This window comes from Nitrincola nitratireducens, assembly GCF_000585235.1.
Taxonomy (GTDB): Bacteria; Pseudomonadota; Gammaproteobacteria; order Pseudomonadales; family Balneatricaceae; genus Nitrincola; species Nitrincola alkalisediminis.
In genome coordinates, this window is record NZ_AONB01000001.1 from 1 (window position 1) to 113,874 (window position 113,874).

Here is a 113,874-nt window from a genome sequence, read left to right on the forward strand (position 1 = left end):
TCTTCTAGTGTTGCATACTTGTTTCATTCCTATGGTTTTCAGGTTTGAATATCCGAACTTTCAAGGTCATTCCATCGCTTAGCCGCGTGTTCGTCACTGTAGCGAGCACTTACCCAGTAATCCCCGCTGGCTGTATGCTCTTTTTTCCAAAAAGGAGCTTGCGTCTTGAGTTGGTCAATGATGAAGCTACAAGCATCAAATGCATGTTGACGATGTGAAGAAACCGCCAACACAAGGACAATTGGATCAGTTGGTTCAAGGCGACCGACTCGGTGAATTACGCGCGTTCCAAGTAGTGGCCAGCGTTGTGTTGCGTTTAATTGAATCTCATCAAGTGCTTGTTCAGTCATTTCAGGATAATGCTCAAGCGTCAGTGCAATCACATCTGGCTTTTCATTAAAGTCACGTACATACCCTAAAAAACTGACTAGGGCACCGATATCCGTGCGGCCTTGGTGTAATGCTTCGATTTCGTATGAAATATCAAAGCATTGGGTTTGGATACGAGATGTAATTGGATACATAAATAGAATCATGCTTGAAATATTCAGCATGAATATGCCATAGATGGCTAAACGTGAAAATTGCCCTAAAGAGGTAGTGTGCTTGGCGACAGAGGCGCTTATGTCTCGGCAGTGTCGATTTTATTTCAAGATTAATGACGCCTTCAAAGATGGTATACGTCTTGCTTATCCAGTAGTGAGAAAATTTACCCAAGAGCAGCACTAACCGGGTTAGTGATGAATGCTCCTGACGTGTTTATACCATTTTTGATTAAGGGGCTTTTAAATGTCAAATCATCGTCACTCAGTGACCGATATGTCTAGAGAACAGTCACTAACACCATTGCTTAGACAGGCATTTCGTCCGATGTTTCTGTTAGGTGCACTCTATAGTGTTGTTGCAATGGCGTTATGGGGCATGATGTTAAGTGGTCATTTAGTACTGAATGTCTATGCAAATGTTATGTTTTGGCATCAACATGAAATGATTTTTGGTTTTGTTGCCGCCATTATTGTAGGCTTTTTATTAACAGCGGTTCAAAACTGGACAGGAACGCGTGCGACACATGGCGCTTCTTTGTTGATTCTAGCGCTAGTCTGGATGCTCGGTCGTGTCTTAATGCTTTTTGGTGGTAGTTTACCGCCTTTACTTGTTGCAACAGTCGATTTAATTTTTTTGCCGCTCGCGGCTGTCTTTTTTGGACATATTATTCTTAAAGCGGAACAAGTCAGAAATTTATTTTTTGTACCGATTCTGCTGCTCTTGACCATCAGTAACGGCATTATGCATGCTGGCGTTATATTGAATCAATTTCAGTTTGTTCATTACGGAAGTATGAATGCTGTTTGGTTAGTGACATTGGTGATGAGTGTCGTTTCAGGGCGTGTGTTGCCTATGTTTACGGCTAACGGAACCAATACCCCCAAAGTACAGCCTTTGGTATGGTTAGATAGGGCAGCCCTAGGCTCTATTTGGCTAATTTTTGTATTACAGTTCTTGCTTTTAAAACCCTTATTAGCGCCTTCTTTGCTGTCGGCTTTTTATGCGATCGCGGCACTCCTTAATTTTGCTCGACTGATCAGATTAAAAATGTGGATCACTTGGCGGGTTCCTTTATTGTGGTCGCTGCATATTGCCGTTGCCTTTATTCCGCTAGGATTGGCGCTATTTGCACTACGCTATGCAGGCTTCGCTGTTAGTATCAGTACGGGCGTGCATGCATTAACGGCTGGTGCTATGGGAATTATGATTCTTTCTATGATGGCTCGTGTTTCTCTTGGACATTCGGGGCGTCTTTTACAACCTAAAGTGATCATGACTATCGCATTTGCATTGGTGATTTTGGCGGCTGTATCACGTGTCTTTTTAACATGGTTGCTGCCTGGCTTTGCCTTACAAGGATACTATTTTGCAATCATTGCATGGGTTGTTGCCTACGTCTTTTATATTGTTGTTTATACCCCTATTTTGACAGCACCGAGGGCAGATGGGCGACCAGGTTAACGGGAACGATAGGCCTTATGTGGTGTGATCAAACCTACTAAAACTACTCAGGGCGCCGCCATAGCCATGTGGCAGTGCCGAGTAAAATTGTGGTGACAAGTATCTGCGCTAATAAAGGGGCAGGGGATAGCCAGAGTAAACTCGCGCTAAAAATCATCATGATCAGTGCTAGGTATTTAGCTTTTCGAGAAACGGATCCATGCTCGCGCCATTGTCTGATACTGGGGCCATAGCGAGGATGGTTCAGTAACCAGAGTTCAAATTCTGGCCAGCCTTTACCCGCCGCCCAAGCACTCAACAATATGAAAGGTACAGTTGGTAGGCCTGGCAAAGGAATGCCCGCTAACGCCAGCAGCATGGCTACACTGGCGACACAGCGCCACAAGAATCTTCGTATCACTTTAGTCCCAGTCGTTGAGCGAGTTTATGTAAGTTACTGGCATCGACAGCCAGTAATCTGGCCGCTTGAGCCCATGAGTGATTAGCCTTTAAAAGCGCAAGACGAATCAAGTTACGTTGAGTTTGTTCTACCGCTATTTTTAAGGGTACAAGAGCGTTGTCAGAGCTGATGTTTGCACTTTTATCGAAGTCGTCAACGGGTTGATCGCTAAGACCCTGAAAGAAATGACTATGTAACGTAATAATGTCGGCTTTATTGACTCCATAACTCAGAGCTTTAATGGCGGCCCGACTGATGACATGTTCCAGCTCCCTGACGTTCCCAGGCCATTGATAATTAAGCAAGAGCAATTCCGCTGTGTTATCAAGTCGTAAGCTGCGAAACCCTAGTCGAGTTCTATTTTGTTCTAAAAAAAATCCTGCTAGTAAGAGAATATCATTTCCACGATCGCGTAAAGGGGGAATATGCAAAGGGTAAACAGATAGTCTATGGTAGAGATCTGCACGAAACTCACCGCTTTTCACCTGAGCTTGTAGATTGCGATTGGTGGCCGCCACTATCCTGACATCAACGTGGCGAATCTTATCAGTCCCTAGGCGCTGTACCTCACCATTTTGTAGAACTCTCAATAATTTAGCTTGTATATTCAGAGGAAGCTCACCGACTTCATCTAGAAAAATAGTTCCCTTATCTGCACTTTCAAAGCGTCCTTGACGATCACCTGTAGCCCCTGAAAAAGCCCCTTTAGCATGACCAAATAATTCACTCTCAGCCAGTGTCTCAGGCAGTGCTGCACAATTTACATAGACCATTTTTTGCGTGTGACGAGGTGAAAGAAGATGCAGTCGACGTGCAAATAATTCTTTCCCCGTGCCTGTTTCCCCTAGTAACAAAACGGGTAGTTCTGAATCAGCAACCACACTTAATTCATTCAGTACTTCGTTCAATTGAGGGCTTTGACCAATAATATTCACTTCCGAGTGCAGTTTACGTTCCATCTGTGCGTCATCTTGCCGCCCCTGTCGAAGCGCTTTATTGTCCTGCTCTAATCGACTCATACGAAGCATTGCTTCAATCACGAGCGAGCAACGCTGGAGGTCTTGTCGATGTTGTTCGCAAAAGGTACCAGGGGTAAGCGCATCAAGAGTTACCACACCCCAAATCTCACCTTCAATAAACAAAGACATGCCCATGCAGTCATGTACGGCTAAGTGTTCGCCTGGTTGGGTTTCTATCAATCCATCATAGGGGTCGGGTAGTGGACTGTCAGGTTCAAATCTAAAGGCTACACGCGTGCTACAAAGCATGGCCAAGCGGGGGTGTTGTGCGAGTTCAAATTGACGACCTAAGGCTTCTTTGACTAAACCATGACTGGCAATCGGAATGAGTGCTTGCTCATCTTTGCGTAATAAAACCACGGCTCCACAATTAAAGTAACTTTTTAATGTCGACACCAATTTCTGTAGACGAACAGGTCCTGGTTGATCGGTGACTAAATCCGCGAGCAGGCTTTCCTGAATCATGGTTTTTTTTACCTTGTAGGGTCGAATATACCGTAAATGAATTGGGTAAAAAATACCACGATGCGCCCGTGATGGATATTCCTAAGAAGAGGTATGTCAATTTATACACTCAGGCGCGATTCATTTTATGCCCTGATGAGTTTTTAGATATATGGCATGCTGTTTGCCTTTATCTATCCGAGTATTAATTGAACGAACATGATTTAAATTCTAGGAGTGCTTTATGCAATTATCAGCAGCAACTCAAGCGGGTTTGACACGCAATGTACAGCAATGGCAATCACTACCCAATAAAGACCTTATTGACTTTGTGCTTGAGCGATACCATGCGGTCCACCGAGTACAATTCCCAGAAGCCATTCATATGGCTCGCCGTGTCGAGCAGGTTCATGGAGCAAGTGCTAAGTGTCCAGTGGGCTTAACAGAGCATCTTTTACTCATGTTTCAGGAGTTGGAAAGTCATATGATGAAGGAGGAACAAATTCTGTTTCCCATGTTAGCCAATGAAAGTTACCCTCAAGGACCCATTATGGTCATGGAAAATGAGCATCAGGAGCATGAGTTGGCGTTACAACGAATACTGAGTCTGACTGATGAGCTAACGCTGCCTGAAGGTGCTTGTGGGACATGGACAGCACTTTACACGCTGCTTCGTGAGATTATTGTTGATGTCCGTGCGCACATTGATTTGGAGAGTCATGTTTTGTTTGTGCCCGTTGAAAAACATTCTGGAGCCTGTTGTGGAGGCTGTGGTGGATAAGCCAGTTATCGATAAAGTGCAGTAGGCCATGGTATAACGTCATTAGGCAGTGTTACCCTTTGAGGTTAGTCTAAAGACGTTAGTCAAAAAGTAGAGCCAAAATGCAGAAAAAAACACTCTTAGTCGTTGGCCTTGGTGATTTAGGCGGTCGGATTGCTTCTCTAGCCGTTGAGCAGGGATTAGACGTACACGGAATGCGCCGTGGTGCGCAGGCGCCTGCGGGGGTTCAGTTGATTCAACAGGATGCGGCGAGCCCATGGCCGGATTTACCGAGCCCGCCTGATGATGTGGTACTGTGCCTTTCGCCTTCTGATTCGAGTGTTGCGGCGTATCAGTTGGCCTATCTGGAAGTCGCGAAACAGGCAGCCAACGCACTTAAAAAAATCGCTCCACAAGCGCATGTCTGGTTAATTTCATCGACGGGAGTCTATGGTCAGTCCGGTGGCGAGTGGGTTGATGAGACGTCAGAGCGCAAGCCCACACGAGAAACCGCGCGCGTTCTGCTAGAGGCAGAAAACGATTGGCTTGCTCAATCTCAGCCTGTCACGTTGTTGCGCCCTTCTGGCTATATGGTCCTGGGCGCTATTTCTTGTTAAATCAAGCGCGCCAGGGTTTTCTGCCTCCTGCAGACCCTCCGATCTATACGAATCGAATCCATATCGACGATGCCGCGCGTGCGGTGATGCATCTGATTAATTGTCGCCATCGCGGAGACCTGATCGCAACGTCTTATAATTTGACGGATACCTGTCCTGCTAGCTTGCATGAAGTATTAAGTTGGTTGCAGCAGACATTGGGTGTGGAGGCCAAATCGTCAGCTCCTGCTCAGCGTGACAGTAAGCGTATTCGTCATCAGCGGCTTAAAGAGACGGGATTTGTTTGGCGGTATCTTGATTATCGGGCGGGGTATACGGCGATGTTAAGTGATATTCATCAATCAACAGATTAACTCATATACGTTGAGTTAATCTGTTGCTATCAGCTATCAGCTATCAGCTATCAGCTATCAGCTATCAGCTATCAGCTATCAGCTGTCAGTTATCAGTCAGCTGAATCCAATTGAATCTCGTCAGCACTCACGACTCAACAGGTGCTGTGGGCGTGGGTGATTTACGTTTAAACCAGCCACCACGCTTCGCGCTTTCTTCCTGAAATCCATACCAGTCTTCGAGCAATAGCGTTATAGGACTCTCGACTCATTTGGGGCAGGGCGCGTGCTAGATGTGGAGTTGACCAGTCGGCGATAAAGCCTTCATCTGATATTTCCCGTGTATTGGGTAGAAAAGCACCAGTGAAACTCGGATGCGGCCAATCACTGACCATTCGAATACGGCTGTTTCGACCCACGGGAGCGATCATCGACAATCTGTCCCACAAAAAAACAGTGGGATAGACATTAAAATGATAAGAACGCCTACAACAAAAAAGCGCCATCCAAACGATTTATACATAGCATCATTCCTTTAACGCACCCTATTCATTTGGCAAATGCAAACATAAAAATGGTCCGTCATTAAAAGGTCAAAAGCGTGCAACCGCTGTTTTTTTGCGTTAATAGAGTGCAAATTGTGACGTGTATTTATTCTTTTTTGCGTGTTATTTTATATAAGTAATTGATTTTGAGTTGTTATTTATAGGTGGTATTGATCTTGCTATCTCTTGTATACAAGATAGGATACTAGCGAGATATATCATGAATACTCTGGAAACCCTTGGTTGGACGATCAGTGATTGGCTGAGTGCGCATCAGCAGAATGAGGGCAATGGGCACTTGGAAAAACTGGTTGATGCCGTTAATCATGTAAACGACTGCGCATGGATCAGCCGTCTTTCTGCCAGCGATCTAAAACAGCAATTGGAGCATCTCAACGCACGCCGGGAGCAAGGCGACTCTTTGCCCTTGTTCGGGGTACCCTTTGCGGTGAAGGACAATATTGATGTTGCTGGATGGGTGACAACGGCAGCCTGTCCTGACTTTGCTTACACCGCTACGGAAGATGCTACCGTTGTAGCGCACCTGAAAGAAGCTGGAGCGGTCCTGATTGGTAAAACCAACCTTGACCAGTTTGCGACAGGGCTGGTGGGGACGCGCTCACCCTATGGTGCGGTATCGAACAGTTTTAAAGCTGATTATGTGTCCGGTGGGTCGAGCTCTGGTTCAGCCTCTGTGACAGCACGTGGACTGGTTGCCTTTGCCCTAGGAACGGATACAGCTGGCTCAGGCCGAGTGCCAGCCGGATTTAATAATTTAGTCGGATTGAAGCCAACCAGAGGGTGGTTTTCGATCAAGGGCGTCGTGCCGGCCTGCCGCTCAATTGACTGTGTTTCGGTGTTTGCCTTGACGGTTGTTGATGCCGTACAGGTAGCGCAGGTTCTTGGTGAGCAGCAAGATCTGGCTGATGCTTATTCGCGGAAAAATCCAAATACCGCACCGACAGGAATGCCAGAGCGGCCCCGATTCGCCATTCCATCCAAGTTGGCGTTCTTTGGTGATGAACTGATGCAGGCTGCGTTTATGCAAGCACGCAGTGAATTGGAAAAAATGGTGGATCTGGTGGAAATTGATTTCACCCCCTTTACCCAGCTTGCTGAACTTTTGTATCAGGGGCCATGGGTGGCCGAACGCACTCATGCGATAGGTTCACAGCTGATAGAACATCCAGAAGCGATGGATGCGACAGTGCACCGTATTGTAGCGAAGGGTATGGATTACACGGCCTTGCAATGTTTCGATGCCGAATACCAACGTCAAGCCCTAGCACGTTATATACAGCAACAGCTCTCTGAAGTGGATGCGCTAGTGGTGCCGACCTCTCCGACGATTCGCACCCTGGCCGAGATGCAAGACGAACCCATCCTCTACAACTCTCAGTTTGGCACTTACACAAATTTTACGAACTTAGCAGATCTTTCAGCACTGGCTTTACCGGCTCCCTTCCGAGCAGATGGGTTGCCAGCTGGCATTACGTTAATTGCCAATGCTTGGCATGATTTTGCACTGGCCGACTTCGGTCAACGCTGGCAAGCCCATTTGGCATTGCCGATGGGGGCGACGGGCAAGCCTTTCCAAGCCATGGTTCCAACCTTCAAACCTGTTGCACCGGGCGCCGTGCCAGTTGCAGTGGTTGGGGCGCATTTAACGGGAATGCCACTCAACTTCCAACTGACCACACGCCATGCAAGTTTTGTTGAAGCGACTCAGACTGCACCTGAATACCGTCTCTATGCACTGGCCAATACGACGCCTCCTAAGCCTGGGCTTGCGCGGGTCGCTGAAAATGGAGCGTCAATTCAGGTGGAGCTTTGGGACGTCCCCTTGGCGAATTTCGGTGCATTTGTGGCAGAAATTCCAGAGCCGCTGGGTATCGGTACCCTATTGTTAGAGGATGGTCGTCGTGTCAAAGGTTTCATTTGCGAGCCTGTAGCGCTGGGCAGTGCAAAAGACATTACCCACTTTGGCGGTTGGCGTGCTTATATAGCCTCAAACTAAATACTGTGCAGAGTGCATCTATGTCGAAACCCAAACGCGAGAATCTGGCGGACCGTATCTACGAGCAATTGAAAACGTTGATCTTCAACTTTCAGTTGTTACCGGGAGAGTATTTCAGTGAAACAGAAATCGCTGAGCGCTTTGCGGCCAGCCGGACTCCGGTGCGAGAGGCGCTTCATCGACTGCATCGGGAGCAGTATGTCGAGGTGCATTTCCGCAGTGGTTGGCAGGTAAGGCCTTTTGATTTTAAGGTGTTTGAGGAGCTGTATGATCTTCGCATACTGCTCGAAACCTCAGCTGTGGAGCGACTCTGTCATTTGGCTGAGTTGCCAGCGTGCATCGCAGAGCTCAGGGCCATTTGGTGTGTGCCAGACTCTGATCGGGTGACGGATATGAGTTTGAGTGATCTGGATCGATCCTTTCACAGTCGCTTGGTGCAGGCGGCAGGTAACTCCGAAATGTTTCGGATTCATCGCGATCTCAGTGAACGAATTCACATTATTCGTCGCTTGGATTTCACCAAGGATTATCGAATTGATGCTACCTATCAAGAACATGCGGCAATCCTTGATGCCATTCAGCATCGCCGTTCCGATCATGCCAAGTATTTGCTGCGAGCCCACATCACGGTCAGCCGAGACGAGGTGCGAAAAATCACCTTGCATATGTTGCAGGAGGCGAGGGAGCGTCATATGCAATGAGTAGAAGTAGTGCCTCATGTTGGATTAGCGAATCGTATGAGTCGTCGCAAAAGGGCTTAGTCATGACGTCGTTGTGATATTGCATTTAAGCCAGGTGTGCCAGAGTCAGAGCTCTATCAACACGTTAAGTCGAGTGAAGTATGACAAAGGTTTTCTCTGGCGTTTGGCCTCTTTTGCTGGGTATTGTACTGATCATGCTGGGCAATGGTATGCACTTCACGCTAATTGGACTTAGGGGAGGGATCGAAGGCTTTTCCGCTGCTGAATTGGCGATTGTGACGTCCGGTTACTTTGTCGGCTTTTTATCAGGTGCTCGATTCTCACCGCTGTTGATTAAGCGAGTAGGGCACGTACGTGTGTTTGCCGCGTTGGGAAGCTTTATGTCGGCAGGCTTAATTGCCTTTCCTTTAATCACCGAACCTTGGGCATGGACATTACTCAGGATTCTCATAGGTTTTTGTATGTCGGGTGTGTATGTTACGGCCGAGAGTTGGTTGAACGATGCCGCCACCAACGAAAACCGAGGAAAGGTCTTATCCGCGTATATGATTGCACAAACACTCGGGATTATCGGTGCTCAAGGCTTGTTAACCCTCGGTGATGCGGCTACCTCAGTTCTTTTTATTGGTGCATCGATATTGGTTTCAATCTCCTTTGCCCCTATTTTGTTATCCGTAAATCCAGTGCCCAATGTTGAAGTGGCACGACCTATGAGCCTACGTGCTCTTTTTTCGAACTCTCCTTTAGGCACGGTGGGTATTTTCTTGTTGGGGAGTGCCTATGCAACTCAATCTGGTATGGGGGCTGTATTTGGTTCTCAAATTGGACTGTCTGCGACGCACATTGCCTTGTTCGTTGCTATGCTGTTTGCAGGCGCTTTGGTTCTTCAGTATCCGATAGGTTGGCTTTCAGATCGCATAGATCGACGTAAAGTGATATTGGGTGCTGCGCTCTTGGGTGCGGTTTCGTGTTTGTTGGGCTGGATGAATGATGGGGGAATGGGGTTCTTAATGCTGTCTGCGTTTTTGACTGGCGGCGTTACAACCCCTTTGTATTCATTATTTCTGGCCTATACGAACGATTCCTTATCCACCGAGGAAATGCCAGCTGCATCGGGTGGTTTAGTCTTCACCTTTGGGTTAGGTGCCATTATTGGCCCCTTGGTCACGGGATGGGCCATGGAAACCTTTGGCCCTTATGCCTTCTGGCCAGTGTTAGCGATCACCTTTCTTTTGATTGTCCTCTATGCGGCCTATCGCATTACACAACGAGCCCATTCGCCAGCCGACACGACAGAAAGCTATTTAAGTGTTATTCCAACCGCCTCTCCAGTTGCTGTAGAAGCGGCCAGTGTCTGGGCAGCTGAGCATGCTGAGCAGGAGCGAGAAGCGGCGGAACTGGAGTCTGCTGAGGCCGAGCAAGAGACCCTCTCGCCTAGCGATCCTAGTCGTAGCTAGGCTCGTTTAAAATACGTTTTTTGCCCTTGCTACACACGCTTAGACGTTATTTGGCTTTGAGCAGGTTACAACAATCTGCTCTCCACGGATGGCGTTGTAAAAGCAATTGGGACGGCCCGTATGACAGGCTGCACCTTGCTGATTCACGATCAGTAAAAGAGCATCACCGTCGCAATCAAACCTAGCGTCTATCAAATGCTGAACATGGCCAGATGTTTCTCCCTTCCGCCATAAGGATTGTCGCGAGCGAGACCAGTAACAGACTTGTCGTGTGCTTAAGGTTTCAATAAGTGCCTCTTTGTTCATCCACGCAAGCATGAGCATGTCTTTAGTGTCATTTTCTTGCGCAATGGCGGCGATGAGGCCGTCTTGATTCCATGGAATCGCCGATAGGATGTCTTCAAGCGGAAAAGAGTCAGATTGATCTGCCTCTTCTAGCGTTTGCCAGATAGTCATTGATTTGCCTAGTCGTTGTGTTGAAGTTTGCCCATTGTCACGTCAGTGAGCCTTGCGTGAATTATATCGCTATAAATGTTATAGTATAACAATTAAAATGCGAAAGTAGATCGGTTTCCGTTCAGACACCTATTTAAGCCATCTCTGCAGTAATTCTGATAGCTTTTCGGCATTATACGGCTTCGCTAGATAATCGTTCATCCCGCAGGCTAGGCAAGCCTTGCGATCGTCTTCACTTGCATTGGCCGTCAAAGCTGCAATCGGAGTCAGAATATCTCGCTGCCGTATGATACGAGTTGCTGTAAAGCCATCCATAATGGGCATTTGGCAGTCCATTAAAATCAAATCATAGGTTTCGGACTCAAGCAGATGAATAGCTTCCTCACCATTCTCGGCTAGTGCAGCCTCGATATTGAATTTTTCCAATAACTTTAACGCTAGCTTTTGGTTTACTGTATTGTCTTCAACCAATAACACCCTCCTATCCGCATAGTTTGTAAACGGGCAACGTGCCTGAGTTGGATTGTTCGGTGCTTCGCAAGGAATATAAGGCAGCTCAAAATAGAAGCAGGAGCCTTGTCCAAGAGTACTTTCTAACCAAAGGGTGCCATTCATTAACGTAATGAGCTCTTTAGAAATCATTAAGCCCAGTCCCGTTCCGCCATATTTGCGACTGGTTGAGTTATCTGCTTGGCTAAAACTTTGAAACAGTCGTTCCTGAGCTTCTTCAGAAATGCCAATTCCGCTATCTCTAACTTCAAATCGAATCCTGTGGTTATCCAGCAAGTGAACATTCAAAGTGACTTGGCCCACGTCCGTAAATTTGATCGCATTTGACACTAAGTTATTCAGAACCTGTCGGAGTCTTAGAGGATCTGCTTTAACCCATCCACTAATTGCAGGGTCAATTGTTTGGATCAACGCAAGTTTTTTATTCTCAGCAAGATGTTGAAAGATGCTACGCATCGTCGTTAATAAGTCGTTTAGATCCACGGGTGTCATGTCTAAACTCATTTTGCCCGCTTCAATTTTAGAGAAGTCTAAAATATCGTTGACGAGACCGAGCAGCAGCTCGGCTGAGCGCATAGCGAGATGAACTTGTTCAGCCTGTTCTGTCGTTAAGGGTGTTGTTTCTAAAAGAGACAGCATGCCAATGACACCATTGATAGGGGTTCGAATTTCGTGGCTCATGTTCGCTAGAAATTGGCTTTTTGCTTTGCTTGCGTGGAGTGCTTTTGAGTGAGCATTTTTTAATTCTAAGGCGGCAGCATTGATGCCTTTTTTCATTTCGAGAAGATCGCCTTGGTAATTACCCACGATACGTTGTTCAAAGTTACCAAGGACGAGTTGGCCCATGACTTGGTTCGATTCAGCGAGGGCTCGTTCAAGATTTGCAAGCAGTCTATTAATATTTTGCGTCATGACGCCTAATTCATCTTTACGGTAGACTCGAACTTGTTGTGAAAAACGCCCTAAATTGACTGTTTCGTTAATGACGGAAACAATATGTTTTACAGGGACTAAGATACGATGATTCACAATCCATAAAAGCAGAGCGACAACACAGGTCACCACAAAAAGTGTGGCCGCTATCAACAATAGTGTCGCTGACCGTACATTATCTATGCGAGATTTGATTGATGTTTTATCCCCCAATAATAGCTTCTGCCAATATAAACGCCTGATCGATCAAATAACGGGAAATCGTATAAAATAGCCTGATCAAGGTAGGTCACACGTGGCTCATTAGACAGTTTGTTTGGCAAGTAGGTTGCCAAGTTTTGAGCAAGGGATACATCAAACCATTCTGAATGAGCAAGGAGATAGTGTTCGTTAATTGATGGAAGCTGGGCCAAGACTGGAGGATAACGACCCGAAAAGCGTTCTAAAATGGAGTCTTTATTTAACAATAGAATCCAATCCAAATCATCGTTTTCCATAGATCGAACAACGGACCCAATCCCCTGTGTCACAGATATTAAACCTATAATTCATCTTAGCCTAATAGAGCGTAACTCAACAACTTTACACGACCCCTTAAGTGAATGATTGATAAACTGTTCGATGGTTGATGACTTGGGGCAATGTTTGAAGCACGATTTGTCAACTGGCTATTCGAAGGTCATTAATGCGATAATCAAAATTGATTTGATCCGACAAGCAGCCCCTTCCTTTTAATGCAATGGGTGGCTTGTTGGGTTTAAAACAGCCTCGACAAAGAGGTTGTAAACGTGTCCCCCGATACATCTGTACGAGGGCAAGGATGGTCTGCAAGCTTAGATGCTAATACTCCACACGGGTTCAAATACATGAGCGATACTGATAACTGGCGAAATAAATACCGTGATGCAGCGCGTGAGTTAGAGGGATATGAAAAAAAACAGCAGCTCTTGTTGAGCCAAGTGCATGATTTAGCCTTTCAACTTAGTTTAGCAACACACGGCCAAGATCCGCAGTTGGATCGCTTGATGTCGGGTTTTACACATGATCTTAATAATGGTGATCTGAGTCGCCTCCCCAAGTATCTTAAGCAAATAGAGAAGCAAATACGGGGGTTAGATGGTCTTCGTTTGCAAACATCGCAGAAGATCATGAAGCAGCTGCGTTTTTGGAGCAAAGAGGTTCAGGCCAAGGATAAACACAAGCGGCATCTGGCATCATTTGAAAATCTAGAAGAGCAAATGCGTGAGCATGCTGAGAATATTCATGCATTGCCCGATATGATCTCAATGTTGTTGGATGTTCAAACCCGTATACAGAATGATGAAAGTGAGGCTGAACAAGACGACCTGGCGGATCATAGCGATATGGCCAACGCTCGATTGGCCAGCAGCCTGTTGGAGTTGGTTCAGCGTTTGATTGTTCCAGCGGAATCGATACCCAGAGCCACAGCCCTGATCCAGCGCCTTGAGCAGAGTCATTCGACGGATGATCTGGATGACTGCCTGAAAGAAGCCACTGAGCTTGCACGTTTAAGTGGCAGCGGTACGGACTCAGATATTCAAGCTTATTTATCGGGTTTGAATGAGCAGTTGGCTTTTTTACGACAGTTTTTTGATACGCAGGAAGAAGCTGAACATCAGCAGTTGCGTCGAAACAACCTTCTGGATCAGACGGTTAGATCTGACGTCCGAATGATTCATCATAATGTCCAAAAAAGTCAGGACATTAATGAACTTAAGACAGCGGTGAACGTGCAACTCGTCAGTATTATTAAAGCCATGAATCACCACAAGGCGTCCGAGCAAAAAAGAATAGAACTGTTAAGGTCTGAAAAAAAGGCATTGATGGAGCGCTTGGATTCAATGGAACGGCAGAGTGATCAGCTGAGGCAAACGGCTGAAAATGCACATGTGAAGTCTCGAACAGATCCATTAACAGGTCTGCCAAACCGTTTAGCGTATGATCAGCGGTTCAATGAAGAACTGGTTCGTTTTAATCGGTATGGAACCGTATTTTCTCTTTGTGTCGGCGATATCGACTACTTTAAACGCGTGAATGATACCTATGGTCATTTAGCCGGTGATAAAGTGCTCCTTTTGATGGCTCGTGTCTTTAAAAAACAACTGCGAGATGTCGATTTTATTTCTCGCTTTGGTGGTGAAGAGTTTGTCATACTCATGCCCTCAACCGATGCCAATGAAGCCATGATTGCCGCTGAGAAAGTGCGTCAGACTATTGAAACAAGCCCGTTTAACTTTCAGAGTACACCCGTCAAAATCACCATGTCGCTTGGTATAACTCAGGTTAAAGCCGGTGATACGGTTAACAGTATGTTTGATCGTGCAGACAAGGCGATGTACAGCGCCAAACAGGCCGGACGTAACCGGACTGTTGTTAAGTAGTGGGTTGGGGTCTTAAGGTGTACTCGCTTGTGCACAGTGGGTTTGGTGTTAGGTTAGCAGCTGGTGTGAGGACAGTCATTTAACTTTTATCTATTGCTTCAGGCTGGAGATTCGTTTATCAAGGATAGAGCGTTGCTTTTTAGACACGGAGGCAGTGATTGATAATGAAAGCAGAGTATCCAAGGTATTATGACTATTGGGGTAAAATCAGTAAGGAAGCTGAAAAATCAGGCTTCGATGATTTTCATTTGCTTGTCTACCACAGTCTTGACGTGGCAGCTGTTGGTTGGCACCTGCTGAGCGAGCAATCGAGTTTGTGCCAGGATTTGGCGGGTTTTCTGGGTATTACTCCCAGTGAGCTGAGATCACTTTTTACTTTTGCTCTTTTGTTGCACGACCTTGGCAAATTTTCAGCTGCATTTCAAAATCTTTATCCCCTCGAAAAACTGAATCTTCCTCCTCAGACGTCTGCAAGGCCGTATGACGGTAAGTTGGCACGCCATGATCGGTTGGGGTGGGGAATTTGGAAAATAGCTTCTTATAAAGAGCTATTTAATATTAACCACTTTATCAATAGCAACCTCCCAAGCCGAACCTTGAATAGAACCCTAGAGGTCTTGCTAGATTGTAGTTGGGGGCACCATGGCAAGCCAATTTTGCATGGTCCATTCATTGATCTTGAAGACTATTGTGTTGATGAAAATATTTCAGATGCTGTCTCCTTTATTCAGGATGCCAGTCAGCTTGTTGAGTTAAATTGGCCACCCCAGTTATTTGAAAAAGAAACGCTTTCACGGCTGAAGCAGGTGAGTTGGCACTTGGCCGGGCTTGCCGTGCTATGCGACTGGCTTGGCTCTAATACCAGCTATTTCCCCTATTGTGCTGATAAAAAAGCACTCGCGTCCTATTGGTCTGAAGCCCTTCAAAATGCACAAACAGCTGTGCGGCAGACAGATCTTTTTAATGCCTATGCCGTACAGCCATTTTCAAGCTTTGAGCAGCACTTTAACTACTCACCTACGCCTTTGCAGCACTGGTCTGCGAGTGTGGAGATCGAATCAGGACCACAGCTGTTTATCCTTGAGGATGTAACAGGGGCAGGTAAAACCGAAGCGGCACTGTGTTTGACTCAGCGCCTTATGGCAGCAGGATTGGCCGACGGCTTTTACTTTGGCTTGCCATCCATGGCGACGTCTAATGCCATGTTTGAGCGAGTCAGTCGTCACTATTTGGGCATGTTTCAACAAGGTCGGCCCAGTATTGTGCTTGCACATGGAGCGCGAGATATGCATCAGCAATTTCGTGAACTGGTGATGGTGGATACTCGAGAGGACATCAATTACCAGTTAGCTGAACAAACCGCTACAGCCTCGTGCAACCAATGGTTTGCAGATTCTCGCAAGAAAGCCTTATTGGCGCCTGTGGGTGTTGGAACTGTCGATCAGGCACTGCTGGCTGTTTTGCCGCGTCGCCATCAGGCTCTGCGAATGATCGGTTTGCACAGAAAGGTCCTGATTTTTGATGAGGTACATGCAGCGGATGAGTTCATGTTGGAGCTTTTGTATGACCTTCTCGCGCTGCATGTACGCCAAGGGGGTTGTGCAATTCTACTGACGGCAACCTTGCCCGTTCGTCAGCGTCAACGGTTATCTAATCGTTGGTTACAAACCTTGGGTTGTGAGCAGGGTGAGGCGGAGTACGAAACAGGTTTTCCTTTGGCAACACAAGTCAGTATGAGTGGGGTAAAACAGCGAGTGGTTGCTTCTCGCCCTGAGGTGAGCAGGTCGCTTGAGGTTCAGTTTTTATCGTCTGCCGCAGATTGTCTGGGTGTTATCCAGAAAGCCCTGGCGTCTGATCAATGTGTGGTGTGGATTTGTAACTCTGTCGCAGATGCTCTTGAAGCTTACCAGCAAGTCTTGGCGGTTGTGCCTGAGCCAGAGCGCTGCTTGCTTTTTCACAGTCGTTTTACCTTACTTGATCGGCAGCGTATTGAAACTGAGGTGCTGGACTGTCTTGGCAAAGAATCCAGCCCAGCCCAGCGTCGAGGCAGGGTTGTGGTTGCTACGCAGGTCTTCCAGGAGTCATTGGATGCCGATGCTGATGTGATGTTGTCTGATATCTGCCCGATAGATGATTTGATTCAGCGTGCAGGGCGTCTGCATCGTCATACACGAACCCGCGATGGTCAATATCAGTCGAACATTATTGATCAGCGTGATGCTCCTGTGCTGTATGTTCACGCACCCGAATGGTCAGAAGCGCCGAGTGAGAATTGGCTAAAAAGCGGGTTTCGGAATACTCAGGCAGTGTATCGATCGCCGGGTAGGCTTTGGTTGGGTATGCGGGCGCTACGTGAAGCCGGTGCTATCCGTATGCCGGGTGAGGCGAGAGTGTTGATTGAGGCGGTCTATGGTGAAGAGGCCTACGATAATATTCCAACGGCTCTCCAGCAGTTAGAAGACTTACATCAAGGCGATATCAATCGTAAAACCAATAAAGCATCACAGCAGTTAATTGACTGGGGGAAGGGTTATGGTGCGTCGAGTACAGCACAATGGTTTGACGATGATACGGAAATTAGCACCCGCTTCAGTGATATTGAAACAGTCCAGGTGTTGGTGCTCAAGCGAAGAGCAGACGGTGATGTGGTGTTCTGGGCTGAAGGTAATCCGCATCCGCTGGCCATGAGCGTTCTTAAATTGCCAAAGCATCATGCTGATAAGTTGCAGTTGCTAGAAGCTGTGGATCCCGAGACTGCTGAAGCATTTAGACTGCGCTATCGGCAGTCTAAATGCTATCGTTTGTGGGTGGCTGAGGAAGATCAAAACTTCGGCTATTTGGAAAAACTGGGCTTTATTACCAAAAGCTAAATTGCAAGGAGCTTCAATGAATCTACTTTTCGACGCTTGGCTGCCCGTTCGCTATAGCGATGGGAGCCGTCACATCGTTTCTTTCGACAAGTTGAGAGATGCCGATATTCTCGACTTTGACTTTCCTCGTGCAGATTTTCAAGGAGCTGCGTATCAGTTTGCCATTGGTGTTTTGCAAACCCTGCTGGCGCCAGAAGACGAGGACGCTTGGGCTGATTATTATGATCAGCCTCCGACTTCTGAAGAACTTCTCTCGCAGCTTGAGAAGGCTCGTCATGCTTTCAATATGTTCACTGATGCGTCAGATGCTCCATTGTTTATGCAGGATTTCGACCTTTTAGCCGAGGTGGAAGCTTCTCCATTCTCAGGGCTACTGATTGAAGCACCCGGTGGAAATACGCTCAAGCATAACACTGATCACTTTATCAAACGTGGCCTCTTCGATACGGCTTCATTGCCGATGGCAGCCATTGCCTTATTCACTCTTCAGATCAATGCACCTGCAGGTGGACAGGGTCATCGTACGGGACTCAGGGGTGGAGGCCCGCTAACCACGCTGGTTTTGCCAAATGAAGCATCTGCCAGTTTGTGGCAAAAACTCTGGTTGAATGTTCTGAGTCGTGAGTTGTTTACCTATGACGACCCTGATTTACATAGTGCGTCCGTGTTTCCCTGGTTAGCACCAACGCGTCAAAGTAAGGGAAATGGAACAGAAGTCTATGCTAAGGATGTACATCCGCTGCATATGTACTGGGCCATGCCTCGGCGTATTCGCTTGGTTGTCGAACAAGGACAGGCAACCTGTGATTTAAGTGGTTTGCCTAGTGATGTGTTTGTGCGTGAGTATCGCACGCAGAACTATGGTTACAACTATAGCGGTGAGTGGTGGCATCCTTTGACTCACTATCGAAAAAATCCTAAAAAACCCGATGAGGATAATCTTTCTACCAAAGGTCAGCCTGGTGGGATCACCTATAAACAATGGCACAGCCTGAGCTTTTTGGATCCGGTTGAAGGTAGTATCCCGGCCAGAGTTGTATCCGCATATGGAGACGGACGGTATGACTTGATACAGGGACCACAGTATCAGCGTCTATGGTCCTTCGGTTATGACATGGACAATATGAAAGCACGTGGTTGGTACTCTACCGAATTGCCTTTATTTGTTCTGCCCCAGCGTAAGCGAGATCAATTACTCAAGCATATTAAAACAGCCCAGCAGCTAGCCTCAGAGTCTCTTTGGATGTGTCGGACAGAGATAAAGAGTGCTTGGTTTGAAAAGCCGGGCGATGCGAAGGGTGACTTCAGTTTTATTGATCTGCAATTCTGGCAACGTACTGAAAGTGCTTTCTTCGAGACTGTTAGCGTGCTGCTAACCGCAGAAGACTCCGATATCCCCTTAACACCAGAACAGGCACAACGCTGGTTGCTAGCCTTGCGTGGTACAGCGCTTGATCTGTTTGATGAGTTGGTGTTGTCCGCTGCCGATGATCATAAACATATGCCTCGTTTTATTAAGGCAAGACGTGCGTTGACCGGATGGTTTATCAAAGGCAAACCGCTTGTTGCGTACAGGCAGCAGTATAAGATAGAGACAAATTTTTAAACTCAAGCAGTGCAGGAGGCTTGAATATGAGTAGCACTACTGAAAAAAAGGAGCGTCGGGAAAAAGCGCTATCAGTTGTGGAACGCTGGTGGATGCAGATGGCGCTTTCTCAAGAAGAGCTCAAAGCAAAAAATCTGCATAAAGCGCCGACACGTTATCGTGCAGAACTGCGACGCTGTGAGAATGCCGATGCGGCTATGTTGACCGAAGCGTTTCGCGATTTGTGGCTGCACCTGCCGGAAGAGATTAGTCAGGAAAAACAATACAACATCCAGGCCTATGCCACTATCGCAGCCGTCCTGTCTCATATCACCAAGTCTGATACAAAGCGTTTCGCTGCAAGCCTTGGCAGCATCGACACCAAAACAGATAAGCCGGTTGTCAGTGAACTCAGGTTGCAACAACTTCAAGCCGCAAAAGACCCCGATGTTTTTTTTCGGCGACTACACCGATTGGTTAAGCAGCTTAAGGGAGTCGTCAACCCTCGTGAATTGGCCAGCGATATTCTGGACTGGTTTGATGAGCACTATGGTCACGTGACGACACGTCGAGCAGATAAACGTGTCGCTGTGCGCTGGGCGCTAGATTACTTTGGGGCTCAGTCCCGCAAAGTCTCACAATCAACAGTAGATTGAACTACTGATCTATTAAGGAAAATATCATGAGTAAATTTATTCAGCTTCACCTTCTGACCTCTTTCCCACCATCAAACCTGAACCGGGATGATTTGGGGCGCCCAAAAACTGCGCGAATGGGCGGTGCCGAGCGTCTGCGCATCAGTTCACAGAGTTTAAAGCGTAACTGGCGTTGTTCTGACCTGTTTGAGTCATCCATGGCAGGGCATATCGGTACCAGAACCAAGCGTTTTGGTTTGGAGTTGTATGATTACCTGCTCAAAAAAGATGTGAATGAGAAAAAAGCTAAACAATGGTGTGAAGCAATCGCAAAGCAATTTGGGAAATTGAAAAAAGATTCGTTAGAAATTGAACAGCTGTCACATATCAGCCCTGATGAACAAAAGGCAGCTTATCAGTTGCTGGATCTACTGATTGCAGAGGACCGAGCGCCTGATGAGAAAGAGCTCAGTTTACTGACGAGCCGCACCAAAGCTGTGGATATTGCGTTATTCGGTCGTATGCTGGCGTCCAGTCCAGAGTTTAATATTGAAGCGGCTTGTCAGGTTGCACATGCGATCAGCGTGCATGGAGTTACGGTCGAAGATGATTACTTCACCGCTGTAGATGACTTGAATGATGGCATGGAGGACAGGGGGGCATCCCATATTGGTGAGTCGGGTTTCGCCGCGGCACTTTTTTATAGCTATATCTGTATTGATAAAGAACTGTTAATCGAAAATCTGGATGGTGATGCGGAGCTGGCCAATAAGGCAATAGCCGCGCTTGTCGAAGCTGCTGTCAAAGTGCCGCCCAAAGGAAAGCAAAATTCTTTTGCAACCCGTGCCTATGCTAGTTATGTACTGGCTGAAAAGGGTAGTCAGCAACCTCGCTCATTATCCGTAGCTTTTCTGAAGCCTGTAAGAGGTGATGATCAGGCTGTTGATGCAATTCAGAGGCTGGAAACACAGTTGAATAATTTTGATCAGGTCTATGGTGCCTGCTCTGATCATCGCTGCAGCATGAATGCAATGACAGGAGAGGGAAGCTTTCAGGCGCTACAGGCATTTATCACCGACTAAGGAGTTAAGTGATGCAATATCTTGTATTCAGACTCTATGGGCCTATGGCTAGTTGGGGCGAAGCGGCTGTTGGCGGTGATAGACCAACGGCCCAATACCCAGGGCGCTCTGCTATTCTGGGTCTACTGGCTGCAGCGATGGGGATAAAGCGAGACGAGCAGGATCGTCTAGCCTCGCTGGCAAACTCAGTACACGTCGCGGTCAAGCAGCTCAGTTCGGGTGTGTTGATGAGGGACTATCATACGGCTCAAGTACCCTCTCAGGATAAGAAAATGCAACACAGGCACCGGAAAAGTGAACTCAGTGTGCATGAGAGTAAGCTTAATACGGTCCTCTCCAGCCGTGATTATCGTTGCGATGGTGTTTGGGTGATAGCCATATCATCGGCTCCCGGTCATGACATGGATTTGCAGTTGTTAGCGAACGCTTTGGTTAAACCAAAATTTACGCTTTATCTAGGGCGGAAGTCTTGCCCACTTGCAGCGCCCTTGATGCCACAATTGATCGAAACGGACTCTTTGAAAAATGCTCTGGACATGGAGTTTCCTTCTTTACTGAAATCACCGCAAGAGGACCAAAGCTGGTTGCATCTGCCGCGTCAGCAGCATTATTACTGGCAAGGAGATAAGCAGCAGATACACCCATCTTCAAACTCGGTGGTTCGAACCCTGCAACGCTGGGATGAACCGGGTAACCGCATGAAGTGGCAGTTCAGTAGTCGTGATGAGCATCAAATCACCATTAACAAGGAGTGAGTGAATGTATCTGTCCAGAATTCGTTTTTTACCCACCTCATCTGCCAGAGCTGCATTACTGAAGATTCAGCAACAGGGTAGCTATGCCAGCCATCAACTCCTATGGCGGCTATTTACAGAGCAGAATGAGCGTAATTTTTTGTTTCGCGAAGAGCAAAGCAAAGGGTTCAATGGCCCCAAAGGTCTGCCTGAGTTTTTAGTGCTCTCAGAGGCAGAGCCGATCTGCCAGGAACAGCTGTTCCAAATTGAGACAAAGCTATTTAAACCTCAGCTCAGCTCGGGAGATCGTCTTGCCTTTCGTTTGAGAGCAAACCCAACAATCGCACTGAAGTCGAAAAATCCTGACCAGAAAAGGGGAGGGCGTCATGATGTGCTGATGCATGCTAAAACTCAGGCCAAGATTGAGGGGGAGGCTAATCCTGAGGTCATTCAACAGAGGATGGAACGTGCTGCCATTGATTGGCTTACAGCTCCCGCCAGGCTGGAGCGTATAGGCATCGACTTTGATGTTGAACCTAATGTTTGTGGATACAGCCAGCAGCGTACTCACAAGAAAACAGGACGTCAGCCCATCAGTTATTCCAGTGTGGACTATGAAGGAATCTTGATAGTCAAAGAGCCAGGCACATTTCTGTCGCAACTGGCAGTAGGTATTGGACGGGCCAAGTCATTTGGATGTGGGTTGATGTTAATCCGTAGAGTTTAGCTAATTTAGGGAGGGCTAGGGAATGTCATTTATCCCCTTGAAGCCTATACCACTGAAAGATCGCAATTCAATGATTTTCATTGGAATGGGGCGTATTGATGTAAAAGATGGCGCCTTTGTGGTGATTGATGAAGTGAAGGGTGAACGGATGCATATCCCGGTCGGCTCACTGGCCTGTCTCATGTTGGAGCCGGGTACTCGTATTTCTCATGCCGCAATGAAGCTGGCGGCTGAAGTAGGCACCTTGATCACTTGGGTTGGTGATGGCGGCGTTCGTTTTTACTCGGCTGGCCAGCCCGGTGGTGCACGATCTGACAAGTTGCTATATCAGGCAAAATTAGCCCTTGATGAGCAACTTCGCCTTAAAGTTGTAAGGAAAATGTTTGAACTGCGTTTTGGTGAGGAAGCACCCAAACGACGCAGCGTTGATCAACTCCGCGGTCTTGAAGGGGCTAGGGTTCGTCAAACTTATCAGAAGCTTGCTCAGCAGTATGGTGTGCGTTGGAGTGGTCGTAACTATGATCCTAAAAACTGGGATGCTGGAGATACGATTAATCAGTGCATCAGTGCCGCAACAGCCTGTTTATATGGAATTACCGAGGCAGCTGTTTTAGCGGCGGGGTATGCCCCTGCAATCGGCTTTGTCCATACAGGAAAGCCTCTCAGTTTTGTATACGATATCGCCGATATCATTAAATTCGACACAGTCATACCGCTTGCCTTTCGTATTGCAGCTAAATCACCATTTACCCCTGAGAGGGAAATACGAATTGCCTGCCGGGAAATTTTCCGTACCGATAAAACACTAAAGCGACTCATACCTTTGATTGAAGAGGTTTTGGCAGCAGGTGAGATCACACCACCTGAGCCTTATTCAGATGCACAACCACCAGCGTTACCTGAGCCACTTTCAATCGGTGATGCGGGACATAGGAGTGGTTGAATATGAGTATGTGCATGATTGTGACCGAAGCGGTGCCACCTAGATTGAGAGGTCGTTTAGCGATATGGCTGCTGGAAATCAGGGCGGGTGTCTATGTCGGCGATGTGAGTAAACGAATCAGAGAAATGCTCTGGGAGCAGGTATCTGTTATGGCAGAAGACGGTAATGTGGTGATGGCTTGGGCAACTAATACAGAGTCTGGATTTGACTTTGTAACCTATGGTCAGAACCGACGAGAACCAATTGATTTTGATGGTTTAAGGCTGGTCACATTCTTACCATTGCAAAATGAAAATTAGAGCCTAATAACGCTCTTTAACAATATGGAATATTTGGTAGAAAAATGCATATGCTTTTTTCTTCATTAAATCAACTATATACTTTTAGTCTGTTCCCCGTAGGCACGGGGATTAACCGCTGATGGCAGCATTAAAAGAGCGCCGAATCATCTGTTCCCCGTAGGCACGGGGATTAACCGGTCTCAGCTTACGGGTAAAAGTCTCTCATGCTGTTCCCCGTAGGCACGGGGATTAACCGTAAATTCAACAAGAATTTTGTTTTGAGGTGATCTGTTCCCCGTAGGCACGGGGATTAACCGTATGGATTTACGCAGGCTCAGATTGCCAACATCTGTTCCCCGTAGGCACGGGGATTAACCGTGTCGTCTCCAGAGTCATCATCGCCCCAGTTACTGTTCCCCGTAGGCACGGGGATTAACCGCTATTGCAAGAATAGAGCAGTTATCACAAACCCTGTTCCCCGTAGGCACGGGGATTAACCGCATTTCTGTCAGTGGGCAGATGAATTCAAATCCTGTTCCCCGTAGGCACGGGGATTAACCGCGTAATCAGCAGCTCGTTAGGATTGGCAATCACTGTTCCCCGTAGGCACGGGGATTAACCGTATTGGATTAGTTCGTTCATGATTCACTTTCTCTGTTCCCCGTAGGCACGGGGATTAACCGAGAGTAGCGAACATCATCAGTTTTACCCTTGACTGTTCCCCGTAGGCACGGGGATTAACCGCTTGCAGTGACCCGCGCCACGACACCGGACGGCCTGTTCCCCGTAGGCACGGGGATTAACCGGCGTCAGAATTATAGTATCTGCCATGGTGTTGCTGTTCCCCGTAGGCACGGGGATTAACCGCATTTGCTATCGCCTCCAGATTGCTAACGGTCCTGTTCCCCGTAGGCACGGGGATTAACCGTAATTCGTTCATTTCTTTCACCAATACTCAATCTGTTCCCCGTAGGCACGGGGATTAACCGCACTAATCCAGCAAGCTCTTATCACCCTAGAACTGTTCCCCGTAGGCACGGGGATTAACCGATATGAAACAAATCTTTATTCGCGACGGCGCCCTGTTCCCCGTAGGCACGGGGATTAACCGCTTTGGGTTCAATTCAATTGTCATGGCATCAGCTGTTCCCCGTAGGCACGGGGATTAACCGCCCTGCCTATCTGGACAGGGTTGCATTTGTTACTGTTCCCCGTAGGCACGGGGATTAACCGATCGTAGCGGTTCGGGCAAGCTGCCAACACCACTGTTCCCCGTAGGCACGGGGATTAACCGTTTTTTGTAAATGTAAATATGGCGGTCAATAACTGTTCCCCGTAGGCACGGGGATTAACCGTGCCCTGCCCCCTATCAGTCTGCTACAATAGACTGTTCCCCGTAGGCACGGGGATTAACCGTCGGGCGTACAACCACGGGCGGCAAGGGTGGCCTGTTCCCCGTAGGCACGGGGATTAACCGCCTTAGCATTCAGCCACGTGCTTGGATGTTTTCTGTTCCCCGTAGGCACGGGGATTAACCGCGTCGCGCCTTATGGGGGTGGCGAGGCCAGAACTGTTCCCCGTAGGCACGGGGATTAACCGGCTGGACTCGGCGCGCTGAGGAGACATTACAGCTGTTCCCCGTAGGCACGGGGATTAACCGGCTTCAGCAGCTCTTCTGGCGTAGTTATAGCACTGTTCCCCGTAGGCACGGGGATTAACCGTTAGGGAGGCTGTATGATTCGCTGTAGCTCAACTGTTCCCCGTAGGCACGGGGATTAACCGCAAACTAGGATCCGTCAAAACAAAACCCTGATCTGTTCCCCGTAGGCACGGGGATTAACCGCTGTCAAGGCTGAGCGATTAAGAGTAGAGCAGCTGTTCCCCGTAGGCACGGGGATTAACCGGATTTAGTACAAGCTGGCTATGAGTTGCAGCCTGTTCCCCGTAGGCACGGGGATTAACCGCAATAGGATTGCCAATAGCTGCAGAAATTCGCCTGTTCCCCGTAGGCACGGGGATTAACCGACTATCAACGCGCTGCCCGAGCCGATCCAGTACTGTTCCCCGTAGGCACGGGGATTAACCGTTAATTAGCCGGATTAACTCCAGCTCCATTTGCTGTTCCCCGTAGGCACGGGGATTAACCGAGTTATCACGGGTAGAGAAGCGCCTAAACGATCTGTTCCCCGTAGGCACGGGGATTAACCGCCATTAGCGCGACTGTGGCTGATTGCAAAAACCTGTTCCCCGTAGGCACGGGGATTAACCGTCTCTTTCATACCCATGGTTGTCCCTTACCATCTGTTCCCCGTAGGCACGGGGATTAACCGGCTGATGCCGATGCCGATTACCAACATAGCTACTGTTCCCCGTAGGCACGGGGATTAACCGTCCGGCAGGAGCGTTAAAGGAATCGCTGAGGACTGTTCCCCGTAGGCACGGGGATTAACCGTTTGATTCTGAATACGCTGAATACAGTGTAGTCTGTTCCCCGTAGGCACGGGGATTAACCGATGTCAGTATTGTAGAACTCGATAGGATACTGCTGTTCCCCGTAGGCACGGGGATTAACCGCGTGTTTAGATCGACAACATAGAGACGCACACCTGTTCCCCGTAGGCACGGGGATTAACCGGGTTCTGGTTCTGCTTGCTGGCCACAAGATGGCTGTTCCCCGTAGGCACGGGGATTAACCGAATTGTGTCTTTCATCGCCACACCTCCCGCAGCTGTTCCCCGTAGGCACGGGGATTAACCGATGGCTGCAAACTGCGCAGGTAATGACGGTGTCTGTTCCCCGTAGGCACGGGGATTAACCTTTGTTAGGTAACATGCTCGGTCTAGTGCACTCCTGTTCCCCGTAGGCACGGGGATTAACCGTACCAGTCGGATGAAGAATACTTCATGGATTACTGTTCCCCGTAGGCACGGGGATTAACCGTTATCAAGTGGTGCAATGTCAGCGGCAGAACGCTGTTCCCCGTAGGCACGGGGATTAACCGTATATCTTTTAATGTTAGTTCACGGGCATAGTCTGTTCCCCGTAGGCACGGGGATTAACCGGCTTTTATTACAAATAATACCGTTTGTGAGGTCTGTTCCCCGTAGGCACGGGGATTAACCGTCATCTGAATACGTCAACTGGTGGAAGCAAGCCTGTTCCCCGTAGGCACGGGGATTAACCGTTCTCTGCAGCTGCATCACTAGCAGGACGTGACTGTTCCCCGTAGGCACGGGGATTAACCGATCTTTAGTCTCTTTCTTAATAGGTATCTTGTCTGTTCCCCGTAGGCACGGGGATTAACCGACACTGGATGTGATCAGCCTGCATCAGGCCAGCTGTTCCCCGTAGGCACGGGGATTAACCGTTTTCATTTTCTTCAGTTAATTCGTCACGTTCCTGTTCCCCGTAGGCACGGGGATTAACCGTTCTAAATCTTCGAGTTTGTAGCCGTCTGGGACTGTTCCCCGTAGGCACGGGGATTAACCGTTACTGCGGCGGTTGCGGGTGCTGTTGCTAGACTGTTCCCCGTAGGCACGGGGATTAACCGGCGTCCATTACTGCGACGAGCATTTCTCGCGGCTGTTCCCCGTAGGCACGGGGATTAACCGCCATAGACGCAATTCTAGGGGCTTTGTTAAATCTGTTCCCCGTAGGCACGGGGATTAACCGTCGTTAATTAACGGCTTAGTAATTGGATGATCCTGTTCCCCGTAGGCACGGGGATTAACCGCGGGTCTTTGTCATCAAACGGGTTATCGTGTGCTGTTCCCCGTAGGCACGGGGATTAACCGTTACTGGCTTTGTCCCGTGTCGGTATAGATTGCTGTTCCCCGTAGGCACGGGGATTAACCGATGAGCCGATATTTCCAGCTCTTCTTGATTGACTGTTCCCCGTAGGCACGGGGATTAACCGAAAACACCTGATAAATCGGTGCTTTTTCACTACTGTTCCCCGTAGGCACGGGGATTAACCGTCATCATCCAGAACCGGCTCTGGCAACTCATGCTGTTCCCCGTAGGCACGGGGATTAACCGAGGACGTGCAACTCATGAACCTGAAGCGCCTCCTGTTCCCCGTAGGCACGGGGATTAACCGCATTACGTCTTGAGACATATCTGGCAATGCTACTGTTCCCCGTAGGCACGGGGATTAACCAATCTGTTCATCTGTTAGTGAAACCGGATCTCCCTGTTCCCCGTAGGCACGGGGATTAACCGTTTCGTTATAAGTGCGACAGACAATGGGTATGCTGTTCCCCGTAGGCACGGGGATTAACCGACCTTCCATTTTAGCCCCCGAATACTAAGCGACTGTTCCCCGTAGGCACGGCGCATCTAAATTGATTTCTGCAAGTTAAAAAACGCACAAGGGCGATAGAAGAAGCTCAAAGTATGAGTCAGTGATAGCAATGGGCATAGACACCACACTAGTGAATTTTATAATCTAGGTGCTGTGTAGAATCTATGCAGGGGGAAGGCCCCCAAGGGCTATCCAATGACCTTGCTGATGGTATACAGGCGCAGCGACTATGCTGCACACCGCAAGCTTTTATCCAGAACAGTCTATATTAGCTTCCTCTCAACCTTCATCCGAATACACACAGACATTCCAATCGGCCGCTAATCCATCTTCAGCTAAACAATAGCGCTCAAAAAAACCGCTGATCTCATCGCGTTGGCAGTGGGTTTCGAAGCTTTGCATGTCTTGCCAGATTTCATGGAAAACGATGGGAAAGCTTGTGCCTTCTGCAAATGGGCTTTGGATGTGTTTCGTGACAATGTATTGAATGCAACCATCTTCCCTGAGGGTGTTGGGTTCCAGAGATTGTAAAACTTTGAAGAGTTCAGCCTCTTTTCCAGGTTTGGGAAGAAATTGAGCGGTACAATAAACTTTGGATGACATAATTGGCTCTCTGATGAGTGAAATGGGGGGAGCAGGGGGCGGCAAACACCTGCCGTTACCAGTTAAGGTTGGCAATTGTTGGCCCCGCATTATTTTTTATCATAGGACAAGCCTTTGTTTTTGTGTAGCGTTTATTTATTGGTCTGAGTTTTGCTTTTAATTCTTTTGTTAAGCAGATCACTGTTTGGAAAGGAGAATGACAGATGAAAATTGATCAGACACAGGTAAACAACATCCGAATCGGACATCCAGACGCAAGCTCACGGGTAAGTGCATTAAATGGATCCAGTGGTTTTGGTGATCTGCTTGAGCAGATGATGCAACAGTCCTCTCAGCCATCACCGCACGCGCAAACCACTACGTCACAGGCATTAGATGAGTCGACGCGGGTGGAGGATGAAGCGACCTCGCAAAAGCAGCGTGAGGCGGTTCGAGATCAGCTATTGGCATTGTTAGGTATGACTCCAGCTGAGCGTATCCGTTTTGCATATTTACAGTCTAAGGGGTTAACAGAAGAGCAATTGGCAGCCTTGCCACCGGAAGAGCGTGAAAAAATCGAAGCTGAAATTCAAGAAGAATTGAAACAGAAGCTAGCTGCTGTTGCGGATCGTCAGGAAGCGCGAATATGAGATAGCAGGGGGTAGTGAGAACCTATAGAACGTCGGGTATTATCGAAGTCGAATTAATAGAAACAGCCATGAGAAAACAGGTTGTTTGGATCTTTCTCGGTTTGGCTGTTTCTTGTGTCGCTATCGTGAGGTTTTGAAATGTTCAAAGACGTTTAAGCTTCTCATTTCGAGAGCTTTAAATGGCTAGGCTTTTTCGTTGCAAGCGCTTGGTTGCAGCCGTTTAGTTTCGATATCTTTCCCAGCGATAGTCTTGCATGGTCATACAGCTTCTGACGAGGTCATTTCGCTCTGCTACCCCTTCAATGCGATTCATGCCGACTTTAAATTGGCATTCAGCAAATGCATTTTCGGCATCATGAAGGCTCACCCCTTCTCATTTAATCCAATCTATCGCCTAAAGCGTAGTATTAAATTTAATCTTAGGTAAGGGTTTATATGTTGGTATCGTCTAACGAGCTTTCCAGAATCATCGAAATGGCTTGGGAAGATCGCACACCCTTCGAAGCCATTGATCAGCAATTCGGGCTAACAGAATCACAAGTGATTCATTTAATGAGAACAAACCTCAAACGAAGTAGCTTTAATCTCTGGCGATCACGTGTTTCTGGTCGCAAAACCAAACATCTGCAGCTGCGAAGCCCTGAGGTTCAACGCGCTTACTGCTCAAGACAATACAAACACAAATAAGTTTTATCCGACCATATCGATCCGAAAGCCTATTAAACTATGGCAATTGAGCAAACAATTCAAAAGTCGAAGAGTTGATTTGAAATGCGTGTCACACAATCTGTCACATTTTGTCACATCAGATTGTTAAGAGACTAAGACGAAAAAAGGCAGATCAGTAAGTAACTGATCTGCCTTCTAAAATTTGGTAGCGGGGACAGGATTTGAACCTATGACCTTCGGGTTATGAGCCCGACGAGCTACCAGACTGCTCCACCCCGCATCAACGTGGAGCAAATATTATAGATAGAAGGGCAAGGTGTCAAGCGTATATTCGAATTTATTTCATTAATATTAATTGATAGCACGTTTTTGCCTTAAAATGGCATCTTTTTGGCACTGGAGAATGAACTGGGACAAGTGCTTTTCATCTTTAACGTCTAGGTCAACGAGTTTTCCAGCGTAACGTGTTTCACTTTTGTGCACGATATTAATGCGGCAGTGAAGTGTGATGTCCTTGCCCTCCAGCAAAAAGCTGAATTTTGCCATGTGCTGGCCGCCCTGAAGAGGTCGTGCAGTCGTGAAGGCAACGCCTTTTGTCGAAAGGTCTTGTAACTCAACTTTATGTTGATCGACGTACAAGGCGATAGGGTCTTGTTGTACGGGTACCATCCGATAGGCACGTCGTTCATCATCCTTGTTATCAGGTAATGAAATCTGAGGCTTCATAATTTTGGCAACTCTATTTTTTCCAGCACAAATTCTATGCGTCGGTTCATGGCTTGGTTGATCTCCGAGTCATTTGGGACCAGCGGCAAAGTGTCGCCATAGCCAGTAGCTGTCACTCGAATAGGCGCAAGCCCACCCTCCACTAAAAAACGCAATACCGTTGTAGCTCTTACGGCTGAAAGCTCCCAATTGGATGGAAATTGTTCTGTATTTATGGGTGTGTTATCAGTATGACCTTGGATTTCCAGTTTAAATCCAGGATTCATTAACGCTATTTCTAATACGGAGTCTAGCACTGGCATCATGGAACGTCTAATGTTCGCTGATCCTGTTTCAAACATAATCGCTCCATTGACCCGCAGGTTGAGCTTTCCGTCTTTAGGTGTACCGATTTCAACCCAGCTGCCCATGTCTGAACGATTGAGTGCTGCGTTTAAATCCGTTGCAATTTCGCTGAGCTCAGCATTCGCTGCTTCAAGCAATGCTTGTTGAAAACGCATTTGATCGGCTAAGAAGGAATCCTCGGAGGAGCGATTAATAATAGGGTGATCGATTTCTGGAATTTGACTGGTATCGGGGGCGGATACCTCTAGCTCAATTAGACTATTAGACGAACCTTCACGTGAGAGTGCCAAGCTGATTGAACGAGCGGTTTCTTCAAAAGACTCCATTTCAATACTGGAAATGGAGAAGAGTAAAACGAAAAAAACGAGAAGGAGAGTCATGAGATCAGCAAACGTAGTGATCCAGCCCGGCCCATCATTCTCCTCAAGCAACTGTTGTTTTCGGGACGCTTTCATGTCTTTTTGCCGTTCGCATCATCTTGAGTCTTACCTAAGCGCAAGGGTTTGCGTGAGTCTTCAGGTAAATAAGAGGATAGCTGTTCATACACATGTGCATAGTGGTCGTTAGTTAATATGCTGATACAGCCTTCGCGAATAATTTCCAGGTTTGTGACTTCGACAAGTGTACGAGCGCGTAATTTACCTGCTATGGGTAAAAAGATAACCGTGGAGAGGAGTGAGCCATAAAAGGTTGTTAAGAGAGCAATGGCCATTGCTGGGCCAATGGTTTCGGGGTCTTTGAGCGCGCTTAACATTTGAATAAGGCCGATTAGGGTTCCCAGCATACCGAAGGACGGCGCGTACATGGCCATTTTTTTAAACACATCTTGCACCGTGTGGTGACGTGAGATGAGTGAGTCAATTTCATTTTGCAGAGTGTTGCGGATGACTTGCTCCGATGCGGCTTCTGCAAGTAAATTTGCCGCTCGTCGCAAAACATGGGAGTTGGTTTCAATGTCACCGAGCTTTAGCAAACCGTGGCGGTGGCTGATTCGGCTTAGCTCCAGCATGGTGTCAATCATCTCTTGTGCGTTGGTGCGGTCTCGTGTGAACACAATCCACGCCGCTTTGAACGCGTTGAGAACATCGCGGAACTGAACGGTTAGAAAGGTTGCGGCGATGGTCCCACCTGCAACAATCATCATGCCAGGTACGTTAATGAAGACGTCTGAGCTGCCTCCGATTGCGATAGCGCCAAGTATCAGAGCAAAACCAAGAATGATACCGATGAGTGATGCAAAATCCATGGCCCTTCCTTAATGGTAAGCAAACAACAGACGAGGGTTCTATTGTCAGGTTAGTGGAGTGCGTTTGGTTGTGCCAGTGTGAAAGCCTGAATTGGGGCACGGAAGCTAAGCTCTCCAGCCGTCATATTGTAGTACCCTTGCATGCTGCCAACCTCAGTTGATAGCACCGTGCCACTGGTGTAGCTGTAACTTGAACCCGGTGCGATGACGGGTTGTTCGCCAACAACCCCTTCTCCTTGTACCTCTTGGACATTTTCATTGCCATCGGTAATGAGCCATTTACGGCTGAGGAGCTTAACCGCAACGCTGTTATTGTTACGAATGGTAATGTGGTAAGAAAACACAAAGCGATGCGCATCTGGATCAGATTGCTCTTCCAAATAGGCGGTTCGGACCTGGATGTCGACGTTATTGCTAAGTTCACGAGTATTCATTGTACGGTTATTATCCTTTTAGATCGGCAAGGTAATCGCTGATTTTAACGAAATCAGCCAGCGATAGGCGTTCTGGACGTAGGTTGGGATCTATTCCAATGCGTTCAAGCGCATCGCTATCAATCAGTTCTTTAAGGTTGTTGCGTAACGTTTTACGACGCTGCCCAAATGCGGTTCGCACTACTTGCTGAAAAAGTTTATGGTCCTTCGCTGGGTAGGGGAGCGTTTTGTACGGCACCAGTCGAACAATGGCTGAGTCAACTTTAGGCGCTGGGTGGAAGGCACCAGGAGGTACTAAAAATAAATTTTCAACCTTGCAGTAGTACTGCGCCATGATGCCTAAGCGCCCATAATTGTTTTCGCCAGGGCCTGCCGCTAAGCGAAGAACCACCTCTTTTTGCAACATAAAGTGCATGTCTTCGATAATATGGCTGTGGCTCAGTAAATGAAAAATCAACTGGGTTGAGATGTTGTACGGCAAGTTACCAATGATGCGCAGTGGACGGTCGTCTTGGATCAGTTGCTGGAAGTCAAAGCGCATGGCGTCTGCTTCGTGCACCGTAAATTGATCACCATAGTTAAAAAACTTGGTTCTCAAAATAGGGACTAAATCTCGATCAAGTTCGATGGCGTCCAAAGCCCCAGTCAGGTCTAGTATTTCTTCTGTTAAGGCACCGAGTCCGGGCCCTATTTCAACCATATGTTGTTCAGGCTTTGGGTTAATGGCGCGAATAATCCGACGGATGATGGATTCATCCTGAAGGAAGTTTTGTCCAAAGCGTTTGCGAGCTTTATGGCCCGCGTCATGTTTACTCATGTCGTGTTTAAATCCTGTTAGTCGTCTAGCCGACGTGAAGAAGCCATTAACGCAGCATAATGTAAGGCAGTAAATAAGCTGCCCGGGTCGGCTGTACCCTTTCCAGCAAGGTCTAGAGCTGTTCCGTGGTCAACCGATGTGCGAATAATGGGGAGTCCAAGTGTTATGTTAACGGCTTTACCGAAGCCTTTGTACTTAAGAACAGGTAAGCCCTGATCATGGTACATCGCCAACACGGCGTCCGCTTCTGCTAGATGATGATGTGTAAATAGCGTGTCTGCAGGCAGCGGACCAATCAGTTGAATACCTTTGGCACGAAAGGTGTCAAGGACTGGGGTGATTACGCGAATTTCTTCATCGCCTAAATGCCCGGATTCACCTGCATGTGGGTTGAGTCCACAAACAAGAACACGGGGATTTGGAAGTCCGAAATAGGTTTTTAAGTCCGAAACCAGTACATTAATAATGTCGGTCAGTAACTCCGGTGTAATGGCGTCCGCCACGTCCTTCAGTGGAAGGTGTGTGGTGGCAAGTGCAACCCTTAAGTCTTCGGTGGCTAGCATCATGACCACCTTAGAGGCACCTGTTAAAGCTTCCAAAAACTCTGTGTGTCCACTGAATGGAATACCCGCCTCATTGATCACGGCTTTGTGAACAGGCGCCGTAATCATGGCGTCAAATAGATGAGTTTGACAACCTTGTGCAGCATGTCGGAGCGTTTGCAGAACATACTCAGCGTTGGCTGTGTTGAGCTGGCCTGGAGTGCACGGAGCAGCTAACGCGATGGGGTCGCAGTATAGCACGCCCGCAGGTGTTGGTTGAGGAGATGATTCAGCATCAAACAGGCGAATAGCCAGCGGCAACTTGAGTTGCTGGGCACGAGCCTGCAGCATATCAGGATCACCGATCACAATGAGCTGATGGTCAGACCCTTGTTGTGCGATCATGATACACAGGTCTGGGCCTATACCAGCAGGCTCTCCAGCTGTGATTGCCAGTCGACAGACGCTCATCTTTACTTATCCCCGACTAGGTTGTTTGAGTTCAACATAGGCCTCAGAGCGCAGTTCACGTAACCAGTTGTCGAGTTCTTCATTGAATTTGCGTTGACGAATGGTGATGCGGGCAAAGTTCTCCATCATTTCAGCACTCATGTCTTGTGTGCGACGGTCTTTAACGTGCAATATGTGCCAGCCAAAGCGGGATTCAAAGGGATCTGATGTTTGACCGACAGGTGTCGTTTTCATAACGTGCTCAAACTCAGGTACCATTTGTCCATCCTGTGCCCACCCTAAATCACCGCCTTGTGAGCCGCTACCGGGATCATCACTGTATCGACGTGCTAAGTCTCCAAAAGGCTGTCCTTCGCGAATGCGATGACGTAAGTCATGGACCAGTATACGCGCTTGTTCGGGCGTGCGGATTTCATTGGGTGCGATCAAGATATGACTGACTTGTGTTTGTTCAACGAGCGTGACCTCTCCGCCGCGTTGGTCATTTACGCGCAAGATGTGAAAGCCACCTGAGGTGCGAATAGGGCGCGTAAATTGACCGGGTGATATGCCTGCCAAAGAGGCCGCCAGTGATTCAGGAAGCTCACTCTGTTTACGCCAACCCAACTCACCACCGCTTAATGCATTCGGGGCATTGGAAACAGATACGGCTAAATCAGCAAACTCTGCGCCTGCTAAGAGTTGGTTATAGACCGATTCGGCTTTCGCTTCGGCCGCTTGAATCATATCCGGCGTGGCTTGAGAGGGCAGGGCAATTAAAATATTGCTCAGCATAAACTCTGCTTGATCGTGTCCATCGGCCATTTCCGAATTGATAAAGTTGCGAACCTCTTGTTCTGAAACTTGGATTCGGCGGTTAACATTCGTTTGTTGAACCTGTGAGATGAGAATTTCACGACGAATTTGTTCGCGAACATTCGCAAAGTTCTCCCCTTCAGCCTCCAGTGCAGCACTGAACTCGGTTAAGGACATGTTGTTTTGAGCCGCGATGTTCTCTAATGCTTCATTCAACTGACGGTCCGATACTCGAATGCCCTGAATTTCAGCCAGTTGTAGCTGAATGCTGTCCAGTATTAGTCGTTCGGTCACTTGTTGGCGCAGTACCGATTGATCTGGGACTTGAACACCACGAGATTGTATTTGTTCTGTAAATAGGCGTTCGCGTTGGTTCAGCTCGCTTTCAAGAATGATATCCTCATTGACGATTGCGATGATGCGATCAAGGTGTTGTGCTTGAGCCTGAAAGCTAACAGTGCCTGCTAATAGGACTGTTGAAACAGCCTTGTAGAGGGTTTTCTTAGAAATTATCATGGTCTTTCTCTTTAAATCCGGTTATTTCTTCGATCAGGCCACGACCGCCATCACCGCCAAAGGAGCCCAGTCCACGTAGGACGAACTCAACGAACACGCCTCGGTCATAACTGGCCGTTGCGCCTCGAACGTTAGAGGATGCCAGCCACTCTCTTCCTGTTAAACGCATTTTCCAACAGCAGGTTCCATATTCGACACCCAGTAACGTATCGAGTTTCTTGCTGTTTTCAATATCATGCTGCCAACGTCCAACAACACCCCATTTAGTTAATCTGATGCCTGAATGCAACATCCGATTGACGAATAGGTTCATTCGCATTGTTTGAGTTGACGCGGTCACGGTAACTCAAATAGATCATGTTTTCATTATTGGGGATCCAAATTGCGCGATAATTATGTTCTTCGAATGAATAGTCATTTCGATCAATCTCTGAATCGTGGCTGAGGCGAAGGGTTGGAGTAACATTCCATTGCGCCATAAATGCCAGATTGGAGCTAGTCTCTTGCCCTGAGATATCGCCGGGTCTGAGATCCATGCTATCACGATCTTTTAGGTAATGAGATTGGGCAACGGCAACGCGCAGTTGTTCAACACCTTTGTCGTTGTAAATGGCAGAGGATGCACCTAGCGTCGCTTGTTGTGTGGCCGACACGCGATCATTACCGCTCCATCCGTATGGGTCGAAAAGGTTGTAGTAGCTGAAATCAAGTGCCGACGAGTCAAAGTAACGGAACTGCGCCGGTGATGGTTGCGACTTGTTTTTATCTACATGCAATAGCATCAGACGCGGCTCAAAGGATTGCGAGTAGGATGAGTTACGAAAGTGAATGTCGCGATCGAAGTAGAGCCCAGAATCCAGGCTGGCGATGCCTGCTGTCGTGGAGGTCGGCAGATCGAAATTGGGCGCTGTTTCAAAGTTAAATGAATACTGGCTGTGCCACAAACTTAGCTTTGGATGCACATAGCCCCATGGGCGGTAGTATTTGTAAGACAGTGATGGCCGTATGTGAACACGGTCTGCAGTTGTTTTTCTCAACGCATCTTCAGGAGCGCTAAAAATGGCTTGGTCAAAGAAATCACGACGATCCCGACGAAAACGGACGTATTCAGCCGTGTAATTAAAATCTAAGCGTTTATTTAAGGCTTCTTGGCCCGTTAAGAGCACCTGCGGAACACGTTTGTAAGGTGACGCTATGTTGTCATTGATCGTTTGGTAATCGTGAAAGCGCCCTAGCAGCTGCCATGTGTCGGCTTGGTATCGGATTTCTGCTTTTTGGTCTAAGTGTTCTTTGCGCTCAACTTCAAGGCTCGTGCCCAAGTCCGCAAAATAATCATTATCACTCACCCGGCTGAAATCAACGCTAGACGTAACCTCAGGTGTAATTTGCCCTTGATGCTTAACGCCAAGCAGCCAACGGTTTTCATTATTGGCTCGATCGTCATTTGCCAAAAATGCCGTGCTGAGTTCATTGTTGGACCAAGAGTTGAGATAGCGTAGTTCGTTCTCTAGCAGCAGTCCTCGATTCTCGATAAAACGCACAGTGAGCGTGTCATCCAGGTTGGGTGCTAGGTTGAAGTAATAGGGAACGCTGATGTCAGTGCCGTCACCTTTAGAGATTGACAAGCTGGGGTATAAAAAGCCTGACTGGCGTCGATCATCAATTGGAAAGCGAAACCATGGCATGTAAATCACAGGAATGCCAGCGACTTGTAAGGTCGCATGACGGGCAACGCCATATCCCTCTTCTGGGTATAGCTCAATACTGCCAGAGTGAATGGCCCAGTCATTGTTGCCGGGTTCACAGTAAGTGACCATGCCTTTTTCAAGCGTGATTCGGTCATTTAAATAATGCGTGATCTGCTCGGCTGAACCGCGAAGATGCTCTTGATGCATCACGTATTGAGATTGACTGAATCCAGAAACGCCCTGATCAAAATCGATGTCAGCACGTTCCGCAATCATCAGCAGTCCGGGTTGACGGAACTGGACTTTGCCTTTCAAGGACGCGGTGCGCTCGGCTTGGTTGAGTTCGCCATAATCACTATTGAACTCACGCCCACCTTGGCGAATGTTAACGCCGCCAGTCAAACGGGTGAATCCAGATTGGAGATCGGCGGACGAGCTACTAGCACCTGCGTAAATGGGCAGTTCGCTCAGTGGTCTATTTTCAGCGATAGCGGCCATTAACTCTTCAGGCTCAATATAGCGTCCTGAACATAAACGCGTTTCGCCATCGGTATACGGATACCAGTCTAAATGCGCGTAGGGTGCGTCGGATGCTAAAAAATCGGGCAGCGTGCTCACGCCCGCTTCCGTGTTCATTGGGCGCTCTCTGGGTGTAGCACTGTTGAGGCTAGCATCAGGTGGGCTGGTTGCTTGCTCTGCAGTTGTTGTTTGCAAAGGCGCTGGTGTTTCTTGTGTTTGCGGTGCTTGTCGAACCTGTGGTATTTGTGACGCAGTGTTTAAAGGCTTTGAGTCAGACGGAGCTTTGTCTGGCTTTACTTCAGACACAGATAAGCGCCTCTCAGTTGTTGGCTGCGATATTGAGCGAGCCGTTGACTGAGTGTTACTTGTTGCATTGGCTGCAGGCGCAACGCCTGAAGCACACTCCCACTCACCTTTAGCGTTGGCTTTACAGTCCCAACTTGCATGGCTCGTTTGGGCCATGGCATAGGAGGATAATACCGCAGCGACAGCTACGGAGAGTCGAAAAGTCGATGATTTAGTAAAGGGCATCAGGTCGCCATCCAGTTGCGGATCGGGCAGGCCATTTCGTGCCGCCCCCGAGTCTAGTACTATTAAAGACTGAATAATAAAGCATTCGTCCTATCAAGTGCTAGAGGAGCAGGCATGGGAGATCGTCAACAACGGCTGAATTCTTGGGTAATCCAGACAGCCACCGAGTTAAATTTAGACATTCATCCGAATATGAGCTTAGTGCCTGTGTCAGGAGATGCCAGTTTTAGACGCTATTATCGTCTATTGGGTCGGCAACAAAACTGGATTGTGATGGATGCTCCGCCAAATTTAGAGGACAGCCGGCCTTTTGTTGAAATTGCAGAAAAATGGCATGAATCTGGCATTAAAGTACCCGAAATTTTAGCGAAAAGCCTTGAATTGGGTTTTTTGTTACTCGAAGATTTCGGCGATACTCTGCTGTATTCCGGGTTGGTGGATGGAAAAGAGAATGAACTCTATGCGAAGGCCGCACGAACGCTGGCCAGTATCCAAGCGATGCCAGGGGATAACTTACCCCTGTATGATGCGGCAAAGCTTCAGACAGAAATGGGTTTGTTTGACGAGTGGTTTTTATCACGTTGGTTAGGTCTAGACATCTCGGATGATGTGCATGCAACCTTAGCAGAGGTTAAAGCGCATTTAGTGGCGTCAGCCTTGGCACAGCCACAGGTGATTGTGCATCGGGATTATCATTCCCGAAACCTGATGATTTTACCCTGCGGTAATATTGGCGTGATAGATTTTCAAGATGCGGTGAAAGGTGCAATTACCTATGACCTTGTGTCTTTGTTTCGGGATAGCTATATCAGCTGGCCAGATGAACAGGTCTATGAGTGGTTGGAGACCTATCGACAGGTTTATTTGCCTGATCATCTCAGCATGGATGCTCAGGCGTGGCGGCAGTGCTTTGACTGGATGGGCATGCAGCGTCAGTTGAAAGTGTGTGGTATTTTTGCGCGGTTATCACTTCGAGATGGTAAGGACGGTTATTTAGGTGATATTCCGCTCACGTTGAGTAATTTGTATCGAACTGCGCGACGGTATCCTGAGTTCTCGAACTTTGCAGATGAGTTGGCAAAGGTCGTGATACCTGCGTTATCGTCTCACCCTCGTTTTCAAGGGCAGTCTTTAGACCACTGGTGGCAAACCCTATGAAGGCAATGATTTTAGCAGCGGGTTTGGGTACGCGAATGCGTCCGCTCACCTTAACGATACCCAAGCCCTTAGTGCCTTTGTTGGGTAAGCCATTAATTGAGTACCCCTTACGCCAGTTAAAGGCTGTCGGTATTCGGCATATAATGGTGAATCATGCTTGGCTTGGGCAGCAGATTGTCGATCATTTGACGCAAATGGATACTGACGGCGTTCAGATCAGTTTTTCCAAAGAGGATGAACCGCTGGAAACCGGAGGGGGTATTTTTAAAGTATTGCCTTGGTTGACGCAGGAAGGGGAGCCCTTTTTTCTGGTCATGAATGCTGATGTGTACAGTGATGTAGATTTGTCTGTTTTGCTTAAGGTCCCGTTAGATGAAAAAGACTTAGGGTGCTTGGTGATGATTGAAAACCCGGATTGGCATCCAACGGGAGACTTTCGTTTAGGTGATACGGGGTATTTAAGTGAGTCAGATGGGCAGCCTCTGACGTTTTCGGGCATTAGTATTTTAAGTCCAAAACTGTTTTCTGGCTGTGAAGCAGGAGCGTTTGCGCTCGCACCCTTGTTGCGTCGAGCAATTTCTCAAGGGCGTCTGAAGGGGGTTTTCCATCAAGGCATTTGGTCGGATGTGGGGACGCCTGAGCGTTTGGCGGCATTAGAAGCGCAATTAATACATGAGAATCGAGAATGAGTGCTGAACACTGGGGAAGGCAAACAGGAGAGAGTTTCATTAAGCACAAAACGGGCTTAGTGATTGGGGGGCTAATTGGACTTGTTACAGGTGGTTTTTTTGGCTTGGTGTTTGGTGGCGCTGTCGGTTATTTCGTAGAGCGTCTGCTCAAGAAAGTAAAATCCATCGCACCCCAGCAATTGTTCTTTCGAGCAACTTTTGCCGTGATGGGAAAAATCGCTAAAGCGGATGGACGTGTTACGGAGTCTGAAATTGAGTTTGCGCGAGTGGTGATGGCGCGTATGCAATTGAACGAGCAAGCCAAGCGAAGAGCCATTGACTACTTTAATGAAGGCAAACAACCCGACTTTGACATGGCCAAGGTCTTGAAACCCTTGGCGTTGATTTTGCGCGGGCGCTTGTCTGTTAAGCTCATGTTTTTGGAAATGCAATTGCAAACCGCCATGGCTGACGGTGATATGTCGTCGGCTGAGCTAAAAGTCATAGAGGAAATCTGCCATCTGTTGCAGTTTACGTCGCTTGAAATGCAAGCCGTGGTGCAGCGTATTCGTGCTGCTCAGAACTTTGCGAAGCACAGTCACGAATGGCAACAACAGCCGGGCTTTAATGATGAACAGCTACTTGAGGATGCGTATGGCGTGCTAGGTGTGCCCGCGTCTGCAACCGATGCTGAGATTAAAAAAGCATGGCGTAAATTGATGAGCCAGCATCATCCCGACAAGCTTGTGGCTAAAGGATTGCCGGAAGAAATGCTTGAGTTAGCAAAAGAAAAAACCCAAGAAATCCAAAGCGCATATGATCGAGTGAAGGCTGCGCGTGGCATGCGTTAAGCCGAGGTATTTCTAACGCCTTCCCGGAGGGAGTTGCTCTCGGGGAGGCTCTTGCATCGCTCGTTTGGCTTCAATACTTGCATCCGCTTGGGTGATGAAGGTTTTAATAGCGCCACGTACTTGTCGGTTCAGCCAAGGCATGTCTAGTTTCCATCCTGCATACTCGCCTTTCATCGGTTGGCTGTGATAGCGCACGAGATCCGAGCGCTTGGCTTGGTTGGCGCGAATGCGTATATCCGGTAAACGCTGCAATCGAGCAGGATAGATATCAATCACGGCTTTTTCGGTTAAGGCACTCATGCCCTCAATCAGTGCTGACCATTGATTAGGGTGATGGGGTTGGGGATCGATCATAATTAAATGCGCCATGTCCGGTTGTTGACGCAAAAAATCGGTTGCCCAGCCTGCGCTTCTACCCAATGCAATCACAACCAGTGTCTCAATGTTTTCTCGGTCAATTTCGATTTTAGCGGCACGGATTCTTTCAGTGATTTGATTGACGTAACGGGACTCCGCATCGGTATCGACAATGAGGTGCTGCCGAGCTGGGAGGTCTAGTGCCAGAGTGAACCAGCCAAACTCCGCCATATAGGTTCTAAGAGAGTGGGTTTGCTCAAGCCAGCTTGGCCCTGCCTCAGGATCGGCTAGCAGCATTAAAGCGCCTTCGGGAGTGCTTTGGTTCGCATGTTGAATTAAGACCCGAAAACGGTCTTCGCTGACGTCTAATATTCGTAACTCAGAATCGGCTGGCAACTCAATTAACAGACGCTCTTCAGGTGTTAGGGAAGGGACACCTAGGCCCGGTTCATCTAAGCCTTGTGCAATGCTTCCAAAGCTGAAAACGAGTAGGAGGCTGTAGAGCCCCAAGCGCAAGCTGAACGAGGTTTGAATCATGGTATTCCTGTCATCGATTGCAGAATAACGGCTGTTCTGCATTGGCTAATTGGGTACAATAGCGCAAAATTCAATTCTTGACGACTCGGATGACTATGGCTGATTACTTGATTGCTCCGTCTATTCTTTCTGCTGACTTTGCGCGTTTGGGGGACGATGTTGAACGCGTATTGGCGGCAGGTGCGGATGTGGTTCACTTTGATGTAATGGATAACCATTATGTGCCCAACCTAACGATTGGCCCTATGGTGTGCAAAGCGCTTCGTAACTATGGCATAAAAGCTCCGATTGACGTGCATTTAATGGTTAAACCCGTCGACCGTATGATTGGTGATTTTATTGATGCGGGGGCGAGCTGGATTACCTTCCACCCAGAAGCATCAGAGCACATAGACCGATCTCTGCAAATGATTCGTGACGGCGGTTGTAAGTCTGGATTGGTGTTTAATCCTGCAACGCCGCTGCACTACCTCGATTATGTGATGGATAAAGTCGATGTTATATTGCTGATGTCGGTGAACCCTGGCTTTGGTGGCCAAACGTTCATTCCTTCTACACTTGATAAGCTGAAAGAAGCGAAAGCGCGTATCGATGCCAGTGGTTTTGATATTCGCTTAGAGGTTGATGGCGGTGTTGGGTTAAAAAACATTGGTGAGGTAGCCAAAGCAGGGGCCGACACTTTTGTGGCTGGGTCTGCAATTTTTAATACACCGGATTACCAAAAAACGATTAATGAAATGCGATCTATTTTGGCGTCGATCAAATGAGGCAAGAACAGTATCGGCTGTCCGATCATTTTGAGAGTGGTTTGCCAAGGTTAGTGATGTTCGACTTGGATGGAACCTTGGTCGACAGTTTGCCTGATTTGGCACATGCCATTGATCAAATGCTGCCTGCATTAGGGCGTCCCCCTGCAGGGATCGAGCAGGTTGGACGCTGGGTTGGAAAAGGTGCGCACCACTTGGTTCAAGAGGCGCTTGGGTTGTCGAGCGCGTCACAGGATCCAGAGTTATTCTCAGTGGCCTATGAGCTATTTTTAGCTGCCTATAGTCAAGCCAATGGTCGTCAAGCTCGACTCTTTCCAGATGTGCAAGCATTCATAGAGTATCTAGAGCAACAGGGGGTGATGCTGGCATTGGTGACTAATAAGCCCGAAGCCTTTACGCTGCCATTACTCGACGCAATGAATCTTAAATCGCACTTTTCGTTAATCGTATCGGGCGATACACTGCCCTTGAAAAAGCCGCATCCAGATCAATTGCTGCATGTGATTCAGCATTTTGGCGTTGATTTGGCGCAGAGCTTAATGGTGGGTGATTCCAGTAATGACGTCTTGGCTGCAAGGGCGGCAGGTTGCCCAGTTGTGTGTGTCTCCTATGGGTACAACCATGGCGAATCCATTTACGACGCGCATGCAGATGCTGTGGTTGATTCGATGATGGCCTTAGTTTAAAACGTTCAATCAAACTGGATTAAAGTTTGATCTATGTCAATTTTAGGTCGATCTAATTAAGTTTGTTTGATTGTAAAGCCGGAGCTCTTTGCTAAACTGTCCCTGAGTATAAACCTGATAAGGGTATCCAAGGGGGCAGTATGAAAAGAAAAATGAGTGGGCTGTGCATTGCCATTGGTTTAGCGATGGTATCGTCTTCAGCCGTTATTGCAGATGAACTCAGAGTAAGAGCGAATGCGCTTTTTTCTGCAGTTCCCACCGAGGCGCCTGAAATTGAAGGCAATGTACTAACGCCCGAAAAAGTAGAATTGGGCAAAATGTTGTTCTTCGAACCACGCCTATCTTCCAGTCACTTAATTAGCTGCAACACCTGTCACAACGTGGGCATGGGCGGTCACGACTATCTACCTGTATCGATTGGTCATGGCTGGCAAAAAGGGCCGCGTAATGCACCAACCGTCTTTAATGCTGTGTTCAACGCAGCCCAGTTTTGGGACGGTCGTGCCGCTGACTTAGCTGAGCAGGCAAAGGGGCCTGTGCAGGCGGGTGTTGAAATGAGCAGTACGCCAGCGCGTGTTGTGGCAACCTTAAACAGTATGCCTGAGTACATTGAGCGTTTTAAAGCGTCTTTCCCAGGTGAGGCTGATCCGGTTACGTTTGATAATATGGCGGTGGCCATCGAAGCGTTTGAGGCAACGTTGATTACGCCTAATGCGCGTTTCGATCAGTATCTGGGGGGTGCAGATGATGCGTTGACCAGTGACGAGAAAGAAGGATTGGCCCTGTTCATGGATAAAGGCTGTGCAGCCTGTCATGCAGGGGTTAACTTTGGTGGTCAGCAATACTTCCCATTTGGGCTTGTGACACGTCCAGGAGCGGATATTCTTCCTCCAGGGGACAGAGGTCGTGTAGAGGTCACCAATACTGCATCGGATGAATACGTGTTCCGTGCTGCACCTTTGCGCAACATTGAGTTAACTGCGCCGTATTTCCATTCTGGGGCTGTTTGGGACTTGGAAGAAGCGGTTGCGGTTATGGGAACGTCTCAGCTAGGGACCGAACTGAACGATGAGCAGGTGCAGAAAATCACTGCGTTCTTGCGGACACTAACAGGCGATATTCCTGAGGTGGTGTACCCGATTTTGCCAGTGAGCACGGCAACCACTCCAAAACCTGTGGATATGGTCGATTACTAATGCCTATCCTGTAAAAAAATACCGGAGCTTGCTCCGGTATTTTTTTGGTTGTGACACAAGCGTGTTGACCCGAGCACAAAACGACATTGGAGATGTCGATTGGCTCAGGTCAACAGGTGGCTAGGTCAGCGCATCCAGCTTTTGCTTCATTAACCCTTGAACTTGTCCAGGGTTCGCTTTTCCTTGAGACAGTTTCATGACTTGTCCCATGAAGAATCCGAGCATTTTGCCACGCTTGTCGGGTTCTGCAGCGATGTATTGCTCAACCTGCGCTGTGCAGCTGGCAATTACTTGGTCAACAATGGCCTCAATCGCAGCGCTATCCGTCACCTGTTTTAGGCCTTTGGCTTCAATGATTTCATCGGCACTGCCGCCATCATTCCACATCACTTCAAAAACTGTTTTAGCGATTTTACCTGTTAGGGTTTCATCTTGAATGCGCAAGAGAAGACCGCTCAACTGCTCGGTGCTGACAGGGCATGCGGTGATATCAATATCGTGTTGATTCAGGTGTTTAGCTAGCTCTCCCGTGATCCAGTTAGCGGATAGTTTTGCGTCCTGAGTGTGCTTGGCAACGGACTCAAAGTAATCGGCTTGAGGACGATAGGCCGACAAAACCCCTGCATCATATTCCGAGAGTTGGTATTCATCGATAAAACGCTGTTTGCGTGCGTCAGGCAACTCTGGCAGGCTTTTCTGAATGTCGGCAATATAGCTGTCGTCAATGATGACAGGCAGCAGGTCAGGGCAAGGGAAGTAGCGGTAATCGTTGGCTTCTTCTTTGGAGCGCATACTGCGCGTTTCATTTTTGTCGGGATCGTACAGGCGCGTTTCTTGGATAACGCGCCCGCCATCTTCGATCAAGTCAATTTGACGCGCGACTTCTGTTTCAATGGCGCGCTCAATAAAGCGGAATGAGTTAATGTTCTTCAGTTCGGTGCGAGTGCCGAGAGTAGGCGACCCTTTGGGACGGACGGATACGTTGCAGTCGCAACGCATTGAGCCTTCGGCCATGTTGCCATCGCAGATGCCCAGTGTTGTGATGATTGCATGAATTTTGCGCGCATAGGCTGAGGCTTCTTTTGCACTGCGCATGTCCGGTTCGGAGACAATTTCAATCAGCGGTGTGCCCGCACGATTTAAATCAATACCGCTCATGCCGTGAAAATCTTCATGCAGTGATTTTCCCGCATCCTCTTCAAGGTGAGCGTGATGGATACGCACTCGGCGTGTTTCACCGTCGTCTAAGGTAATATCAATATAGCCTGCACCGACGATGGGTTCGGCTAGTTGAGTGGTCTGATAGCCTTTGGGTAAATCAGGGTAAAAATAGTTTTTACGGTCAAAGACGGAACGCTTTCCAATCTCAGCATTCACGGCCAGGCCGAACATAACCGCCATGCGTAACGCATTTTCGTTAACGACCGGTAAGGTGCCAGGCAGAGCCAAATCGATGGCGCAGGCCTGAGTGTTGGGCTCTGCACCGAAAGCGGTGCTGGCACCGGAAAAAATCTTAGTGCGAGTTGAGAGTTGAGCGTGAATCTCTAACCCAATTACGGTTTCCCATTCCATGTGTTACTTACCTCTTAAAGACCGGCAGGAGATTGTTGGTGCCAGTCAGTCGCCAGTTGGAACTGATGCGCAATATTGAGAAGCTTGGCTTCTGAAAAATACGACCCAATGATTTGCAGCCCAACCGGAAGCCCTTGTGATTGGCCACAGGGGATGGACATGCCCGGAAGGCCTGCAAGGTTTAAAGATAGGGTGTAAATATCTTCCATGTACATGGCAACCGGGTCGCTGTTTTTTTCACCGAGCTTAAAGGCAGGCTGTGGGGTGGTGGGAGCCATGATGACATCCACATCCTTGAGCACCGTTAAAAAGTCTTGTTGAATCATGCGTCGAATTTGTTGCGCTTTACGATAGTAAGCATCGTAAAAGCCTTCTGAAAGTGCATAAGTGCCCACCATGATTCGACGTTTAACTTCACTACCAAAGCCTTCTCCGCGGCTGCGCTTGTAAAGGTCTTCAAGATCAACCGGAGATTCACAGCGATAGCCGTAACGAACACCATCAAAGCGGGAAAGGTTCGATGAAGCTTCAGCTGGTGCCAGAATGTAATAGGCAGGAATGCACAGCTCTGTATTCGGTAAGCTGACTTCTTTGACCTGTGCTCCCATGCGCTCGAACTCTTGAATGGCTGCTTGGACTTGTTGCGCGATGCCAGGATCAAGACCCTCTGCAAAATACTCTTTAGGCAGGCCGATTTTCAGTCCGGCGAGGCTGTCGTTTAAGTGAGCGCGATAATCCGGTACAGGTTGGTCGGCAGAGGTTGAGTCCAATGGGTCAAGACCCGCCATCACCTGAAGCATGAGTGCCGCATCTTCAGCGGAGCGCGTCATCGGGCCTGCTTGATCAAAGGAAGATGCATAGGCGACCATGCCGTAACGAGAGATACGACCATAGGTGGGTTTCAGCCCTGTGATGCCACATAGAGCGGCCGGTTGGCGAATTGAGCCGCCGGTATCAGATCCTGTGCAGGCAGGCACTAAACGCGCTGCAACGGCCGCCGCTGAGCCACCGGAGGAGCCGCCGGGTACGCGGTCTGTGTCCCACGGGTTGCGAACAGGGCCGTAATAGCTGGACTCGTTAGAGGAGCCCATGGCGAACTCATCCATATTGGTCTTGCCCAACGTGACAGCGCCCGCTTGATTTAAGCGCTCAACCAAGGTCGCATTATACGGAGAGATAAAGTTGTCGAGCATTTTCGAACCACAGCTGGTTTTCAGTCCGGCCGTACAGAAAAGATCCTTATGCGCAATGGGTAGTCCAGATAGCAAGCCAACTTGGCCTTTTTTACGCAATTCATCGGCCTGCTTAGCTTGCTCGAGTGCAGAGTCAGCTGCGAGGGTAATAAATGAATTGTATTGGCTATCGAGTGCCTGAATACGATCTAAATAGGCTTGAGTCAGCTCTACACTGCTGAAATCACCCTGTGCTAAGCGGGTTGCTAGCTCGGTGAGTGTTAAATTAAACATGTTGCATGATTCCTGTCAGAGCAAAGATGATTATTCAATGACGCGCGGTACTAAAAATAAGCCATCTTCGATGGCAGGTGCATTCTGTTGAAGGCGCTCACGTTGATTGGATTCGGTGACGTCATCTTTACGTAGGCGCTGAACAGCGTCAAGCGGGTGTGCCAATGGCAGTACGCCGTCGGTGTCAGTGGCTTGCATTTGGTCAATTAAACTCAAAATGCTGCTGATACTTGTGGCATATTCAGGAACTTCTTGCTCAGAAATATCGAGACGCGCAAGGTGGGCAATGCGTTCTATATCAGATTTGTCCAAGGACATAGGGCCATTTCTCACTGTTAACTTGAAAAAAACATCATTGTTGCATAACTTAACACATTTGTTCCTTGCTCAAAATCCCTGCCATTGTTAGAGTTACATGCTTTCAGGAATATCTGCCAAACTGGCAAATCTCAGGGTATCCACTTTCATGTTCAAAAAAATCAGAGGACTCTTCTCAAGCGATTTGTCTATCGATCTCGGCACAGCGAACACGCTGATTTATGTACGGGACCGGGATATAGTGCTTAATGAACCCTCGGTGGTTGCGATTCGCACCATCGGTAACCAAAAATCCGTCGCCGCTGTTGGTACAGAGGCAAAAAGAATGCTGGGTCGTACACCCGGCAACATTACAGCAATCCGGCCGATGAAGGACGGAGTGATTGCTGATTTTCATGTCACCGAAAAAATGTTGCAGTATTTTATCAGTAAGGTGCATGACAATAGTTTTATGACGCCAAGTCCACGTGTTTTAGTGTGTGTACCGTGTAAGTCAACCCAAGTGGAGCGTCGCGCGATTCGTGAGTCTGCGATTGGAGCAGGTGCACGCGAAGTGTATTTGATCGAAGAGCCAATGGCCGCTGCCATTGGTGCAGGTTTACCTGTTGATGAAGCAACTGGCTCGATGGTTGTTGATATTGGCGGTGGTACAACCGAAATTGCGGTTATTTCGTTGAATGGTATTGTGTATGCCGAATCGGTTCGCATCGGAGGTGATCGTTTCGATGAGTCCATTGTTACCTATGTCCGCCGTAACTACGGTAGTCTGATCGGTGATGCAACGGCTGAACGCATTAAGCAGGAAGTCGGTGTTGCGTATCCTTCCAATGAAGTGCTCGAAATTGATGTGCGCGGGCGTAATTTGGCGGAAGGCATTCCAAGAAGCTTTACGTTGAACTCGAACGAAATTCTTGAAGCCTTGCAAGAGCCACTGTCTGCGATAGTACAGGCTGTTAAAAGTGCACTTGAAGGCTGTCCGCCTGAATTGGCTTCAGACATTGCAGAGCACGGCATTGTCTTAACAGGTGGTGGCGCATTGCTGCGCAACATTGATCGTCTTATTAGCGAGGAAACGGGCTTGCCGGTTATCCTGGCTGAAGATCCATTGACCTGTGTTGCCAGAGGGGGCGGTCGCGCCTTGGAAATGTTAGACAAGCGCTCGTTCGAGATATTGACGCACGAGTAACGCATGGTTAACGGGCGTTTGATGGTAATGGTGATTGTGAGTAATCGCTTGTGATGCAGCAGGAGGTTACTCATTAACCCTATATTTCGTGGCAAGAACCCACTTGCTCTTTTCATTTTTTTGTTGGTGCTTGCGCTAGGCATCATTGTAGCTGATTTAAACAGTTCAAAAATGAAAGAAGGCCGGGTGTATTTGTCGCTCCTGATTACGCCTCTTCAGTGGTTGGTTGACCTGCCATCGCGTGGTGCTGACCGTCTGTCCGATTTGTTTGTTGATCGGGCGACATTGATTCGAGACAATGAACATCTTCGTTCTGAAGCGCTTGAGCTTCATCGTAAATCTCAATTAATGGCGGCTCTTTTAGAGGAAAATCGTCAGCTACGCGATCTCTTAAATGCCACCGAGCGGCTTGAAGCCGATGTGATGGCGGCTGAGTTGATTGGCGTCAATCCCGACCCATTTCTGCATGAAATTATTTTGAACCGAGGTTTTGAAGACGGTTTGTATATTGGACAGCCCGTCATAGATGCAGGTGGAATCATGGGGCAAGTCTTGTCCTTGGCACATTACACCAGTCGAGTCATGTTGATCACGGATGCACGCACCGCTGTGCCTGTTGAGGTCGTTCGCAACGGTTTCAGAAGTATAGCCTTAGGTAAGGGGGCATTAGGTGAGCTCGAACTCAGTCATGTGCCCGATACGGCCGATATTCAGGAGGGCGACATGCTGGTGACGTCCGGTTTGGGTGGTCGTTTCCCGCGCGGCTATCCTGTTGCCGTCGTGAGTGAAGTCATACGCGATCCTGGACGTCCCTTTACGCTTGTTAAAGCCACCCCAGCAGCACGCTTGGATCGAAGTCGACAATTGCTGCTCGTGGATTATCGGAATTCAGGACCTGAAAATCGTATTACGCGAGAACGTCAAACTCCAGTTGAGTCCGTGACCACTGAAGAGCCTGTGGAGTCCGTCGATGAGTGAACAGTCTCAAGGAGGCTCGCTGATCATCTTTGCAACTTTTTTAGTGGGATTAGTGCTTAGCCAAATTCCATTGCCGGGCATCATGATATGGGCAAGACCTGAATGGGTGGCCTTGGTTTTAATTTACTGGGTGATGGTGTTACCGCACAGGGTAGGGTTGGGGAGCGCATTCATGATGGGTGTTCTGCTTGATCTTATTCGAGGCAGTGTGATGGGGCTAAATGCTTTGTCATTGTTGATCATTACCTATTTGGTCTTGCTTTTGTACAAGCGTATTCGTATGTTTCCTTTATGGCAGCAATCGATGATGATCATGGTGTTAGTGGGTATTAATCAATTGTTGTTTTTCTGGATGCAGGGCATTACCGGAACTTCTGCAACAGGGCTGATTTTTTTATTGCCATCATTGATCAGCGCCATTCTCTGGCCATGGGTTTATGTCATTTTACACGGTGTACGACGCACCTTCAGAATAGAGTAACCTTTATGACGACAGCAACTGTGATCTTAGCCTCAGCTTCTCCTAGACGAACACAGTTACTTGCTCAGTTAGGGGTACCTCACGAAGTCATCAGTGCAGATATTTGTGAAGACCCTGAGTCTGATGAGCACCCCTTGCTGTATACGCAACGTCTTGCAATGACCAAAGCGGAGCAGGTGTTTAATGCGGTTTCTGGTCGATTGCCCGTATTAGGGGCCGACACCACAGTGACCTTGAATGGGACTATACTGGGTAAACCCGCTAATGAAGAAGAGGCTGTGCAAATGCTGCTTGCCTTGTCAGGACAAACACACGAGGTGATCACGTCAATTGCATTGGTGCACCCCGAAGGGCGTGAAGTGTGTTCCGTTGTGACCGAGGTTGAGTTTGCTGAATTAAGTTATGACACTTGCCAAGCCTATTGGCGAACAGGAGAGCCAGCTGATAAGGCGGGAGCTTATGGTATACAAGGGCTTGGTGGTGTGTTTGTACGCCAACTCAGAGGCAGTTATTCTGCTGTTGTTGGATTGCCCTTATTCGAAACGGCTGCTTTGCTAAAACGTTATCATCTCCATACATGGCAGACAGCACTCTGATGGAGGCCTTAAATGGCTGAAGAAATACTCATCAACTTTACGCCCATGGAAACACGTGTGGCGGTCATTGAAAATGGCATGCCACAAGAAATTTATGTGGAGCGTGCCAGTCGTCGTGGAATTGTTGGCAATATTTACAAAGGCAAAGTAGTGCGTGTCTTACCAGGAATGCAGGCAGCTTTTGTGGATATTGGGCTTGAGCGAGCGGCGTTTATCCCTGTAGATGAGGTGATTGATGCTGCTAGTGGAACCCCGGGAGTTCGCCACAATATTTCAATTGCCGATGTTATAAAAGAAGGGGACACTCTGTTAGTTCAGGTGACCAAAGATCCAATCGGTACGAAGGGTGCGCGTTTAACCACACATTTATCCATCCCTTCGCGTTATTTGGTGTTGATGCCTGGTAATCCTCATATCGGCATATCACAGCGTATCGATGACGCTGAGGAACGTGAGCGTTTGCGCCAAATAATGGAGGACCTATCCAGTGTTGAAAACCCCGATTATAAAGGCGGGGACAGTGGCTTTATTCTGCGCACGGTTGCGGAAGGGGTCAGTGAAACCGAGTTGCGTTCGGATTTAAATTTTTTGCTGAGGCTCTGGTCGCGTCTGAATGAGAAAATAGCAAAGCTGCCGGCTCCGTCCGTTGTCTATGAAGATTTACCATTGCATATGCGTGCATTGCGCGATATGGCTCATAGCGGTGTTGAGCGTATACGCATTGATTCGCGGGAAACCTATCAGCGATCCGTTGAGTTCGCACAATCGCTTGTACCTGAAATCGTCGAAAAGCTCGAATACTACCCAGGTGAACGTCCACTCTTTGACATGTTTAGTGTAGAGGAAGAGATGGAGCGTGCCCTAGGGCGGCGAATTGAGTTGAAGTCGGGGGGGTATTTGATTTTCGATCAAACAGAAGCGATGACGACAGTTGATATTAATACGGGTGCATTTGTTGGTCATCGTAATTTAGAAGAAACCATTTTTAAAACGAACTTAGAAGCGGCAACCGCGATAGGTCGTCAGTTACGCCTGCGCAATTTAGGTGGAATCATTATTATTGATTTCATTGATATGACCGATGTTGATCATCAACGTCAAGTGCAACGGACCTTAGACCGTGTGCTCGAAAAAGACCATGCCAAGTGTAAAGTAACCGGAGTTTCTGAATTGGGTTTGGTTGAGATGACTCGCAAGCGAACTCGCGAAAGTTTAGAGCAGGTTTTATGTGAACCCTGTCCTATGTGCCAAGGTCGAGGAACGGTCAAGACCCCTGAAACAGTCAGTTATGAAATATTTAGGGAGATTCTACGTCAGCATCGGGCGTACGATACCGACAGCTATTTGGTGCTTGCGGCAACGTCTGTGGTTCATTATTTGATGGATGAGGCATCGGATCATGTTGCCGAACTTGAATCCTTTATCGGTAAAACGATTCGTTTTCAGGTGGAGCCTTTGTACGGCCCAGAACTCTTTGACGTTGTTTTACGCTAACACATGCGCATGAAAAACCTTGTTCGCATCAGTGCTCGTATCCTGTTATGGCTAATTTTCACACTGTGTTTATTGACCTTGTTGGCGCGTTTGGCGTTAACTCTGGTAGCGAACAACGAAGCACTTGTTTTGACACATGCGTCACCTTATCTAAGGGGAGAAGTTCACAGCGGTGATCTTGAGGTATCGGTTTGGCGTCGCCATCCCCAGCTATCCTTATCTCAGTTGGACTGGATGGCCACAGATGAAACTGCCCACTTACAACGTTTAAACGTTGATTCGATTTCCGCCGAAATCGATCTTTTAAGCAGTTTGTGGCACCGAAGCCTTGTATTTAAAACGCTTGTCTTGCAGGGGGCCTCGGTTGATTTCACGATTACAGATCGTGACTCGGACGATGTCAGTCATGACGAAGCAACGTCTGCTTCTACACCTCGTTTCTTAGCGGGCTTGATTCATTCCTCACTGGCAATTGAAAACCTAGCGTTGAATGTGAAGCATGAGAATGAACAGCGTCAGATTGATGTGTTGCATTTGAGTGCGGGGCCTAGTGAAAAAGGCTTGGCGATGCAGGGGCGTTTGCGTTTGCCTCGCTTGATTTCAGATGACTCCATCGTTGAGTTTGGCATACATCTTCCGAATGTGGGTGAACTAGCAACACTGGCAAGTGAGTTTCAACTCTATGTCAATGTTGAGGATTTAGAGCTTGAGCGTGTTGGATTTTTATTGCCTGCACTGGATATCAAGGATTTGCCAGCAAGGCTCTCAACACAGGTATGGTTGTCAATTGAGTCGGGGCAGCTGATTGATGCTCAAGGGTCTTTAAGTGTCTCGGATTGGCAACCGCATTTTTTGGCCGAGCCATTGCAGGCCACCGCCTATTTTCAAGGCACTGTTGCCGAGAATGAAGCACGTATTCAGCTGATGTCAGCTGATCTCCAGCTTCCTGATGCTGCTTTACGTTTAGAGCAGCTCAAGATGAATTTTGCCCTGGATTCGGATGCAAATTGGGCATTGCGTCTTCTACAACTCGATGCATTAGACTTGGGAGAGCTTAATAAGCTGATCTCATTTGCGCGTGAGCTGCCAGAGGACGTAGGTCCTTTGCTAAGCGATCTATCTCCGGCTGGGCAGTTACGCCAATTACAACTTTATTTCGCTGATCTCGCGGACTGGAAGAGCTTTATATTTAGCGCTGAGCTTGATCAGGTTTCTGTGTCGGCATGGGATGAAGCGCCAGAAGCACGTGGGGTGGTTGGGCGTTTGGAAGCCTCTTGGCAAGTAGGGCGAGTTGTTCTAGAGAGCGGCGAGTTCTATTTGAACTTTCCACAACTGTTTGATCAGGGCTGGTCTTACACCCATGCGTCGGGTGAGATCGATTGGTCCTGGAACGATGACGCGATGAAAATCGGTAGCAATGTGTTGGCGCTTAAGAACGATCAGGTGGATGCTAAGGGGCGGTTTAGTTTGTACCGTCCTTTTGACAAGGCGGAGCAGGTAGAGCTGAGCTTGATGATCGGTATGGCTAACTCACAGGCCCTTCAGGCTGAGTTTTACACGCCACCTGTTATTGGTCATGAGTTGCATGCGTGGTTAATGGGGGCGATTAAAGGGGGGGCTGTTAATCGTGCTGGCTTAGTGATTCATGCAGGACTGAGATCCGAGGCGCCCTCTTTGCCGTTGAGTGTTCAGTTGTTTTTTGATGTTGATGATGCTCGTTTTGCCTTTTTGCCTGAGTGGCCAGCCATCGAAGACGCAAAGTTCTTTTTGCATCTGCGTGATACTGAGCTGCGTGTCGATATCGCACAGGGGCGGTTAATGGATACCAAGGTCAACAATGCTTGGGTTTACATGCCTCCTGACGCGCAGCGCTTGTATGTGGGTGCACCACTTGAAGGGGATTTGTCTGATATCACTCAGTTACTAAAGGGGCCTTTAGGGCTTGCGCACGAAGTAGCTGACTGGCATTTTTCAGGCCAAGCGAGCACTGCATTGCAGTTGGTGGTTCCTCTAAATGATCAAGACTCAGTCAAGGTGGATTTCAAAGGGACTTTACATTCGGCAGCCGTGGCCTCAGACGCGCTTGAGTTGTTGTTAGAGAAAATCACAGGCGAACTTTCTTACTCCACCGACACAGGATTTAGCGCGCCAAGGTTAAGTGGTCAGTTTTGGGGACAGCCTTTTCAAGCCTCGGTCGAAACCAACACTAATAAAACATTGATCGATCTTGCAAGTCGGGTGGAGATGCCACAGCTTACTCGTTGGATGGCGATGGATACACTTAATGATAGCCTGTCGGGGCAAACGGACTATCGGGCCTCCGTTGTCTTGTGCGGTGATACAGATTGCCCAAAGGTATCCTTCGAATCCAATCTTGAAGGGGTTTCTATCCAAGGACCTAAGGGGCTGCATAAATCAGCCGCCGATGTGCGTCCTTTGCGTGTCGAAATACAGCCTGAAAACACGCAGTTCCGTGTGGATTATCATGATCAGTTTGCGGCACTCTACAATTACGGCACTTCACCTCGTGGAATGCTTCGAATTGGCAGTGGAGAGGTTAACCTACCCGAATTGCCGGGGTTGGAAATTGAAGGGCGACTTTCCTACCTGGATGCAGACATTCTAGATGAGTGGTCGAGTTGGATAGCGTTTCACATACCTAAAGTGTCACATGTGTCGAGTAGAGAAGAGGGTGTATCCAGCTTTCCAGTAACTCGTCTTTCCATTCGTGTTGCCGAGGCAGTGATGGCAGGGCAGACGTTTAGTAATATCCAAGTGGCGATGCGTCGTTTACTAACAGAGCCTTCGCTGCATTTTCAGTTAAGCAGTGATCAAGCGACGGGGGTGCTAACTCAGGATAATGCCAATCAACCTTGGAGTTTATCCTTGAATGAGCTTGCTTTGACGTTTAAACCGCAGCGCAAAACAGAGGCTAGCCTAGGGAGCGTCGAACCGCTTTTAACCCAGTCACTCTTGCAGCGTATGCCGATTTTAAACGTGGATATTGAGCGACTTGAGCTCAATGAAAAAAATATTGGGCATTGGCGCTTTGAGTTGATGCCAGCATCGGATCATCTAAAAGTGCATCAGATTGATGCCAGTTTAATGCAAATGAGTTTAACTGGGCAGTTAGACTGGTTTGTGGACCCAGCTCAAAATAGTCGTTTGCAGCTAAGGCTTATGGGGTCAGAGTTGCAAAATATTCTGAAGTCTTGGAGTGATGAGTCGGCCATTGAGGCAAAGAGTATTGATGCCATAGCGGATTTCACGTGGTTGGGAGGAGCAGAAGCATTCAAACTGTCTGCTCTAGACGGCCGTTTTGCCTTCTCGGCAGAACAGGGGCGTATTGTGGAGTCGGGTATGGGGGCTAACTTCCTAAGAGTGTTTGGCATACTCAATTTGAATACACTGTCTAGACGCTTGAAACTTGATTTTAGTGACCTGCTTAAAAAAGGATTGGTGTTTGATACGATGGCCGCCGCCTATTCTCTGAAGCAGGGACTCGCCAGTACAATGGACCCTCTAAAGCTGACGGGGCCGTCAGCGACCATGACGATTAGCGGTTCGTTAAACTTTCACAACGATCAATTTGATAAGATGATTGAAGTAAATATCCCCTTGGGCAGTAATCTGACGCTAGGCGCGGTGTTGCTGGGAGCGCCTCAAGTGGCCGGTGCCATTTTTTTGGTTGATCGTATAATGGGAGATCAAATCGAAAAAATGACTCGGATACGTTACCGTCTAACGGGAACCTTAGATGATCCCGTTATTCAGCTTGTGGGGCAGGCATCTTCAACATCTGATGAATAGGCTTAAGCGTTGTCTTGAGCTTCAGCCGTTTCACGAATAAATTTGAACAGTTTGCGATAGTTGGCCGGAGCGGCTCCCATTGCTTGTTCCTTGAGCGTATTCCGAATAAGTTGTCTTAACTTTTGTATGTCGGCTTCAGGAAACTCACGGATATAGTCTGTTAGGCTTTTATCCGTATCCGTCAGCAAGCGATCACGCCAAACTTCCAAAGCATGGAACTTTTGATTGTGTTCATTGCGAGACGTGTCAAACTGATTGAGGGCTATTTTAATTGCATCGGCATCCGCTTTGCGCATCAACTTGCCAATGTATTGGAAGTGACGACGTAAAGCACCATTTGCACTGATTTTTCGTGTTTCTTCAATTGCCTTGCGGAGTATATCGTCCATTGGAACTAGTGCCTGTTGATCTGGACGTAGTTCAGTGATGCGTTTGCCCAATTCTTGAAGAGCTTCCATTTGGCGTTTGACTTCAGAACGGCTGATCTCTTCACTCTCTGTGCCTTCTTGTAAAGATATCAGTCTGTCTGTTTTACTCATGAGGAAAATTACCTTGAAGGATTAATGGTGTGTTATTCGGGTTCGTCAAAGCGATTCTGAATTAACAATTCTAATGCAAGGTGCGCGTCCTGCGCATCGTCTCCATCTATGTGGAGTATTAGCTCGGTGCCTTTACTTGCCGCCAGCATCATAACGGACATGATGCTCTTACAATCGACCACGCGACCTGCTTTTTCAACTTGGATTTGACTATTAAATTCGTTTGCTTTAGCCGAGAGTTTTGCCGCTGCACGTGCATGTAGGCCAAGTTTATTTACTATCGTAACAGGTGCTTTTATCATAGAAACATTCCGATCATTCGCGCCAGAGATCAAAGGAGTTAACTCAACTCCCGGTGGCGTACACTTACATTATCCATAAGCTGATTAAAATGGCTAGCCAATCGTTCAGCAATAAAGACAGATCGATGTTGCCCCCCCGTGCAACCTATACCGACAGTTAAGTAGCTGCGGTTATCCTGCTTAATTTTGGGTAGCCATCGCTCCAGAAAATATACAATATCATGGATCATATCGATAGCATCAGGAGACTGCTCAAGAAATTGGATAACTTGCGGGTCATTACCTGTGTATTGGCGTAGCTCAGGTACCCAGTAAGGATTGGGTAGGGAGCGCACATCAAATGTGAAGTCTAGATCTAAGGGCAGTCCGTGTTTAAAGCCAAAGGATTCAAACTGTAAGGATAATGTTTGTTCTTTGCGATTGGCAACCCGCAGTTTAATACTGTCCCTCAGTTCGTAGAGGCTGAGTCGGGTTGTATCGATACGAATGTCCGCTAAGGTTGCAATAGGTTCGAGTAAACGCTGCTCCTGATAAAGCGCTTCTTGTAAACCAGCGTGTGAGTTGGTTAGGGGATGTTTACGACGGGTAGCGCTAAAACGCTTCAGTAAGGTCGTTTCGGATGCATCTAAGTAAATGATCTCATAGACAAGATCGTCCATCCCGGCAAGTGTGTTGAGCACTGTGGGAACTTGTGAAAGATTGCTGATCAAATTACGTGCATCAATGCTGACGGAAAGCTTATCGGGGCGATCCGGTGCAATGAGCATTTGTTGAATGAGCTCGGGCAGCAAAAGTGCTGGAAGGTTATCAATGCAATAGAAACCAATGTCTTCCAGTGCTTGAAGTGCTGTACTTTTTCCGGAGCCCGAACGCCCACTCAGAATGACTAACTTCACTCAGTCGACTCCCCAAGTGACTGAATAACATTCTGAAAGAGGGTTTGTTTGTCTTCACTGCTTCTCAGCAATTCACGCACGTTGGATTGGCTGAACAATTCCGCTAAAGTTGCCAAGGTTTGTAAGTGTTCGCTGGCAGCATCTTCCGGAACCAGTAAGCAGCAAATAATATCAACGGGTCGGTTATCGATGGCGTCGAAATCGACAGCTGATTGGAGGGTCATGAGCAGTGCTAAGGCCTCTGTGCAACCTGCCAAGCGACAGTGTGGAATAGCCACACCGTCGCCGATGCCAGTGCTACCGAGACGCTCTCTGTTTAAAAGACCGCTGAAGATGTCTTCAGCATCTAATCCGCTTGCTTGCTCAGCTAGGGTTTGGCTGGCAAGTTCAAGAACCCTTTTTTTGCTGATGGCGTCAATATGACAAAGGGTTCTTGATTCGGTCAGTAGCTCGGAAATAGGCATGATAATTACTAAATCGTCTTTATTTATGGGATTTCATTTTTTCTTTATGCTTAATAACTTGTCGGTCAAGTTTATCGACCAAAGCATCAATCGCCGCATACATATCTTCATTTTCGGACTGCGCAAACACTTCACCACCGGCGAGGTGCATTGTAGCTTCCGCTTTCTGGCGTTGTTTTTCAATACTCAGTGTGACTTGAACATTGGTAATGTTATCAAAATGACGTTCAAGACGCTCAAATTTAGTGTGAACGTAGTCATTTAGGGATTCAGTCAATTCTACATGGTGGCCAGTAATATTGATCTGCATGGGTTGTCTCCTTGGTAAGGGTACGAAATGGCTCGTACCTATCTATTATAATTAAAGCAGACGCTTACGCTCATTAGAAGGTGGAATACCTAAAGCTTCACGATATTTTGCTACGGTTCGACGGGCAACATTGATACCTTGCTCCATTAAGAGTTGTGCAATTTTATTATCGCTTAAAGGCTTGGCGGTATTCTCACTTGTAACAAGCTTTTTAATCAGAGCTCGGATAGCTGTTGAAGATGCGCCTTCTCCATCAGCCGTGTTCACCTGGCTTGAGAAAAAATATTTCAATTCAAAAATACCTCGAGGAGTATGAATGAATTTTTGAGTGGTGACACGTGAAATGGTGGATTCATGCATAGAGACGGCCTCAGCAATATCATGAAGGACCATCGGTTTCATGCCCTCTTCACCCATTTCTAAGAAGTCTTTTTGGCGCTCGACGATTTCTGTTGCGACTTTTAATAAGGTCTCGTTTCGACTCATTAGGCTCTTTAGAAACCAGCGAGCTTCTTGTAGGTGGTTTTTCAAATAGGTGTTGTCAGCACTGTTGTCGGCTCGTCGAATTAAATCGGCATATTGTGTATTAATCTGAAGCTTCGGTGATGTCTCTGGGCTTAGCGAGACAATCCATTGATCTTGGACTTTGCGAACGACAACATCAGGTATGACATATTCAGATTGACTGGAAGCAATGCTGGCACCGGGCTTTGGATTGAGTGACTGAATGATCTCGATGACCGACGACAAGTCTTCTTCGTTCAAGCGCAGCTTGCGCATTAGCGCTTTGTAGTCATGATTCCCTAAGAGTTGGAGATGTTCATTCGCTAACTTTAAAGCCGTTTCTCTCCAAGGCAGAGTGTCTGGTAATTGTTTAATCTGAATGCTTAAACACTCGCTCAAATCACGTGCCGCAACGCCAGGGGGGTCAAATTGTTGAACCCTGTGTAACACGGCGATGACTTCATCAAGGTCAATATCACTGAAGATATCGGGGAATTGAGCAACGAATTGCTCCATGAGTTCATCAACACTAACCTGCAGATATCCATCAGGGTCAATGGCCTCAATTATCGCTTCAGCAATCAGGCGATCCGCATCGGACATAGGTGTTAAATTTAACTGCCAATTTAAATGATCAAGCAGCGTGTCTTCACGAGAGTCGTTTTCATTGTCGGCCCATTCGCTGTCAGAACTGCTCCCTGAACTTTGATGCTGAAAGGTATCTTCCCAGCTGCTGTCTGTGGGGAGGTCTTCAGGTATTTGATCGTTCCAATCGTGCTCAGCTTCCGCTTCATGCTCAACCACCTCTTCACGGTCATTTGAGGAGGGTTCTGTGCTCAGCTCTCGTTGGTTGTCCGAACTTAAATGGACTGGGATATCCGTATCCGTATCATCTTCGCTGATTTCAAGCAGCGGATTGCTTTCCAGCGCTTGTTGTATCTCTTGTTGTAGGTCCAACGTCGATAATTGCAATAAGCGAATAGCCTGCTGCAATTGCGGCGTCATGGTGAGGTGCTGGCCGATTTTTAAATGTAAGGCTTGCTTCATATGCCAGATATATCACTCAGTTGAAGGATACGGATTAATGTTTAGAGCCTGAACTGCTCGCCAAGATAGGCTTGTCGAACCTGTTCATTTGCCATTATGTCAGATGGGTGGCCTTCTGCAAGGATATGACCTTCCGAAACAATGTATGCTCGTTCACATATATCAAGTGTTTCACGGACATTGTGGTCCGTGATTAACACGCCGATATTTTTAGATTGTAGATGCTTGATCGTTTGCTTTATATCGCTAACCGATATTGGATCAACACCCGCAAAGGGTTCATCAAGCAAAATAAACGCAGGTTCGGTTGCCAACGCTCGCGCGATTTCAACACGTCGACGCTCTCCACCAGATAGGGACATGCCTAAACTGTCACGTATATGCGTAATACTAAACTCTTCTAGCAAGCTTTCAAGCATTGCCTTGCGCTGAGATGAGTTAAGATCTTTTCGCGTTTGTAAAACAGCCAAGATGTTTTCAGCAACCGATAGTTTCCTGAATACGGAGGCTTCTTGTGGCAAGTAGCCCAAGCCAAGGCGTGCGCGCCCGTGCATCGGTAAACGGGTAATATCTTTTTCATCAATTAAAATAGCGCCTTGATCTGCGTTGATCAAACCAACAATCATATAAAAGCAGGTTGTTTTTCCAGCACCGTTAGGGCCAAGGAGTCCTACAATTTCACCTTGCTTAAGATGTAAGGACACATCGCGCACGACCTGTCGACGTTTATACGACTTAGCTAAATGTTGTGCTTCAAGCGTGATCATATCAATTGTTGGACCTAGGTTGAATGATCATTTCGACGCGTTGACCACCAGGTTGCTCGCTACCGAATGCATCTACAATCGATTTATCCATGTTGTAAACAATACGCTGTCCTGTAAAGCGGTCATTGGCTTGTTGAACTTGAGCATTGCCCGTGATGGTAATGAGTTGTGTGGGGATACGATAGTCCATTTGATTGCCATAGGCGCGTGTTACAGGTTGGCTTGCTACAGATTGCTGTTGAAACTCCGCTGGATTGCCAGAGGATACGATCCGAGCAATGCTTCCTTGGTTGTCACGATGAAGTTCGACACGACTGCCTTTGAGGATCATGCTGCCTTGTTTGATTTCAACATTGCCCGAATAGACAGAAACACCTGTAGCCTCATTTAAACTGGCCTGATCAGCGCTAACATGAATAGGCTGGTTTCGATCTTCAGGAAGTGCAAAGGCTAAGCTGCTCAGAACCACCATTCCCAACAGGCCTATCAGTTTACTCACTTTTTGCATAGTATCCTCGTACCTCAGAAAGCAATTCGATCCGTTGTTCACCCAGCCAGGCTTGCATGCCAATGGCTGATAGCTGACTGAATGCCTGTACAACCATGACAGGGTCTGCGGTTTCAGCGTACTGTGACGAAGGAAATAACGTCATTGTTTCTGTTCTTAGCTCTCTAGGTGCATCAAAAGATGAATTATCAATAACACGGACGTTCCCTGCAAGCTCAATCTTGCTTTCGTCATCCGTCATCGTGCCTTTGTCGGCTTTAATGTGCGTTTCTTTATCACCTGTTCCGATGAGTATTACCTTGGGTTGCGTCACCTGAGTGATCGATGGACCCGGTAAATGCTCGATAAGCGGTGATGAAAGTTGATGGACAAGTTCACCTGATTGACTATAGCGTTTAAGGTGGCCGTCTAAAATGAAAAAATCGACTCTGTCTTCATTTGGTTCACTGACCTCAAGGACTGGTCGGTTAATACCCATCCAGCCCCAGTATAAAACAGGAATCAGGGTTAATAAAATAACGACGGCAAGTGCGAAATGGCGAGTCCAACGCATTAGCGAAACTCATCAATCAGTGCGTTGAGTTTTCCTTGTGCAGATAAAATCACCTCACAGAATTCACGAGCGGCACCTTCTCCGCCTTTGCGGCTTGTGCACCAATCCGCTTCGGCACGAACAAGAGGGTGTCCATTCGGGACGGATGCACCAAAGGCGACGGTAATAATGGCCGCTAAGTCGGGTAGATCGTCACCAATATAAGCCGTAGTTGCGGCGCTATGATGGTGTTGCTTCCATAGCTCTTCGAGCGCAACGAGTTTGTCTTCACGGCCTTGCATTAGGTAATGGATGCCGAGTGCTTTGGCTCGTTGTTCGACCTGTGGTGAGCTTCGGCCCGTGATGATGGCGGTTTCAATACCTGCCTTGTGCAGCAGTTTGATGCCTAAGCCATCCAGTGTATGAAAGGATTTGATCTCTTGTCCGTCAGGCAAAAAATTTAATTGGCCATTCGTTAAAATACCATCCACGTCAAAAACAACCAGTTTTACAGGTCTTAGACGTTCGGTCAGTTGTGCTGAAAGAGAGTTACCCATTAAATGACTCCTGCTTTAAGTAGGTCATGCATGTTTAAGGCGCCCGTGACTTTTCCTTCTTTATCAGTAACGAGTAGGGCGTTTATTTTTCGTTCTTGCATGATTTGGAGTGCTTCTGCTGCAAGAGATCCGGCTTGTATTGTTGTGCATCCATGCGTCATAACTTCAGAAATTGGTGTGGTTTTTAAATTGGTTTCTAAATCAAGTGTTCGACGTAAGTCACCGTCTGTGTATATGCCTTGCAACTGCCCAGCATCGTTAATGATCGCAGTCATCCCAAGTCGTTTGCGTGTCATGACCAAGAGTGATTCATGAATGGGCGTGTTGAGTGATACTAAGGGGATATCGTCACCTGAGTGCATAATGTCATCAACTTTGAGGAGTAAGCGTCGACCTAAGCTGCCCCCTGGATGAGAAAAGGCAAAGTCTTCGGCGCTAAATCCCCGAGCTTCGAGCAAAGCGATCGCTAATGCATCACCAAGAACGAGTTGTGCTGTAGTGCTCGATGTTGGCGCTAGATTGAGGGGGCATGCTTCGCGCGTGACGGGGATATGGAGATTGACGTCAGCGAAGCGAGAGAGGGTAGAGTTGGGGTTGGCCGTGATGCTAATTAATGGAACATGCATACGCTTGATTAGCGGTAAAATCGTAATCACTTCATTGGTTTCACCTGAGTTGGACAGGGCAAGAACGACATCTTGCGGGGTGAACATGCCCAAATCACCGTGGCTCGCCTCGGCTGGGTGCACAAAGAATGAAGGTGTACCTGTACTAGCCAGCGTTGCTGCAATTTTGTTGCCGATATGTCCAGATTTTCCCATTCCTGTCACGATGATACGGCCTTTGCATGTCATCATGATTGAACAAGCATCGTTTAAACTGGAGTCTAGATGCTCTAGCAAAGCGCTTAATGTCTCTCGCTCTATCTCAATGGTGCGCTTTGCTGTTTTCAGATAATCAATAGCCATTATTTTGCCATTAGTTTAAAGGTGAATACTGTAATAGGTCATAGTTTAACTCAGCTTAGATTGCTAAGCATCTGTTGAAGCGGATATCTTGCATTTCATCAGGAGAGAATACGTAAACGACCGTGATTCTGATAGAGTCATTTTAAGTCGACTTAGGTAGTGTTATAGTAGATCTTTTTGTGATTTTGCATGTCAAATACACGTTCGTTTTTAAGATAGGGCACTAACGGGATGGAAGCAGTGAGTCCGACGACAGGAAGTGCTTCAAGCATGCTTGAGGATGTCATCGTTGAAATTAAAGATTTGACCTTTTCCAGGGGTGATCGGCCTATTTTCAAAGGCGTCGATATCAAAATACCCCGGGGAAAAGTGACGGCCATAATGGGACCTTCGGGGACGGGTAAAACCACCTTGTTGAAACTCATTGGCGGACAATTGCGCCCAGACAGCGGTGATATCGTTGTTGAAGGCAGCAGTGTGCCCTCTCTAGGGCGCAGAGATTTATTTGTTATTCGCGAAAAAATGGGGATGTTGTTTCAGAGCGGCGCGCTTTTTACGGACATGAACGTCTTTGATAACGTGGCGTTTCCGATCCGAGTTCACACACAACTGCCTGAAGAAATGATACGGGATATCGTATTAATGAAGCTTCAGGCGGTTGGGCTTAGAGGAGCGTATGCCTTGATGCCCAGTGAGTTGTCAGGAGGAATGGCAAGGCGTGTTGCGTTAGCGCGAGCAATATCATTGGATCCTAACATCGTTATGTACGATGAGCCTTTTACCGGCCAAGATCCAATTGCGATGGGGGTGTTGGTGAACTTAATTCGACGCCTCAACCAAGCCTTGGGCCATACAAGCATCATCGTATCTCATGATATTCAAGAAACGCTGTCGATTGCAGATTATCTGTATCTAATTGCGGATGGTAAGGTCATTGCGCATGGGACGCCAGAGCAACTTAAAACCATTGAATCAGAACAGGTGCGTCAGTTTGTGGAAGGCTTGCCAGACGGTCCAGTGCCTTTTCACTATCCAGCCCCTGATTTCGTAGAGCAGTTAATGCATAAGGGAGTAAGTCGTTGATTGATTTTATGCAAAAACTCGGTCATCGGACCTTGTCTAAATTGGCTGCTTTCGGCCGATCAGGGCAAATCTTGTTTCAGTCAGTGGTGGCTAAGCCAGCACCAGTGATGATGTTTCCATTGTTGATTAAGCAAATCTACTTTGTCGGGGTGTTGTCTCTTATCATTATTGTCGTCTCTGGACTGTTTATCGGAATGGTTTTGGGGCTTCAGGGGTATACTATCCTGGTTGATTATGGCTCTGAACAGGCTGTTGGGCAGATGGTTGCGTTGAGTCTCGTTCGTGAGTTGGCGCCAGTGGTCACCGCATTGCTTTTTGCCGGTCGAGCAGGGTCCGCTTTGACGGCCGAAATTGGGTTGATGAAAGCGACGGAGCAATTGGCAAGCTTAGAGATGATTGGCGTTGATCCGTTGAGACGCATTATAGCGCCACGCTTATACGCTGGTTTTATTTGCATGCCTTTGCTGAGTATGATTTTTGCAGTTGTCGGTGTTTGGGGTGCGGCACTAGTGGCTGTTGACTGGCTGGGGATTTACAGTGGTTCATATTGGGCCAACATGCAACAGTCGGTTGATTTTATGAGCGATGTTGTCAATGGTCTGATCAAAGCAGTGGTCTTTGGCTTTGTGGTGACCTGGATAGCTGTATACCAAGGTTATGACTGTGTACCGACTTCCGAAGGGATTAGCCAAGCAACAACCCGAACAGTGGTTTATTCATCACTGGCGGTGCTGGGCCTCGATTTTATTTTGACTGCTTTGATGTTTGGAGATCTGTAATTATGCGTATGCGTACAATGGAAATAAGTGTAGGTTTTTTTATGCTTATTGGCTTCTTAGCGTTGGTGGTCTTGGCACTTAATGTCAGCGGCTTAAATTTAGCATCTAAAGGGACGGGATATAAAATTTATGCCAACTTTGAGAATATTGGTGGTTTAACAACTCGTGCCAAAGTATCAATGTCAGGTGTGCAGATCGGTGAAGTGACGCGCATTCGTTTGGATCCGCAAATGTTGATGGCCGAGGTTGAAATGGAAATTTATCCAGACGTCGACTTTTTGAGCACCGACAGTTCCGCCATGATTTTAACCTCTGGCCTTTTGGGGCAGCAGTACATTGGTATTATTCCTGGGGGAGATGTCGACGTACTCGCGCCTGGAGAGTTTATTTATAACACCCAATCTGCATTGGTTCTTGAAGATCTAGTGGGTAAGTTTTTGATGAATCAGGTGAGTGAGTGAATGTTATGTTGAGACAATTGTTTTGGCGTCCGTTTTTGGCGTTGTTAGTGTTAACAGCGTCGGCACAGGCTCTTGCAATCGACAAAGATTGGGAAGAAGCAAAAGCGGTTGTTGAAGAAACAACGGAAAAAATGCTGGTGTTGATGAGCGATAAATCGCTTCTGAGTGCAAGTAACAAGGACCGCTTAGAAACTGAGATTCAAAATATCGTGACACCGGTTATCGACTTTTATGGTTTTGGTCGCGGAGTCATGGGGCGTTTCGCACGCACGGCAACTGAAGAAGAGCTGCAACGATTTGCAGGAATTTTGAAAACGACGTTGGTGAGAACCTATTCGATTGCCGTCAGCGATTTCTCTGTAGCGAGCTACCGAATTGTCCCTCCGAGGGCGCCAAGTCCCCGACCTGAGCTGCAGGTTGTCAATGTTGTGATGACGTCATCAGCAGGCCAAACCTTTAACATTCTCTACTATATGAGAAAAGATGAAGGTCGTTGGATGTTGGTCAATGTTATGGTTGAAGGTATTAATTTGCGTCTTACCTTTCAAAATCAGTTTGCCGATATGTATCAAAGGGCTCGTTCTGTCTCTGGTGTGATTGATGGTTGGGAAGAGCGCGTTGCGAGTACAATTGCGCAGGTAGTGAAAGATGTCGAAGGTTGAGTTAAAGGAATCGACCTATACTTGTCGGGTGATATTGTCTTCGCTACCGTAGTCGATATGCGTGATGCCTTTGTTAAATTGATGAATACTCAGGCGCGTGATGCGAAGTTGAGTGTTGATTTTTCAGGGGTGGGTAGAGTAGATAGTTCAGCGTTGTCCCTGTGGTTGTGCGGTCTTCGTGCAGCAAAAAATCAAAATATTCAGCTGTTCCCGCTGTCTATACCTGCGGATTTGCGATCAATTGCTGAGTTGGTCGGGCTTGAAATGACAGCCCATTGATTTGAGTCAGTAGGGCCAAAAGGCTAGGTCGCCTTTTTGGCCCTTTTTCGTTATGATGTCCACCTTGTTCAGCGCGGCTCTACACTGTACCGGAGTTTTCTATGCATGCCGATGAAGTAAAAAAAATTATTGAACGTCAGTTAGATGGTTGTCAGGTGTATACTGCAGGTGAAGGCTGTGACTTTCAAATTACTGTGGTAGGTTCTGTTTTTTCTGGACTGTCTCCTGTTAAAAAACAACAACTGGTTTACGGTTGTTTAAATAAAGAAATCGCAAGTGGGGCAATACACGCCATCACCATTAAAACCTATACCCCAGAGCAATGGGCCGATATCGCAGGTTAAGCGATTAAACAGGATTCTAAATGGATAAGTTATTAATTGAAGGCGGTGCCTGTCTGAATGGCGAGGTTTGGATTTCGGGTGCCAAAAACTCGGCATTGCCTATTCTTGCAGCTTCAATTCTGTCAGATGAGCCCATCAATATTACCAATCTTCCTGATTTGCATGATATCTCAACGATGCTTGAGCTATTGCGTAAGATGGGGGCAGAAATCAGTCGAGATGAAAAGTTTAGTGTTGTAATCAATACAGGCTCGCTCAACTCGGTCATAGCTCCTTATGAGCTCGTCAAAACGATGAGAGCCTCTATTTTAGTGCTTGGGCCTCTGTTGGCGCGGTATGGTAAAGCCGAGGTGTCTTTACCCGGTGGGTGTGCAATTGGCAGTCGTCCAGTCGACCTTCATCTGCGTGGCTTGGAAGCCATGGGTGCAAAAATCGAAGTGGACGGTGGTTATATTCGAGCGAGTTGTAATGGACCCTTAAAAGGGGGGCGAGTCTTTTTTGATACAGTGACCGTTACTGGGACTGAAAACATTTTAATGGCGGCGACCCTAGCAGAGGGGCAAACCCTGATCGAAAACGCGGCACGTGAACCTGAAATCGTTGACTTGGCAAATTGTTTAAATGCGATGGGCGCGGATATCACGGGTGCAGGAACGGACATGATTACCGTGAGGGGCGTTAAGTCCTTGAAAGGGTGTCGTTACCCCGTTATGGCGGATCGTATTGAGACCGGAACCTTTCTTGTAGCCGCAGCTGCCACTGGCGGTCGAGTTAAGACTTTGCATACACGCCCTGATACGCTTGACGCAGTATTGCAAAAGCTGGAAGAGGCGGGTGCGCATGTGACAGTGGGCGATGATTGGATTGAGTTGGATATGCAAGGACGTCGACCCAAGGCTGTGAATATAACAACAGCACCTTATCCAGGGTTTCCTACTGACATGCAAGCTCAGTTTGCTGCAATGAATGCTGTCGCAATTGGCGTTGGTATCATCAAGGAGACCATCTTTGAAAATCGCTTTATGCATATGCAAGAGATGATTCGATTAGGTGCGGATATTACCATTGATGGCAAGTCAGCCATCATTGAGGGTGTTAAGCGCTTAAAGGCGGCACCGGTCATGGCAACCGATCTTCGTGCATCGGCCAGCTTGGTCATAGCGGGCTTGGTGGCCGAAGGTGATACCTTAATTGATCGCATCTACCATATTGATCGTGGCTACGAAGCGATTGAAGAAAAATTCCGTGCACTGGGTGCAGGTATACGGCGTATTAAAGCTTAAGAGAGAAAGTTATGACGCAACAGCTTACGATTGCCCTGTCAAAAGGCAGGATCTTAGACGAAACCCTACCGTTATTGGCGGCTGCTGACATTTTTCCGGCTGAGGATATATCACGCAGTCGTAAGCTGATTTTTGATACAAACCATCCTCATATACGTTTAATGGTTATTCGCGCAACCGACGTTCCCACTTATGTAGAGTACGGTGGTGCAGACATGGGGGTTTCAGGTAAGGATGTGCTCATGGAGCATGGGGGGCAGGGACTGTATGAACCCTTAGATCTAGAAATCTCTCGCTGTAAGTTAATGGTTGCAGGCCTTAAAAACGCGGGACGTGTCGAGGGGCGGATGCGTGTAGCAACAAAGTTTGTTAATGTGACTCGAGAGTATTATGCCCGGTTAGGAACGCAGGTTGATATCATAAAGCTCTATGGGGCAATGGAGCTTGCGCCAGTGATGGGGCTGGCGGATCGAATCGTGGATATCGTTGATACTGGCAATACACTCAGAGCCAACGGCTTGGAAGCGATGGAGCATATTGCTGATATTAGCTCTCGTCTGGTTGTTGGACAGCCTGCAATGAAAATGAAGTATGAACTGATTCAGCCGATCATTGAGCAAATGAGAGCGGCCGTAATTGCTAAACGAGAGGGTTTATAAATGACGCAAGTGTCTATCAAACGTTTGTCCTCCTCCCAAAGCGATTTTGCGCAGCAGCTAGATGCATTGTTGGCGTGGGAGTCTGTGTCTGATAAGCGTGTTAATCAAGTAGTTGATGACGTCATTGCACAAGTCAAAGCTAGAGGCGATCAAGCATTGGTTGAGTATACCAATCAGTTTGATCGCATGCAGGCTCAGAGTATGGCTGAGTTAGAGCTTTCGCCTGAGCGTCTAGCTAAGGCATTGCATGATTTGCCAGCAGAGCAGCGTGCGGCACTTGAAACAGCGGCGACACGTATCAGCCAATACCATGAACGTCAGAAAAGTGATTCTTGGCGTTATATGGAAGCGGACGGAACGCATCTGGGGCAGCAAGTAACACCAATGGATCGGGTAGGTATTTATGTACCTGGTGGTAAAGCGGCATACCCATCGTCTGTATTAATGAATGCATTGCCAGCAAAAGTGGCAGGTGTGAAAGAAATTATTATGGTGGTTCCTACACCAGACGGCGTTGTCAATGAGTTGGTGTTGGCAGCGGCGGCTCTTGCGGGCGTTAATCGAGTCTTTACCATTGGAGGAGCGCAAGCCGTTGCTGCTTTAGCCTATGGTACAGCCACCGTTCCTAAAGTGGATAAGATTGTGGGTCCTGGCAATATTTATGTTGCCACGGCAAAGCGAGCAGTCTTTGGTGCTGTTGGTATCGATATGATCGCAGGGCCATCCGAAATTCTTGTTATTTGTGATGGAAAAACAAACCCTGATTGGATTGCAATGGACTTGTTCTCTCAGGCTGAGCATGATGAAGACGCGCAATCCATTTTGTTATGTCCAGATGCTGATTATCTGAATGACGTTCAGGTCAGTATCGAAAAGCTCCTGCCGACAATGGAACGTCAAGCAATTATTAAAACGTCGCTCGAAACGCGTGCCGCATTGATTTTAGTGGCGGACTTGGCGGAAGCCGCGAAAATCAGTAATCGCATTGCTCCTGAGCACCTAGAGCTTTCGGTTGAAGATCCAGAAGCGCTGTTGCCTGCGATTCGTCATGCGGGTGCTATTTTTATGGGGCGTTACACGGCTGAAGCGCTTGGCGATTATTGCGCAGGGCCGAACCACGTTCTTCCCACGTCAGGTACTGCACGCTTCTCATCACCATTGGGTGTATATGATTTTCAGAAGCGTTCGTCGTTAATTATGTTTTCACCTGAAGGTGCATCTGAAATGGGCAAAGTCGCGTCTGTTTTGGCGCGTGGTGAAAGCCTGACGGCGCATGCACGCTCAGCTGAGTATCGTATACTGGATTAGCGGTATCTAGGATTAAGGCCCTCAGATTTGGTCAACGAATCTGAGGTCTTTCTCCAATAGTGGCGATCAACGACATTTCGCGTCCATCGCGCAAAATCTCCATCCTTGCTTTCTCACCGGGGCGTATTCCGGCTATGCGGCTCATGGTCAAACGCGCCGTTGACGGTGGTTCTCCATTTAAGGCCAGTAAAATATCACCGGGCTGAAGACCTGCTTGATGCGCCGGACCATTGCGAAAAATGCCCGCAATAATCAGCCCTTGACGGTCCGTTACACCAAAGGACTCTGCTAGAATTGGAGTCAGTTCTTGAACCTCTATGCCAAGCCAGCCACGAATGACACGACCGTGCTCAATTAAGTCTTGCATGACCTTTCGAGCGACTGACGCTGGAATTGCAAAGCCTATGCCATGTGAGCCACCGGATTGGGAAAAAATGGCGGTATTAATGCCCAGTAAATTACCGTCCGGGTCGATTAGCGCCCCCCCTGAGTTCCCTGGGTTGATGGCTGCATCGGTTTGAATGAAGTTTTCGTAAGTGTTTAAGCCAATACTGTTACGACCTATCGCGCTGATGATCCCCATTGTGACAGTTTGGCCTACACCGAAAGGGTTTCCAATCGCTAATACCACATCGCCGACTCTTAAATGGGCATCCGATGTGCTCAGTGTGATGCTGGGGAGGTCGGTTAGGTTAATTTTTAAGACGGCTAGGTCTGTTTCAGGGTCACTACCTATGACAGTTGCAATGGACTCTCGTCCATCCTGCAGCGATACAATGATCGTGTCAGCACCGCTGATGACATGATTGTTGGTAACCACATACCCTTGGCGACTGATGATAACGCCTGACCCTAAACTGGATTGGATTCGCTCTTGCTGTTGAGGGAGGCGATCTTGATTAAAGAATTGACGAAAAAATGGGTCTGCAATTAAAGGATTGTTGTTTTCACGAACGACAGTTTGCGTAAAAATATTGACTACAGCAGGCGACGCACGATCAACAGCATCGGCATAGGAAATACGCTTGATACTATGGGTTTGCTCTGGAATAAAGGTTTCTCGAATTTCAACTTTATTCACTTCTTGCACATTGAAATTAGGTAGGAACTGTAAGATCAACAGGGCAGCAAGGATACCTGTTAGAATTGGCCAACCGAGGAAACTAAACTTTTTCATCGTTCCTTATCTGCGTATGAATTTGTTACATTATACGAGTTGTTTAACTAAATTGGGACGTCTAGGCCATGAATAATCCGGTAATTGAACGAGAGGCATTGTTGAAGTACTGCCATGAATTGTTAAAGGTGGATCGCTTCAAGGATTATTGTCCTAATGGCTTACAGGTTCAGGGTCGTTCGGATATACGCAAAATCATGACGGGGGTAACAGCATGCCAAGCGCTCATTGATGAGGCTGTGGCGTGGGGAGCTGATATGCTATTGGTTCACCATGGGTATTTTTGGAAAGGTGAATCTGAAGTCATTACCGGCATTAAGTACCAGCGTCTGAAAACCTTGCTTGCCCATGATATTAACCTGGTTGCTTATCATCTGCCTTTGGATGCTCATCCTGAGTTGGGCAACAATGTTCAGCTTGCGGATAGACTAGGGTTTGTGGTTCAGTCAACGATGGAACCGAACAATCCTTTTGCAATCGGAAATATTGGTGCTCTCGCAGAGCCTCTTGAATTAAGTTTATTCTCTCAGCATTTGGAGAGAGTGTTGCAACGAGTGCCTCAGGTGATTGCAGGTGGGGCGCATCCGGTGGGTAAGATTGCTTGGTGCACGGGAGCGGCTGACAAAATGATTGAAAGTGCGTATGCGTTGGGTGCAGATACCTACATCAGTGGAGAGATTTCTGAGCCTGTTGTTCACTTTGCGCGAGAGGCGGGTATACATTACATTGCAGCAGGGCATCATGCTACCGAGCGATACGGGATTCAAGCCCTAGGCCAGCACTTGGCTGACCGTTGGGAGATTGAGCACAGGTTTGTTGATATAGATAATCCAGTTTAACGCTTAGTTTCATTGCCTTCGTCGTTGAGGCCTGGATCTGGTTGAGGCGGAGGTGTGATTTCATCTTTCTTTTTTAAGCCGTAACTGCTCGAAAGAGTGCCTTCTTCATTCGGTGCCTTGGGTGCATAATCACGAGGAGGTTCGATGACGTTTGTTTGATCTTCTAAGTTTGAGTCTTGAGGTGGCTTAACGTCTTCAGTTTGTACGTCGGGTATCAAGGCTTCAACCTGCTTTGGTTGTAACGATGCATGAAGAGAGTTACCCGCGGCTTGATTTGGACAGAGTGTCTGTGCTCCAGATGCCAGATGCTCATGAACTTTACGATATTGCTCAGTCAAGTTGTTGACGAGCTCAGCTGTCGTTTCGAAGTGAGACGTGACTTCCTGCTTGTATCGGTGCAGTTCGGTTTTGGTTTGCTTGATTTCGTTGGCTGTCTCAATTTTTTGTTTGCTGCTTCCTTTCGAAAAGCCAAGCATATAGCCAATCATGGCGCCAATAACTAGGGCAATAAGAGTGATTATCCAGATAGTTTCCTGTTCCACTAGAAGTTCCTCTTCGGAGAGTCGTTAAATTCAATAAGAAGCATAATATCAGATTCAACACTCAAGTGTTGTGCCTAATCAAGTAATTAAGCGAAATTTTCTGAGAGGATCTTAGTTTTCGCGTGCCGATGACGGCTGCCAAAGAACCTCGCGCCCTCCTTTTTCTCTTGCTAAAAAACGTGCCGTAACAAAAAGGTAATCCGATAAGCGATTTAGATATGCGGCCCCCATTGGATTGATTGTTTCATCTTCAATGCTGGCCAATTCAACCATACGGCGTTCGGACCGACGACAAACCGTGCGAGCAAGATGGGCTGTGGCAGCGGCTCGATTTCCACCGGGTAAAATAAACTCTTTCAAAGGAGGAAGCTCGTCATTTAGGATATCCAGCCAGTGCTCTAAACGATTGACGGTTTCCAGTTGAATGACAGTGTAGCTCTTGTCGGCTATTGCAAGCTCACCTCCTAAGTCAAAGAGATCGTTTTGGACGGTTTGCAGATTGCTTAATAAGGGGTGAGAGCTTTCTAATTCGCTAATTAGCAGGCCAATTAAACTGTTAAGTTCATCGACATCACCCAGTGCTTCAATTCTGGGATGATACTTTGGTACGCGGGAACCGTTAGCCAGTCCAGTAGTGCCTTTATCACCACTGCGGGTGTAAATCCGAGTTAAGCGATCAGCCATTGTTTGCTCTCCTTGGTGTCTATTAAAGTAGCGTACGTGCAGGGATGCATATCTGTGGATCGGGCGTTAAGTTCAACGATGGTTTTTTGTTTGGATAGGGTAGATTGTTTAGGATATAGCGCATGGCATTGAGTCTCGCACGTTTTTTATCGTCGGATAAAAGTGTGATCCATGGGGAGTCGGCTGTATCTGTATGTCGAAACATGGCTTCTTTTGCATCGGTATAGGCGTCCCATTTGTCCAACGAAGCCATATCAATCGGTGAAAGTTTCCATTGTTTAAGTGGATCTGTTTTACGTGATTGGAAACGTTGGAACTGCTCATCGCGGCTGACTTCGAACCAGAGTTTAAATAATCGAATTCCACTACGGACCAGCATGCGTTCTAGATCAGGGGTGTCTCGCATAAACTCCAGATATTCTGATGGGCTGCAAAACCCCATGACACGCTCTACACCTGCGCGGTTGTACCACGAACGGTCGAATAACAACATTTCGCCTGATGTGGGCAGTTGTTTAATGTAGCGTTGGAAATACCATTGTCCAGATTCGACATTAGAGGGTTTTTCAAGAGCAATGATTCGGGCGTGCCGAGGGTTTAAGTGCTCCATGAAGCGCTTTATCGTGCCTCCTTTGCCTGCCGCATCACGCCCTTCAAAAATGATTACGACACGCTGTCCCGTTTCTCTAACCCAGCTCTGCACTTTCAAAAGTTCTATTTGAAGTGCTTTTTTTTCTTTTTCATACTCTTTACGCGAGAGTTTATTAGCATAAGGGTAGTTCATACTTCGCTCTTGTTTGTTGGTCGCGATTCTAATTTAGAGAAGGGTGTGTCCAGTTTGTTAGACAAGCGCTCATATTCATGGGCGTCTCTAAATTCCAATGCTCGGCTTCTTCAAGTGAAACCGTCCAAATTTATTGTGTTTTGGCCTTGATTCACTGATCATAGAGCGTTTGCACAGTGCGATTGACCAAGGTTATGTTTAGTCAGCTTTGTACATTCGCAGGCTTAAGGACGATGAGTTGTCCTAATGCCAAGAATGGTCTGGTTCATTACACTTCCCAATAATTTAACCTATCGTATACCTTAACACAAAGGAGATAAATTATGCCTTCATTTGATGTGGTTTCCGAGCTGGATTCCCATGAAGTGACCAACGCGGTAGATCAAGCAAATCGTGAAATACAAAGTCGCTATGACTTTAAAGGCGTGAAAGCCGATTTTGAGTTGCAAGATGATACAGTCAACATGACAGCCGAAGTTGATTTTCAATTGCAGCAGATGATGGATGTTTTGCGCAGTAAGCTCACGGGTCGTAATATTGATATACGTTGTATGGAAATAAAGGATCCCGATTTAAGTGGGGTTAAGGCGCGTCAGCAGGTTGTATTGCGCCAAGGGCTGGACCAAGCCTTATGTAAAAAGATCACCAAATTGGTGAAAGACACTAAGATGAAAGTGCAAGCACAGGTTCAAGGTGAAAAGGTTCGTATCACGGGTAAAAAGCGTGATGACTTACAGGAGGCCATAGCCTTGCTTAGGGCATCCAATCTTGAGCTGCCATTACAGTTCAATAACTTTCGAGATTGATCGATTTATAAAGCGATCCCAGAGCATCTCAACATGCCCAGGCTAGGGTATGTTGAGAAACTTTGTTAGCAGGATTAAATGCGCAAACCGCCGTCAATTTCGAAACAACGTCCGTTTACGTAATCATTTTCAAGAATGAAGGTTACGGTTGACGCAATTTCTTCAGGCTTGCCTAAACGTTTTGCTGGAATACCTGCCGCGATTTTTTCGAGCGCTTCAGGCTTCATGCTCATGACCATTTCAGTGCCAATATAACCCGGTGCAATTGACGCCGCACGGATACCGTAGCGAGACAGTTCTTTTGCCCAAGTAACCGCCATTGCTTGAACGCCGGCTTTTGTCGCCGTGTAGTTGGTTTGGCCCATGTTGCCAGAGCGAGACACAGACGAAATATTCACGATGCAGCCAGATGTGCCAAGCTCAATCATTTTGCAAGCGGCTTCACGACCACAAAGGAACGTGCCTGTTAAATTGACATCCATGACTAGGTTCCACTGGTCCATTGTCATTTTAGCCGCTACTTTTCCATCTTTGACTTTGATGAATAGACCATCGCGAGTGATGCCCGCATTGTTGACGAGTCCATGCAGTGTGCCAAAATCGCTGACAACATCATCAAACAGTTTCTCGACATCCGCTTCTACAGATACGTTGGCAATGTAGCCACGCGCTTCTGAGCCCAATTCGGCGCAGAGTCCGATGGTTTCGTCCAGATCTTGCTGGTTCAAATCGGCCAGAGCCAATTTAGCGCCTTTGCTGGCCAGTTCAAGCGCCATCGCGCGCCCTAAACCACGTCCGCCACCGGTGATGACGATCACTTTATCTTGCAGATCCATAATAATGTACCTAGTTGGTTGAACATGTCTCTATTGTGCGACGCAAAATGCTGCAGCGCAACAAATATTCTGTTATAAGTTGCTCATCTTTTGGTCGAATTTGAAATAAGGGAAAATACCTATATATGGGTGTAGGTCGGTTATGAATTGAGCTTCGTTCTATCATTGCTTGATTCACACTTGCGAATGTGATCCACTGCATTGGATTCATGCAAAGAGGTTACCTATGCGCTATATATTTTTACTCTTCATTATTGTCCCAATCATTGAAATCACCTTGCTGATTAACGTCGGCCAGATGATTGGAATTATGTACACGATAGGGTTAGTGCTTCTATCGGCATTTATTGGCGTCAATATGTTACGCGTTCAAAGTCTTAGCACTCTGATGAAGGCTCAGGAGCGGGTGAATCAAGGTGAAATTCCTGGAAAAGAAATGGCTGAAGGTGTTGTGCTGGCTGTTGGCGGTGCTTTGTTAGTGACGCCGGGGTTTGTCACGGATGTTGTGGGGTTTTGCTGTCTTATACCTTGGACGCGTTCGGCCATTGTTCGCTTTATTAGCCAGCGATTTCAGCTTATCGCGTCGCACAAGACCGTTCATGCTCGTTATACCGAAACCCATGTTAAATCCTCTCATGCATCCCATGCGGCTCCGGGTGATGTGATCGATGGTGAGTATACCCGTAAAGAATAATTTTTTGATGAACCATTGAAAATGAGTTTGCCTCCCCCCATATACCCCACCAGAGCTTAAGACGGACAGTGAAGTTAAATTTTTTTGACTTCAACCATTGAAAAAAAGATGTCTGGCCATATGTATCAGGCATCCATTAATGGAAACTGTCATTCTTTGACATTAAACCAAATAACATCGCTTTAGATCCTAACTACCAGGAGATATACCAGATGAACATTCGTCCACTTCACGATAATGTCGTTGTACGTCGCAGCGAAGAGGAAAAAACCACTGCAGGTGGCATCGTATTGCCAGGTTCTGCAGCTGAAAAGCCAAATCGCGGAGAAGTTCTTGCCGTTGGACCAGGTCGTACATTGAATAATGGAGAAATCCAAGCATCCTCTGTCAAAGTTGGCGATACAGTATTATTCGGTCAATATGCCCGTTCAAATGTAGTAAAAGTCGATGGCGAAGAACTGATGATTCTTCAAGAAAGTGAAATTTTCGCAGTGGTTGAAAAGTAATAACTCTCTCTATATCACGTAGCGTTTTTTATCTGACACCGAATTTATTATAGGATTCTAAATAATGGCTGCTAAAGAAGTACGTTTTGGTAATGATGCTCGTCAGCGTATGCTCGCTGGTGTAAATATTCTTGCTGATGCAGTAAAGACCACCTTAGGCCCTAAGGGTCGTAACGTTGTTCTTGAAAAATCGTTTGGCTCTCCAACCATCACCAAAGATGGTGTGTCTGTTGCTAAAGAGATCGAACTGAAAGACAAGTTCGAGAACATGGGCGCGCAGATGGTTAAAGAAGTTGCGTCTAAAGCCAATGATGTTGCAGGTGACGGTACAACAACGGCGACTGTTCTGGCACAAGCGATCGTTAATGAAGGCCTCAAGTCAGTTGCCGCGGGTATGAATCCGATGGACCTTAAGCGCGGTATCGACAAAGCGGCTGCAGCCGTTGTTGAAGAATTGCGCAAAATGGCAGTTCCTTGCACTGACTATAAGGCAATTGCACAGGTAGGTACTATCTCTGCAAACTCTGACGCTGAAGTCGGTCGTATCATTGCAGAAGCGATGGAAAAAGTTGGTAAAGAAGGCGTTATCACCGTTGAAGAAGGCTCTGGTTTTGATAATGAGCTAGATGTTGTTGAAGGTATGCAGTTTGATCGTGGCTACCTGTCACCTTACTTCATCAACAACCAAGAAACCATGTCAGCTGAGCTAGATGATCCGTTCATTCTGTTGGTTGATAAGAAAGTTTCTAACATTCGTGAACTTCTGCCTGTGCTTGAGCAGGTTGCTAAATCTTCACGTCCGTTACTGATCGTGTCTGAAGATGTTGAAGGTGAAGCCTTAGCAACGCTTGTGGTTAACAACATGCGTGGTATTGTTAAGGTGGCGGCTGTTAAAGCCCCTGGATTTGGTGATCGTCGTAAAGCCATGCTGCAAGACATTGCTGTTCTGACCGGTGGACAAGTCATCTCTGAAGAGATCGGTTTGTCTCTAGAGCAGGCAGGCCTTGATCATTTGGGAACGGCTAAGCGTGTTAGCATTACCAAAGAAAATACAACTATTGTTGATGGTGCGGGTTCACAAGCTGACATTGAAGCACGTGTTGCGCAAATTCGTGTTCAAATCGAAGAAACATCGTCTGATTACGACCGTGAAAAACTGCAAGAGCGCGTTGCTAAATTAGCAGGCGGTGTTGCTGTTATCAAAGTCGGTGCAGGCACCGAAGTTGAAATGAAAGAGAAGAAAGCACGCGTCGATGATGCTCTTCATGCTACACGCGCAGCCGTTGAAGAAGGTGTTGTACCTGGCGGTGGTGTTGCATTAATTCGTGCACTTGATAACGTCGGTAAGTTGCAAGGCGATAACCATGATCAAACGATCGGTATCGAGTTGGCTTTCCGTGCGCTTGAAGCACCGATTCGTCAAATCGTTACCAATGCTGGTGGCGAAGGCTCTGTAGTGGTATCTAAAATCCGTGAAGGCAGTGGATCTTTCGGTTTTAATGCGGCGACAGAAGAGTATGGCGATATGCTAGAAATGGGTATCATCGATCCTGCTAAAGTTACACGTGCAGCGCTTCAAGCCGCTGCGTCTATCGCAGGCTTGATGATCACCACTGAAGCTATGATAGCAGATTTGCCAGAAGACAAGCCTTCTATGCCTGATATGGGCGGCATGGGTGGAATGGGCGGCATGGGCGGCATGATGTAGTGCGACGAGAGTCGCGTAGGTAGCTAGCCTAACGGAACTACTCCCGTACTCACCACTTTTTGGTGAGTACACCCAGTCCGTAGAAAATAGCAATTTAAATACCCGGTGTCCGGGCTGCATTAAGCCCGGATATCGGACTACCTTCATAAGGTGGTACGAATTCGGTATTGGTGTAGCCAATATCTTTCCATCTGTAAAGATGAAATGGTATCCATGCCAAAGGTTCAGATTATTTGAATCGGACGGTAGGGGTCGTCGCGTCTTAAATGCTTAGCTGGTTCCCTCCGGCGTAAGCCATTTCTGTCATTGTCTCACCATTCGGGTAACTGAATTGGTAGCGAGACCTGTTGTTCAGCCAATAGTAGCCTAAGGATAGTGCATCGCTGGTAACGGCGTTGTGCGAAGCTTCCTGACAACGTAACCCCGCATTTGTGGTGCATTCTGACTGTGAGGTCGGATGTAGATTTTGCGAGCAACACGCAAATGAGGTGCAAGGCTGAGTGGTATGGTTAACATAAGTGAACTGCTGATAAACACCGTCAACCGCAAAGAGCTAAAAGTTGCTGATAAGCTCTGACCAAAATGGTACGTGGTCGGTTATTCCTCTTACATCTGGGAATACGCTGACAAAATGACCACCGGTGGATAAGCAGAACCTAACCCATTCATGTGACAGGTATGGAACTCGGTAAGCCCGTATCTTCGCCACTATGGCAGGTGAGCCGTAAGGTGAGCTGTTGAGGGTGCGGGTAGAGGATGTTGGAAAAAGCAAATGCTCAGCTGTAATGGCTGGGATAGGGGTTCAAACTTTGCCCTGACCGGAAACGGTGCCCACTTCCAACTGGTCTTTAATCGCGTAACGGCTTGTAAAGCCATCAAATGAAGTAGCGACTGTTCGCAGTCCTGACTTTAATAATAATCCCTCGTGGGACAGTGTTTACACTTCCCGCGAGGGAAGAGTGTGCACGTTTCTCCGAGGTACTATGGAGAGCAGCAAGATGTGTACTTCAAACGAAGTACCTGCGTTCTCCCACCTTGTCAGCGGATGGCATTCGATTGATTGGGAATCCAGTCATCGTAAGGTGAGAGGGCTACAGGTACGCATCGCGAAAGCGGTTAATACTCAGCAATGGCGAAAGGTTAATAGCCTACAGCGTATGCTGGTGCACTCGTTCTCAGCCAAGGCATTGGCTGTAAAGCGAGTAACTGAAAACCGAGGGCGAAAAACTCCCGGTGTTGATGGCGAAACGTGGGACACCCCAGATGCCAAATGGAATGCTGTGCATTGTCTGGAGCGGAAGGGCTATAGGCCTAGACCGCTTCGGCGTGTTTACATACCTAAGAGTAATGGCAAAAGTCGTCCTCTGGGTATACCGACGATGCTAGATAGAGCAATGCAGGCTTTATACCTGCTTGCTTTGGAGCCAGTATCGGAAACAATAGCGGACCGTAACTCTTATGGCTTTCGACCACTACGCTCTACGGCAGATGCGATTGAGCAATTGTTCGTCAATCTCAGTCGAGTTAACTCGGCTAAGTGGGTGTTAGAGGGCGATATTAAAGGGTGTTTCGACAATATCAATCATAACTGGTTGATCGAAAACGTTCCATTGGATCGTGGGATAGTCAGGAAATGGTTGAAGGCAGGGTACATGGAATCCGGCCAGTTGTTCCCAACCGAGGCGGGAACACCACAGGGAGGTATTATCTCGCCTGTATTGGCCAATATTGCGCTTGATGGTTTGGAAAAGGAGTTAGAAGCCCTATTTGGGAAGAAAAACACCAAGGCCAGCTACAAGACAAAGGTCAATTATGTGCGGTACGCCGATGACTTTGTGATTACAGGTATCTCGAAAGAGCTACTAGTGAATGAGGTGAAACCAGTCGTAGAAGCCTTTATGGCAGAACGTGGTTTGACTCTTTCAGCAGAGAAAACGGTTATAACGCATGTGTCGGAAGGGTTTGACTTTCTGGGTCAGAATGTCAGGAGTTATAAAGGCAAGCTGTTAATTAAGCCTGCCCATAAAAACCTGAAATCATTTTTGGCAAAGATTAGGCAAATAGTGAAAGGAAATAAAACAGTTCCAACATGGCAACTGATAGATCTACTTAATCCAGTAATTAGGGGTTGGGCAAACTATCACCGTCATATTGTTGCTAAAGAAACCTTTAACTATGTGGACTATCGTATCTGGAAAATGCTGTGGCAGTGGTGCAGACGGCGACACCTTAATCGTCGTAAACGCTGGATCAAGGATAAGTACTTTAAGCGCGTTGGAAAACGTAATTGGGTATTTTCAGATCACTATCCAAGTGGAAAGCTAGCCACGCTGCTATATGCAAATGACACGCCGATAAAGCGGCACACGAAAATCAAGGCAGAAGCGAATCCGTATCTTCCGGAGTTTGAAACCTACTTCGAACAGCGTTTGGAGTATGTGTGGAGAAATTCGGAACAAGGCAAACGGAAGACCTACACGCTTTGGAATCGACAGCAGAAACGCTGCCCGATGTGCAATCAATTGATAACGTTTGAGACAGGATGGAATGTTCATCATATTATCGAACGGCACAAGGGCGGTGATCACAAGTTGGAGAATCTAGTGTTGCTTCATCCAAATTGCCATCGTAAACTGCATACTAATAAGGGTATGCTAACTGCTGGCTTTATAAACAAATGAAGCTTTTAAAGGCTTGAGCCGTATGCGGGGAAACTCGCACGTACGGTTCTTAGGGGAGGGGTGACCAGTAATGGTTGCTTTTTACCCGACATATCGCCCTAGTTAGTCTTTTCTAACTGAAAAAAAGCTCTGCATCTGATAATCTGATACGCCTTAGTATCTTTATCAGGTGCGGAGCTTTTTGCATTATAGCTTCACCTAACAATGGTCACTGTTTGGCAATGGGAGTTTGGTGTTCATGAGTACACGGCAAGAACCTCAACTTAATATCGAACGGCTGAAAGATCGCTCAGAAGATGCGATCAGTATTTTGCGCGCAGATGTCCAATTGATTAAACAGCAGCAAAAGCGTGGCGTTAGTATTTTTTTTCGACTGCTTATCCTGCTGTTGTTAGTAGCTGTAGGGGGGCTGGGTTGGAAACTGATTGAATTAAATGACCTGCTTGATCGACAGCAAGCGGTGCTCGCATCAACACAAGCCGATTTGGAAGCGCAGTTGCAGAGGCTGGATCGAAACATGTCTGAGAATCAGCAGGTGGTTGATGTAACAGAGGCGTCTTTTGCGGATATGCTGGCCAGTGTCGAAGCGGAGTCGGCTGAAAATTATGGCTATTTGAATTCAGAGATCATCAAAATATGGGATCAAATGTTACGGCTTCGTCCTGAAGATATTGGGCATATGCAAGCGTCTTTAATACAGCAAGAAGCGGCGTTAGACGCGATTAATCAGGCCATTCAGCAATTGCAGTCAAGCAATGAAGAGGTTGCTGTATTAAGCAATGCCGTTGATAGATTAGAAGAGCGTTTTACTCAAAATCCAATCGATGAGGTTGTAAACCAGCTTCGTGACCAAGTGATTGCAATAACGGTAACGCTGGAGCAGTTGCCGAGCGTCGCGCAAGTGAGTGATATGAACGACAGGCTGGATCAATTAACTGCAGCCGCAGATGTAAGCGAAGCGATCGATGTTGAGCCTATCTCTCGCCGCCTTGATGAGATCGCTCGTCAGTTGCAAACCCAAGAAGCTCAGATAGCCTCTCAAATAACACAGCTGCAAAACGATCAGCGTAGAACGGATCAACGTTTGGCAGGGCTGAATAACCCTGCGCCTTCCGTTCCTGTAGGCTTGGAGACAAAGGTGAATCAGCACGAGATCGCTATTCAAGCCATTGATGGTTCAAGAATTCAGATAAGTCGTGATATTTTACAGCTACGAGAGCAGGTCAATCGTATACAATTACGATTAGAGCAAATGAATTAACGGAATAAATGCTTTTAGCAGACACTTGGGTTTTGACCCAATGTAAACGTATTTAAAGTGATGAGTAGATAAATGATACGACAGCCAGAGCTTTTGTCTCCAGCGGGGACACTCAAAAACATGAAATATGCCTTCGCATATGGTGCGGATGCCGTATATGCAGGTCAGCCGCGTTATAGCCTGCGTGTGCGCAATAATGATTTTAATCATGACCACTTGGCTCAAGGTATTTCGATTGCTCATCAGTTGGGTAAGAAGTTTTTTGTTGCGAGCAATATATTGCCCCACAACTCGAAGCTCAAAACCTACATGGATGACATCACGCCCGTTATCGAAATGGGGCCAGACGCGTTGATTATGTCAGATCCAGGTTTGATCATGATGGTTAAAGATCGCTTCCCTGAAGTGCCAATCCATTTGTCCGTTCAAGCCAATACAATGAACTGGGCAAGCGTTAAGTTCTGGCATCGTATGGGCGTTGAGCGAGTGATCCTGTCTCGAGAGCTGTCGCTTGATGAAGTTGAAGAAATACGTCAACGCTGTCCTGAAATGGAAATAGAGGTTTTCGTTCACGGTTCATTATGTATTGCTTATTCAGGTCGTTGCTTGCTGTCAGGCTATATCAATCATCGAGATCCAAACCAAGGGACTTGCACGAATGCGTGCCGTTGGAAGTACGATGCACATGAGGCAAAGCAAGATGATTCAGGAGATATTGTTCCGGTTCAGCAGTTTGAGCCAGAACAAAAGCCAAGTGAGCAAATATTCTTGCTACAGGAGCAGTCACGTCCGAACGATTATATGCCTGTATTTGAGGATGAACATGGAACCTATATCATGAACTCAAAGGATCTTAGGGCTATACAGCATGTGCATCGACTTGCTTCCATGGGCGTTGATTCGCTGAAGATCGAAGGTCGCACTAAATCACACTATTATGTTGCCAGAACTGCGCAAGCCTATCGTCGAGCCATTGATGATGCGGTTGCCGGAAAGCCCTTTGATATGGAGCTGATGGATGTGTTGGAAAACCTGGCAAACCGTGGCTACACCGAAGGCTTTTATCGCCGCCACGTTCATGACCAGTATCAGAACTATGAGACAGGTAACTCTGTGGGCGTGCACCAGCAGTTTGTTGGTGAAATTGTAGAACAGGATACTCAAAATGGACGTTTAGTGATTGATGTAAAAAATCGTTTTGAGTGTGGAGACACGCTAGAATTGATGACGCCAGCCGGTAATCATCGTTTCCGTTTAGATGAGCTTTTATCCACAACGGGTGCCAGGATTGAAGCGGCCCCAGGCTCTGGTCATCGCGTTATGTTTCCCATGAATTTAGAGGGCGATATGACCTACGCACTTTTAATGCGAGACCTTCCAAACGCCCCTGCTAAAAATTAAGAACCCAATGGCAAAATCGTATGATTTCATAAGCTGTAAGGCCCTTTTCATTTCCAGTTGCACTGATTACCTGTGGTTTGGGTATTTTGATGGCCTTTTTGGATGGTGTCTGGAGTCCATCAAAAGCTGGGTTGATTCTTGTCGCAGGTATCCTGCTTCAAGCCGGTGTTAATTTAATTAATGACTACGCCGACCTGACAACGCACCCGCAGCTTAACAACAAAAAGGCGTCCAGTCTCTTGGCGGCTCGTCAGATTGTTCGTAACTTTCAGCTAGGGCTGTTGGCGATTCTATTAGCGGCTGTCATCGGTTTTTATTTGGTTATCCAATCAGATCCACTCCTGTTGTGGATTTGTGTGATTGGCTTTGTTGGCTGTTTGGGCTATACCTTGCCACCCTTGTCTTTTAAGCACCGTGGATTGGGTGTTGTCTTGGTCTTCTGGTTGATGGGCGTCCTAATGGTGAAGGGAAGCTATTTAGCCTTAGGGGCCAACTTCAACCTGCAAGTCGTCTTAATGTCGTTGCCGATCAGTTGTTTAGTGTCTCTGCTATTGTTGAGTAACGAGTTGCGCGATTATGAGGTTGATGCGGCGCAACACATCACAACACTTACTGTTAAGATTGGCTACGAAAAAGCGCAGTGGCTGTATATCGGATTGCTGGTGATGTCGGTATTGGTCAGTTTGGCATTATGGCTATTTGGACTATTACCTACACCTTATTGGCTGATCTTGAGTCTGCCGTTTCTGATCAAACCTTTCCGATTGCTCAGTGCTGAGCCTGCTGCACGTATGGCTCTAACGCCCGCTACAGCTCGGTTTTTGTTATTATTTGGCCTGTGCTTTGCCCTGACCTTAGTACAGCCTATCCTGATTGGCGTTTTCTATACGTTTTATACTAATACCTGACAGGCAGTTGTTCGATTTTAGGGTATAATCACGTCCCTATGACGCGTCGATATTCTGCGCATCTGTCGAAGAACCACCTGTCAATTTAATGTAACAGCCCGATTGGAGACTCCCAATGAGCGTTATCCGTCAAGACGATTTCATTAATAGCATTGCTGATGCACTGCAGTTTATATCCTACTATCACCCGATTGATTTTGTAAAAGCAGTGCATGAAGCGTATCAGCGCGAAGAAAATCCTGCCGCTAAAGATGCAATGGCACAGATTTTAATTAACTCCCGCATGTGTGCTGAAGGTAAACGCCCTATCTGTCAAGATACGGGAATCGTGACGGTTTTTCTTAAAGTGGGTATGAACGTTCAGTGGGATGCCAAAATGAATGTGACCGATATGGTCAATGAAGGCGTCCGTCGTGCTTACTTGAATCCTGATAATGTCTTGCGTGCTTCGATATTAGCTGATCCAGCAGGAAAGCGTCAGAACACTAAAGACAATACGCCTGCCGTCATCCATTATGAGATCGTTGACGGTGATGAGGTTGAAGTTCATGTCGCTGCAAAAGGCGGTGGTTCTGAAAACAAGTCCAAAATGGCCATGCTGAATCCTTCAGACAGTATCGTTGATTGGATTGTGAAAACAGTTCCAACCATGGGAGCGGGTTGGTGTCCTCCTGGAATGCTCGGAATAGGCATTGGTGGCACCGCAGAGAAGGCGGCTGTGATGGCGAAGGAGTCCTTGATGGATCCTATCGATATTCATGAAATTCGTGAGCGTGGTCCTCAAAATCGAGTGGAGGAGTTGCGTTTAGAAATCATGGATAAGGTCAATGCTCTAGGCATTGGTGCTCAAGGTCTGGGCGGTTTAACAACGGTACTGGATATCAAAATCAAAGACTATCCGACTCATGCGGCGTCTTTGCCTGTCTGTATGATTCCGAACTGTGCTGCTACGCGCCATGCCCATTTCACACTTGATGGTTCTGGCCCAGCTGTATTGACACCACCGAGTTTGGAAGACTGGCCAGAAGTGACGTTTGAAGTGGGCAGCAATACCCGCCGTGTTAACCTAGATGATGTAACACCTGAAGAAGTCGCAACTTGGCAGGTCGGCGAAACCGTTTTATTGAATGGTAAAATGCTGACTGGACGTGATGCTGCCCACAAGAAAATGATCGAAATGTTGAACAACGGCGAAACCTTGCCTGTCGATCTGAAAGGCCGTTTCATTTACTACGTTGGACCTGTTGACCCTGTTCGTGATGAAGTGGTGGGTCCTGCTGGCCCGACAACGTCTACGCGTATGGATAAGTTCACTCGCCAGATTCTCGAAACAACGGGGCTGTTGGGGATGATTGGTAAGTCGGAGCGTGGGCCGGTTGCAATCGACGCCATACGTGACAGTAAAGCCGTTTACTTGATGGCCGTCGGTGGTGCTGCTTACTTGGTATCAAAGGCGATTGTCGGTGCTAAGGTGCTTGCTTTTCCAGAATTAGGAATGGAAGCGATTTACGAGTTTGAAGTAAAGGATATGCCTGTGACAGTTGCGGTTGATGTTAAAGGGGAGTCTGTTCACAACACAGGTCCTGCTAAATGGAAGGACATCATCGCTCATCAAAAGGCCTAACGTTTGAATCAATCAGCTGCAGTATTGTATGACTGCAGCTGATTGATTCATTTACACATTGATCACCGACCAACGCCGTAATAGGTAAATCCAAGTTCTCTTAAAAATTGAGGTTCCCAAATGTTGCGGCCATCAATAATGAGGGGGGTTTTCATATTGGCTTTAAGTTGATCAAAATCAGGTGATGCATACTCATTCCATTCCGTTATCAACAAGAGTGCATCGCTGTTTAGCGTCGCCTCAATCGCCGTTTCACAATAAATAATCTGGCTATTGGCACCAAAGTAGGTATGCAGCTCCAACATTGCAGCTGGATCATGCACTTTGATCACTGCACCTTGGGCCAACAAGGCTTTAATCACACGGACAGCGGGTGCATTTTCAATGCTGCGATGCCGGGTTTGAATGCCACTCCCCAGATACTTATTACCTTATCGCGAATATCACACTGATAGTGTTGCCATAGCTTACGAAATGGCAATTCCTTTTGTTTTTCGTTTTCGCTTAGCACCATTTCCAGTAGTGTTGATCTTTGTTTGTGGCTGAGAAGGTCGGCCAAGCTTTTGATGCTGTGTGTAAAATGCTGGCCACCAAATCCACAGCCGGGCTGAAGATAGTGTTTGCCAACTCGAACATCGGCACTCATGCCCTGTATGACCAAATCGATATCCACGTGAAGTTGATCGGCCAGATTGGCTAATTCATTGATATAGCCTAAGCGAAGTGCAAGCATGCCGTTTATTGCAAACTTGGTGAACTCAGCTTCCTGCGGACTCATGAATTGAATTTGTTCCAAACCACCGCTAAATGGCCGGAAAATGGCTTTTAGCAGGGGTAGGGTTCGATCCGTATCACTGCCAATGATGAGTACGTCAGGATTGTTAAATTGATACAAAGCCAATCCCTGTTGGAGCGTGTCAGGGATGTAAGCGATACTCTGATGTGCGGGGTCGATTAAAAAACTGCGAAGCTTTTCACTTGCGCCAATACCAAAATTGCTTTGGTTTATGACCAACAAGCGCTTGTTGCGAGTTGTTAATGTGTCAATGATGGTCTGGGCTTGATTGAACTCCGAGGGGGCCATCGCCATCCAATGAGTTTCAAATGCACAACCTTCTTCAAATGAGCATGCAAAGAGTTGCTTTTTGTCCCGTTGTGTTTGAATGGCTGCCATTAAGCCAGGCTCATTGCAAATGCTAGTATCTTTGGGAATGAGCGCGGTGTTATGGGTTTCGCGCACCATATAGATATGATTGCCTTTTTCGGCAAGGCTGACAGCGCTGACCCATGCGGCTAGTTCGTCTCCCCATATTGCAATTTTCATGATGTTGTATCCTGATCCTTGTATTGGCAAAACTGGTTCAGTGCATGGATTTCTGTGAGCAATGCATTGGTTGCTCCATCAAAATTGCCCGTCTCTTGGTTTTCTATACTTTCTAGCAACTCATTTGCCATCACTTTTCCGAGCTCCACACCCCATTGATCAAAAGGATTAATATTCCAGATGACCGCTTGGGTATAGACCTTATGCTCGTAAAGAGCAATAAGCGCTCCAAAATTATAGGGGTTGAGTTCATCAAGTAAAAAGGTTGTGCTGGGTTGGTTACCGGGATAGCGCTTGTGGGCTGGCGCATTTTCCGCGTGTTTAATAACATCGTCACCCAGTGCCAGTGTACGTGATTGCGCTAAACAATTTGCCAGGGCAAGGCGATGTTGTTTTTTCAACTCATCGCTGTGGTCATCGTATCGTCGTGCAGGCAGAATAAAGTCGCACATGACTCTTTCTGTTCCCTGATGCAGAAGTTGGTAAAACGCATGTTGCGCATTTGGACCCACTTCACCCCATAAAACAGGGCAGGTGCGTCGTGTTACAGGTTCACCGGATTGCGTAACGGATTTGCCGTTACTTTCCATTTCAAGCTGTTCTAAATACGCCGGCAAATGTGCCAAGCGACCATCATACGGAAGGATGGCATGTGCATGAATGTCTAGAAAATTAATGTTCCAGATTTCCGTTAACGCGAGCAAGACAGGTAGATTGCGCTCAAAAGGCGTATGTCTGAAGTGCTGGTCCATGCTGTGGGCACCATCCAAAAGCTGACGGAAGCCTGTCATCCCAATTTTGAGGGCGATGGGCAACCCAATCGCAGACCACAGAGAGTAACGTCCTCCAACCCACTGTGCAAAGTGGAGCTGATTCTCACAAGGGATTCCCCACTCATTGGCTTTATCAGGAACGGCTGTCACACCGATAAAGTGGCGTTTCATCAATAGGGCATCGTCAAGACCACTGGCATTGCAAAGCCACTCTCTAGCGGTGGCTCCATTGGCTAAGGTGTCAATGGTTGTAAAGGATTTGGATGCCAAAATAAAGAGCGTGTTAGCAGGGTTGAGATGGTCGAGTACTTCTGCCAGTTGACTTCCATCCATGGAGGAAACAAAAATAAACTCCAGTTTTTGTTCTGTTGGAGCTCTAAACTCGGCCAAGGCTTTACAGGCCATCATTGGCCCTAGATCCGATCCGCCAACACCAATGTTTACGATAGTGGTAATCGGCTCACCTGAGAATCCACGCCATTGTCCAGCATGAATTTGAGTCACGATTTCATCCATGCGGCCTAAGCTTTCATAGACTTCATCAATTACATTCCGACCCTCATACTCGATTTGAGTCGATTTGGGGGCACGTAAAGCCGTATGCAATGCTGGGCGTTGCTCGGATTGGTTGACGATATCGCCTTCGAATAAACGTTCAATATGCTTGGTTAAATCAGACGCCTCAGCCAGTTGTGCAAGGCGTTTGAAGGTTTCAGGCACGATCCGCTGTTTTGAAAAATCTAACAATAAATGGTCATGACGGTGCTTCAATGAGTCAATGCGTGCCTCATCCTTGAGTAACTCTTTCAAATGGAGCGATTTCACTTCCTCAGCGTGCTCGCTGAGTCGTCGCCAAGCGTTTTCTGTCGTCATAGTCCTATTACTCCACTCTCGGTTTAGAGAGACTTCAGGAAGGATTGCACCGCATCTTTGGTTTCTGGATGTTGAAGCCCAAATGCAATATTGGCCTGTATGAGTCCGGCTTTATTACCGCAGTCATAGAGATTGCCACGCATAGAATAGGCCTGCAGCTTAGACTCTTGCAATAAGGCTTCTAATGCATCCGTCAGTTGAATTTCACCACCTGCCCCAGGTGTAGTGTGCTGTAAAATTTCCATCACACGAGCGGGCAGTATATAGCGCCCAACAATGGCGAGGTTAGAAGGAGCTTCAGCGGCCTTAGGTTTTTCGATCATACCGATGATATCGGTCGATTCGCCAGGCTGGATGCTAATGCCCGCGCAATCAACAATACCATAGCGCTCAACCTGTTCTTCAGGGACGCCTTCGACCATGATTTGACCCAGTCCCGATCCTTGGTAAGCCGCTACCATTGAGGTCATGTCCCCTGTCGTTTGGCTGTTATCAATCAACATATCTGGAAGCATCACCGCAAAATCGTCCTTGCCAATAACACTGGCCGCACACAATACCGCATGACCTAAGCCGAGTGCTTTGGGTTGACGCACACTGATGACCGAAACCCCAGCAGGTAAAATATGGCGAACGCTATTCAGTAGATCAACCTTTTGTTTCCGTTCTAATTCGGCTTCAAGTTCATAGTTATGATCAAAGTGATCCTCAATCGCATTTTTGCCGCTGCGAGTGACCAGAACAATCTCTTTGAATCCGGCAGCAATTGCTTCTTCGACCACGTACTGGATAACAGGTTTATCCACAACCGTCAGCATTTCTTTTGGAATGGCCTTGCTGGCTGGCAGTACGCGGGTTCCTAAACCTGCCACGGGAATCACAACTTTACTTAACATCTGCTTATATCCTTAATTGTTTAATGTGGTCGTTTGGATGATCCATCGTCTGTTAATTCATCACTCCAGAGGTCAGACTCTGGAGATACTGGGATTTGATAACCTTCACTGGCCCATTCTCCTAGGTCTATGAGTTTGCAGCGCTCACTGCAAAAGGGGCGCCAAGGATTGCTGGCGTCATATAGAGTGGGCGTTTGACATTGTGGGCATTTAATCTGTTTCACGGGTATCTCTGGATAGTTGTTGCACAGTCTTTGATAATGTTTGTTCTTGTAAGGTGCTATGAAGGTTCGCCAACTGTTGATGCAGCTCTGTCAATGTCTGGCTGTTATCAATGATAAAATCGGCACGGTTGAGACGATCTACGCGGCTTAGCTGTTGGCTCATGATTTTTTGTATGGACTCAATGGATGCCTGATCGCGTGATGCGCTGCGAGCAAGTTGGAGTGCTTCGGGAACGTCAATGATGACAATCTTATCAGCGAGTGTCCATTGATCGGTTTCAAGTAAAAGGGGAGACACTAACACAACATAAGGAGATGAACTTGGGGCTTGAAGGTCCATTAAAATCTGGCTGCGAATCATAGGGTGCAATAGCGCCTCAAGCCAGTCTTTTTCTTCGGGTTGATCAAAAATAACACTCCTTAGATAGCGTCTATTGAGGTGTCCATCTTGATTGATAGATTGCTCGCCGAAGTGCTCTGCAATTTGAGCAAGCGCAAACGAGCCTGGCGCAACAACACTGCGAGCCACTTTATCGGCATCAATAATTGAAACTCCGAGTGTTTCCAAATAATCGGAAGCGGCGGTTTTCCCACTCCCAATGCCACCCGTGAGTCCTACAACCCAGTTCATGATATTCCTTTCATTCTACAGACTGAGCCAATATTACCTCAATTTTTGCTGAGTATCATCACTGCATGTATAACCTAAGGGTTAGGTGGTAGAATTTTGTTCTTTTGGGTTTAATGGGAGCTCATGAGTAATCCACCTGATCTATTAAAGGGTCCGCTGCGTCCTGTGTTAGTGCAAATGACGGTACCGATGATGTTTGGTATTGTCAGTTTAATGCTCTTTAACTTGGTGGACATTTGGTTTGTAGGCTTGCTGGGCACTGAACCTATGGCAGCGCTTGCGTTTACCTTCCCTGTCTCGTTTGCCATTGTTAGCTTGGCGATAGGTCTTGGGATTGGCATGTCAGCGACTCTAGCACGTCGTATTGGCCGTGGAGAGACCGATACTGCTGCAGCCATGGCGACCGATACATTGTTAATGACTTTTATCCTTATGCTATTTGTTGGCATTCTGGGGCAGTGGGCGATTGATCCTGTTTTTGTGCTCATGGGGGCTGATGAAGCTTTACGGCCACTGATTCATGATTACATGCAGATTTGGTTTGCAGGCTCGGTTTTCATGGTGATGAACATGGTCTGCAACAGCATTTTCCGCGCGCGAGGGGACACGCGGCGCTCGGCGATGGTGATGCTCATTGCGTCTGCTCTGAATTTGATATTCGATCCTATCTTAATCTTTGGGTTAGGTCCGATTCCGGGGTTGGGGATTCAGGGGCCGCATTGGCCAGCGTGTTGGCTTGGGCGATCACTACGGCCATCGTGATCAGTATTTTAGTTCGGCGCCGTCAACTCAAGTGGCGTCCACTTGCCTCCATTCATGCAATCTTTAGGCATTGGGGGGAAGTCTTATCCATCAGTATTCCTGCGGCGTTATCCAATATAACGACGCCTATCGCAAATGGTGTGTTAACAGCCTTGGTTGCCAGTCATGGTGCGGCGGCTGTGGCTGCTTTTGGAGTGGGTAATCGTTTAGAGTCTTTGTCTTTATTGGTGTGTTTAGCCCTATCCATGACCTTGCCTCCACTGATTTCTCAAAATTACGGTGCAGGTCAAATAACTCGTGTTAAGAAAGCCTATTCGAGTGTGATTCGTTTTGCATTGTGTTGGCAACTAGGCCTTTATCTTGTTTTCATTCTCATCGCCGATCCTGTTTCGAACTGGTTTACCTCAGATCCAGATGTGGCTTATTGGATCAAAATCTGGATATTGATCGTTCCGGTGGGTTTTGGTTTTCAGGCGACAACTTTTCTTAGTGCCTCGACATTTAACGCGTTGCATCAGCCGCTTAAAGCACTATGGATCAGTTTAATTCGCTTATTTTTGTTGTATCTGCTTGGGGTGGCTTGGAAATTATGTCGGTGGGTTAGAGGGGATGTTTGCTGCGCTGGTTTTGGCCAATGTATTAACGGCTATGCTGGCTTGGTATTGGGTGAGGCATCATTTACAGAGTTTAATGCAGCCCGTGTAGACACCCCTATCTAAGGCGAGCTTGATAGGGGTGTCATAGGTTCAATAAGGGTTAAGACAGCAAAGGATCGCTTACATTAAATACGTGAATCGCCATTAGGGTGAGAATGCCCGCCATCACTAAGTAATAGACTGTTGGGATAATCGTCATGCGAATGGTTTGACCTTCGCGTCCCAGAAGTCCTACGGTTGCTGAAGCGGCGACGATGTTGTGTATCGCGATCATATTTCCAGCCGCAGCACCCACGGCTTGCGCAGCGATTAACAGCGCGCTGGAGACTCCAATAAGATGTGCTGTATCAAATTGGAATTGCGCCATCATCAAGTTAGAAACCGTATTGGATCCTGCGATGAATGCGCCTAATGCCCCTACGCTGGCGGCGAAGAAGGGGTATACATCTCCGACACTATGAGCAACGAATTCAGCCATGGCTCTTGGCATTGAGGGTAAGTCAGCCATATTCACGCCGGAGTTGATCAGAATACGAACCATGGGAATGGTGAAGATTAAAACGAACCCTGCACCTAATAGCGTTTTGGATGACTCACTAATTGCAGATCCCAACTCAGGCAAGCGCATTCTGTGCAGTAAAAAGGTCGCAAGGACGATGAGCACCATGATACCGCCAGGTAAGTACAGGAACTGAATACTTCCCGACACGCCCGCTTCTCCCAGAATATTAGACCACCCTAAGACTAGGTTCTGAGTAAAAAAGGCTTTTACATCGCTATTGACGCGTGACAGAACGAGCAGTGCGGCGAGTAAAAGATAGGGAAGCCAGGCCAACCAAAGGTTCATTGGACGTTTTGCCGTTAAGCTATCAAGCTTAATTTCGATATTTCCCATCCAGCCTACAGGCCAGTGTTTCGCCTCTGCAAAATCCCAGCCTTGTTTTGGAATTAAAAATCCGGCTTTTGCGGCTGGAACAACAATGAGAAGTCCAACCAATGCACCAATCATGGATGGGAATTCAGGGCCAAGGAAAACGCCAGCCGCTGCGTAGGGAATCACGAAAGCAAGCCCTGCAAAAATAGCAAAGGGAGCAATTGTTAGCCCTTCTTTCCAAGAACGTTTTTCACCAAAGAAACGGGTCAGCATGATACACATGAATAGCGGCATCAAAATACCAATGACAGCGTGAATGATGGCGACTTCTGACGTGATCAGTCGATAAAAAGTATCCCAATCTGAACCTTGAGCGATCAGCGTTTCGGTAATGCTTGCTCTATCAAGTCCACCCGATACACCCACCACAATCGGGGTGCCAACAGCGCCAAAAGATACAGGTGTGGATTGAATCATCATCCCGATCATAACGGCAGCCAGTGCTGGAAAACCTAGCGCCACTAACAAGGGAGCGGCAACAGCAGCGGGCGTTCCAAAACCTGAAGCCCCTTCAATGAAGCAACCAAATAACCAGGCAACAATAATCACCTGTACTCTTCGGTCTGGGCTAATATCGGAAAAGCCCCCGCGAATGGCGGTGATGGCACCCGAGTGCTTTAGTGTATTGAGTAACAGAATGGCCCCAAAAATAATCCAAAGAATCGATCCTGTCAGGATTAACCCTTGGAGCGTGGAGGCGAGGACACGATTCAACGTCATATCCCAAGCGGTGAGTGCAATTGCTGCTGTCATTAAGAAAACAACAGGCATTGCACGCTTTGCGGGCCAATGTAAGCCGACCAAAAGAATGGCTGCTACGATCAGCGGGGCAAAGGCTAAGAGAGAAAGCCATGTTTGACTCATGCTTAATTCCCGTTCATTAATGTTTATTTTGTAAATTGGTATTACCAATTTGTCCGGTTTAAGTTGGCTAGAGTAGGTGCATGTGTGTGGGGAGTCAATTAAATAACGCGTATCTACGACTTATGTATAAAAACTTTTGCAGTTAACACTAAAGTCACGCTAGAGTAATAATTCGACTGGTACTATGCTTAGGAAGAGCAAATAAGATGGTATACGCCTTTAAATATCTGACTAAGCGTGTTCTTATTGATCGAGTAATACTAAAAGACAAAAATTTACAATGGGATGTGAAATATGACAAAAAGAGTAGCTTTGGTAACAGGTGGTACAGGTGGCATCGGAACAGCAATTTGTAGAGCGCTGGTTGATGCTGGTTTTCGCGTTGTTGCGGGATACAACAGTGGCGGTAATCATGACAAAGCAAAAGAGTGGCAAGAAGAGCAACGTAAAGACGGATATGAAATTGACGTAGCGTATGGCGATGTCACCGATGCTGAGTCTTGTGCAGCCTGTGTTGAGACCGTAAAAGAATTGACAGGAGGGAGTGTTGATGTCTTAGTGAACAATGCAGGTATTACGCGTGACGGTATGTTCAAGAAGATGAGCTGGGAGCAGTGGAACGAGGTGCTCAGTGCAAACCTCGACAGTATGTTCCACATGACGCGCCTTGTGATTAATCCTATGTTAGACAAAGGCTTTGGTCGGATTATCAATATATCGTCTGTAAATGCTCAAAAAGGCCAGTTTGGTCAGTGTAACTATTCGGCTGCAAAAGCGGGTATTCACGGTTTCACGAAAGCACTTGCACAAGAAGTGGCAGCCAAAGGCATCACAGTGAATACTGTCTCTCCTGGTTATATTATGACGCCAATGGTGGCTAAAATTGCGGAGGAGGTTCAACAAAAGATTTGTTCAACGATTCCAGTTGGTCGTTTCGGTACGCCTGAAGAGATTGCTCGTGCGATTGCCTTTATTGCGGATGAAAGTTCAGGTTATATCACAGGATCTGACTTGTCGATTAACGGCGGATTGCATATGAGCTAATTCGACGACGTCGAACAGCTAAGCATTAAGCCGGATTTCCGGGCTTAATTGTGTCTGACGAGACGATTAGTGATGTGTTTCAGTTAATGAATGTTCTTGAGTTAGCTCATAGAACCTTTCTTCAATCTCATTAAACTGCCATGAAAAGCTTACAAACGACCACTCGGTGATTAAATCAGTAACATCGGCATCATGAGAAAGGTTAGACGCTGAATCTAAAGAGTCTTGCAAACGTTGCATTTGATAAGCCATACGAAGCGTTTCATCTTCTTCCGGCGAAGGCTGTTGCTTTAATATTTCCAAACGAATACAAACGAGTCTGGCCTCTTCTTGGGCGCGGGTCAGTAAAGCATCTAGAGTATCAGGATTGTCTAGCAGACTTTCTACACGCTTAATTCTTCCTATAAAGCCTTCGATCACAGGTGCGGGGAGTGAAGTGCTCTTAAGCGTATTGAGTGCTTCTAGGCACAGCTCAGGCGTTAAGGTGCTTTCCGCATAGAGGACTTCCACATTCTCACAAAGAGCTGACATGCGTTTTAGCAATTGTAAATGTTGTTGCTGCTGTTTTTGGCGATGATTGGCAACTTGTTTTGCTTTTTCATTGTCTTGACGTTGAGTCTGTTTTAAATGTGCGAAAACCTCATCACTAATTTCACGTAACTCAAGCCATAAACGTCGTTCTAAACTATGGAAGGTAGTACCAACGGTTTTCCATTCCTGTTGCAAACGTTTGATCTGTTCTGCTGCGTCGCGCTTATCTTCCAGCTCAAGAAGGGTTCGTGCTTGCGCCAGTAGGCTTTTTTTCATCTCAGCACAGGATTCTTTATGAGCATTAATTTTGTGATCAATTTGCGAAATGAGTTCATTGAATTGTTGTTGAACCAGTTTTCCTGGAGAGCGATCAACTGGTGTGAAGCGTTTCCACTCTTGTTTTGCGGTATGTGCGATTTGGTCAATCGCTTTCCAATCAGGGGCAGCCCAGTCTAAATGCTGGAAATAGTCACTCAAGTATTCACAAATGGCTTTTCGCTGCGATAGATTCCACGCACGTTCCTGACTCAAGCGCTTAAAGTGTTCATCACACGGCTTATACGCTTCTTGGGAGGCCTGATGGAAACGTTGCCAAAGCTCGCGTGAATGTTGAGCACCTTGTTGATCTAACTGCTTCCATTCTTTTTGAAGCGTTTTAATACGCTCTGCTAACGCCGAGGGTTCTTGGTTTGGGCTTTCAGCTAAGGCTTCCATTTGCAAGCAAAGTTGTTCTTTCTTGGCTTGCGTCGCAAAAGACTGCCATTCTAGCAACTCATTAAGCCTTGCAATTTCGGCTTTGAAGGTCTTTTCAATATGAGCAGACACAATCGGATCATGCAAATAAGGTGTCAGTTCATCAATGATGCTTTGGGCATTCAGTGTTTCACCCGCATTGATACAACTCGTTAACAGATTGAGTTTTTCACTGGCATGCGCGAGTGCTTCGCTGTTTTTGCTTTGGATTTGTTCGAGGGCTTGCTTCAATGTCGATTGCATTTGCTCCAGCTGCTGAAGCAGACGTGGTAAAGGCAAATTAGATGGCCATGCAATCAACTTAATGGTTTTTTGAATCTGTTTGAGTTGTTTTTCCTGTTCAGCATCACTTTCTGGCAGGGCCAATAACCCGTCAAGATCGGAGGTGTGCTGTTGATAGCGTACCAGTAAATCCAGCTGTTGCTGAGAGCGCTCAAGGAGTTCAGGAATATCCTGTTTGTAGGTCAGAATTCTCAATACTTTATTCAGCTCGTTTTGCTGGATTTTGCATTCTGATAACGGACCTGCTTCTAATTGAAGTTCATCTGTTAAATTTGCAACCAGTGCACTGAGTGCATTCAAGTGCGCTTCACAAGAGGCTCTCAATTGATCTGATTGGCGTTTATTTTCTTGTATGGCGGCCTCTTCCTCCTGCAGTGTGGCTAAGTACGCATCTGCTTTAGAGATCAGGCCTGATACTCGTCATTGCGAGTATCTAAATTAAGATGGGTCCACTCATCGGTTAAAGACTTGAGCCGCGTGGAAAAGTGTAGTTTATCTTGCCCATCGACAAGGTTTGAGAAGCTTTTTAACAGCTCCTGTTGTTTGTGTTGCTTGGCCTGTGCCGCCATCAGGGCTTCTGCATGTGCATTAAGCGCGTCTTTTGTGATTCTGAAGACAACCTTGTCGTGACCTTTTGACTGCTTGTTCACTTCCTCAAGTTCAGGAAGACCCGTCAGTGCCGATGCCGCTTGCTGGCGAGTCGATGCGAGCGGTGATTTGAGAGCCAGTGTTGCCAGTGAAGATTGATGAGCAACGTATTTAAATAAGGTGTCATGGACGGCGGGTGCCTGGCTTTCAAGCAGAAGTGTGACCAGCAAATCGTGAGTTTCAGGTGTTAGCTGATATTTAGCCCCCTTAATTTGCCCTGATGTCACAAGTGTTTGACTTAATCGCGTCAGCAGTAACGCCATGACATCTGTATCCGTTTCGGATAACAGAAGTTTGGCGAATACGGAGAGGCTGTCTATTTTGGAGATAGCCGATTTCCTAACCTCAGCGGAGGGGTCTTGCTGTGCAAGATTGACGAGTGTTTCAAATTCATCAGCATTTTGAGCGTTGAGCTGATTGACTGCACGTGATCTGACGCTTGCATCAGAGTGTCGCCATTTGGGCCTAAACAGATTTAAAAACATCAATTACCCCAGCCGGTATGGGGATACCGACAGTCCATAAAAAGTTAAAGCGAAGGGACGGTATTCTAACGGTGGCAGGTGCTGCATAAAAGCCCTGAAGCCCATGCAAACAAAATTAAGTTTAATACAAGGCTCTTTTCCGAGGGGATAGTGTGTCTTCTAGGGCTTAAACCGTCAAGTCAACATGTTGTATTGTACCAACCCGACCGTCTTCTGATAAGTAAATACCCGTCGATTGGATCATACCCAACAGATTTGAATCGCCTGACTGCAAAAGTGAAAAGGGTGTTTTTGCGTTTCCTAGATAAATCGCTCCAATCCCCGCTTCAGATAGTGTCATTAACTGCTGTGAGTCTGAGTTTCCCGGATGTACCCAGAGTTTTAAATGCTGGAATATCTCATCATTTTCGTCTATCCAGCCGTTATTATCATCGTCATAGGCGGCTAATTCATTAAATCCATCCCCTGTGATGGCTCCAAACAGTTCACTGCCATCGTTGATGATACCATCATTGTTTTTATCAAGCGCTAAAAATGCGCTATTCGCGCCCAGGCTTGGGATTAAATCGGGGCGTCCATCCAATGTTAAATCAAACTCAAAGCGCGTTTCAGTTAACTCGGCAGAGTGGCCGTTAAAGTTAATCACCAAGGGGTCGATTAGATTTTGTCCAACGCGCAGCATAAATGAATTGTGCTGCACGAGTTCTCGGCTTAAGTTGAGTTCTAGGCTGATATCAATGCTGCGTCCATCTGCTGTTTTCACAATGCCTGTTGCATTGAAATGGGTGTTTTCGGCTTGATAGAAGGTTTCGTGGCGTTGATACTGAAAACTGACCGTTTCGACTTGAGGTGGTGTCGTAGGTAAGGGTTGGAATGGCAGTTCAATATCAGATTTGAAAGGTCGAGCATCAAAGAGCTGCATTTTAAACTCTTTTCCCGTTAGTGTTTTCATCAGTTGCTGAATCAGGAGCAGACGAACACGATCATCTGACGACAACTCTAAACGAAAAGGCGCATCGGCTGACACATTGCCTGTATTTGTTGTATTCGCCGTCGACTGATTCTGGATGTTGGCAGGAACTTGATTGTTGGGTTCCAGTTCACTTTCTCCGAAACGCTTGCGAAGATCGGAATAGGTAATCAGTTCTTTGCTAGTGAAGTTGATAGACCGAGTGATACTGATACGTTGAGTCGACTCTTCCCCTTGGACATTGGTTTGTCTGCGCTCAGTCGTGAGTGTTTCGGCACGCTCATAGCGAGTTTGACTGGCATGACCAGACTTCATATTGATCTGACTGGCTTCAATACGCATAAACCGCTCCTCATCCTATTGGGATGTTTATTTCAAAGGGCTGTCTTCGTTCATGAAGTCTGTATCGGCCAAATCGTGTAAACCTAAAGCAGCTATTTTAAAAAGAGTCGAGATCTAGAGTATTAGTCAATGATAAAATTGAGCTCACCGTCGACATAGAACCACTGATTGTCATCAAAACGAAAGCGCGAGATCTCGTGCAGCGTACCTGAGTCTTCGGGCGTTTCAAAAGAGGCTTTAAACTCTACAGTTCCCTCTGAGTCTCCGATTTTTCCCTGTTGTGTCGATAAAATCTCCAGCTTTGTCCAAACCGTGATTTGCGTTTGCTCGTTCAAAACCTCTTGATCTTCGGGTTGGCGTTTTTCAGGCGCAGTTGTGTGAATGAGGTAATCAACCGCTCCAATGCTAAAGGCCGTATACCGTGAACGCATTAACGCTTCGGCGGTTTTAGCTGGACGATAGCCATTAATGGCGGGTGCACAGCACATCATAAACGGTTTTCCCGACTGGCAAGGACAGGCTTGTTCAGTATTGTTTTGATCTTGCATCATGAGGATGATCCTATGTCGGTTAACTGGTAATCTACACAGATTAACACGACGATAAATCCAGATACATCTTACGGGCATTCAAATTAAGTAGACGTTATGGCTATAACAGAACCTCTAACCTTCCTGTTTCATGACTACGAAACGGGCGGTGTGGACCCCAGACGCGATCGACCTTTGCAGTTTGCGGCTATTCGCACAGATGAGCATTTCAATATTATTGAAGAGCCCATTATGCTCTATGCAAAAATATGTGATGACTATATTCCTCACCCAAAAGCCTGCTTGATTACGGGTATTACACCTCAAAAAACTTTAGAGGAAGGCGTATGTGAGGCAGAATTTATTGCGCGTATTCATGCGGAAATGGCACGTCCTGGAACCTGTGCACTGGGATACAATAGCATACGCTTTGACGACGAAGTCACGCGCAATACACTCTATCGGAATTTTTTCGATCCCTATGCTCGCGAGTGGCAAAACAATTGTTCTCGCTGGGACATTATCGACAGTTTGAGGCTTGCAAGAGCCTTGCGTCCTGATGGTATTGTTTGGCCAACCTATGCCGACGGTTCGCCGAGTTTACGTTTAGAGGACCTGACTCAAGCAAATGGTATCGGTCACGATCACGCGCATGATGCTTTATCTGACGTGTATGCAACAATCTCCATGGCGAAGTTGCTAAAAGAAAAGCAGCCGCGTTTATTTGATTTTGTCTTTCAGAATCGTTCCAAGCAGACCCTGCAAAAGAGCTTGGATGTGGCGAATATGAAGCATTTCTCCATGTATCCTCTCGATATCCCACGAATCTGGGAAATCTAGCGATTGTTGCGCCCTTGGCCTACCACCCCATTCAATCCAATGCCGTGATTACCTGGGATCTTCGTTGTGATCCTACTCCCTTATTGGATTTGGACGTTGATGAATTGCATCGGTTACTCTACTCACCTAGAGAGACCTCAGAAGAGCGCGTGATTGGCCTTAAGCTTGTTCACTTGAATAAATGTCCGATTGTCGCACCCGCAGGTATGTTAAACGCAGAGGAGGCCCAGCGCTATGGCATAGAGGGGGCCGTGTGTCGTCGTCATTTATCCATTTTACGTCAAGCCCCGCAGATTCAGCCGAAGCTCAAGGCTCTTTATGAGATCAATACATTTGTCCCCGAAAAAGATCCGGATCATATGCTCTATTCCGGTGGCTTTTTCAGTCCGCATGATCGTCATTTAATGGATAAAATCCGCCAGTTCAGTGCAGATGAACTGATCGGTTTACAGTTGCCTTTTCAGGACCCGCGTTTAGAGGAAATGCTGTTACGATATAAGGCGCGAAACTACCCTTATACCTTGGACTCTAATGAGCAGCAGCGTTGGGAAGAGCATCGAAGCCAGCGCTTATTAGGGCCTGAGAATGAGGGATGTTTAACCTTGACCCAAGCATTTGACGAAATGAATAGAATCGCGACGGAGACAGAGTTGTCGGCGCGTGAGATGAGCATTTTGGAAGACTTGGCTTCGTACATCGAATCTGTTTACCCAATGGAGTTTTAGCGTGTTAAAAGAAGGGGGGGCGGGTCTGGTGGTGCTGATGATGGCGATTCCGTGCGTTGCTCAGCCATTAGCACCTATTCCCTACCAGGTCGTCTATCCCGAAGGGTTTTCGACGGGAACTCATCATGGTCGAGACGTTTTTGAGGGACGGGACTGGGGCGCTTTTGATCCTGAGTCTATGCCAGAGTTGTACAATGATGTTGAGGATCGGCCAACGCCCAGTGTACAAGTGATTATGTATTCAGAGCCAGAAGAGATTAATGAGATTTTAGTGGATGACGTCGAGGTGGTTACCCCCTTAGAAGGAGAAGATCTTGTCTATCAGGAGATACTCGATGATCTTTATGAGCAAGCCTGTGCCTTGGTTCCTGAAGGAGAGGCGTGTGATCCGTTGCTGGGGTTTCAGGGAGATTTAACCGTGGGTGATGAGCCTGCAGCGACACCGTCGGCTCCTGTGTTGCCGATCAATAGCGAACAGGAGGAGCAGGATGTGCTGGAGCGATTCCAAGCGCTTGAAGAGGGGTTTACGCCAGACTTTGATCGTTTATTTGATTAAAGTCCGGCGTTAGACAAGCGTTGATCATCAATTCAATTGGAAAAACGCACGTTGCTCCCTAAGTGATTGAATTTTTGAATCTGCATTGTCTGAAATCAAGCTTCCGGATCAGTTTCGAACTTACCAAAGCTGCGCAAGAAGAATTGGCGTTGACGCAACTCTGATAGTGTTTGTTCAAGGTCGCCCTTTTGAATTCTTTGAACCGATTCGGCCACTTGTTGGTGACTGCTGAAGGAGCCATCTCTGTCTAACTCACGCCAGTAGCGTTGAGACCGAGCCCCGATAGAGGTATCAGGCTGAAGCAGACGCGATACCAAACTGGTTTGGAAGCGTTGAATGTCCTCGGGCTCCATCCTAGCCAATTCTTCTTGCATACGGTCTAAGAAGTCATGGAAATGGGATTCCAGTGTAATAGGGTCTGCAACGCTGGATTGGACAATCAAGGCTAAGCCAGGGACATCCCCCATTGGTACATAATTCGAAAAGACGATATAGCCGAATTGTTTTTCGGTGCGCATTTCTGAGTAGAAGGGTGTTGAAATGATTTCATTTAATAAGGCAACGGCCGCTCGACTCTGTGATGAGTTGTCTTTACCTTGAAGAAACTGCGTTAACACCGCATCGTGATGGTTGAGCTTCAGGGTGGCTCTTAAGTCCTCGGATGTCGGCAGTTTTACAACGGGAACCTGAATAGCTGGGATTGCACGCGTTTCGGTTAGCAGGGCTTCTTTAACCAACTCAGCTAATGCTAGGCTGGTGTCGGCGGTCAGGTTGCCATGCGCGAGCATGCGAACATCTAATTCGGTATAGAGTTCGCTGATAAAGTGTTCTAACTCCTCCAGCGAAAGGCGATCAAGAGCTTCCAGTTTGTCATCGGTGCTCCATCTCGACATTAAAGACGTGAACAAATGTTGCAAGGACAGCTGATAAGGTGTTTCTTGCTGAAGATTAATCAGGCGCTCTTGCAGTTGCCGTTTTACCTGCATAAAACGCCGGTTGTCCATTTCTGGATGACGTAAAAGTGGAAGGACTTTGGTTAGTAACGTGATTTGCTTATCATTGTAACCTGAAAGCTGTAGAGATAAGCCACGCATGTGAGGGTAGACAGATAGCGACAGTCCAGCCAATGAGGCGTCGTATAGCACTTCATTCAGCTGGTCATTGACCATGCGTGTGTAAAGATCAATCATCACTGCATTGTTGGCACTGGCCATCGCTTGATGCGTCATGAGGGCCACAAAAAAGTCAGCTCTTGGACGCTCAAACGTTTGGTCTTGTTGGTGCCAAAGGCTTATTCCTGGAGAGTTGAGCAGTTGCATGGGAACGTCTGAGCTGTCTTCTCGATCAACCAAGGATAGATCTTCTGGAATAAACGGATTGAGCGATCTGACAAATAATAAGTCATTTGTTGCCGCAGAGCGCCAAGATTCCAGATTAGAGTCCAAAACGTCAGACACCTTAAAGGGCGCATTATAGCGACGTTCCGATTGATCGGTCTTCAGCTCTTGAGCCATGAGCGTTAACAGCATATTGTCAGGGTTTAGAAAGCTTAAAAAGTCTTTGAGGGTATTCTCATCAAAGGTTTCTAACAAAAAGTTCGCACGCAGTATTTCTTCAGTCGGGTAGCGCTGTTGCATTTGCGCCATCATCATGGCGTCATGAATCGGCTGGCGTCTGTCGGCAAATAAAAACTGCAATTCGGCCATGTTGCGCTCTTCAGCATACAGCGATTCATTAATACCCGTCTCGGCAAGAGCGTTTACGAATTCAAAAAAATGCGTAACGACTTGGGAATAGTCCTTCATACCCTCTTCAGTTAAGGCAATTGAAACCTGAAAAAGACCTTCATTGTCTAAGTCAATCGCAGTAAAGGCACCGAGCTCGGTAGCGAGGTTTTCTGACTTCAAATACGACAAAAGGCTGCCTTCTCCTTCATATCCTAGCAGGCTGGCAATGTAATAAAGCGGCTTGTCTCGCCAATGATCGCGTAATGAAGGAACAGGAAAACTTAAAGAAAGTTGGCGCATTTGGCGCAGGGTTTGAATTTCAAGTTTTTTAGGTAAGCTGTTTTCAACGAAGAGCGGAGCGGTATCTACATAGGCTGAAGCATCAAAATCACGAATCTCAGTGAAGCGTTCGGTGACAAGATCCTTGAGTTCTGGAATCGATTGAGGGCCAATCACCACTAAACTCATTAAGTTAGCGGAGTAATACTGGTTATAAAAATCAATCAGCTCGTCTTGAATATTGCTCCCTTCTCGATCAGAGAGTGAATGTAAATCACCGACAGCAAATCGGCTCCAAGCATGCTCGGGGTTCATGACCTGTTTGGTGACCTCATGCTCGCGGCGACGGTCATCGCGGCGGCGTGATTGGAACTCAGATTCTACTGCGTGACGTTCACGATCAACATACTCTGGGCTAAAAAGTGGGTCTATAAAAAAGCGAGAGAAGCGGTCGAGTGCTTCTGGCAGAGCGTCTGGATGAATATCGAAAAAATAGTTGGTGTTTTCATAGGCGGTAAAGGCATTGTGTGAGCCGCCGTTCGAGCTGATAAAGGCTTGATAGCTGTCCGCTTCTGGGTAAGTCTCTGTTCCTAAAAAAAGCATATGTTCTAAAAAGTGCGCAAGACCCGGTCTATCAATTGGATTTGCATTCGAGCCAACGAGAACGTCCATGGACGCCGCTGCTTTTTCAGCCTCGGGATCTGAAACCAATAGAACTTTTAGGCGGTTGGGAAGTTCAAACTGTTCATAGGCGCGAGAATCATACGAACTTTTGATGATGTCATTCGCCAATGCAGGTGTTAGAGAAAAAATGAGTAGTGTGTAAACTAAAAAGGGAGCTATCCGTGATGTGTATAACATAATCTACCTGTTAGAACCGAACTGCTTTCATTGACTTAGTCTGACTCGGCCAATGCGGGGAAGTTCCTGTCCAAAAATGTGCGTGTGATCGATTGGGTTTTCGGGACTAAATGGGAGGGTATGCTATCAATTCGCGGCAAGACCGCCTATATTTAGTGGTTGACTATTCTAGCATGTAAAAATAATTTTTTTTAAAAAATCACACGATAGGAGTGTTCATGAGTAAACTGTCATTGCCTTTGTTGACCTTATTACTAGGGTTGTTCTTGATACCTATAGAGGCTGAAGCTAAGCGCTTTGGTGGTGGGCTCAGTGGGGGTAAATCTTACTCCACACCACAACGTCAAGCACCCGCTCCAGCTCAACAGCGTCAGCAGCGTCAAGATCAAAACCAACAACCCGGCGCAGCTCAAACGGCGGGGCGTGCAGGTATGGGGGGAATGCTAGGAGGCTTGCTGGCCGGCGGGCTTTTGGCCGCGCTCTTTATGGGCGGAGCTTTTGATGGTATTCAGTTCATGGATATTTTGTTGATTGCCTTGCTTGGTTTTGCCGCTTGGAAGTTGTTTGGCATGTTTAGAGGTCAAGCTCAATCACAGCAACAGCCAGCGTATGCTGGGCCTGCACAGGTGCGTACGGAAGCCCCTCGTCAATTTGAACCCGTTGCCCCTGTTAGTCAACCAGAACCCTTGGTGACCAACTTTGGTTCCGGCTTTTCTGATGCTGAGTTGAGCTTGCCTGAGTGGTTTGATAAGAGCGCATTTTTGTCGGGTGCTACGGGACATTTTAAACACCTACAGCGCGCTTGGGATGAAAAGAACTGGGATGAGATTTCAACCTATACTAGCCCTGAAATGCTGGCTTGGTTGCAATCACAACCCACAGAAACGGCTGAACAGTTCACCGAAGTCGTGTCGGTGATGGCTGAGCTGGTTAATTTCATCCAAGAAGATGATCATGTGGTTGCCAGTGTTCATTTTTATGGATGGCTACGTGAAACGCAGGATAGCGATGCAACAGAGTTCAGCGAAGTATGGCATCTCAATCGTCAGATGGGTGAGCAGCCCGGTGATTGGCTGATTGTGGGTATTGAGCAGTCTTAATGCAGCAACTGCGCTGATCGAAATAGCCACGGAGTCTGATGGCTTCGTGGCTAGTGTGTTGTTAGTGATCTCTTAAAAACACAGGCTTCGCGTCAGTCGAATCTTTCTCTGAAAAATAATAGCCTTCAAGATCAAACCCTTTGAGCTGAGATGGGTCTTCTATTTTATTTTGAATAACGAATCTCGCCATCAAACCTCTCGCCTTTTTCGCGTAAAAACTAATAATTTTATACTGACCATTTTTGAGATCTTTAAACTCGGGTGAAATCAGTTGACCCGTTAACCGCTTCGCCTGTACGGATTTAAAGTACTCGTTGGATGCAAGGTTGAGCGTGATTGGGGCCGGGTGTGCTAAGAGCTCTTGATTCAGATACTCGGTCAAACGATCTCCCCAGAACGTATACAGGTTTTTATAATCACCTTTCGTAAATTTGGTGCCCATTTCCAGCCGGTAGGGTTGCAGCAGATCTAATGGGCGTAATACACCATAGAGTCCGGACAGAATGCGCAGGTGCGATTGCGCGTACTCAAATTCCTCTTCGCGGAAACTCGCTGCCTCTAAACCTGTGTACACATCACCTTTGAACGCCAGTAGAGCAGGGCGAGCATTGTGGGTGTCATGGATGGGATGCCAGCTCTCATAACGAGCAACGTTTAAACTGGCAAGCTTGTCACTCAGCGACATCAGTTCCGCTATGTCTTGAACAGAGTATCCGCGCATGTGTTCAATTAAGGATTGAGCCGACTCTACAAATAAGGGTTGAGAAAATTTTTGGGTTACAAGCGGTGATTCGTAATCCAAGGTTTTTGCAGGTGATATCAAAATCAACATAAACAGTTATTACTCGCTGAAGTGAGGGGGTTAGCCCCTGAGCAGATTATTGAGTTCATCGACGATTTCAGCCCAATCCGAATCGTCCATCAGCGCATCTTTCAGAAAACTGGCTTGGGCTTCAGTCCAAAAGGTTGCGTCTTCTAGTTTAACACTTGCACTAAATAATTTGTGATTGCGAACGAAGGTCTGTATTTCAGTGTCACTGGCTGGCAATCCTAGTTGTTGGAACAAGGCTTTCATCGTATGTTTTGACGTATCCATTGTAAGCTCCAGAACGTTGTGTTTGCGTACATTGAGTGTTAAAGAAAAAGAGAGGTTTGTCAAAAGATTAGATTTGTTGATCACCGAAAAAGACGTTAGCATGAATAACCTGAGTCTAGACAGTGAAACCTTACTGCATTTGCACCGAATGTAGTATAGTCCATCGTTTGCAAATCCAACCTGAATGAGTATCAGATGAGTAAAAAAACGGTATTAACCGGTATTACCACAACCGGTATTCCTCATATAGGGAATTATCTTGGCGCCATTTCACCTGCAATTCAAGCCAGTGAAGATCCCGCGTTCAATAGTTTCTTCTTCTTGGCCGATTATCACGCACTGATTAAGTGTCATGACCCTGAGCGGGTTGCGGAATCCACCCGTGCCATCGCAGCCACTTGGCTGGCGTTAGGTTTAGATACTGATAAGGCCACGTTTTATCGGCAAACTGACATTCATGAGATACCCGAGTTGGCATGGATACTAACCTGCATGACATCGAAGGGTTTGATGAACCGAGCGCATGCCTATAAAGCATCGGTCGATGTCAACCGAGATGCCGGTAAGGAGGATCTTGATGATGGCGTAACCATGGGGCTATTTAGCTATCCCATCCTCATGGCGGCTGATATTTTAATGTTCAATGCAGACATTATCCCGGTTGGAAAAGACCAAATTCAGCATATTGAGATGGCCAGGGATATTGCCGCTCGTATCAATCATCATTATGAACCCTTGTTAAATCTACCTGAAGCCAAAGTCGATGAACAGACGCAGCTGATACCTGGATTGGACGGGCGGAAAATGTCGAAGAGTTACGACAATACCATCCCTTTGTTTTCGGATAGCGATACTCTGTACAGCCTGATTAAACAAATCAAAACGGATTCAAAAGGCCCAGGTGAACCGAAGGATCCGGATACCAGTACCCTGTTCCAACTCTATAACTGTTTTGCAACGCCATCAGATACGCATGCTATGCGTGAAAAGTTTCTTAACGGGATTGCTTGGGGTGATGCAAAAAAAGAGTTGTTTGAGTATATCGATCAGCATCTGAGTGCACCTCGTCAGCGCTACACGGAGCTCATGCAAGATATGGCATTTGTTGAAAGCGAACTGCAAAAAGGGGCAATTAAAGCCCGTGAATTCGCAGCGCCGATGCTGGATCGGATGCGGATAGCGGTGGGGATTCGCCCTTTGACCTATGTGGCGCCCGTACGTGAAAACCTGTCAGTTAAAAAAGAGGTGTCAGAAGAAGCGCTTGAGCGGGCTGAGGCGGGACGAAAGCGTGCGGTTCTAATGCAAGTGCAGCATTTGATTGATGGGGTGAAGAGTGCAGAGAACCCCCGTCAAGCGGCAGAAGAGTTGATTCAGCAAAAAGAAATGGAAGTTGAAGGGCTTAAAAAGAAAGCGCGCCAGAAAGCGCAAAACGAACTTGATGTCTTGCGCGACGAACTGGCTCAATGGCTTGCTTAATCTAAGTAAGGCCGTTATCCCTTTGGTTACATGGCCTTATACCGCCAATATCCCGTCTATCGACTGGATATTGGCGGTTTTGTTTAATTACGAGGTAGACGCTTTTTCAACTCAACCGTAAACCGAATGGTTTCAGCGCCCATTGCTGGCAAGTTCATTGTCCAGCTGAGTTTACCCGCGTTGTCTTCTTGCATAACGTGAGTGCTCTCTGTCAGCGTCCAAGCTTGTTGGAATTGAGCAGACAGATCCACTTGACGACTTTCCCGTGCACTGTTGCTAGCGGTGACTTCGTACTGAATCAGCAAGTTGTCCTCGTTATCTGTAAACATGACTTGTCTGCGTTGTATGCTAAGGTCCATGGCTTGACCGAGGGTCACGCTGGCCTCTTCGCCACTGCCGAGGTTTCCAATGGATCCCGCTCCAATAAACTGCATTTCACCCTCGGTATCCGGTCTAAACACTCGAATATTGCCTGCGGGTGCTGGGCTGCTGCTGTCCATAATGTTTGGGAGGTTGAATCTCAGTTGAATATTCGGTTGTGCATCATAGCGCTGGTTGTCCAAGATGGGGATGATTGGAAAGCTATGTTGGTAGCTTAAGACAGCAGGTAGATCTTGTGCGGAAATAAGTGGAATCAGTTTGTGCTCCTGATTTTTCAACGTGATTTCAGTCGGCCAGCGATAAATATAGTATCCCTGAAGGCTGCTGGGTTGCACAGGCGCTGCCGATTCATAGCTGTCCGCCATCGCCATGGCACGCATGATTCGATGCGGTTCTGGATCACCTTGCTTGACATCACCGGCCATCAAGCGCAAAGACGCATTGTTAAAATCGGTACCGGATAGGTTATGAAGGCTGGCCAGCCCCTCTAGCGACAGTGAGCGACCATTTTGCGCAAGATTGATTCTGTAGTCCATCGACCAGCCAAGACCATGGCTCAGGTAACTTAGGGTGAGTAAGCCAGGTGTCTCTGTTCCTTGGGTTCGAAACCCCAATACAGGCTGGGCATTCAACTGAGCGGGCACCTCTTCAAACAGAAAACGCCATGCATTGTCGTAGAGATCAATCGGCTCAACTCGACCATTCTCTTGTCGGATCAGTGCGCGCACTCCTTCTAAACTTAACAGGGTGACGCGGCTCAGTGTTTCCTCGCCATTCACTGGATTGCGATACGCGAGTGTCAAAGGTTTACCGACGTGGGTTTCGAGCAGACGATCATAGTTGAGTTGAGCGGGTATTAAACTTTGCTCCAGGACTTGTCCGGCACCTTGGATTCGAAGTGTTTCAGTCAAAAGTTGTGGACTGACCCCTTCAATATAAACCGACTGATTTGCATCCAGTGCGGGAATGGCACGTTGGTCTTGAATATGTGCCAAGTCTTGATGGTACAGCGTGAGAGTGATGCTCTCGGGTTCGCTGTTTAGCGATAGTTGAGCGTGGGCTAAAGTTGCAAAAGGCGCACAGAGGAGTGATAAAAGAGCTAAACGAGATAAAGTTGCGTTCATACGTCTGTCCTGAATAATTAAACATTAGGGCGTGAGGTCAAGCGCGACACGGAATCCACGTGTTGAGTCTTGAGTATCCGCTGGGTGTCGATAACGGCTGGATGAGCGTGTTACACGATCAATATCAAACCAAGATCCTCCTCGCAATACTCGAAAGTGACAGTTCGGCTGAGTGAGAGGACGACCGTCATTGGGTGCAATCGCATAGGTATCGCTGTAGCAATCTTCTACCCATTCTTCCACGTTGCCATTCATATCGTATAGCCCCCAAGGGTTTGCTTGCAGTTGCCCGACGGGGGCCGTTTGTTGGGCGTCCCATTCAGATCCACAGCCATCACACACAGACATGCCGGGTTGCATTTGGTTCCCCCACCAGAAGTTGGAGCTGCTTCCGGCTCTAGCGGAATATTCCCATTCGGCTTCACTGGGGAGGCGGTAGGGTTTTCCAGTCACTTCGCTCAGCCATTGGGTGTAGGCTTTCGCATCAAACCAGCTGACGTTAATGACTGGACGAGTTTCACGCCCCCATCCTCCATCATCGGGTAGTGCACGCCCTGTAGCCCTTGCAAATAGATCATACTCAGCAAAGGTCACTTCGTAACGTGACAGCGCAAAATCCTGCAGAATTGACACCTCACGCACAGGGCGCTCGTTATCGTCGCCGATACTGGTTAAGTCACCCATTAAAAAAATCCCTTTTGGGATACGAATCATTTCTGGTCCCATGTCGGTATCACTCACTCGATCTTGCAAGATACCTTCAGAAACCTGTACGGAAGGTGAATCAAGAGAAGCACGTTCAGCCTCTAATTCTAAGACAGGGGGGAGCATTTCCTGTGTTGTCTGTTCATTGGCATCGTTTTGAGTCTGTGGAACCGCATTTTGGCTGGACAACAGCTCTTTGAGTTGAGATATCTCGTTTTGAAGACGATTAAGATCCGATACATTGATAAATAAGCCGAGCATAAAACCACCCACACCGCCTACTGTTAGCAAGAACAACCCCTTTATCCAAGGCTTAAGAGCAAAGGAATGGGCTCTCTTCTTCTTCCCAATCAGTAAAGGTTGAAGAGGCTCGTTAGGAGGGGGGGAGTGCTCATTTTCGTCTAGTGAGCTTAACGTTGCGTCGGGAGTTGACTCAGAAGAGTCCGGAGTCTGAGAAACTTCATAAAGGTCAAACAGTAAGGGCAGAGTGCCAGTGTGGCGATCATCTGCTTCAGGGACTAGAGACGCTTGTAAGTATTTCCACTGGGCTTCGTTCAGAATAGGGGGGGCTTTCGGCTCTCTTTGGTAGCGTGCACGCTCGTCATCTTCTAACCTAAACAAAGGTTTTTGTGCATAGATTTCATAGGTTAACGCTGCTAACGCAAAGACATCGCTTTGAATATTAGAGGCTGTCGATTGAAAGCCTTCTGCCGCTTGATATTGAGTGTACAAAGGTACTTCTGGAAGAAAGTCCTTATAAGGGTTGGCTAAGGCTTTCCAGTTAATCAGTAAGAGTTTAACCCCCTGATTACGGTTAAGAAAAATTAAATCAGGGCCAAGGGTCTGAAACGCTTTGTGCATTTTACTGTGGTAGGCCTCAAGGGCCTTTCCCGTTTGCACTACAAGCCCTTGCTTCTGTGAGGGTGTTAGATGTTTGAGTTGTTGATCGTTGATTAAATCGGTAAGGCGCATTCCATCAACATATTCAAATGCGATGAAATAGGCATTCTGATAACTAAATAACCCATAAATATCGAGAGCATGCTTATGTGTCACTTTACGCAGTAAAATTAATTCCTGACGAAGTGTCTCAATAAAGCCTTCTTGTCGAGTGAGCATGGGCGTTAGAATCAAAATGGATACATTAGGATGCCCTGCGGCTGTCAGATCTTCTGCTTGCCATATCTCGCCATAGGGGAGGTTTGCCACCACCGAAGCGATCCTAAACCTGTGTCGTTCAGGGCCGATGATAAGTCCAGGGCGAAAGAGGTCTTGTGTCATTGAAGGAGCTCTCAAGTGTTGGGGAGTACACAACTATAGGACTAAAAGTACCTACAAGCCTCCATTGCTATCCATTACGAATACAATGATGTTCTTAATTAGAAAGGCTGCTAATCCAAGTCCCAGTGCTAGAAATAAAATAAACGTTCCAAACTTTCCTGCTTTGGATTTTTTGGCCAAGTCATAAATAATAAAAAAAATAAAGCCAGCAAATACCAATAATCCAATGTTTAACGCAATGGCTTCTACTTCAGCAAGACGCATCTAGGGTTCCTCTAAAAATGGTAAAAGCTTTATTCTACGCATTAATCTAGAGCTTAAACAGGCCTCTTTATTAGGGCTATAGTGTCAATCGCTCGACTAATGGCGTAGTGTTTGGGATTGAATACCCGTGTTGTTGGCGTTTATTATGAATAACACTTCATTCCCATATCCGTTAAAGGCGAAGGTATGCCCCATTCTAAACGCGCGCGATTGCACTCATTAGGATTTGCCAGTGCGCTTCGTGAGACTTTCAGGGAAGGTTATTCTCGTCATGATTTTCTTCGAGACTTAGTGGCAGGTGTGACGGTCGGCATTATTGCAATCCCATTGGCAATGGCATTGGCGATAGCCAGTGGTGTTTCTCCAGAGTACGGTTTATATACCGCGATTATTGCAGGATTCCTGATTGCACTCAGTGGAGGCTCTCGCTACAGCATATCCGGCCCGACAGCTGCATTTGTTGTGATCCTTTACCCAGTGACTCAAGCATTCGGTTTGGCAGGTCTCTTAGTGGCCACGTTGATGGCTGGAATGATTTTAGTGGCATTGGCTGTTGCGCGCTTAGGGCGTCTAATTGAATACATTCCTGAGTCAGTTACCTTGGGCTTTACATCGGGCATTGCTATCGTGATTGCTGTTTTACAGCTCAAAGACTTTTTCGGCTTGGACGTAGAGGCGTCTTCAGAGGCATTTATTGAGCGTTTAATCGATTTGATTGCGGCTTTACCAGGATTAAATTTGGCCAATACCTGTGTTGCCGCTTTAACGTTAGGTATTTTAATT

Annotated in this window: 113 protein-coding genes, 1 tRNA gene, 1 pseudogene and 1 CRISPR repeat array (1 of these 116 only partly in view); of the genes and pseudogenes, 59 read left to right on the plus strand and 56 right to left on the minus strand. The window is 47.2% G+C overall.

The genetic code is table 11. From position 1 onward, the window contains the following. Positions 1 to 38: 38 nt before the first annotated feature. On the minus strand, positions 39 to 524 hold the full coding sequence (locus tag D791_RS00005; protein ID WP_193364986.1) for a molybdenum cofactor biosynthesis protein MoaE: 486 nt from the start codon (positions 522 to 524) through the stop codon (positions 39 to 41). A gap of 265 nt (positions 525 to 789) precedes the next feature. Here D791_RS00005 and D791_RS00010 point away from each other — a divergent pair, with 265 nt between their 5' ends. Next, positions 790 to 2,007, plus strand: a complete 1,218-nt coding sequence (locus tag D791_RS00010) for an NnrS family protein (protein WP_036506238.1) — start codon at positions 790 to 792, stop codon at positions 2,005 to 2,007. Positions 2,008 to 2,050: 43 nt separating this feature from the next. Here D791_RS00010 and D791_RS00015 read toward each other — a convergent pair whose 3' ends face one another. Both D791_RS00015 and norR read right to left on the minus strand, forming a co-directional pair. Next, positions 2,051 to 2,407: a YbaN family protein gene (locus D791_RS00015; RefSeq protein ID WP_036506241.1), complete on the minus strand. Its 357-nt coding sequence runs from the start codon at positions 2,405 to 2,407 to the stop codon at positions 2,051 to 2,053. Beyond that, complete coding sequence (gene norR / locus D791_RS00020) at positions 2,404 to 3,930, minus strand: nitric oxide reductase transcriptional regulator NorR (RefSeq protein WP_036506245.1); 1,527 nt, start codon at positions 3,928 to 3,930, stop codon at positions 2,404 to 2,406. Before norR ends, D791_RS00015 begins: the two co-directional genes overlap by 4 nt. 223 nt (positions 3,931 to 4,153) lie before the next feature. Here norR and D791_RS00025 point away from each other — a divergent pair, with 223 nt between their 5' ends. The 3 genes from D791_RS00025 (at position 4,154) to D791_RS18665 (ending at position 5,639) form a co-directional block, all read left to right on the plus strand. After that, positions 4,154 to 4,690, plus strand: coding sequence for a hemerythrin domain-containing protein (locus tag D791_RS00025; protein WP_051513768.1), 537 nt, complete (start codon positions 4,154 to 4,156; stop codon positions 4,688 to 4,690). Positions 4,691 to 4,791: 101 nt separating this feature from the next. Next, positions 4,792 to 5,286, plus strand: a complete 495-nt coding sequence (locus tag D791_RS18660) for a Rossmann-fold NAD(P)-binding domain-containing protein (protein WP_051513772.1) — start codon at positions 4,792 to 4,794, stop codon at positions 5,284 to 5,286. After that, a complete protein-coding gene (locus tag D791_RS18665; RefSeq protein ID WP_051513775.1) occupies positions 5,280 to 5,639 on the plus strand; it encodes a Rossmann-fold NAD(P)-binding domain-containing protein in 360 nt (119 codons plus the stop codon). Before D791_RS18660 ends, D791_RS18665 begins: the two co-directional genes overlap by 7 nt. Positions 5,640 to 5,806: 167 nt before the next feature. On the opposite strand, the gene D791_RS19440 is transcribed toward D791_RS18665, so the two are convergent. Next, complete coding sequence (locus tag D791_RS19440; RefSeq protein ID WP_202806777.1) at positions 5,807 to 6,049, minus strand: inner membrane CreD family protein; 243 nt, start codon at positions 6,047 to 6,049, stop codon at positions 5,807 to 5,809. A 334-nt stretch (positions 6,050 to 6,383) separates the two neighbouring features. Here D791_RS19440 and atzF point away from each other — a divergent pair, with 334 nt between their 5' ends. The 3 genes from atzF to D791_RS00045 all read left to right on the plus strand — a co-directional run bounded on the left by atzF (position 6,384) and on the right by D791_RS00045 (position 10,338). Then, the gene (gene atzF / locus D791_RS00035) at positions 6,384 to 8,180 is read left to right on the plus strand and encodes an allophanate hydrolase (protein ID WP_089503583.1); all 1,797 of its coding nucleotides are present in this window, start codon (positions 6,384 to 6,386) and stop codon (positions 8,178 to 8,180) included. A gap of 20 nt (positions 8,181 to 8,200) precedes the next feature. Then, a complete protein-coding gene (locus D791_RS00040) occupies positions 8,201 to 8,881 on the plus strand; it encodes a GntR family transcriptional regulator (protein ID WP_036506248.1) in 681 nt (226 codons plus the stop codon). A 140-nt stretch (positions 8,882 to 9,021) separates the two neighbouring features. Further along, the gene (locus D791_RS00045) at positions 9,022 to 10,338 is read left to right on the plus strand and encodes an MFS transporter (RefSeq protein WP_036506251.1); all 1,317 of its coding nucleotides are present in this window, start codon (positions 9,022 to 9,024) and stop codon (positions 10,336 to 10,338) included. Between the two features lie 39 nt (positions 10,339 to 10,377). Here the strand turns inward: D791_RS00045 and hisI are convergent, their stop codons facing one another. The 3 genes from hisI to D791_RS00060 form a co-directional block, all read right to left on the minus strand. Further along, positions 10,378 to 10,794, minus strand: a complete 417-nt coding sequence (hisI, locus tag D791_RS00050; RefSeq protein ID WP_036506253.1) for a phosphoribosyl-AMP cyclohydrolase — start codon at positions 10,792 to 10,794, stop codon at positions 10,378 to 10,380. Positions 10,795 to 10,923: 129 nt separating this feature from the next. Beyond that, positions 10,924 to 12,450 carry an ATP-binding protein gene (locus tag D791_RS00055; protein WP_081763652.1) on the minus strand — a complete coding sequence of 509 codons (1,527 nt, stop codon included), beginning with the start codon at positions 12,448 to 12,450 and terminating at the stop codon, positions 10,924 to 10,926. After that, positions 12,417 to 12,767, minus strand: a complete 351-nt coding sequence (locus D791_RS00060) for a hypothetical protein (RefSeq protein ID WP_157682180.1) — start codon at positions 12,765 to 12,767, stop codon at positions 12,417 to 12,419. Before D791_RS00060 ends, D791_RS00055 begins: the two co-directional genes overlap by 34 nt. Positions 12,768 to 13,103: 336 nt before the next feature. Here D791_RS00060 and D791_RS00065 point away from each other — a divergent pair, with 336 nt between their 5' ends. The 9 genes from D791_RS00065 (at position 13,104) to cas2e (ending at position 23,514) form a co-directional block, all read left to right on the plus strand. Next, the gene (locus tag D791_RS00065; protein WP_036506256.1) at positions 13,104 to 14,639 is read left to right on the plus strand and encodes a GGDEF domain-containing protein; all 1,536 of its coding nucleotides are present in this window, start codon (positions 13,104 to 13,106) and stop codon (positions 14,637 to 14,639) included. Between the two features lie 164 nt (positions 14,640 to 14,803). Beyond that, positions 14,804 to 17,509 carry a CRISPR-associated helicase/endonuclease Cas3 gene (locus tag D791_RS00070; protein WP_036506259.1) on the plus strand — a complete coding sequence of 902 codons (2,706 nt, stop codon included), beginning with the start codon at positions 14,804 to 14,806 and terminating at the stop codon, positions 17,507 to 17,509. 16 nt (positions 17,510 to 17,525) lie between these two features. Then, on the plus strand, positions 17,526 to 19,115 hold the full coding sequence (gene casA / locus D791_RS00075; RefSeq protein ID WP_036506261.1) for a type I-E CRISPR-associated protein Cse1/CasA: 1,590 nt from the start codon (positions 17,526 to 17,528) through the stop codon (positions 19,113 to 19,115). Positions 19,116 to 19,141: 26 nt separating this feature from the next. Further along, positions 19,142 to 19,750 carry a type I-E CRISPR-associated protein Cse2/CasB gene (casB, locus tag D791_RS00080; RefSeq protein WP_036506263.1) on the plus strand — a complete coding sequence of 203 codons (609 nt, stop codon included), beginning with the start codon at positions 19,142 to 19,144 and terminating at the stop codon, positions 19,748 to 19,750. A gap of 26 nt (positions 19,751 to 19,776) precedes the next feature. Beyond that, the gene (gene cas7e, locus D791_RS00085; protein WP_036506265.1) at positions 19,777 to 20,811 is read left to right on the plus strand and encodes a type I-E CRISPR-associated protein Cas7/Cse4/CasC; all 1,035 of its coding nucleotides are present in this window, start codon (positions 19,777 to 19,779) and stop codon (positions 20,809 to 20,811) included. An 11-nt stretch (positions 20,812 to 20,822) separates the two neighbouring features. Continuing rightward, the gene (gene cas5e, locus D791_RS00090; protein ID WP_036506267.1) at positions 20,823 to 21,566 is read left to right on the plus strand and encodes a type I-E CRISPR-associated protein Cas5/CasD; all 744 of its coding nucleotides are present in this window, start codon (positions 20,823 to 20,825) and stop codon (positions 21,564 to 21,566) included. A gap of 4 nt (positions 21,567 to 21,570) precedes the next feature. Further along, complete coding sequence (cas6e, locus tag D791_RS00095; protein ID WP_036506269.1) at positions 21,571 to 22,272, plus strand: type I-E CRISPR-associated protein Cas6/Cse3/CasE; 702 nt, start codon at positions 21,571 to 21,573, stop codon at positions 22,270 to 22,272. A 22-nt stretch (positions 22,273 to 22,294) separates the two neighbouring features. After that, entirely contained in the window at positions 22,295 to 23,215 is a 921-nt protein-coding gene (gene cas1e / locus D791_RS00100) for a type I-E CRISPR-associated endonuclease Cas1e (protein ID WP_036506271.1), read from the plus strand. Between the two features lie 2 nt (positions 23,216 to 23,217). Then, on the plus strand, positions 23,218 to 23,514 hold the full coding sequence (gene cas2e / locus D791_RS00105; protein WP_036506273.1) for a type I-E CRISPR-associated endoribonuclease Cas2e: 297 nt from the start codon (positions 23,218 to 23,220) through the stop codon (positions 23,512 to 23,514). Between the two features lie 89 nt (positions 23,515 to 23,603). Next, a CRISPR array of direct repeats spans positions 23,604 to 27,778; the repeat unit is 29 nt; unit sequence CTGTTCCCCGTAGGCACGGGGATTAACCG. A 300-nt stretch (positions 27,779 to 28,078) separates the two neighbouring features. Here cas2e and D791_RS00110 read toward each other — a convergent pair. Further along, positions 28,079 to 28,402, minus strand: coding sequence for a putative quinol monooxygenase (locus tag D791_RS00110; RefSeq protein ID WP_036507204.1), 324 nt, complete (start codon positions 28,400 to 28,402; stop codon positions 28,079 to 28,081). Between the two features lie 203 nt (positions 28,403 to 28,605). On the opposite strand from D791_RS00110, the gene D791_RS00115 reads away from it, so the two are divergent. Beyond that, positions 28,606 to 29,031, plus strand: a complete 426-nt coding sequence (locus D791_RS00115; RefSeq protein ID WP_036506275.1) for a hypothetical protein — start codon at positions 28,606 to 28,608, stop codon at positions 29,029 to 29,031. A gap of 220 nt (positions 29,032 to 29,251) precedes the next feature. Here D791_RS00115 and D791_RS19950 read toward each other — a convergent pair whose 3' ends face one another. After that, a complete protein-coding gene (locus D791_RS19950) occupies positions 29,252 to 29,398 on the minus strand; it encodes a hypothetical protein (RefSeq protein ID WP_157682182.1) in 147 nt (48 codons plus the stop codon). A 68-nt stretch (positions 29,399 to 29,466) separates the two neighbouring features. Here D791_RS19950 and D791_RS00120 point away from each other — a divergent pair, with 68 nt between their 5' ends. Next, a complete protein-coding gene (locus D791_RS00120) occupies positions 29,467 to 29,718 on the plus strand; it encodes a TIGR03643 family protein (protein ID WP_036506276.1) in 252 nt (83 codons plus the stop codon). Positions 29,719 to 29,903: 185 nt separating this feature from the next. Here the strand turns inward: D791_RS00120 and D791_RS00125 are convergent. The 10 genes from D791_RS00125 to D791_RS00170 all read right to left on the minus strand — a co-directional run bounded on the left by D791_RS00125 (position 29,904) and on the right by D791_RS00170 (position 38,330). Beyond that, a tRNA-Met gene (locus D791_RS00125) sits at positions 29,904 to 29,980 on the minus strand. A gap of 71 nt (positions 29,981 to 30,051) precedes the next feature. Beyond that, positions 30,052 to 30,426 carry a PilZ domain-containing protein gene (locus D791_RS00130; protein WP_036506277.1) on the minus strand — a complete coding sequence of 125 codons (375 nt, stop codon included), beginning with the start codon at positions 30,424 to 30,426 and terminating at the stop codon, positions 30,052 to 30,054. Continuing rightward, positions 30,423 to 31,226, minus strand: coding sequence for an OmpA/MotB family protein (locus tag D791_RS00135; RefSeq protein ID WP_036506279.1), 804 nt, complete (start codon positions 31,224 to 31,226; stop codon positions 30,423 to 30,425). The genes D791_RS00130 and D791_RS00135 overlap by 4 nt, the downstream gene beginning before the upstream one ends. Further along, positions 31,223 to 32,017: a motility protein A gene (locus tag D791_RS00140; RefSeq protein ID WP_036506282.1), complete on the minus strand. Its 795-nt coding sequence runs from the start codon at positions 32,015 to 32,017 to the stop codon at positions 31,223 to 31,225. Before D791_RS00140 ends, D791_RS00135 begins: the two co-directional genes overlap by 4 nt. A gap of 50 nt (positions 32,018 to 32,067) precedes the next feature. Beyond that, positions 32,068 to 32,451: a Co2+/Mg2+ efflux protein ApaG gene (gene apaG, locus D791_RS00145; RefSeq protein WP_036506283.1), complete on the minus strand. Its 384-nt coding sequence runs from the start codon at positions 32,449 to 32,451 to the stop codon at positions 32,068 to 32,070. Positions 32,452 to 32,461: 10 nt separating this feature from the next. Beyond that, the gene (rsmA, locus tag D791_RS00150) at positions 32,462 to 33,268 is read right to left on the minus strand and encodes a 16S rRNA (adenine(1518)-N(6)/adenine(1519)-N(6))-dimethyltransferase RsmA (RefSeq protein ID WP_036506286.1); all 807 of its coding nucleotides are present in this window, start codon (positions 33,266 to 33,268) and stop codon (positions 32,462 to 32,464) included. A 17-nt stretch (positions 33,269 to 33,285) separates the two neighbouring features. After that, complete coding sequence (gene pdxA, locus D791_RS00155) at positions 33,286 to 34,281, minus strand: 4-hydroxythreonine-4-phosphate dehydrogenase PdxA (RefSeq protein ID WP_036506288.1); 996 nt, start codon at positions 34,279 to 34,281, stop codon at positions 33,286 to 33,288. Between the two features lie 6 nt (positions 34,282 to 34,287). Further along, positions 34,288 to 35,592 (minus strand): peptidylprolyl isomerase, encoded by a 1,305-nt coding sequence (locus D791_RS00160; RefSeq protein WP_036506290.1) that lies wholly within the window; start codon positions 35,590 to 35,592, stop codon positions 34,288 to 34,290. Continuing rightward, entirely contained in the window at positions 35,579 to 35,884 is a 306-nt protein-coding gene (locus tag D791_RS00165) for a hypothetical protein (protein WP_036506293.1), read from the minus strand. Before D791_RS00165 ends, D791_RS00160 begins: the two co-directional genes overlap by 14 nt. After that, positions 35,856 to 38,330, minus strand: coding sequence for an LPS-assembly protein LptD (locus tag D791_RS00170; RefSeq protein WP_036506296.1), 2,475 nt, complete (start codon positions 38,328 to 38,330; stop codon positions 35,856 to 35,858). Before D791_RS00170 ends, D791_RS00165 begins: the two co-directional genes overlap by 29 nt. A 114-nt stretch (positions 38,331 to 38,444) precedes the next feature. Between D791_RS00170 and D791_RS00175 the strand changes: the two genes are divergently transcribed. The 3 genes from D791_RS00175 to djlA are packed head-to-tail and all read left to right on the plus strand — an operon-like array spanning position 38,445 to position 41,007. After that, positions 38,445 to 39,488, plus strand: coding sequence for an aminoglycoside phosphotransferase family protein (locus D791_RS00175; RefSeq protein WP_036506299.1), 1,044 nt, complete (start codon positions 38,445 to 38,447; stop codon positions 39,486 to 39,488). Next, a complete protein-coding gene (murU, locus tag D791_RS00180; RefSeq protein ID WP_036506301.1) occupies positions 39,485 to 40,177 on the plus strand; it encodes an N-acetylmuramate alpha-1-phosphate uridylyltransferase MurU in 693 nt (230 codons plus the stop codon). The genes D791_RS00175 and murU overlap by 4 nt, the downstream gene beginning before the upstream one ends. After that, entirely contained in the window at positions 40,174 to 41,007 is an 834-nt protein-coding gene (gene djlA, locus D791_RS00185) for a co-chaperone DjlA (protein ID WP_036506304.1), read from the plus strand. The genes murU and djlA overlap by 4 nt, the downstream gene beginning before the upstream one ends. 12 nt (positions 41,008 to 41,019) lie before the next feature. Here djlA and D791_RS00190 read toward each other — a convergent pair whose 3' ends face one another. Then, positions 41,020 to 41,901, minus strand: coding sequence for a DUF3530 family protein (locus D791_RS00190; RefSeq protein ID WP_036506307.1), 882 nt, complete (start codon positions 41,899 to 41,901; stop codon positions 41,020 to 41,022). A 95-nt stretch (positions 41,902 to 41,996) separates the two neighbouring features. Between D791_RS00190 and rpe the strand changes: the two genes are divergently transcribed. The 3 genes from rpe (at position 41,997) to D791_RS00205 (ending at position 44,550) form a co-directional block, all read left to right on the plus strand. Beyond that, positions 41,997 to 42,668 (plus strand): ribulose-phosphate 3-epimerase, encoded by a 672-nt coding sequence (gene rpe, locus D791_RS00195; RefSeq protein ID WP_036506310.1) that lies wholly within the window; start codon positions 41,997 to 41,999, stop codon positions 42,666 to 42,668. Further along, entirely contained in the window at positions 42,665 to 43,354 is a 690-nt protein-coding gene (locus D791_RS00200; RefSeq protein ID WP_051513782.1) for a phosphoglycolate phosphatase, read from the plus strand. The genes rpe and D791_RS00200 overlap by 4 nt, the downstream gene beginning before the upstream one ends. A gap of 140 nt (positions 43,355 to 43,494) precedes the next feature. Continuing rightward, on the plus strand, positions 43,495 to 44,550 hold the full coding sequence (locus D791_RS00205) for a cytochrome-c peroxidase (protein ID WP_036506313.1): 1,056 nt from the start codon (positions 43,495 to 43,497) through the stop codon (positions 44,548 to 44,550). A 120-nt stretch (positions 44,551 to 44,670) separates the two neighbouring features. Here D791_RS00205 and gatB read toward each other — a convergent pair whose 3' ends face one another. Genes gatB through gatC form a run of 3 tightly spaced genes read right to left on the minus strand, consistent with a single transcriptional unit; the run spans position 44,671 to position 47,906 of the window. Next, entirely contained in the window at positions 44,671 to 46,122 is a 1,452-nt protein-coding gene (gene gatB, locus D791_RS00210; protein ID WP_036506315.1) for an Asp-tRNA(Asn)/Glu-tRNA(Gln) amidotransferase subunit GatB, read from the minus strand. A 14-nt stretch (positions 46,123 to 46,136) separates the two neighbouring features. Continuing rightward, positions 46,137 to 47,588 carry an Asp-tRNA(Asn)/Glu-tRNA(Gln) amidotransferase subunit GatA gene (gene gatA, locus D791_RS00215; protein WP_036506317.1) on the minus strand — a complete coding sequence of 484 codons (1,452 nt, stop codon included), beginning with the start codon at positions 47,586 to 47,588 and terminating at the stop codon, positions 46,137 to 46,139. A 30-nt stretch (positions 47,589 to 47,618) separates the two neighbouring features. Further along, complete coding sequence (gene gatC / locus D791_RS00220; RefSeq protein ID WP_036506319.1) at positions 47,619 to 47,906, minus strand: Asp-tRNA(Asn)/Glu-tRNA(Gln) amidotransferase subunit GatC; 288 nt, start codon at positions 47,904 to 47,906, stop codon at positions 47,619 to 47,621. A gap of 148 nt (positions 47,907 to 48,054) precedes the next feature. On the opposite strand from gatC, the gene D791_RS00225 reads away from it, so the two are divergent. The 6 genes from D791_RS00225 (at position 48,055) to D791_RS00250 (ending at position 56,451) form a co-directional block, all read left to right on the plus strand. Next, a complete protein-coding gene (locus D791_RS00225) occupies positions 48,055 to 49,092 on the plus strand; it encodes a rod shape-determining protein (RefSeq protein WP_036506322.1) in 1,038 nt (345 codons plus the stop codon). Between the two features lie 120 nt (positions 49,093 to 49,212). Beyond that, positions 49,213 to 50,070: a rod shape-determining protein MreC gene (gene mreC / locus D791_RS00230; RefSeq protein WP_272944805.1), complete on the plus strand. Its 858-nt coding sequence runs from the start codon at positions 49,213 to 49,215 to the stop codon at positions 50,068 to 50,070. Continuing rightward, positions 50,063 to 50,551: a rod shape-determining protein MreD gene (gene mreD / locus D791_RS00235; RefSeq protein ID WP_036506327.1), complete on the plus strand. Its 489-nt coding sequence runs from the start codon at positions 50,063 to 50,065 to the stop codon at positions 50,549 to 50,551. Before mreC ends, mreD begins: the two co-directional genes overlap by 8 nt. Before the next feature lie 5 nt (positions 50,552 to 50,556). Continuing rightward, a complete protein-coding gene (locus D791_RS00240; protein ID WP_036506330.1) occupies positions 50,557 to 51,147 on the plus strand; it encodes a Maf family protein in 591 nt (196 codons plus the stop codon). A gap of 12 nt (positions 51,148 to 51,159) precedes the next feature. Then, positions 51,160 to 52,641 (plus strand): ribonuclease G, encoded by a 1,482-nt coding sequence (gene rng / locus D791_RS00245; protein ID WP_036506333.1) that lies wholly within the window; start codon positions 51,160 to 51,162, stop codon positions 52,639 to 52,641. A gap of 9 nt (positions 52,642 to 52,650) precedes the next feature. Continuing rightward, positions 52,651 to 56,451 carry a YhdP family protein gene (locus tag D791_RS00250; RefSeq protein ID WP_157682186.1) on the plus strand — a complete coding sequence of 1,267 codons (3,801 nt, stop codon included), beginning with the start codon at positions 52,651 to 52,653 and terminating at the stop codon, positions 56,449 to 56,451. Positions 56,452 to 56,453: 2 nt separating this feature from the next. Here D791_RS00250 and yjgA read toward each other — a convergent pair whose 3' ends face one another. The 11 genes from yjgA to D791_RS00305 are packed head-to-tail and all read right to left on the minus strand — an operon-like array spanning position 56,454 to position 63,845. Beyond that, entirely contained in the window at positions 56,454 to 56,990 is a 537-nt protein-coding gene (gene yjgA, locus D791_RS00255) for a ribosome biogenesis factor YjgA (RefSeq protein WP_051513784.1), read from the minus strand. A 32-nt stretch (positions 56,991 to 57,022) separates the two neighbouring features. Continuing rightward, positions 57,023 to 57,292, minus strand: coding sequence for an HPr family phosphocarrier protein (locus D791_RS00260; protein ID WP_036506339.1), 270 nt, complete (start codon positions 57,290 to 57,292; stop codon positions 57,023 to 57,025). A gap of 38 nt (positions 57,293 to 57,330) precedes the next feature. Continuing rightward, positions 57,331 to 58,188 carry an RNase adapter RapZ gene (rapZ, locus tag D791_RS00265; RefSeq protein ID WP_036506342.1) on the minus strand — a complete coding sequence of 286 codons (858 nt, stop codon included), beginning with the start codon at positions 58,186 to 58,188 and terminating at the stop codon, positions 57,331 to 57,333. Next, a complete protein-coding gene (locus tag D791_RS00270) occupies positions 58,185 to 58,652 on the minus strand; it encodes a PTS sugar transporter subunit IIA (RefSeq protein ID WP_036506344.1) in 468 nt (155 codons plus the stop codon). The genes rapZ and D791_RS00270 overlap by 4 nt, the downstream gene beginning before the upstream one ends. 19 nt (positions 58,653 to 58,671) lie before the next feature. Then, on the minus strand, positions 58,672 to 58,962 hold the full coding sequence (gene hpf, locus D791_RS00275) for a ribosome hibernation promoting factor (protein WP_036506349.1): 291 nt from the start codon (positions 58,960 to 58,962) through the stop codon (positions 58,672 to 58,674). Positions 58,963 to 59,013: 51 nt separating this feature from the next. Next, the gene (locus D791_RS00280) at positions 59,014 to 60,513 is read right to left on the minus strand and encodes an RNA polymerase factor sigma-54 (RefSeq protein ID WP_036506353.1); all 1,500 of its coding nucleotides are present in this window, start codon (positions 60,511 to 60,513) and stop codon (positions 59,014 to 59,016) included. 41 nt (positions 60,514 to 60,554) lie between these two features. Further along, positions 60,555 to 61,280 carry an LPS export ABC transporter ATP-binding protein gene (gene lptB, locus D791_RS00285; RefSeq protein ID WP_036506357.1) on the minus strand — a complete coding sequence of 242 codons (726 nt, stop codon included), beginning with the start codon at positions 61,278 to 61,280 and terminating at the stop codon, positions 60,555 to 60,557. 1 nt (position 61,281) lies between these two features. Then, on the minus strand, positions 61,282 to 61,779 hold the full coding sequence (gene lptA / locus D791_RS00290; RefSeq protein WP_237748453.1) for a lipopolysaccharide transport periplasmic protein LptA: 498 nt from the start codon (positions 61,777 to 61,779) through the stop codon (positions 61,282 to 61,284). Next, positions 61,772 to 62,341, minus strand: coding sequence for an LPS export ABC transporter periplasmic protein LptC (gene lptC / locus D791_RS00295; protein WP_036506360.1), 570 nt, complete (start codon positions 62,339 to 62,341; stop codon positions 61,772 to 61,774). Before lptC ends, lptA begins: the two co-directional genes overlap by 8 nt. Next, on the minus strand, positions 62,341 to 62,877 hold the full coding sequence (locus D791_RS00300; protein ID WP_036506363.1) for a KdsC family phosphatase: 537 nt from the start codon (positions 62,875 to 62,877) through the stop codon (positions 62,341 to 62,343). Before D791_RS00300 ends, lptC begins: the two co-directional genes overlap by 1 nt. After that, positions 62,877 to 63,845: a KpsF/GutQ family sugar-phosphate isomerase gene (locus D791_RS00305; protein WP_036506366.1), complete on the minus strand. Its 969-nt coding sequence runs from the start codon at positions 63,843 to 63,845 to the stop codon at positions 62,877 to 62,879. Before D791_RS00305 ends, D791_RS00300 begins: the two co-directional genes overlap by 1 nt. 270 nt (positions 63,846 to 64,115) lie before the next feature. Here D791_RS00305 and D791_RS00310 point away from each other — a divergent pair, with 270 nt between their 5' ends. From D791_RS00310 to hisD, 9 genes are all read left to right on the plus strand, one after another. Then, a complete protein-coding gene (locus tag D791_RS00310; RefSeq protein ID WP_036506368.1) occupies positions 64,116 to 64,928 on the plus strand; it encodes an ATP-binding cassette domain-containing protein in 813 nt (270 codons plus the stop codon). An 8-nt stretch (positions 64,929 to 64,936) separates the two neighbouring features. After that, positions 64,937 to 65,707 (plus strand): lipid asymmetry maintenance ABC transporter permease subunit MlaE, encoded by a 771-nt coding sequence (gene mlaE / locus D791_RS00315; protein ID WP_089503590.1) that lies wholly within the window; start codon positions 64,937 to 64,939, stop codon positions 65,705 to 65,707. A 2-nt stretch (positions 65,708 to 65,709) separates the two neighbouring features. Further along, entirely contained in the window at positions 65,710 to 66,168 is a 459-nt protein-coding gene (gene mlaD / locus D791_RS00320) for an outer membrane lipid asymmetry maintenance protein MlaD (RefSeq protein ID WP_036506374.1), read from the plus strand. Positions 66,169 to 66,173: 5 nt separating this feature from the next. Beyond that, complete coding sequence (locus D791_RS00325) at positions 66,174 to 66,830, plus strand: MlaC/ttg2D family ABC transporter substrate-binding protein (RefSeq protein ID WP_036507217.1); 657 nt, start codon at positions 66,174 to 66,176, stop codon at positions 66,828 to 66,830. A 21-nt stretch (positions 66,831 to 66,851) separates the two neighbouring features. Continuing rightward, entirely contained in the window at positions 66,852 to 67,109 is a 258-nt protein-coding gene (locus D791_RS00330; RefSeq protein WP_036506377.1) for an STAS domain-containing protein, read from the plus strand. A gap of 101 nt (positions 67,110 to 67,210) precedes the next feature. Beyond that, positions 67,211 to 67,453: a BolA family protein gene (locus tag D791_RS00335; RefSeq protein WP_036506380.1), complete on the plus strand. Its 243-nt coding sequence runs from the start codon at positions 67,211 to 67,213 to the stop codon at positions 67,451 to 67,453. A gap of 20 nt (positions 67,454 to 67,473) precedes the next feature. Continuing rightward, positions 67,474 to 68,736: a UDP-N-acetylglucosamine 1-carboxyvinyltransferase gene (murA, locus tag D791_RS00340; protein ID WP_036506383.1), complete on the plus strand. Its 1,263-nt coding sequence runs from the start codon at positions 67,474 to 67,476 to the stop codon at positions 68,734 to 68,736. 11 nt (positions 68,737 to 68,747) lie between these two features. Further along, complete coding sequence (gene hisG, locus D791_RS00345; protein ID WP_036506386.1) at positions 68,748 to 69,395, plus strand: ATP phosphoribosyltransferase; 648 nt, start codon at positions 68,748 to 68,750, stop codon at positions 69,393 to 69,395. Further along, complete coding sequence (gene hisD, locus D791_RS00350; RefSeq protein WP_036506389.1) at positions 69,396 to 70,703, plus strand: histidinol dehydrogenase; 1,308 nt, start codon at positions 69,396 to 69,398, stop codon at positions 70,701 to 70,703. It abuts the gene before it with no gap. Positions 70,704 to 70,734: 31 nt separating this feature from the next. Here the strand turns inward: hisD and D791_RS00355 are convergent, their stop codons facing one another. Continuing rightward, the gene (locus D791_RS00355; RefSeq protein WP_036506392.1) at positions 70,735 to 71,880 is read right to left on the minus strand and encodes a trypsin-like peptidase domain-containing protein; all 1,146 of its coding nucleotides are present in this window, start codon (positions 71,878 to 71,880) and stop codon (positions 70,735 to 70,737) included. 68 nt (positions 71,881 to 71,948) lie between these two features. Between D791_RS00355 and D791_RS00360 the strand changes: the two genes are divergently transcribed. Beyond that, positions 71,949 to 72,719: a Nif3-like dinuclear metal center hexameric protein gene (locus D791_RS00360; protein ID WP_036506396.1), complete on the plus strand. Its 771-nt coding sequence runs from the start codon at positions 71,949 to 71,951 to the stop codon at positions 72,717 to 72,719. On the opposite strand, the gene D791_RS00365 is transcribed toward D791_RS00360, so the two are convergent. The 3 genes from D791_RS00365 to ppk2 all read right to left on the minus strand — a co-directional run bounded on the left by D791_RS00365 (position 72,716) and on the right by ppk2 (position 74,729). Beyond that, on the minus strand, positions 72,716 to 73,261 hold the full coding sequence (locus tag D791_RS00365; protein WP_036506399.1) for a Z-ring associated ZapG family protein: 546 nt from the start codon (positions 73,259 to 73,261) through the stop codon (positions 72,716 to 72,718). The genes D791_RS00360 and D791_RS00365 overlap by 4 nt on opposite strands. A 111-nt stretch (positions 73,262 to 73,372) precedes the next feature. Further along, positions 73,373 to 73,945, minus strand: a complete 573-nt coding sequence (locus D791_RS00370) for a cob(I)yrinic acid a,c-diamide adenosyltransferase (RefSeq protein WP_036506402.1) — start codon at positions 73,943 to 73,945, stop codon at positions 73,373 to 73,375. 22 nt (positions 73,946 to 73,967) lie between these two features. Beyond that, on the minus strand, positions 73,968 to 74,729 hold the full coding sequence (gene ppk2, locus D791_RS00375; protein ID WP_036506405.1) for a polyphosphate kinase 2: 762 nt from the start codon (positions 74,727 to 74,729) through the stop codon (positions 73,968 to 73,970). 323 nt (positions 74,730 to 75,052) lie between these two features. Here ppk2 and D791_RS00380 point away from each other — a divergent pair, with 323 nt between their 5' ends. Next, a complete protein-coding gene (locus tag D791_RS00380; RefSeq protein WP_036506408.1) occupies positions 75,053 to 75,535 on the plus strand; it encodes a YajQ family cyclic di-GMP-binding protein in 483 nt (160 codons plus the stop codon). Between the two features lie 74 nt (positions 75,536 to 75,609). Here D791_RS00380 and D791_RS00385 read toward each other — a convergent pair whose 3' ends face one another. After that, the gene (locus D791_RS00385) at positions 75,610 to 76,371 is read right to left on the minus strand and encodes an SDR family oxidoreductase (protein WP_036506411.1); all 762 of its coding nucleotides are present in this window, start codon (positions 76,369 to 76,371) and stop codon (positions 75,610 to 75,612) included. A gap of 226 nt (positions 76,372 to 76,597) precedes the next feature. On the opposite strand from D791_RS00385, the gene D791_RS00390 reads away from it, so the two are divergent. The 8 genes from D791_RS00390 (at position 76,598) to D791_RS00425 (ending at position 87,154) form a co-directional block, all read left to right on the plus strand. Continuing rightward, positions 76,598 to 77,065 (plus strand): FxsA family protein, encoded by a 468-nt coding sequence (locus D791_RS00390; RefSeq protein WP_036506414.1) that lies wholly within the window; start codon positions 76,598 to 76,600, stop codon positions 77,063 to 77,065. Between the two features lie 212 nt (positions 77,066 to 77,277). Then, complete coding sequence (locus D791_RS00395) at positions 77,278 to 77,571, plus strand: co-chaperone GroES (RefSeq protein WP_036506416.1); 294 nt, start codon at positions 77,278 to 77,280, stop codon at positions 77,569 to 77,571. A 64-nt stretch (positions 77,572 to 77,635) separates the two neighbouring features. Then, entirely contained in the window at positions 77,636 to 79,279 is a 1,644-nt protein-coding gene (gene groL / locus D791_RS00400) for a chaperonin GroEL (RefSeq protein ID WP_036506418.1), read from the plus strand. 998 nt (positions 79,280 to 80,277) lie between these two features. Then, positions 80,278 to 81,960: a group II intron reverse transcriptase/maturase gene (gene ltrA / locus D791_RS00405; protein ID WP_081763655.1), complete on the plus strand. Its 1,683-nt coding sequence runs from the start codon at positions 80,278 to 80,280 to the stop codon at positions 81,958 to 81,960. A gap of 238 nt (positions 81,961 to 82,198) precedes the next feature. Then, a complete protein-coding gene (locus D791_RS00410) occupies positions 82,199 to 83,221 on the plus strand; it encodes a coiled-coil domain-containing protein (RefSeq protein WP_036506419.1) in 1,023 nt (340 codons plus the stop codon). Positions 83,222 to 83,296: 75 nt separating this feature from the next. Further along, positions 83,297 to 84,622 carry a prephenate-dependent tRNA uridine(34) hydroxylase TrhP gene (gene trhP / locus D791_RS00415; protein WP_036507222.1) on the plus strand — a complete coding sequence of 442 codons (1,326 nt, stop codon included), beginning with the start codon at positions 83,297 to 83,299 and terminating at the stop codon, positions 84,620 to 84,622. Between the two features lie 65 nt (positions 84,623 to 84,687). Further along, on the plus strand, positions 84,688 to 85,530 hold the full coding sequence (locus tag D791_RS00420; RefSeq protein ID WP_272944808.1) for a prenyltransferase: 843 nt from the start codon (positions 84,688 to 84,690) through the stop codon (positions 85,528 to 85,530). Positions 85,531 to 85,645: 115 nt separating this feature from the next. Then, positions 85,646 to 87,154, plus strand: coding sequence for a fumarate hydratase (locus D791_RS00425; RefSeq protein ID WP_036506420.1), 1,509 nt, complete (start codon positions 85,646 to 85,648; stop codon positions 87,152 to 87,154). Between the two features lie 62 nt (positions 87,155 to 87,216). Here D791_RS00425 and D791_RS20510 read toward each other — a convergent pair whose 3' ends face one another. Genes D791_RS20510 through coaE form a run of 6 tightly spaced genes read right to left on the minus strand, consistent with a single transcriptional unit; the run spans position 87,217 to position 91,875 of the window. Further along, the gene (locus D791_RS20510; protein ID WP_237748454.1) at positions 87,217 to 87,516 is read right to left on the minus strand and encodes a UDP binding domain-containing protein; all 300 of its coding nucleotides are present in this window, start codon (positions 87,514 to 87,516) and stop codon (positions 87,217 to 87,219) included. After that, a complete protein-coding gene (locus D791_RS00430; RefSeq protein WP_237748455.1) occupies positions 87,513 to 88,478 on the minus strand; it encodes a UDP-glucose/GDP-mannose dehydrogenase family protein in 966 nt (321 codons plus the stop codon). The genes D791_RS20510 and D791_RS00430 overlap by 4 nt, the downstream gene beginning before the upstream one ends. Further along, complete coding sequence (gene pgi, locus D791_RS00435) at positions 88,475 to 90,124, minus strand: glucose-6-phosphate isomerase (RefSeq protein ID WP_036506421.1); 1,650 nt, start codon at positions 90,122 to 90,124, stop codon at positions 88,475 to 88,477. The genes D791_RS00430 and pgi overlap by 4 nt, the downstream gene beginning before the upstream one ends. Positions 90,125 to 90,147: 23 nt before the next feature. Then, complete coding sequence (galU, locus tag D791_RS00440; RefSeq protein ID WP_036506422.1) at positions 90,148 to 91,020, minus strand: UTP--glucose-1-phosphate uridylyltransferase GalU; 873 nt, start codon at positions 91,018 to 91,020, stop codon at positions 90,148 to 90,150. Between the two features lie 20 nt (positions 91,021 to 91,040). After that, positions 91,041 to 91,244 carry a DNA gyrase inhibitor YacG gene (locus D791_RS19445; protein ID WP_337588570.1) on the minus strand — a complete coding sequence of 68 codons (204 nt, stop codon included), beginning with the start codon at positions 91,242 to 91,244 and terminating at the stop codon, positions 91,041 to 91,043. Beyond that, the gene (gene coaE, locus D791_RS00445) at positions 91,231 to 91,875 is read right to left on the minus strand and encodes a dephospho-CoA kinase (protein ID WP_036506424.1); all 645 of its coding nucleotides are present in this window, start codon (positions 91,873 to 91,875) and stop codon (positions 91,231 to 91,233) included. The genes D791_RS19445 and coaE overlap by 14 nt, the downstream gene beginning before the upstream one ends. A gap of 123 nt (positions 91,876 to 91,998) precedes the next feature. On the opposite strand from coaE, the gene D791_RS20515 reads away from it, so the two are divergent. Both D791_RS20515 and D791_RS20520 read left to right on the plus strand, forming a co-directional pair. Beyond that, the gene (locus D791_RS20515) at positions 91,999 to 92,637 is read left to right on the plus strand and encodes an MATE family efflux transporter (RefSeq protein ID WP_237748456.1); all 639 of its coding nucleotides are present in this window, start codon (positions 91,999 to 92,001) and stop codon (positions 92,635 to 92,637) included. Next, entirely contained in the window at positions 92,604 to 93,356 is a 753-nt protein-coding gene (locus D791_RS20520) for an MATE family efflux transporter (protein WP_237748479.1), read from the plus strand. The genes D791_RS20515 and D791_RS20520 overlap by 34 nt, the downstream gene beginning before the upstream one ends. 37 nt (positions 93,357 to 93,393) lie before the next feature. Here the strand turns inward: D791_RS20520 and D791_RS00455 are convergent, their stop codons facing one another. After that, positions 93,394 to 95,091: an L-lactate permease gene (locus tag D791_RS00455; RefSeq protein ID WP_036506426.1), complete on the minus strand. Its 1,698-nt coding sequence runs from the start codon at positions 95,089 to 95,091 to the stop codon at positions 93,394 to 93,396. A gap of 294 nt (positions 95,092 to 95,385) precedes the next feature. Between D791_RS00455 and phbB the strand changes: the two genes are divergently transcribed. Then, positions 95,386 to 96,135 carry an acetoacetyl-CoA reductase gene (gene phbB / locus D791_RS00460; protein WP_036506428.1) on the plus strand — a complete coding sequence of 250 codons (750 nt, stop codon included), beginning with the start codon at positions 95,386 to 95,388 and terminating at the stop codon, positions 96,133 to 96,135. 66 nt (positions 96,136 to 96,201) lie between these two features. Here the strand turns inward: phbB and D791_RS00465 are convergent, their stop codons facing one another. The 4 genes from D791_RS00465 to D791_RS00480 form a co-directional block, all read right to left on the minus strand. Beyond that, the gene (locus tag D791_RS00465; RefSeq protein WP_036506430.1) at positions 96,202 to 98,001 is read right to left on the minus strand and encodes a DUF349 domain-containing protein; all 1,800 of its coding nucleotides are present in this window, start codon (positions 97,999 to 98,001) and stop codon (positions 96,202 to 96,204) included. Positions 98,002 to 98,105: 104 nt separating this feature from the next. Beyond that, on the minus strand, positions 98,106 to 98,834 hold the full coding sequence (locus D791_RS00470) for a hypothetical protein (RefSeq protein ID WP_036506432.1): 729 nt from the start codon (positions 98,832 to 98,834) through the stop codon (positions 98,106 to 98,108). Positions 98,835 to 99,000: 166 nt separating this feature from the next. Beyond that, positions 99,001 to 100,146 carry a hypothetical protein gene (locus tag D791_RS00475; RefSeq protein ID WP_036506434.1) on the minus strand — a complete coding sequence of 382 codons (1,146 nt, stop codon included), beginning with the start codon at positions 100,144 to 100,146 and terminating at the stop codon, positions 99,001 to 99,003. A 122-nt stretch (positions 100,147 to 100,268) separates the two neighbouring features. Further along, a complete protein-coding gene (locus D791_RS00480) occupies positions 100,269 to 100,697 on the minus strand; it encodes a YchJ family protein (RefSeq protein ID WP_036506437.1) in 429 nt (142 codons plus the stop codon). A gap of 96 nt (positions 100,698 to 100,793) precedes the next feature. Between D791_RS00480 and sbcB the strand changes: the two genes are divergently transcribed. The 4 genes and pseudogenes from sbcB to D791_RS00490 all read left to right on the plus strand — a co-directional run bounded on the left by sbcB (position 100,794) and on the right by D791_RS00490 (position 102,797). Continuing rightward, the gene (gene sbcB / locus D791_RS21605; protein ID WP_337588571.1) at positions 100,794 to 101,516 is read left to right on the plus strand and encodes an exodeoxyribonuclease I; all 723 of its coding nucleotides are present in this window, start codon (positions 100,794 to 100,796) and stop codon (positions 101,514 to 101,516) included. After that, a pseudogene (locus D791_RS22135) lies at positions 101,501 to 101,779 on the plus strand (exodeoxyribonuclease I); the annotation flags it as partial. The gene sbcB and the pseudogene D791_RS22135, both read left to right, overlap by 16 nt. 141 nt (positions 101,780 to 101,920) lie before the next feature. Beyond that, positions 101,921 to 102,241 carry a hypothetical protein gene (locus tag D791_RS22140; RefSeq protein WP_475094861.1) on the plus strand — a complete coding sequence of 107 codons (321 nt, stop codon included), beginning with the start codon at positions 101,921 to 101,923 and terminating at the stop codon, positions 102,239 to 102,241. A gap of 1 nt (position 102,242) precedes the next feature. Then, positions 102,243 to 102,797: a hypothetical protein gene (locus D791_RS00490; RefSeq protein WP_036506439.1), complete on the plus strand. Its 555-nt coding sequence runs from the start codon at positions 102,243 to 102,245 to the stop codon at positions 102,795 to 102,797. 95 nt (positions 102,798 to 102,892) lie between these two features. Here D791_RS00490 and D791_RS00495 read toward each other — a convergent pair whose 3' ends face one another. Beyond that, positions 102,893 to 105,664 (minus strand): insulinase family protein, encoded by a 2,772-nt coding sequence (locus D791_RS00495; protein WP_051513795.1) that lies wholly within the window; start codon positions 105,662 to 105,664, stop codon positions 102,893 to 102,895. A gap of 218 nt (positions 105,665 to 105,882) precedes the next feature. On the opposite strand from D791_RS00495, the gene D791_RS00500 reads away from it, so the two are divergent. Next, positions 105,883 to 106,764, plus strand: a complete 882-nt coding sequence (locus D791_RS00500) for a Tim44 domain-containing protein (RefSeq protein WP_036506442.1) — start codon at positions 105,883 to 105,885, stop codon at positions 106,762 to 106,764. 61 nt (positions 106,765 to 106,825) lie between these two features. On the opposite strand, the gene yaaA is transcribed toward D791_RS00500, so the two are convergent. Then, on the minus strand, positions 106,826 to 107,596 hold the full coding sequence (yaaA, locus tag D791_RS00505) for a peroxide stress protein YaaA (RefSeq protein WP_036506444.1): 771 nt from the start codon (positions 107,594 to 107,596) through the stop codon (positions 106,826 to 106,828). Positions 107,597 to 107,626: 30 nt separating this feature from the next. Next, a complete protein-coding gene (locus D791_RS00510) occupies positions 107,627 to 107,860 on the minus strand; it encodes a DUF2789 domain-containing protein (protein WP_036507227.1) in 234 nt (77 codons plus the stop codon). 195 nt (positions 107,861 to 108,055) lie between these two features. Here D791_RS00510 and trpS point away from each other — a divergent pair, with 195 nt between their 5' ends. After that, positions 108,056 to 109,336, plus strand: a complete 1,281-nt coding sequence (trpS, locus tag D791_RS00515) for a tryptophan--tRNA ligase (protein WP_036506449.1) — start codon at positions 108,056 to 108,058, stop codon at positions 109,334 to 109,336. 83 nt (positions 109,337 to 109,419) lie between these two features. On the opposite strand, the gene D791_RS00520 is transcribed toward trpS, so the two are convergent. The 3 genes from D791_RS00520 to D791_RS00530 are packed head-to-tail and all read right to left on the minus strand — an operon-like array spanning position 109,420 to position 113,091. Next, positions 109,420 to 110,841, minus strand: coding sequence for a DUF4139 domain-containing protein (locus D791_RS00520; RefSeq protein ID WP_036506451.1), 1,422 nt, complete (start codon positions 110,839 to 110,841; stop codon positions 109,420 to 109,422). A 24-nt stretch (positions 110,842 to 110,865) separates the two neighbouring features. Continuing rightward, positions 110,866 to 112,827, minus strand: coding sequence for an SUMF1/EgtB/PvdO family nonheme iron enzyme (locus tag D791_RS18670; RefSeq protein WP_081763658.1), 1,962 nt, complete (start codon positions 112,825 to 112,827; stop codon positions 110,866 to 110,868). Between the two features lie 51 nt (positions 112,828 to 112,878). Continuing rightward, complete coding sequence (locus D791_RS00530; RefSeq protein WP_036506454.1) at positions 112,879 to 113,091, minus strand: DUF2788 domain-containing protein; 213 nt, start codon at positions 113,089 to 113,091, stop codon at positions 112,879 to 112,881. A gap of 186 nt (positions 113,092 to 113,277) precedes the next feature. On the opposite strand from D791_RS00530, the gene dauA reads away from it, so the two are divergent. Beyond that, a protein-coding gene (gene dauA, locus D791_RS00535; protein WP_337588572.1) for a C4-dicarboxylic acid transporter DauA crosses the window boundary here: on the plus strand, positions 113,278 to 113,874 show its beginning. The gene runs 1,035 nt beyond the window's last position; 597 of the gene's 1,632 nt are visible here — the first part of the coding sequence; its start codon is at positions 113,278 to 113,280; its stop codon lies off the right edge, out of view.

What these genes read in the sequence shown, in the direction of transcription:
- D791_RS00005 (WP_193364986.1), bottom strand. Translation starts at nt 524, where the DNA reads ATGTATCCAATTACATCTCGTATCCAAACCCAATGCTTTGATATTTCA.
- D791_RS00010 (WP_036506238.1), top strand. Translation starts at nt 790, where the DNA reads ATGTCAAATCATCGTCACTCAGTGACCGATATGTCTAGAGAACAGTCA.
- norR (WP_036506245.1), bottom strand. Translation starts at nt 3,930, where the DNA reads ATGATTCAGGAAAGCCTGCTCGCGGATTTAGTCACCGATCAACCAGGA.
- D791_RS00025 (WP_051513768.1), top strand. Translation starts at nt 4,154, where the DNA reads ATGCAATTATCAGCAGCAACTCAAGCGGGTTTGACACGCAATGTACAG.
- D791_RS18660 (WP_051513772.1), top strand. Translation starts at nt 4,792, where the DNA reads ATGCAGAAAAAAACACTCTTAGTCGTTGGCCTTGGTGATTTAGGCGGT.
- D791_RS19440 (WP_202806777.1), bottom strand. Translation starts at nt 6,049, where the DNA reads ATGATCGCTCCCGTGGGTCGAAACAGCCGTATTCGAATGGTCAGTGAT.
- atzF (WP_089503583.1), top strand. Translation starts at nt 6,384, where the DNA reads ATGAATACTCTGGAAACCCTTGGTTGGACGATCAGTGATTGGCTGAGT.
- D791_RS00040 (WP_036506248.1), top strand. Translation starts at nt 8,201, where the DNA reads ATGTCGAAACCCAAACGCGAGAATCTGGCGGACCGTATCTACGAGCAA.
- D791_RS00045 (WP_036506251.1), top strand. Translation starts at nt 9,022, where the DNA reads ATGACAAAGGTTTTCTCTGGCGTTTGGCCTCTTTTGCTGGGTATTGTA.
- hisI (WP_036506253.1), bottom strand. Translation starts at nt 10,794, where the DNA reads ATGACTATCTGGCAAACGCTAGAAGAGGCAGATCAATCTGACTCTTTT.
- D791_RS00065 (WP_036506256.1), top strand. Translation starts at nt 13,104, where the DNA reads ATGAGCGATACTGATAACTGGCGAAATAAATACCGTGATGCAGCGCGT.
- D791_RS00070 (WP_036506259.1), top strand. Translation starts at nt 14,804, where the DNA reads ATGAAAGCAGAGTATCCAAGGTATTATGACTATTGGGGTAAAATCAGT.
- casA (WP_036506261.1), top strand. Translation starts at nt 17,526, where the DNA reads ATGAATCTACTTTTCGACGCTTGGCTGCCCGTTCGCTATAGCGATGGG.
- casB (WP_036506263.1), top strand. Translation starts at nt 19,142, where the DNA reads ATGAGTAGCACTACTGAAAAAAAGGAGCGTCGGGAAAAAGCGCTATCA.
- cas7e (WP_036506265.1), top strand. Translation starts at nt 19,777, where the DNA reads ATGAGTAAATTTATTCAGCTTCACCTTCTGACCTCTTTCCCACCATCA.
- cas5e (WP_036506267.1), top strand. Translation starts at nt 20,823, where the DNA reads ATGCAATATCTTGTATTCAGACTCTATGGGCCTATGGCTAGTTGGGGC.
- cas6e (WP_036506269.1), top strand. Translation starts at nt 21,571, where the DNA reads ATGTATCTGTCCAGAATTCGTTTTTTACCCACCTCATCTGCCAGAGCT.
- cas1e (WP_036506271.1), top strand. Translation starts at nt 22,295, where the DNA reads ATGTCATTTATCCCCTTGAAGCCTATACCACTGAAAGATCGCAATTCA.
- cas2e (WP_036506273.1), top strand. Translation starts at nt 23,218, where the DNA reads ATGAGTATGTGCATGATTGTGACCGAAGCGGTGCCACCTAGATTGAGA.
- D791_RS00110 (WP_036507204.1), bottom strand. Translation starts at nt 28,402, where the DNA reads ATGTCATCCAAAGTTTATTGTACCGCTCAATTTCTTCCCAAACCTGGA.
- D791_RS00115 (WP_036506275.1), top strand. Translation starts at nt 28,606, where the DNA reads ATGAAAATTGATCAGACACAGGTAAACAACATCCGAATCGGACATCCA.
- D791_RS00120 (WP_036506276.1), top strand. Translation starts at nt 29,467, where the DNA reads ATGTTGGTATCGTCTAACGAGCTTTCCAGAATCATCGAAATGGCTTGG.
- D791_RS00130 (WP_036506277.1), bottom strand. Translation starts at nt 30,426, where the DNA reads ATGAAGCCTCAGATTTCATTACCTGATAACAAGGATGATGAACGACGT.
- D791_RS00135 (WP_036506279.1), bottom strand. Translation starts at nt 31,226, where the DNA reads ATGAAAGCGTCCCGAAAACAACAGTTGCTTGAGGAGAATGATGGGCCG.
- D791_RS00140 (WP_036506282.1), bottom strand. Translation starts at nt 32,017, where the DNA reads ATGGATTTTGCATCACTCATCGGTATCATTCTTGGTTTTGCTCTGATA.
- apaG (WP_036506283.1), bottom strand. Translation starts at nt 32,451, where the DNA reads ATGAATACTCGTGAACTTAGCAATAACGTCGACATCCAGGTCCGAACC.
- rsmA (WP_036506286.1), bottom strand. Translation starts at nt 33,268, where the DNA reads ATGAGTAAACATGACGCGGGCCATAAAGCTCGCAAACGCTTTGGACAA.
- pdxA (WP_036506288.1), bottom strand. Translation starts at nt 34,281, where the DNA reads ATGAGCGTCTGTCGACTGGCAATCACAGCTGGAGAGCCTGCTGGTATA.
- D791_RS00160 (WP_036506290.1), bottom strand. Translation starts at nt 35,592, where the DNA reads ATGATAATTTCTAAGAAAACCCTCTACAAGGCTGTTTCAACAGTCCTA.
- D791_RS00165 (WP_036506293.1), bottom strand. Translation starts at nt 35,884, where the DNA reads ATGTTGCATTCAGGCATCAGATTAACTAAATGGGGTGTTGTTGGACGT.
- D791_RS00170 (WP_036506296.1), bottom strand. Translation starts at nt 38,330, where the DNA reads ATGCCCTTTACTAAATCATCGACTTTTCGACTCTCCGTAGCTGTCGCT.
- D791_RS00175 (WP_036506299.1), top strand. Translation starts at nt 38,445, where the DNA reads ATGGGAGATCGTCAACAACGGCTGAATTCTTGGGTAATCCAGACAGCC.
- murU (WP_036506301.1), top strand. Translation starts at nt 39,485, where the DNA reads ATGAAGGCAATGATTTTAGCAGCGGGTTTGGGTACGCGAATGCGTCCG.
- djlA (WP_036506304.1), top strand. Translation starts at nt 40,174, where the DNA reads ATGAGTGCTGAACACTGGGGAAGGCAAACAGGAGAGAGTTTCATTAAG.
- D791_RS00190 (WP_036506307.1), bottom strand. Translation starts at nt 41,901, where the DNA reads ATGATTCAAACCTCGTTCAGCTTGCGCTTGGGGCTCTACAGCCTCCTA.
- rpe (WP_036506310.1), top strand. Translation starts at nt 41,997, where the DNA reads ATGGCTGATTACTTGATTGCTCCGTCTATTCTTTCTGCTGACTTTGCG.
- D791_RS00200 (WP_051513782.1), top strand. Translation starts at nt 42,665, where the DNA reads ATGAGGCAAGAACAGTATCGGCTGTCCGATCATTTTGAGAGTGGTTTG.
- D791_RS00205 (WP_036506313.1), top strand. Translation starts at nt 43,495, where the DNA reads ATGAAAAGAAAAATGAGTGGGCTGTGCATTGCCATTGGTTTAGCGATG.
- gatB (WP_036506315.1), bottom strand. Translation starts at nt 46,122, where the DNA reads ATGGAATGGGAAACCGTAATTGGGTTAGAGATTCACGCTCAACTCTCA.
- gatA (WP_036506317.1), bottom strand. Translation starts at nt 47,588, where the DNA reads ATGTTTAATTTAACACTCACCGAGCTAGCAACCCGCTTAGCACAGGGT.
- gatC (WP_036506319.1), bottom strand. Translation starts at nt 47,906, where the DNA reads ATGTCCTTGGACAAATCTGATATAGAACGCATTGCCCACCTTGCGCGT.
- D791_RS00225 (WP_036506322.1), top strand. Translation starts at nt 48,055, where the DNA reads ATGTTCAAAAAAATCAGAGGACTCTTCTCAAGCGATTTGTCTATCGAT.
- mreD (WP_036506327.1), top strand. Translation starts at nt 50,063, where the DNA reads ATGAGTGAACAGTCTCAAGGAGGCTCGCTGATCATCTTTGCAACTTTT.
- D791_RS00240 (WP_036506330.1), top strand. Translation starts at nt 50,557, where the DNA reads ATGACGACAGCAACTGTGATCTTAGCCTCAGCTTCTCCTAGACGAACA.
- rng (WP_036506333.1), top strand. Translation starts at nt 51,160, where the DNA reads ATGGCTGAAGAAATACTCATCAACTTTACGCCCATGGAAACACGTGTG.
- D791_RS00250 (WP_157682186.1), top strand. Translation starts at nt 52,651, where the DNA reads ATGAAAAACCTTGTTCGCATCAGTGCTCGTATCCTGTTATGGCTAATT.
- yjgA (WP_051513784.1), bottom strand. Translation starts at nt 56,990, where the DNA reads ATGAGTAAAACAGACAGACTGATATCTTTACAAGAAGGCACAGAGAGT.
- D791_RS00260 (WP_036506339.1), bottom strand. Translation starts at nt 57,292, where the DNA reads ATGATAAAAGCACCTGTTACGATAGTAAATAAACTTGGCCTACATGCA.
- D791_RS00270 (WP_036506344.1), bottom strand. Translation starts at nt 58,652, where the DNA reads ATGCCTATTTCCGAGCTACTGACCGAATCAAGAACCCTTTGTCATATT.
- hpf (WP_036506349.1), bottom strand. Translation starts at nt 58,962, where the DNA reads ATGCAGATCAATATTACTGGCCACCATGTAGAATTGACTGAATCCCTA.
- D791_RS00280 (WP_036506353.1), bottom strand. Translation starts at nt 60,513, where the DNA reads ATGAAGCAAGCCTTACATTTAAAAATCGGCCAGCACCTCACCATGACG.
- lptB (WP_036506357.1), bottom strand. Translation starts at nt 61,280, where the DNA reads ATGATCACGCTTGAAGCACAACATTTAGCTAAGTCGTATAAACGTCGA.
- lptC (WP_036506360.1), bottom strand. Translation starts at nt 62,341, where the DNA reads ATGCGTTGGACTCGCCATTTCGCACTTGCCGTCGTTATTTTATTAACC.
- D791_RS00300 (WP_036506363.1), bottom strand. Translation starts at nt 62,877, where the DNA reads ATGGGTAACTCTCTTTCAGCACAACTGACCGAACGTCTAAGACCTGTA.
- D791_RS00305 (WP_036506366.1), bottom strand. Translation starts at nt 63,845, where the DNA reads ATGGCTATTGATTATCTGAAAACAGCAAAGCGCACCATTGAGATAGAG.
- D791_RS00310 (WP_036506368.1), top strand. Translation starts at nt 64,116, where the DNA reads ATGCTTGAGGATGTCATCGTTGAAATTAAAGATTTGACCTTTTCCAGG.
- mlaE (WP_089503590.1), top strand. Translation starts at nt 64,937, where the DNA reads ATGCAAAAACTCGGTCATCGGACCTTGTCTAAATTGGCTGCTTTCGGC.
- mlaD (WP_036506374.1), top strand. Translation starts at nt 65,710, where the DNA reads ATGCGTATGCGTACAATGGAAATAAGTGTAGGTTTTTTTATGCTTATT.
- D791_RS00325 (WP_036507217.1), top strand. Translation starts at nt 66,174, where the DNA reads ATGTTGAGACAATTGTTTTGGCGTCCGTTTTTGGCGTTGTTAGTGTTA.
- D791_RS00335 (WP_036506380.1), top strand. Translation starts at nt 67,211, where the DNA reads ATGCATGCCGATGAAGTAAAAAAAATTATTGAACGTCAGTTAGATGGT.
- murA (WP_036506383.1), top strand. Translation starts at nt 67,474, where the DNA reads ATGGATAAGTTATTAATTGAAGGCGGTGCCTGTCTGAATGGCGAGGTT.
- hisG (WP_036506386.1), top strand. Translation starts at nt 68,748, where the DNA reads ATGACGCAACAGCTTACGATTGCCCTGTCAAAAGGCAGGATCTTAGAC.
- hisD (WP_036506389.1), top strand. Translation starts at nt 69,396, where the DNA reads ATGACGCAAGTGTCTATCAAACGTTTGTCCTCCTCCCAAAGCGATTTT.
- D791_RS00355 (WP_036506392.1), bottom strand. Translation starts at nt 71,880, where the DNA reads ATGAAAAAGTTTAGTTTCCTCGGTTGGCCAATTCTAACAGGTATCCTT.
- D791_RS00360 (WP_036506396.1), top strand. Translation starts at nt 71,949, where the DNA reads ATGAATAATCCGGTAATTGAACGAGAGGCATTGTTGAAGTACTGCCAT.
- D791_RS00370 (WP_036506402.1), bottom strand. Translation starts at nt 73,945, where the DNA reads ATGGCTGATCGCTTAACTCGGATTTACACCCGCAGTGGTGATAAAGGC.
- ppk2 (WP_036506405.1), bottom strand. Translation starts at nt 74,729, where the DNA reads ATGAACTACCCTTATGCTAATAAACTCTCGCGTAAAGAGTATGAAAAA.
- D791_RS00380 (WP_036506408.1), top strand. Translation starts at nt 75,053, where the DNA reads ATGCCTTCATTTGATGTGGTTTCCGAGCTGGATTCCCATGAAGTGACC.
- D791_RS00385 (WP_036506411.1), bottom strand. Translation starts at nt 76,371, where the DNA reads ATGGATCTGCAAGATAAAGTGATCGTCATCACCGGTGGCGGACGTGGT.
- D791_RS00390 (WP_036506414.1), top strand. Translation starts at nt 76,598, where the DNA reads ATGCGCTATATATTTTTACTCTTCATTATTGTCCCAATCATTGAAATC.
- D791_RS00395 (WP_036506416.1), top strand. Translation starts at nt 77,278, where the DNA reads ATGAACATTCGTCCACTTCACGATAATGTCGTTGTACGTCGCAGCGAA.
- groL (WP_036506418.1), top strand. Translation starts at nt 77,636, where the DNA reads ATGGCTGCTAAAGAAGTACGTTTTGGTAATGATGCTCGTCAGCGTATG.
- ltrA (WP_081763655.1), top strand. Translation starts at nt 80,278, where the DNA reads ATGTGTACTTCAAACGAAGTACCTGCGTTCTCCCACCTTGTCAGCGGA.
- D791_RS00410 (WP_036506419.1), top strand. Translation starts at nt 82,199, where the DNA reads ATGAGTACACGGCAAGAACCTCAACTTAATATCGAACGGCTGAAAGAT.
- D791_RS00425 (WP_036506420.1), top strand. Translation starts at nt 85,646, where the DNA reads ATGAGCGTTATCCGTCAAGACGATTTCATTAATAGCATTGCTGATGCA.
- D791_RS00430 (WP_237748455.1), bottom strand. Translation starts at nt 88,478, where the DNA reads ATGAAAATTGCAATATGGGGAGACGAACTAGCCGCATGGGTCAGCGCT.
- pgi (WP_036506421.1), bottom strand. Translation starts at nt 90,124, where the DNA reads ATGACGACAGAAAACGCTTGGCGACGACTCAGCGAGCACGCTGAGGAA.
- galU (WP_036506422.1), bottom strand. Translation starts at nt 91,020, where the DNA reads ATGTTAAGTAAAGTTGTGATTCCCGTGGCAGGTTTAGGAACCCGCGTA.
- coaE (WP_036506424.1), bottom strand. Translation starts at nt 91,875, where the DNA reads ATGAACTGGGTTGTAGGACTCACGGGTGGCATTGGGAGTGGGAAAACC.
- D791_RS20515 (WP_237748456.1), top strand. Translation starts at nt 91,999, where the DNA reads ATGAGTAATCCACCTGATCTATTAAAGGGTCCGCTGCGTCCTGTGTTA.
- D791_RS00455 (WP_036506426.1), bottom strand. Translation starts at nt 95,091, where the DNA reads ATGAGTCAAACATGGCTTTCTCTCTTAGCCTTTGCCCCGCTGATCGTA.
- phbB (WP_036506428.1), top strand. Translation starts at nt 95,386, where the DNA reads ATGACAAAAAGAGTAGCTTTGGTAACAGGTGGTACAGGTGGCATCGGA.
- D791_RS00470 (WP_036506432.1), bottom strand. Translation starts at nt 98,834, where the DNA reads ATGTTTTTAAATCTGTTTAGGCCCAAATGGCGACACTCTGATGCAAGC.
- D791_RS00475 (WP_036506434.1), bottom strand. Translation starts at nt 100,146, where the DNA reads ATGCGTATTGAAGCCAGTCAGATCAATATGAAGTCTGGTCATGCCAGT.
- D791_RS00480 (WP_036506437.1), bottom strand. Translation starts at nt 100,697, where the DNA reads ATGATGCAAGATCAAAACAATACTGAACAAGCCTGTCCTTGCCAGTCG.
- sbcB (WP_337588571.1), top strand. Translation starts at nt 100,794, where the DNA reads ATGGCTATAACAGAACCTCTAACCTTCCTGTTTCATGACTACGAAACG.
- D791_RS22140 (WP_475094861.1), top strand. Translation starts at nt 101,921, where the DNA reads ATGGATAAAATCCGCCAGTTCAGTGCAGATGAACTGATCGGTTTACAG.
- D791_RS00495 (WP_051513795.1), bottom strand. Translation starts at nt 105,664, where the DNA reads ATGTTATACACATCACGGATAGCTCCCTTTTTAGTTTACACACTACTC.
- D791_RS00500 (WP_036506442.1), top strand. Translation starts at nt 105,883, where the DNA reads ATGAGTAAACTGTCATTGCCTTTGTTGACCTTATTACTAGGGTTGTTC.
- yaaA (WP_036506444.1), bottom strand. Translation starts at nt 107,596, where the DNA reads ATGTTGATTTTGATATCACCTGCAAAAACCTTGGATTACGAATCACCG.
- D791_RS00510 (WP_036507227.1), bottom strand. Translation starts at nt 107,860, where the DNA reads ATGGATACGTCAAAACATACGATGAAAGCCTTGTTCCAACAACTAGGA.
- trpS (WP_036506449.1), top strand. Translation starts at nt 108,056, where the DNA reads ATGAGTAAAAAAACGGTATTAACCGGTATTACCACAACCGGTATTCCT.
- D791_RS00520 (WP_036506451.1), bottom strand. Translation starts at nt 110,841, where the DNA reads ATGAACGCAACTTTATCTCGTTTAGCTCTTTTATCACTCCTCTGTGCG.
- D791_RS18670 (WP_081763658.1), bottom strand. Translation starts at nt 112,827, where the DNA reads ATGACACAAGACCTCTTTCGCCCTGGACTTATCATCGGCCCTGAACGA.
- D791_RS00530 (WP_036506454.1), bottom strand. Translation starts at nt 113,091, where the DNA reads ATGCGTCTTGCTGAAGTAGAAGCCATTGCGTTAAACATTGGATTATTG.